The 115,343-nt window shown below is 34.8% G+C and carries 103 protein-coding genes, 4 tRNA genes and 2 riboswitches (1 of these 109 running past the window's edge); of the genes, 66 read left to right on the top strand and 41 right to left on the bottom strand.

Annotation, left to right across the window (positions count from 1 at the left end; translation table 11 throughout):
• Nucleotides 1-208: 208 nt before the first annotated feature.
• A complete protein-coding gene (locus B5X62_RS03190) occupies nucleotides 209-1,291 on the top strand; it encodes a tyrosine-type recombinase/integrase (protein WP_079666359.1) in 1,083 nt (360 codons plus the stop codon).
• Here B5X62_RS03190 and B5X62_RS03195 read toward each other — a convergent pair.
• Nucleotides 1,288-3,183, bottom strand: a complete 1,896-nt coding sequence (locus tag B5X62_RS03195; protein ID WP_079665956.1) for an ABC-F family ATP-binding cassette domain-containing protein — start codon at nucleotides 3,181-3,183, stop codon at nucleotides 1,288-1,290. The genes B5X62_RS03190 and B5X62_RS03195 overlap by 4 nt on opposite strands.
• A 193-nt stretch (nucleotides 3,184-3,376) precedes the next feature.
• Here B5X62_RS03195 and B5X62_RS03200 point away from each other — a divergent pair, with 193 nt between their 5' ends.
• Nucleotides 3,377-4,276, top strand: a complete 900-nt coding sequence (locus B5X62_RS03200) for a carbohydrate kinase family protein (RefSeq protein WP_079665957.1) — start codon at nucleotides 3,377-3,379, stop codon at nucleotides 4,274-4,276.
• On the opposite strand, the gene B5X62_RS03205 is transcribed toward B5X62_RS03200, so the two are convergent.
• A complete protein-coding gene (locus B5X62_RS03205; protein ID WP_079665958.1) occupies nucleotides 4,253-5,116 on the bottom strand; it encodes a glycoside hydrolase family 25 protein in 864 nt (287 codons plus the stop codon). The genes B5X62_RS03200 and B5X62_RS03205 overlap by 24 nt on opposite strands.
• A 41-nt stretch (nucleotides 5,117-5,157) precedes the next feature.
• Nucleotides 5,158-5,604: a hypothetical protein gene (locus B5X62_RS03210; RefSeq protein WP_079665959.1), complete on the bottom strand. Its 447-nt coding sequence runs from the start codon at nucleotides 5,602-5,604 to the stop codon at nucleotides 5,158-5,160.
• Between the two features lie 50 nt (nucleotides 5,605-5,654).
• On the opposite strand from B5X62_RS03210, the gene B5X62_RS03215 reads away from it, so the two are divergent.
• Nucleotides 5,655-6,311, top strand: a complete 657-nt coding sequence (locus B5X62_RS03215; protein ID WP_079665960.1) for a LolA-like protein — start codon at nucleotides 5,655-5,657, stop codon at nucleotides 6,309-6,311.
• A gap of 25 nt (nucleotides 6,312-6,336) precedes the next feature.
• Here B5X62_RS03215 and dinB read toward each other — a convergent pair whose 3' ends face one another.
• From dinB to lpxK, 4 genes are all read right to left on the bottom strand, one after another.
• On the bottom strand, nucleotides 6,337-7,422 hold the full coding sequence (gene dinB / locus B5X62_RS03220; protein ID WP_079665961.1) for a DNA polymerase IV: 1,086 nt from the start codon (nucleotides 7,420-7,422) through the stop codon (nucleotides 6,337-6,339).
• Nucleotides 7,423-7,455: 33 nt separating this feature from the next.
• On the bottom strand, nucleotides 7,456-7,983 hold the full coding sequence (locus B5X62_RS03225) for a TlpA family protein disulfide reductase (protein ID WP_079665962.1): 528 nt from the start codon (nucleotides 7,981-7,983) through the stop codon (nucleotides 7,456-7,458).
• A 429-nt stretch (nucleotides 7,984-8,412) separates the two neighbouring features.
• Nucleotides 8,413-9,228: a purine-nucleoside phosphorylase gene (locus tag B5X62_RS03230; protein ID WP_079665963.1), complete on the bottom strand. Its 816-nt coding sequence runs from the start codon at nucleotides 9,226-9,228 to the stop codon at nucleotides 8,413-8,415.
• The gene (gene lpxK / locus B5X62_RS03235; protein ID WP_079665964.1) at nucleotides 9,212-10,237 is read right to left on the bottom strand and encodes a tetraacyldisaccharide 4'-kinase; all 1,026 of its coding nucleotides are present in this window, start codon (nucleotides 10,235-10,237) and stop codon (nucleotides 9,212-9,214) included. The genes B5X62_RS03230 and lpxK overlap by 17 nt, the downstream gene beginning before the upstream one ends.
• A 248-nt stretch (nucleotides 10,238-10,485) precedes the next feature.
• Between lpxK and B5X62_RS03240 the strand changes: the two genes are divergently transcribed.
• From B5X62_RS03240 to B5X62_RS03260, 5 genes are all read left to right on the top strand, one after another.
• On the top strand, nucleotides 10,486-11,343 hold the full coding sequence (locus B5X62_RS03240; RefSeq protein ID WP_079665965.1) for a YicC/YloC family endoribonuclease: 858 nt from the start codon (nucleotides 10,486-10,488) through the stop codon (nucleotides 11,341-11,343).
• 73 nt (nucleotides 11,344-11,416) lie between these two features.
• The gene (gmk, locus tag B5X62_RS03245) at nucleotides 11,417-11,980 is read left to right on the top strand and encodes a guanylate kinase (RefSeq protein ID WP_079665966.1); all 564 of its coding nucleotides are present in this window, start codon (nucleotides 11,417-11,419) and stop codon (nucleotides 11,978-11,980) included.
• An 18-nt stretch (nucleotides 11,981-11,998) separates the two neighbouring features.
• The gene (gene nadA, locus B5X62_RS03250) at nucleotides 11,999-13,015 is read left to right on the top strand and encodes a quinolinate synthase NadA (protein ID WP_079665967.1); all 1,017 of its coding nucleotides are present in this window, start codon (nucleotides 11,999-12,001) and stop codon (nucleotides 13,013-13,015) included.
• A 402-nt stretch (nucleotides 13,016-13,417) separates the two neighbouring features.
• The gene (gene folB / locus B5X62_RS03255; protein WP_079665968.1) at nucleotides 13,418-13,780 is read left to right on the top strand and encodes a dihydroneopterin aldolase; all 363 of its coding nucleotides are present in this window, start codon (nucleotides 13,418-13,420) and stop codon (nucleotides 13,778-13,780) included.
• Between the two features lie 63 nt (nucleotides 13,781-13,843).
• On the top strand, nucleotides 13,844-14,578 hold the full coding sequence (locus B5X62_RS03260; protein WP_079665969.1) for an SIMPL domain-containing protein: 735 nt from the start codon (nucleotides 13,844-13,846) through the stop codon (nucleotides 14,576-14,578).
• A gap of 124 nt (nucleotides 14,579-14,702) precedes the next feature.
• Here the strand turns inward: B5X62_RS03260 and dtd are convergent, their stop codons facing one another.
• Together dtd and B5X62_RS03270 are read right to left on the bottom strand one after the other, a co-directional pair.
• Nucleotides 14,703-15,152, bottom strand: coding sequence for a D-aminoacyl-tRNA deacylase (gene dtd, locus B5X62_RS03265; protein WP_079665970.1), 450 nt, complete (start codon nucleotides 15,150-15,152; stop codon nucleotides 14,703-14,705).
• A gap of 9 nt (nucleotides 15,153-15,161) precedes the next feature.
• Nucleotides 15,162-15,620, bottom strand: a complete 459-nt coding sequence (locus B5X62_RS03270) for a hypothetical protein (RefSeq protein ID WP_079665971.1) — start codon at nucleotides 15,618-15,620, stop codon at nucleotides 15,162-15,164.
• A gap of 104 nt (nucleotides 15,621-15,724) precedes the next feature.
• Between B5X62_RS03270 and greA the strand changes: the two genes are divergently transcribed.
• The 7 genes from greA to B5X62_RS03305 all read left to right on the top strand — a co-directional run bounded on the left by greA (nucleotide 15,725) and on the right by B5X62_RS03305 (nucleotide 21,713).
• The gene (greA, locus tag B5X62_RS03275) at nucleotides 15,725-16,192 is read left to right on the top strand and encodes a transcription elongation factor GreA (protein ID WP_079665972.1); all 468 of its coding nucleotides are present in this window, start codon (nucleotides 15,725-15,727) and stop codon (nucleotides 16,190-16,192) included.
• 49 nt (nucleotides 16,193-16,241) lie between these two features.
• Nucleotides 16,242-16,631: an HIT family protein gene (locus B5X62_RS03280; RefSeq protein ID WP_079665973.1), complete on the top strand. Its 390-nt coding sequence runs from the start codon at nucleotides 16,242-16,244 to the stop codon at nucleotides 16,629-16,631.
• Nucleotides 16,632-16,702: 71 nt separating this feature from the next.
• On the top strand, nucleotides 16,703-17,881 hold the full coding sequence (gene clpX / locus B5X62_RS03285; protein WP_079665974.1) for an ATP-dependent Clp protease ATP-binding subunit ClpX: 1,179 nt from the start codon (nucleotides 16,703-16,705) through the stop codon (nucleotides 17,879-17,881).
• Nucleotides 17,882-17,988: 107 nt separating this feature from the next.
• Nucleotides 17,989-20,007 carry a T9SS type A sorting domain-containing protein gene (locus B5X62_RS03290; RefSeq protein WP_079665975.1) on the top strand — a complete coding sequence of 673 codons (2,019 nt, stop codon included), beginning with the start codon at nucleotides 17,989-17,991 and terminating at the stop codon, nucleotides 20,005-20,007.
• Between the two features lie 58 nt (nucleotides 20,008-20,065).
• Nucleotides 20,066-20,263, top strand: coding sequence for a signal peptidase (locus B5X62_RS03295; protein ID WP_245797141.1), 198 nt, complete (start codon nucleotides 20,066-20,068; stop codon nucleotides 20,261-20,263).
• 48 nt (nucleotides 20,264-20,311) lie between these two features.
• Nucleotides 20,312-21,595: a TlpA family protein disulfide reductase gene (locus B5X62_RS03300; RefSeq protein WP_079665977.1), complete on the top strand. Its 1,284-nt coding sequence runs from the start codon at nucleotides 20,312-20,314 to the stop codon at nucleotides 21,593-21,595.
• Between the two features lie 44 nt (nucleotides 21,596-21,639).
• A tRNA-Met gene (locus B5X62_RS03305) sits at nucleotides 21,640-21,713 on the top strand.
• A 124-nt stretch (nucleotides 21,714-21,837) separates the two neighbouring features.
• Here B5X62_RS03305 and B5X62_RS03310 read toward each other — a convergent pair.
• Nucleotides 21,838-22,173, bottom strand: coding sequence for a DUF3276 family protein (locus B5X62_RS03310; protein ID WP_079665978.1), 336 nt, complete (start codon nucleotides 22,171-22,173; stop codon nucleotides 21,838-21,840).
• A 138-nt stretch (nucleotides 22,174-22,311) separates the two neighbouring features.
• On the bottom strand, nucleotides 22,312-24,000 hold the full coding sequence (locus B5X62_RS03315) for an ABC transporter ATP-binding protein (RefSeq protein ID WP_079665979.1): 1,689 nt from the start codon (nucleotides 23,998-24,000) through the stop codon (nucleotides 22,312-22,314).
• 151 nt (nucleotides 24,001-24,151) lie between these two features.
• Between B5X62_RS03315 and mqo the strand changes: the two genes are divergently transcribed.
• Genes mqo through B5X62_RS03330 form a run of 3 tightly spaced genes read left to right on the top strand, consistent with a single transcriptional unit; the run spans nucleotide 24,152 to nucleotide 26,658 of the window.
• Nucleotides 24,152-25,645, top strand: a complete 1,494-nt coding sequence (mqo, locus tag B5X62_RS03320; RefSeq protein WP_079665980.1) for a malate dehydrogenase (quinone) — start codon at nucleotides 24,152-24,154, stop codon at nucleotides 25,643-25,645.
• Nucleotides 25,646-26,041 carry a hypothetical protein gene (locus tag B5X62_RS03325; protein ID WP_079665981.1) on the top strand — a complete coding sequence of 132 codons (396 nt, stop codon included), beginning with the start codon at nucleotides 25,646-25,648 and terminating at the stop codon, nucleotides 26,039-26,041.
• Complete coding sequence (locus B5X62_RS03330) at nucleotides 26,041-26,658, top strand: DUF1684 domain-containing protein (protein WP_079665982.1); 618 nt, start codon at nucleotides 26,041-26,043, stop codon at nucleotides 26,656-26,658. Before B5X62_RS03325 ends, B5X62_RS03330 begins: the two co-directional genes overlap by 1 nt.
• Here B5X62_RS03330 and recO read toward each other — a convergent pair.
• Genes recO through B5X62_RS03350 form a run of 4 tightly spaced genes read right to left on the bottom strand, consistent with a single transcriptional unit; the run spans nucleotide 26,655 to nucleotide 31,284 of the window.
• The gene (gene recO / locus B5X62_RS03335; protein ID WP_079665983.1) at nucleotides 26,655-27,344 is read right to left on the bottom strand and encodes a DNA repair protein RecO; all 690 of its coding nucleotides are present in this window, start codon (nucleotides 27,342-27,344) and stop codon (nucleotides 26,655-26,657) included. The two genes, B5X62_RS03330 and recO, sit on opposite strands and share 4 nt — an antisense overlap.
• Entirely contained in the window at nucleotides 27,344-29,578 is a 2,235-nt protein-coding gene (porZ, locus tag B5X62_RS03340; RefSeq protein ID WP_079665984.1) for a type IX secretion system anionic LPS delivery protein PorZ, read from the bottom strand. Before porZ ends, recO begins: the two co-directional genes overlap by 1 nt.
• Nucleotide 29,579: 1 nt before the next feature.
• Nucleotides 29,580-30,530, bottom strand: coding sequence for a bifunctional metallophosphatase/5'-nucleotidase (locus B5X62_RS03345; protein ID WP_079665985.1), 951 nt, complete (start codon nucleotides 30,528-30,530; stop codon nucleotides 29,580-29,582).
• 7 nt (nucleotides 30,531-30,537) lie between these two features.
• The gene (locus B5X62_RS03350) at nucleotides 30,538-31,284 is read right to left on the bottom strand and encodes a 5'-nucleotidase C-terminal domain-containing protein (protein ID WP_079665986.1); all 747 of its coding nucleotides are present in this window, start codon (nucleotides 31,282-31,284) and stop codon (nucleotides 30,538-30,540) included.
• A gap of 359 nt (nucleotides 31,285-31,643) precedes the next feature.
• On the opposite strand from B5X62_RS03350, the gene dapA reads away from it, so the two are divergent.
• Together dapA and B5X62_RS03360 are read left to right on the top strand one after the other, a co-directional pair.
• Complete coding sequence (gene dapA / locus B5X62_RS03355) at nucleotides 31,644-32,516, top strand: 4-hydroxy-tetrahydrodipicolinate synthase (protein WP_079665987.1); 873 nt, start codon at nucleotides 31,644-31,646, stop codon at nucleotides 32,514-32,516.
• Nucleotides 32,517-32,549: 33 nt separating this feature from the next.
• Nucleotides 32,550-33,044, top strand: coding sequence for a GNAT family N-acetyltransferase (locus B5X62_RS03360; protein ID WP_079665988.1), 495 nt, complete (start codon nucleotides 32,550-32,552; stop codon nucleotides 33,042-33,044).
• On the opposite strand, the gene B5X62_RS03365 is transcribed toward B5X62_RS03360, so the two are convergent.
• The 8 genes from B5X62_RS03365 to B5X62_RS03405 all read right to left on the bottom strand — a co-directional run bounded on the left by B5X62_RS03365 (nucleotide 33,020) and on the right by B5X62_RS03405 (nucleotide 45,589).
• Nucleotides 33,020-34,336: a Na+/H+ antiporter NhaC family protein gene (locus B5X62_RS03365; protein WP_079665989.1), complete on the bottom strand. Its 1,317-nt coding sequence runs from the start codon at nucleotides 34,334-34,336 to the stop codon at nucleotides 33,020-33,022. The two genes, B5X62_RS03360 and B5X62_RS03365, sit on opposite strands and share 25 nt — an antisense overlap.
• Nucleotides 34,337-34,366: 30 nt before the next feature.
• Nucleotides 34,367-34,459: riboswitch (SAM-I-IV-variant riboswitch) on the bottom strand.
• A 38-nt stretch (nucleotides 34,460-34,497) separates the two neighbouring features.
• Nucleotides 34,498-36,585 (bottom strand): ATP-dependent DNA helicase RecG, encoded by a 2,088-nt coding sequence (recG, locus tag B5X62_RS03370; protein WP_079665990.1) that lies wholly within the window; start codon nucleotides 36,583-36,585, stop codon nucleotides 34,498-34,500.
• 251 nt (nucleotides 36,586-36,836) lie between these two features.
• Nucleotides 36,837-37,355, bottom strand: a complete 519-nt coding sequence (locus B5X62_RS03380) for a thioredoxin family protein (protein WP_079665992.1) — start codon at nucleotides 37,353-37,355, stop codon at nucleotides 36,837-36,839.
• A gap of 28 nt (nucleotides 37,356-37,383) precedes the next feature.
• A complete protein-coding gene (locus B5X62_RS03385; protein ID WP_079665993.1) occupies nucleotides 37,384-38,898 on the bottom strand; it encodes a peptide MFS transporter in 1,515 nt (504 codons plus the stop codon).
• A gap of 118 nt (nucleotides 38,899-39,016) precedes the next feature.
• The gene (locus B5X62_RS03390) at nucleotides 39,017-40,729 is read right to left on the bottom strand and encodes a peptide MFS transporter (protein WP_079665994.1); all 1,713 of its coding nucleotides are present in this window, start codon (nucleotides 40,727-40,729) and stop codon (nucleotides 39,017-39,019) included.
• 184 nt (nucleotides 40,730-40,913) lie between these two features.
• The gene (locus tag B5X62_RS03395; RefSeq protein ID WP_079665995.1) at nucleotides 40,914-42,584 is read right to left on the bottom strand and encodes a peptide MFS transporter; all 1,671 of its coding nucleotides are present in this window, start codon (nucleotides 42,582-42,584) and stop codon (nucleotides 40,914-40,916) included.
• A gap of 159 nt (nucleotides 42,585-42,743) precedes the next feature.
• Complete coding sequence (locus tag B5X62_RS03400; protein ID WP_079665996.1) at nucleotides 42,744-43,391, bottom strand: hypothetical protein; 648 nt, start codon at nucleotides 43,389-43,391, stop codon at nucleotides 42,744-42,746.
• A gap of 68 nt (nucleotides 43,392-43,459) precedes the next feature.
• Nucleotides 43,460-45,589, bottom strand: a complete 2,130-nt coding sequence (locus B5X62_RS03405) for a S9 family peptidase (protein ID WP_079665997.1) — start codon at nucleotides 45,587-45,589, stop codon at nucleotides 43,460-43,462.
• Nucleotides 45,590-45,717: 128 nt separating this feature from the next.
• Here B5X62_RS03405 and B5X62_RS03410 point away from each other — a divergent pair, with 128 nt between their 5' ends.
• The 3 genes from B5X62_RS03410 to mtaB all read left to right on the top strand — a co-directional run bounded on the left by B5X62_RS03410 (nucleotide 45,718) and on the right by mtaB (nucleotide 47,832).
• Nucleotides 45,718-46,194, top strand: coding sequence for a hypothetical protein (locus B5X62_RS03410; protein WP_079665998.1), 477 nt, complete (start codon nucleotides 45,718-45,720; stop codon nucleotides 46,192-46,194).
• A gap of 4 nt (nucleotides 46,195-46,198) precedes the next feature.
• A complete protein-coding gene (locus B5X62_RS03415) occupies nucleotides 46,199-46,393 on the top strand; it encodes a DUF6496 domain-containing protein (RefSeq protein WP_079665999.1) in 195 nt (64 codons plus the stop codon).
• Between the two features lie 83 nt (nucleotides 46,394-46,476).
• Nucleotides 46,477-47,832 (top strand): tRNA (N(6)-L-threonylcarbamoyladenosine(37)-C(2))-methylthiotransferase MtaB, encoded by a 1,356-nt coding sequence (gene mtaB, locus B5X62_RS03420; RefSeq protein WP_079666000.1) that lies wholly within the window; start codon nucleotides 46,477-46,479, stop codon nucleotides 47,830-47,832.
• Between the two features lie 71 nt (nucleotides 47,833-47,903).
• Here mtaB and B5X62_RS03425 read toward each other — a convergent pair whose 3' ends face one another.
• Nucleotides 47,904-48,533 (bottom strand): hypothetical protein, encoded by a 630-nt coding sequence (locus B5X62_RS03425; protein ID WP_245797143.1) that lies wholly within the window; start codon nucleotides 48,531-48,533, stop codon nucleotides 47,904-47,906.
• A 160-nt stretch (nucleotides 48,534-48,693) separates the two neighbouring features.
• Here B5X62_RS03425 and B5X62_RS03430 point away from each other — a divergent pair, with 160 nt between their 5' ends.
• On the top strand, nucleotides 48,694-49,137 hold the full coding sequence (locus tag B5X62_RS03430; RefSeq protein WP_079666002.1) for an RNA-binding S4 domain-containing protein: 444 nt from the start codon (nucleotides 48,694-48,696) through the stop codon (nucleotides 49,135-49,137).
• A gap of 17 nt (nucleotides 49,138-49,154) precedes the next feature.
• Here the strand turns inward: B5X62_RS03430 and B5X62_RS03435 are convergent, their stop codons facing one another.
• Entirely contained in the window at nucleotides 49,155-49,673 is a 519-nt protein-coding gene (locus B5X62_RS03435; protein WP_079666003.1) for a shikimate kinase, read from the bottom strand.
• Between the two features lie 119 nt (nucleotides 49,674-49,792).
• On the opposite strand from B5X62_RS03435, the gene B5X62_RS03440 reads away from it, so the two are divergent.
• The 3 genes from B5X62_RS03440 (at nucleotide 49,793) to B5X62_RS03450 (ending at nucleotide 50,103) form a co-directional block, all read left to right on the top strand.
• Nucleotides 49,793-49,865: transfer RNA gene (locus B5X62_RS03440), tRNA-Lys, on the top strand.
• A gap of 50 nt (nucleotides 49,866-49,915) precedes the next feature.
• Nucleotides 49,916-49,998: transfer RNA gene (locus tag B5X62_RS03445), tRNA-Leu, on the top strand.
• Nucleotides 49,999-50,030: 32 nt separating this feature from the next.
• Nucleotides 50,031-50,103 (top strand) — tRNA-Lys (locus tag B5X62_RS03450).
• Between the two features lie 118 nt (nucleotides 50,104-50,221).
• Here B5X62_RS03450 and panC read toward each other — a convergent pair.
• Complete coding sequence (gene panC / locus B5X62_RS03455; RefSeq protein WP_079666004.1) at nucleotides 50,222-51,070, bottom strand: pantoate--beta-alanine ligase; 849 nt, start codon at nucleotides 51,068-51,070, stop codon at nucleotides 50,222-50,224.
• Nucleotides 51,071-51,293: 223 nt separating this feature from the next.
• Between panC and B5X62_RS03460 the strand changes: the two genes are divergently transcribed.
• The 8 genes from B5X62_RS03460 (at nucleotide 51,294) to B5X62_RS03495 (ending at nucleotide 61,661) form a co-directional block, all read left to right on the top strand.
• Nucleotides 51,294-52,064 carry a glycogen/starch synthase gene (locus B5X62_RS03460; RefSeq protein WP_079666005.1) on the top strand — a complete coding sequence of 257 codons (771 nt, stop codon included), beginning with the start codon at nucleotides 51,294-51,296 and terminating at the stop codon, nucleotides 52,062-52,064.
• Nucleotides 52,065-52,079: 15 nt separating this feature from the next.
• Entirely contained in the window at nucleotides 52,080-53,657 is a 1,578-nt protein-coding gene (locus tag B5X62_RS03465; RefSeq protein WP_079666006.1) for a DUF4270 family protein, read from the top strand.
• A 25-nt stretch (nucleotides 53,658-53,682) separates the two neighbouring features.
• The gene (gene glmS / locus B5X62_RS03470; RefSeq protein WP_079666007.1) at nucleotides 53,683-55,536 is read left to right on the top strand and encodes a glutamine--fructose-6-phosphate transaminase (isomerizing); all 1,854 of its coding nucleotides are present in this window, start codon (nucleotides 53,683-53,685) and stop codon (nucleotides 55,534-55,536) included.
• 103 nt (nucleotides 55,537-55,639) lie between these two features.
• Nucleotides 55,640-57,067 (top strand): T9SS ring complex lipoprotein PorK/GldK, encoded by a 1,428-nt coding sequence (gene porK / locus B5X62_RS03475; RefSeq protein WP_079666008.1) that lies wholly within the window; start codon nucleotides 55,640-55,642, stop codon nucleotides 57,065-57,067.
• Nucleotides 57,068-57,112: 45 nt separating this feature from the next.
• The gene (porL, locus tag B5X62_RS03480) at nucleotides 57,113-57,793 is read left to right on the top strand and encodes a type IX secretion system motor protein PorL/GldL (RefSeq protein WP_079666009.1); all 681 of its coding nucleotides are present in this window, start codon (nucleotides 57,113-57,115) and stop codon (nucleotides 57,791-57,793) included.
• A 42-nt stretch (nucleotides 57,794-57,835) separates the two neighbouring features.
• Complete coding sequence (porM, locus tag B5X62_RS03485; RefSeq protein WP_079666010.1) at nucleotides 57,836-59,410, top strand: type IX secretion system motor protein PorM/GldM; 1,575 nt, start codon at nucleotides 57,836-57,838, stop codon at nucleotides 59,408-59,410.
• Between the two features lie 55 nt (nucleotides 59,411-59,465).
• The gene (porN, locus tag B5X62_RS03490) at nucleotides 59,466-60,575 is read left to right on the top strand and encodes a type IX secretion system ring subunit PorN/GldN (protein ID WP_079666360.1); all 1,110 of its coding nucleotides are present in this window, start codon (nucleotides 59,466-59,468) and stop codon (nucleotides 60,573-60,575) included.
• 57 nt (nucleotides 60,576-60,632) lie between these two features.
• Nucleotides 60,633-61,661, top strand: coding sequence for an NAD(P)/FAD-dependent oxidoreductase (locus B5X62_RS03495; RefSeq protein WP_245797145.1), 1,029 nt, complete (start codon nucleotides 60,633-60,635; stop codon nucleotides 61,659-61,661).
• A gap of 26 nt (nucleotides 61,662-61,687) precedes the next feature.
• Here B5X62_RS03495 and B5X62_RS03500 read toward each other — a convergent pair whose 3' ends face one another.
• A complete protein-coding gene (locus B5X62_RS03500; RefSeq protein WP_079666012.1) occupies nucleotides 61,688-62,287 on the bottom strand; it encodes an LURP-one-related/scramblase family protein in 600 nt (199 codons plus the stop codon).
• Nucleotides 62,288-62,402: 115 nt separating this feature from the next.
• Here B5X62_RS03500 and B5X62_RS03505 point away from each other — a divergent pair, with 115 nt between their 5' ends.
• On the top strand, nucleotides 62,403-62,972 hold the full coding sequence (locus tag B5X62_RS03505) for a hypothetical protein (RefSeq protein ID WP_079666013.1): 570 nt from the start codon (nucleotides 62,403-62,405) through the stop codon (nucleotides 62,970-62,972).
• 38 nt (nucleotides 62,973-63,010) lie between these two features.
• Here the strand turns inward: B5X62_RS03505 and B5X62_RS03510 are convergent, their stop codons facing one another.
• The 6 genes from B5X62_RS03510 to B5X62_RS03535 all read right to left on the bottom strand — a co-directional run bounded on the left by B5X62_RS03510 (nucleotide 63,011) and on the right by B5X62_RS03535 (nucleotide 68,982).
• Nucleotides 63,011-63,643, bottom strand: coding sequence for a trimeric intracellular cation channel family protein (locus B5X62_RS03510; RefSeq protein ID WP_079666014.1), 633 nt, complete (start codon nucleotides 63,641-63,643; stop codon nucleotides 63,011-63,013).
• A gap of 9 nt (nucleotides 63,644-63,652) precedes the next feature.
• Nucleotides 63,653-64,414 carry an exodeoxyribonuclease III gene (locus B5X62_RS03515; RefSeq protein WP_079666015.1) on the bottom strand — a complete coding sequence of 254 codons (762 nt, stop codon included), beginning with the start codon at nucleotides 64,412-64,414 and terminating at the stop codon, nucleotides 63,653-63,655.
• A gap of 126 nt (nucleotides 64,415-64,540) precedes the next feature.
• The gene (locus tag B5X62_RS03520; protein ID WP_144038285.1) at nucleotides 64,541-64,954 is read right to left on the bottom strand and encodes a hypothetical protein; all 414 of its coding nucleotides are present in this window, start codon (nucleotides 64,952-64,954) and stop codon (nucleotides 64,541-64,543) included.
• 214 nt (nucleotides 64,955-65,168) lie between these two features.
• Entirely contained in the window at nucleotides 65,169-66,713 is a 1,545-nt protein-coding gene (gene porX, locus B5X62_RS03525; RefSeq protein ID WP_079666017.1) for a T9SS response regulator signal transducer PorX, read from the bottom strand.
• Nucleotides 66,714-66,851: 138 nt separating this feature from the next.
• The gene (locus B5X62_RS03530; protein ID WP_079666018.1) at nucleotides 66,852-68,408 is read right to left on the bottom strand and encodes an Rne/Rng family ribonuclease; all 1,557 of its coding nucleotides are present in this window, start codon (nucleotides 68,406-68,408) and stop codon (nucleotides 66,852-66,854) included.
• Nucleotides 68,409-68,688: 280 nt separating this feature from the next.
• On the bottom strand, nucleotides 68,689-68,982 hold the full coding sequence (locus B5X62_RS03535; protein WP_079666019.1) for an HU family DNA-binding protein: 294 nt from the start codon (nucleotides 68,980-68,982) through the stop codon (nucleotides 68,689-68,691).
• Between the two features lie 46 nt (nucleotides 68,983-69,028).
• Here B5X62_RS03535 and mutY point away from each other — a divergent pair, with 46 nt between their 5' ends.
• The 7 genes from mutY (at nucleotide 69,029) to deoC (ending at nucleotide 76,880) form a co-directional block, all read left to right on the top strand.
• Nucleotides 69,029-70,066: an A/G-specific adenine glycosylase gene (gene mutY, locus B5X62_RS03540; protein WP_079666020.1), complete on the top strand. Its 1,038-nt coding sequence runs from the start codon at nucleotides 69,029-69,031 to the stop codon at nucleotides 70,064-70,066.
• Between the two features lie 25 nt (nucleotides 70,067-70,091).
• A riboswitch (cobalamin riboswitch) is annotated at nucleotides 70,092-70,276 on the top strand.
• A gap of 26 nt (nucleotides 70,277-70,302) precedes the next feature.
• Nucleotides 70,303-72,120, top strand: coding sequence for a TonB-dependent receptor plug domain-containing protein (locus tag B5X62_RS03545; protein WP_079666021.1), 1,818 nt, complete (start codon nucleotides 70,303-70,305; stop codon nucleotides 72,118-72,120).
• Nucleotides 72,121-72,131: 11 nt separating this feature from the next.
• A complete protein-coding gene (locus B5X62_RS03550) occupies nucleotides 72,132-73,160 on the top strand; it encodes a YncE family protein (protein WP_079666022.1) in 1,029 nt (342 codons plus the stop codon).
• 140 nt (nucleotides 73,161-73,300) lie between these two features.
• Entirely contained in the window at nucleotides 73,301-74,563 is a 1,263-nt protein-coding gene (locus tag B5X62_RS03555) for an NAD(P)/FAD-dependent oxidoreductase (protein ID WP_079666023.1), read from the top strand.
• A gap of 1 nt (nucleotide 74,564) precedes the next feature.
• Nucleotides 74,565-75,245, top strand: coding sequence for a tRNA (guanosine(37)-N1)-methyltransferase TrmD (gene trmD / locus B5X62_RS03560; RefSeq protein ID WP_079666024.1), 681 nt, complete (start codon nucleotides 74,565-74,567; stop codon nucleotides 75,243-75,245).
• 346 nt (nucleotides 75,246-75,591) lie between these two features.
• A complete protein-coding gene (locus B5X62_RS03565; RefSeq protein WP_079666025.1) occupies nucleotides 75,592-76,062 on the top strand; it encodes an Lrp/AsnC family transcriptional regulator in 471 nt (156 codons plus the stop codon).
• A 74-nt stretch (nucleotides 76,063-76,136) separates the two neighbouring features.
• Nucleotides 76,137-76,880, top strand: a complete 744-nt coding sequence (gene deoC / locus B5X62_RS03570) for a deoxyribose-phosphate aldolase (protein WP_079666026.1) — start codon at nucleotides 76,137-76,139, stop codon at nucleotides 76,878-76,880.
• A gap of 64 nt (nucleotides 76,881-76,944) precedes the next feature.
• Here the strand turns inward: deoC and B5X62_RS03575 are convergent, their stop codons facing one another.
• Complete coding sequence (locus tag B5X62_RS03575) at nucleotides 76,945-77,307, bottom strand: T9SS type A sorting domain-containing protein (protein ID WP_079666027.1); 363 nt, start codon at nucleotides 77,305-77,307, stop codon at nucleotides 76,945-76,947.
• Nucleotides 77,308-77,414: 107 nt separating this feature from the next.
• Here B5X62_RS03575 and hemB point away from each other — a divergent pair, with 107 nt between their 5' ends.
• The gene (hemB, locus tag B5X62_RS03580; protein WP_079666028.1) at nucleotides 77,415-78,401 is read left to right on the top strand and encodes a porphobilinogen synthase; all 987 of its coding nucleotides are present in this window, start codon (nucleotides 77,415-77,417) and stop codon (nucleotides 78,399-78,401) included.
• 317 nt (nucleotides 78,402-78,718) lie between these two features.
• Here the strand turns inward: hemB and rmuC are convergent, their stop codons facing one another.
• The 3 genes from rmuC to B5X62_RS03595 form a co-directional block, all read right to left on the bottom strand.
• Nucleotides 78,719-80,194, bottom strand: coding sequence for a DNA recombination protein RmuC (gene rmuC / locus B5X62_RS03585; protein WP_079666361.1), 1,476 nt, complete (start codon nucleotides 80,192-80,194; stop codon nucleotides 78,719-78,721).
• 12 nt (nucleotides 80,195-80,206) lie between these two features.
• Nucleotides 80,207-81,082: a polyphosphate kinase 2 family protein gene (locus tag B5X62_RS03590; protein ID WP_079666029.1), complete on the bottom strand. Its 876-nt coding sequence runs from the start codon at nucleotides 81,080-81,082 to the stop codon at nucleotides 80,207-80,209.
• A gap of 72 nt (nucleotides 81,083-81,154) precedes the next feature.
• A complete protein-coding gene (locus B5X62_RS03595; RefSeq protein ID WP_079666030.1) occupies nucleotides 81,155-81,670 on the bottom strand; it encodes a DUF1573 domain-containing protein in 516 nt (171 codons plus the stop codon).
• Between the two features lie 132 nt (nucleotides 81,671-81,802).
• Here B5X62_RS03595 and B5X62_RS03600 point away from each other — a divergent pair, with 132 nt between their 5' ends.
• The 7 genes from B5X62_RS03600 (at nucleotide 81,803) to B5X62_RS03630 (ending at nucleotide 89,492) form a co-directional block, all read left to right on the top strand.
• Entirely contained in the window at nucleotides 81,803-84,421 is a 2,619-nt protein-coding gene (locus B5X62_RS03600) for a valine--tRNA ligase (RefSeq protein ID WP_079666031.1), read from the top strand.
• A 31-nt stretch (nucleotides 84,422-84,452) separates the two neighbouring features.
• Nucleotides 84,453-85,088: a DUF4241 domain-containing protein gene (locus B5X62_RS03605; protein WP_079666032.1), complete on the top strand. Its 636-nt coding sequence runs from the start codon at nucleotides 84,453-84,455 to the stop codon at nucleotides 85,086-85,088.
• Between the two features lie 10 nt (nucleotides 85,089-85,098).
• A complete protein-coding gene (locus B5X62_RS03610) occupies nucleotides 85,099-85,986 on the top strand; it encodes a PfkB family carbohydrate kinase (RefSeq protein WP_317041885.1) in 888 nt (295 codons plus the stop codon).
• 9 nt (nucleotides 85,987-85,995) lie between these two features.
• Entirely contained in the window at nucleotides 85,996-86,838 is an 843-nt protein-coding gene (locus tag B5X62_RS03615) for an alpha/beta hydrolase family protein (protein ID WP_079666033.1), read from the top strand.
• Nucleotides 86,839-86,845: 7 nt separating this feature from the next.
• The gene (locus B5X62_RS03620; RefSeq protein WP_079666034.1) at nucleotides 86,846-87,490 is read left to right on the top strand and encodes an HD domain-containing protein; all 645 of its coding nucleotides are present in this window, start codon (nucleotides 86,846-86,848) and stop codon (nucleotides 87,488-87,490) included.
• A gap of 34 nt (nucleotides 87,491-87,524) precedes the next feature.
• Entirely contained in the window at nucleotides 87,525-88,118 is a 594-nt protein-coding gene (locus tag B5X62_RS03625) for a hypothetical protein (RefSeq protein WP_079666035.1), read from the top strand.
• 84 nt (nucleotides 88,119-88,202) lie between these two features.
• Complete coding sequence (locus B5X62_RS03630) at nucleotides 88,203-89,492, top strand: aldehyde dehydrogenase family protein (protein ID WP_079666036.1); 1,290 nt, start codon at nucleotides 88,203-88,205, stop codon at nucleotides 89,490-89,492.
• A 69-nt stretch (nucleotides 89,493-89,561) separates the two neighbouring features.
• On the opposite strand, the gene cysS is transcribed toward B5X62_RS03630, so the two are convergent.
• Entirely contained in the window at nucleotides 89,562-91,022 is a 1,461-nt protein-coding gene (gene cysS / locus B5X62_RS03635; protein WP_079666037.1) for a cysteine--tRNA ligase, read from the bottom strand.
• Between the two features lie 130 nt (nucleotides 91,023-91,152).
• Nucleotides 91,153-91,818, bottom strand: a complete 666-nt coding sequence (gene folE, locus B5X62_RS03640; RefSeq protein WP_079666038.1) for a GTP cyclohydrolase I FolE — start codon at nucleotides 91,816-91,818, stop codon at nucleotides 91,153-91,155.
• 234 nt (nucleotides 91,819-92,052) lie between these two features.
• Between folE and B5X62_RS03645 the strand changes: the two genes are divergently transcribed.
• The 12 genes from B5X62_RS03645 (at nucleotide 92,053) to B5X62_RS03700 (ending at nucleotide 106,053) form a co-directional block, all read left to right on the top strand.
• On the top strand, nucleotides 92,053-92,292 hold the full coding sequence (locus tag B5X62_RS03645; protein WP_002976354.1) for an acyl carrier protein: 240 nt from the start codon (nucleotides 92,053-92,055) through the stop codon (nucleotides 92,290-92,292).
• Between the two features lie 39 nt (nucleotides 92,293-92,331).
• The gene (gene fabF, locus B5X62_RS03650) at nucleotides 92,332-93,579 is read left to right on the top strand and encodes a beta-ketoacyl-ACP synthase II (RefSeq protein WP_079666039.1); all 1,248 of its coding nucleotides are present in this window, start codon (nucleotides 92,332-92,334) and stop codon (nucleotides 93,577-93,579) included.
• A 6-nt stretch (nucleotides 93,580-93,585) separates the two neighbouring features.
• A complete protein-coding gene (rnc, locus tag B5X62_RS03655) occupies nucleotides 93,586-94,353 on the top strand; it encodes a ribonuclease III (protein ID WP_079666040.1) in 768 nt (255 codons plus the stop codon).
• On the top strand, nucleotides 94,328-94,798 hold the full coding sequence (locus B5X62_RS03660; RefSeq protein ID WP_079666041.1) for an IPExxxVDY family protein: 471 nt from the start codon (nucleotides 94,328-94,330) through the stop codon (nucleotides 94,796-94,798). The genes rnc and B5X62_RS03660 overlap by 26 nt, the downstream gene beginning before the upstream one ends.
• Complete coding sequence (pyk, locus tag B5X62_RS03665) at nucleotides 94,791-96,236, top strand: pyruvate kinase (RefSeq protein WP_079666042.1); 1,446 nt, start codon at nucleotides 94,791-94,793, stop codon at nucleotides 96,234-96,236. The genes B5X62_RS03660 and pyk overlap by 8 nt, the downstream gene beginning before the upstream one ends.
• A gap of 94 nt (nucleotides 96,237-96,330) precedes the next feature.
• Complete coding sequence (locus tag B5X62_RS03670; RefSeq protein WP_079666043.1) at nucleotides 96,331-97,104, top strand: carboxypeptidase-like regulatory domain-containing protein; 774 nt, start codon at nucleotides 96,331-96,333, stop codon at nucleotides 97,102-97,104.
• Between the two features lie 92 nt (nucleotides 97,105-97,196).
• A complete protein-coding gene (locus tag B5X62_RS03675) occupies nucleotides 97,197-99,854 on the top strand; it encodes a 4-alpha-glucanotransferase (protein WP_185116710.1) in 2,658 nt (885 codons plus the stop codon).
• 125 nt (nucleotides 99,855-99,979) lie between these two features.
• Entirely contained in the window at nucleotides 99,980-100,999 is a 1,020-nt protein-coding gene (locus B5X62_RS03680; RefSeq protein ID WP_079666045.1) for a hypothetical protein, read from the top strand.
• A 184-nt stretch (nucleotides 101,000-101,183) separates the two neighbouring features.
• Nucleotides 101,184-101,558 carry a Spy/CpxP family protein refolding chaperone gene (locus B5X62_RS03685; protein ID WP_079666046.1) on the top strand — a complete coding sequence of 125 codons (375 nt, stop codon included), beginning with the start codon at nucleotides 101,184-101,186 and terminating at the stop codon, nucleotides 101,556-101,558.
• Nucleotides 101,559-101,659: 101 nt separating this feature from the next.
• Nucleotides 101,660-102,172 carry a ferritin gene (locus tag B5X62_RS03690; RefSeq protein ID WP_079666047.1) on the top strand — a complete coding sequence of 171 codons (513 nt, stop codon included), beginning with the start codon at nucleotides 101,660-101,662 and terminating at the stop codon, nucleotides 102,170-102,172.
• 27 nt (nucleotides 102,173-102,199) lie between these two features.
• Nucleotides 102,200-104,089 carry a DUF3857 domain-containing protein gene (locus B5X62_RS03695; RefSeq protein ID WP_079666048.1) on the top strand — a complete coding sequence of 630 codons (1,890 nt, stop codon included), beginning with the start codon at nucleotides 102,200-102,202 and terminating at the stop codon, nucleotides 104,087-104,089.
• An 11-nt stretch (nucleotides 104,090-104,100) separates the two neighbouring features.
• Nucleotides 104,101-106,053, top strand: coding sequence for a DUF3857 domain-containing protein (locus B5X62_RS03700; protein WP_079666049.1), 1,953 nt, complete (start codon nucleotides 104,101-104,103; stop codon nucleotides 106,051-106,053).
• Between the two features lie 47 nt (nucleotides 106,054-106,100).
• On the opposite strand, the gene B5X62_RS03705 is transcribed toward B5X62_RS03700, so the two are convergent.
• Nucleotides 106,101-109,259 (bottom strand): UvrD-helicase domain-containing protein, encoded by a 3,159-nt coding sequence (locus B5X62_RS03705; RefSeq protein ID WP_079666050.1) that lies wholly within the window; start codon nucleotides 109,257-109,259, stop codon nucleotides 106,101-106,103.
• 50 nt (nucleotides 109,260-109,309) lie between these two features.
• Nucleotides 109,310-109,915, bottom strand: a complete 606-nt coding sequence (locus tag B5X62_RS03710) for a ribonuclease HII (protein ID WP_079666051.1) — start codon at nucleotides 109,913-109,915, stop codon at nucleotides 109,310-109,312.
• Between the two features lie 120 nt (nucleotides 109,916-110,035).
• Here B5X62_RS03710 and B5X62_RS03715 point away from each other — a divergent pair, with 120 nt between their 5' ends.
• From B5X62_RS03715 to argS, 3 genes are all read left to right on the top strand, one after another.
• Nucleotides 110,036-113,029, top strand: coding sequence for a SusC/RagA family TonB-linked outer membrane protein (locus B5X62_RS03715; RefSeq protein WP_079666052.1), 2,994 nt, complete (start codon nucleotides 110,036-110,038; stop codon nucleotides 113,027-113,029).
• Between the two features lie 40 nt (nucleotides 113,030-113,069).
• Nucleotides 113,070-114,647 (top strand): SusD/RagB family nutrient-binding outer membrane lipoprotein, encoded by a 1,578-nt coding sequence (locus B5X62_RS03720; protein WP_159447622.1) that lies wholly within the window; start codon nucleotides 113,070-113,072, stop codon nucleotides 114,645-114,647.
• A gap of 82 nt (nucleotides 114,648-114,729) precedes the next feature.
• A protein-coding gene (gene argS, locus B5X62_RS03725) for an arginine--tRNA ligase (RefSeq protein WP_079666054.1) crosses the window boundary here: on the top strand, nucleotides 114,730-115,343 show its start. The gene runs 1,150 nt beyond the window's last position; 614 of the gene's 1,764 nt are visible here — the first part of the coding sequence; its start codon is at nucleotides 114,730-114,732; its stop codon lies beyond the right edge, outside the window.

Below are 115,343 nucleotides of genomic sequence, written 5' to 3' on the forward strand. Positions count from 1 at the left end.
TAACTAAAAGAGCCTAGCCCCGATTGAACGGCATGTTTGACTTCGTCGAACCACTTCGTTAGGTTTGAAGCTCTTTTTGTAAGTAATGGCCAAAAGCCAGCACAAAAAAGCGAGTAGTGAAAGCGGGAAGATGCTCCTAAAAATAATCAAGAAGTCATTTGTTAATTGTTTGGTTTTCATTAACTTTAATCATAATCTTTTGTTTAAAATGAAATCTCGCAATTTTAATGAATTTCCTCGTTATGGTAGCCTTAACAATACTAAAGTTATTTGGTTAGGGAATTATGTTACCGATGTTGTGAGTGACGCTCTGAAAGATAGGATTGAATATAGCATTGACCTTGAGTCTAATATGTTCTATGTTGATGATTGTAGTTATTCGCGTTTTTTACTAGGTTTTAAGTCGAATTATAATGGCAGAAAGCTGGTAGATTCTTTAAGTTTTAATAATAGAGTTGAGTTGTGTCGTTTACAAGATCAGCTTGCTTTAAAGGCTTTTTCTGAAAGTACTATTCGTACGTATACAGGAGAGTTTTCTCAACTTTTGAAGGTTATTGGTGATTACCAAGTGCAAGATCTTAGTGAGGAAAAGTTACGTAGCTATTTTCTATATTGTCATAAAGTTTTGGGACTATCCGAAAACCAGATACATAGTCGGATGAATGCAATCAAATTTTATTTTGAGAAGGTGCTAGGCCGAACTAAATTTTTCGTTGACATACCGAGACCGAAGAAAGCATCTATTTTGCCTAAAGCTTTGAATGAGAAAGATATTAACAAACTATTCCAAGTTACGACAAATATTAAACATCTTTTAATTTTAAAACTATGTTACGGAATGGGACTTCGGGTTAGTGAAATCATTAATCTAAAAGTTCAAGATGTTGATGGTGTCAAGCTTAAAGTCTTTATCGAACGAAGCAAAGGTAAGAAAGATCGTTATGTTAATTTGCCCGAATCTATTCTTAATGAGCTACGTCAATATTACAAGGAGTTTCGTCCTAAATACTACCTTTTTGAAGGTGAGAATGGCGGACAATATTCGAAGCGTAGTGCACAATCTGTTTTCAAACAAGCAATGACAAAAGCAAAAATTAATAAGCAAGTTGGCATACACAGTTTGAGACATAGCTACGCCACGCATTTGTTAGAGTACGGAACGGATATTTCTTTAATCCAAAAATTACTTGGACATAACAGTATTAAAACAACTTTAATCTACACCGAAGTTACGGATAAGAATATTTCTAATGTTGTTTCGCCTTTGGATCGGATGAATAAAAAGCTTTAAGACTCTAACATCTCTTGTAGCTCTAACCATCGCATTTCCGAAGTTTCTAGGTTTTCCGAAACTGTTTCTAAATCTTTAGAAAGTCCTGCGATTTTGTCATAATCGGTTTCGTTGTTTAGAGCTTCTAAAATGAGGTCACGTTTCTTTTCTAATTCTGGCATTTCTTTTTCCAGAAGTTCTAGCTCTCGTTGCTCTTTGAAGGATAATTTCTTTTTAGAAACTTTTGGTTGCGATGGCGTGGAAATAGCTTCTACACTGACTTTAGATTTAGCTTCATCTAGTTTTTTAGTTTCAGAATCTTGCGTTTTTTTCCATTCACGATATTCTGTGAAGTTGCCAACAAAGTTCTTTATTTTACCTTTTCCTTCAAATGCCAAAACATGATCAACGATTCTGTCCATGAAGTAACGATCATGGGAAACAATAATTAAACAACCTTGGAATTGCAACAAGAAGTTTTCTAAAACCGTTAATGTAGGTAAATCCAAATCGTTGGTAGGCTCATCAAAAATCAAGAAGTTTGGATTTTGATAAAGAACATACATAAGATGTAGACGACGTTTTTCGCCACCAGATAATTTTGAAATTGGCGAATATTGCGTTTGATCATCAAATAAAAACAGTCTTAAAAATTGCGAAGCAGAAAGACTTCTACCATTTGCTAAAGGATAATATTCTGCTTTTTCTTTAATAAAATCAATAACACGTTCATCTTCTTTAAAGGCTAAACCTTTTTGTGAAAAGTAACCGAAACTTATCGTTTCACCAGTCTCTATTGTCCCGCTATCAGCCTTTTCTAGGTTTTGAATAATATTTAATAATGTCGATTTTCCGGCGCCGTTTTTACCAACAATTCCAACTTTTTCACTTCTTTGAAATTGATAATTAAAATCTTTTAAAAGCACATTATCGCCATAAGCCTTGTCAATATGTTTTAGTTCAAGAATTTTTTTTCCGAGACGTTGCATTTCAAAATCCAATTCTAGGCTTTGTTTTCTAGTGTCGGTTTTAGCAACTTTTTCGGTGTCGTAGAAAGCATCGATTCTACTTTTAGATTTTGTAGTTCTCGCTTTTGGTTGACGACGCATCCATTCTAGCTCCTTTCTGTAAAGGTTGTTGGCTTTGTCGATGGTCGCGTCCAAGTTTTCTTCACGAATCATTTTGTTCTCCAAGTAAGTCGCGTAACCACCTTTATGAATATACAATTGCGCATCTTCCATTTCCCAAATTGTATCACAAACCGAATCCAAAAAGTAGCGGTCATGCGTTACAAGCAGCAAAGTGATTTTTTGTTTAGACAGATAATTCTCCAGCCATTCGACCATTTCGACATCGAGGTGGTTGGTTGGCTCATCCATAATCAAAAGAACGTGACGATGCTCGGCTCTCGTTTCGGTCAGCAATTTTGCAAGCGCAACACGTTTCACCTGTCCACCAGATAGTTTTCCCATTTGGACAGAAAGATCCGTAATCTGAAGCTGAGACAAGATTTGTTTCATCTCATTTTCTAGATCCCAAGCTTTGTGGGCTTCCATTTCGAGAAGTGCTTTTTCAATGAAATCGTGGTCGGTAGATGTTAGAGACAAATGATAATTTTTAAGCGCAACAATCGGTGCCGAATCCAACGTCATCATAAATTCTTCAACCGTAAGATTTGGATCAAAACTAATCTCTTGGTCAAAAAGCACAACTTGGATGTCTTTATTGATAAGGACAGAACCTTGGTCAGCGATTTCTTTTCCCATTAATATTTTGAGAAGTGTCGATTTTCCACTGCCATTTTTAGCAACAATCGCAATTTTTTCGCCTTCGTTGATGTTAAAACTGATGTCTTCAAATAAAACTTTCAAACCATAAGATTTCGAAAGATGTTCTGCCGTCACGTAATTCATAGCCCAAAAATACGAATAAGAATTGTTTTAATTCGGCTTTATAAAGTCTTTAGTCTTAATAAAAATGATACTTGTTTATTATTTCTGTTATTAAATGTTTAATTATCTTTAAAATTGTTAAAAAATGTTAGAATTGAAAGATTAATTGCTAGTCATATTTTAAAAATGCTATCTTAGGAATAAAATTAAACCTATGAGAAAAGCCATCTGTTTCGGAGAAGTATTGTGGGATATTTTCCCGAGTGGGAAAGTAATTGGTGGGGCTCCTTTGCAAGTTGCTGCTAGATTATCTAGCCTTGGTGTACCGTCGCGTATCGTTTCTAAAATCGGAAATGACGCCGAAGGTCGTACACTTTTACAAAATATTCAAAATCTAAATCTTACTGGTGTCTACGTCAAGATTGATCAAAACTTCCCAACTGGTGAAGCAATTGTCCATTTTGATGATAATGGCGAAGCTGTGTACGATGTTAAATCGCCAGCTGCTTGGGACAATATTGATCTTAGTACGGAAATTGAAGATGCAGTTGGGGCTGCGGATATTTTTGTATATGGTAGTTTGGCTGCGAGAAGTGATGTCTCGCGAAAAACTTTGTATAACTTATTAGAAATTGCAAAATATAAAGTTTTTGATGTTAATGTTCGGAAGCCGTTTTGCGATATGGACGAGATTATAAAATTGATGCGTAAAGCTGATCTTATTAAATTAAATGAAGCTGAGTTGCGCTATCTCGCTAAACATCTTGGCGCAGATAATGAGTCTTTGGAACTTAATATTTTATTTTTGTCGGAGTATACTGAGACGGCACAAATTTGCGTGACTCGTGGGACAAATGGCGCGGTTCTATTGACAGGCGAACAACTTTATTCTCATCCTGGTTTTGAGGTTGACATCGTTGATACGATAAGTTCTGGTGATAATTTTTTAGCAGCACTTCTTTCAAAAATTATGGATTGTGAAACCGAAGAAGATTACAATGAGGCGCTAACTTTTGCGAATGCTCTTGGTGCCGTTGCAGCCACTAAAAAAGGACCAACTTCCAAAATAAGTAAGGACGAAGTTTTACAATTAATCCAAGGTCAGTTGTCGTAGCGACCAGTAACTGCCGTTGTAGACATTTAGGTCAACTTTTACATTGATGCCATAGGCAATTCCGTTTTCTGTGAATTGCCAAAATTTCCAGTTGTCTTCGGGAGAAGGCGCTGGGACGTCGTTGTAGTTGGCTAACCAAAGTGTGTAATCGTCAAATTCGTGTGCGAGAACATCTTTTTTGTAATGATAATAGGTGTAAATAATCGGCTTGGTACCATAAGCATCTTCCAAGATTTTCACAAAAAGTTTTAAATCTTTAATAAGTTGTTCTTTCGATTTGTGACGAGGCATTTTTTCGATGTCCAAAACTGGAGGTAAATCTCCCGATTCTAATTTAGCAACGGAAACAAAAGAATTGGCTTGCAAAATAGGATCTTCATCTGGTCGATAAAAATGGTAAGCACCACGAAGAAGCTCATGTTTTTTGGCTTGTTCCCAAAAATGTTCAAAATTTTTATCGGATTTTTTATTGCCCATCGTTGCGCGAAGAAGCACAAATTTTAATGGAATTGTCTTATTACCAATGCTCAAACTATCCCATTTGATATCTTCTTTATTTTGATAATGCGAAATGTCAAACCCAAAAGTTTGTGTAGCATAATCACCAATAATTCGGTTGATGCGCGCTTCTTCCTCTTTCGAGTTTTTTAATTTTTTGTGATGAAACTTGTTAAAATAAGTAGAATAGTAAAAGTGAATTTTCTCCTTTAAATAAAAACCTGTTCCTAAAAGTCCAAGTATCGCAAAAGTCAACGTCCACCACATGATTTTCTTTTTCAATTGGCGGCGTTCTAGTTGTTTTTTTCGTGATTTTCGTTGGTTAGGAATCGCTTTTTTCATCGGCGCAAAACTACGAAAGAATTCTTGATTGACATTTTGAATTAAGAAATTTCGGTGATAGAAATTTTTTGTCCATTAAATGAAATCACATCGCCTTCTTTATGATTATGAAGCGCCAACGCAATCGGACTTTTATCAGAAATGACATAAAGTTTTTCATTCGCAAATTTTATTTCTCCCAAAGAAACGGCGATGAAAAATTTTGATAAAGAAGTCTCAACATAACTCCCAAGACTGACAACTTTTTTATCAGTAATGTTTAAATTTTTCACTAAATTATGTTGACTTTTAAGCTCGTTCAATTGAAGTTGAAGATTGTTAATCTGTTGTTGCAACATCTCTCGGCTAGTCTCATATTTGTCGCCCATACTGCTTTTGGTATCGTTGTTAGATGCTCGAGTATCCTCGATAAGTTGTTCTAGTTTTGAGATTTTTTGAATTAAAATTTCCAATAAATGTTGACGAAGTTCGGGCTTATTAATGGACATTTTTTATAAATTTGAAAGATTATTGACCGACAAAACTACTTAATGATTCTATGAATTCCTATTTTTCTAAACTTAAAATTGTTCTTTTCTTGCTAATTGGTTGCAGTTTTTTTAGTCAAAAACTTCCAACTTCTAACGAAATAATTTCTGAATATTATAAAGCCTTGGGTGGACTTGCAAAGTTAGAACAAGTTAAATATCTGAAAATGCAAACCACTTTAACGGTTGATTCTAAAAGTTATGCTGGAACAGAAGCTTGGATTGCTCCTAATATTTTTAAGAAGACACAAAAATTGGGACACGAGGAAGTGATCCAGTTATTTGATGGGAAATTCGGGTATGTAAGTCAAGGCGATCATCGTGAAGCCATGTCGGAGCCGATTGTTCAAAAATTACAAAAGAGAAAATTGATAGCAGCGCTAGAGTTTGATGCTGATGATTTTAATAAAGTTGAAGAGGCAAGAAATGGACAACAGCAATTTTATGTTCTTATAAAATCGGATTCTAAAATTTATTTTGATAAACAAACCAAACTTCTCTCAAAAATTGAAACCTCGCAAGGCAATCAAAATTTCTCAGACTATAAAAGCTTTGATGGGATTTTGTTTCCGACGAAAATCATTACTACTGGACAAAATAAAACCTCAGAATTGACTTATCAGAATATTCTTGTGAATCGAGAAGTAACTTACGATGATTTGCAATAATATTAAAAACTCTCAATCTAGATCCTCAATCTAAATCCTCAAACGGAATTTTCAACTGAATAGAAACTTGCTTTTTTTCTTCGGTATTAAGATTTGACAATGATAATCCCAAAAGTCGTACAGCGCGGTCAAAAGGTCGTTGCTTCCACAAATTTTTTGCGGTTCGATAATATTCTTCTTTGGATTGGTAATATTCGGTTTTAGTAAAGCTTCGTGTATAAAGTGAAAAGTCTTTGTATTTTATTTTTAAAGTTAAAGACTTACCAAGAATTTGATGTTTGGAAAGTCGGTTTTGTAATTCTTCACTCAGACTTTTTAGTTTGTCGTCAATCTGTTGCTCGTCGGATAAATCATCAAAAAATGTTCGTTCTACGGCAACGCTTTTTTGGATTCGGTTGGGTTTGACTTCGCTTCGGTGGATGCCTCGCACAAGATTGTAATAATATTGTCCCGACTTTCCAAAAAGTTTGGTTAGTTCTTCTAATGTTTTTTTCTTGATGTCTGCACCTTTATAAATTGACAAACTAAACATTTTGTTAGCGGTAACTTTTCCAACACCATGAAATTTTTCTACGGGTAGTTCCTCCAAAAATTTTTCGATATGTTGTGGATGTATGGTTTTTTGACCGTTCGGTTTGTTAATGTCCGAAGCAACTTTAGCTAAAAATTTATTCACCGAAATCCCAGCGGAAGCCGTTAATCCGGTTTCTTCAAAAATGCGTTGTCTGATTTCTTTAGCGATTTGATTGGCAGATTCGATATCTTTTTTGTTTTCGGTGACGTCAAGATAAGCTTCGTCCAAAGATAAAGGTTCGACAAGGTCGGTGTATTCGTAAAAAATGCTTCTAATTTTTTTGGAAACCTCTTTGTATCGTGGAAATCTCGGCGGTACAAAAATAAGATGTGGACATTTTTCTTTGGCTGTTTTACTTGGCATCGCCGATCGAACGCCAAATTTTCGAGCTTCGTAACTTGCTGCAGCGACAACGCCTCGATGTCCACCACCAACGGCAATAGGTTTGCCCTTCAAATCAGGATTATCGAGTTGCTCCACAGACGCATAAAAAGCGTCCATGTCAACATGGATAATTTTTCGTTGGCTTGAAGTCATGTCGCAAATTTAGAAAATAAAAAAACTCAAATGTTAATTTGAGTTTGGTTTTATAAGTTTGTCAATTGTAGTCTGAATGTCTGGATCTTCAGGTGAAATCGCATAGTATTTTGCAATGTTGGAAGTTTGGTCAACTACCATAAATCTCGGAATCCAATTAAGCTCGATATAATCATTAAATGAGTTCTTCCAGCCAGAAGCGAACCAAAAATTTTCTTTGTCGTTCATATTAAACCGGTCAATGCTGTGGTCAAAAGCATCTTTGTTGCGTTCTAATGAAAAATATAAAAACTGAATATTTGGATTTTTCTCTGCCAATTCATTTGATTTTGGAATGGCTAAGAGACAGTCTTTGCACCAACTTGCCCAAAAATCAATGACGATAACTTTTCCTTTGTATTGATCTAGAATGTCTTTAACAGAAATTGAATTTCCGTTTTCGTCTTGCATCTTTTCTGCTAAAGCTTCTTTGCTAAATGTCGTTTTGTTAACTGCTGGTATCTTTTGTGAGTAGCCCAAAACGAGAATAAATATACTTAAGATGCTAAAAATCTTCTTCATTGTTCTAATTGTTGTGCTGCAAAAGTAAAGAATTATTGGATTGCTATTTCTTATTAAATGATAATTAAATTCTATTGTGTATTAGTAGTAAGTCTTTACAAGTTCTAGTTATTATCGAAAAAACTGATAGATTTTGTATTGAAACGATTTAATGAGAAGAAAATAAACTTGTTTTCGATACAATTTTCTTCGAAAATCACTCAAACTGACGTTTATTTTTTGTTTCAAATTCTGAAACTGTATCATCCAAATTGGGTAAGAACGTAGGATCTGCGCCCCGACGTAGGTGGAGCTCTTTGTAGTCTTGAGGCGCGGCGACGAAGTCGCCGCGCCTCAAGACTACAAAAGCGGGAACCGTAGGCGGAAATGGCGCCCAAATAAAAATGCACCCAAAAATTTGAGTGCATCTATATTATGTTTTAAAAACTTTTAGTTGTAGTTTTTTACCAAACCTTTTACGATTTTGATAACATCTGGCATTGCTTTGTTAGCAGCATTTAGCACTTCTTCGTGTGACACAGCGAACGCGATTTCGGGACCGCCCAAATCGGTAATAATCGAAATACAGAAAACGTCCATCCCCATATGTTTTGCAACAATGACTTCTGGAACCGTGCTCATACCAACAGCGTCGCCACCAATGAATCGAACCAATCCGTATTCAGATGGCGTTTCGAAAGTTGGACCTTGCAATCCTACATAGACACCTTCGTGAACTTTGATGTTATTTTCTTTAGCAACATCGTGCGCCGTTTGTAACATTTTTTTGTTGTAAGCTTCGCTCATATCCACAAATCGTGGACCTAGCTCGTCGATGTTTTTACCACGTAATGGGTGTTCTGGCATCATATTGATATGATCTTTAACCAACATAATATCGCCAACTTGGAAGTTAGGATTAACGCCACCTGAAGCGTTTGACAACAATAGATTTTGGATGCCCAATAAATGAAAAACTTTGAAAGGGAAAGTCACAGTCTCCATTGGATAACCTTCGTAATAATGGAAACGACCGCTCATCATCAAGACTTTTTTGCCTTCAAGAATGCCGTAGATTAACTTGCCACCGTGACCAACAACTGTTACTTGCGGGAAGTTAGGAATGTCGGAATACTCGATGGTGCGGATCGGTTGTACCTCGTCTTGAAGTTTTCCAAGTCCAGAACCTAGCACGATTGCAAAGTCTGGTGTGTCTTGGATAATATTTTTGATGAACGCTGCGGTTTCTTTAATTTTTTCTAACATAATCGTTGATTATTTGATTAAACGCTTCTTGATTGTCTATTTCTACATTAATTGGCCAATAAAAGATTTTGTCACGCAAGTAGTCAAAAGTTTTGAGTCTTACATAATCTTTTTCTGTGGTTAAAATCATCTTGTATTCGCCAAGTTTTTTATATTCTGCCACAATTTTTTTGATGTCATCATCGGAGAAATTGTGGTGGTCTTTATATTTAAGATGTTTTACTTTTTTAGAGTATTTGCCGACTTCTTTTACAATTTGTGTTGGGTTGGCAATACCAGTTATCAAAAGTACATCGTAATAATCCAGATTTTTGACTGGCATATATTTGTCGATGCTCATGACATTTTCGTCATATTCTATAGAGGAGAAAAATACCTTCTGATAATGTTGTGGTTTTATTCTTGAGATGTAATATTGTTTTTTTTCTTCCGTTAAATCATCTGGACATTTAGTAACCATAATAATATCGGCACGTTTTGCACCACGACGACTTTCTCGTAAATCGCCAGCAGGTAAAATGAAATCCTTGAAATACGGATCGTTGTATACCGTCAGCAAGATATTAAGTCCTGGCTTTATGGCACGATGCTGAAAGCTATCATCCAAAACCAAAACATTAAGATCCATATCTTCAATCAATTTTTTTGCACCGAAAACTCGGTCTTCGCAAACGCCAATGACAAAACGATTTTTGAATCTTTCAAACAATTGCATTGGCTCGTCACCAACAGTTTTGTAGTTGCTTTCGTAGTTAACAACATTGTAACCTTTGGTCATTCTGCCGTAGCCGCGAGAAAGGACGCCCGTGCGATAATATTTGGACAGATAAGCCGCCAAATACATCACCATTGGCGATTTTCCACTTCCGCCCACAGAAAGATTACCAACACCAATTATTGGTGTTTTAAATCGTTTCGAAGAAAATAATCCCCAATCAAACATTCGGTTCCTAATCGAGGTTCCGAGATGATAACCAAGGGAAAAAGGGTAGAGATACCATCTTTTCATAGCCGACAAAAATACAATAATCGATTGGCTTTATCAATAGGAAAATGATGTTTAGAAGTTAATATTTGTCATTTTAATAAAAAATTAAATTAAACGATACTAATTTAATTGTCGGTTAAAATTGTTGTTAAATATTTAATTATCAATTCATTCGATATAAGCGTTTATTAAGTTTAATAATTAAAAAAATCTTTAGAAGCCTTTTCGACTAACATCATTATATTTGCATTATAATAAGAAAATCAGATATGGTCTTATCAATGACGGGATTTGGTCGTGCGGAAGGTGTTTTCGAAGGAAAAAAACTGACCATCGACATCAAGTCACTCAACAGCAAGACATTCGACCTTAATATTAAAGTGCCGATTCGTTATAAAGAAAAGGAATTTGATATTAGAAAATTGCTGAATGATAAATTACTTCGCGGAAAAGTTGATTGCTACATCAATTGCGAAAATCTCGAAGACAGCAACGATGTTAACATTAATAAAGAGATTGTAAAATCTTATATGACGCAGCTTGGCGAGATTTCGCCTGGCGCAAATGCTATTGATTATTTGCAAATGGCGGTGCGTATGCCAGAAGCTATTAGCAACAAAACTGCTGATCTTAGCGATGAGGAATGGAATTTTCTTTTAAAAATCGTTAATGAAGCGATTGCTAAGTTTTTGGAATTCCGCACTACAGAAGGTTCAATTCTTCAAGATGAATTAGGTAAAAATGTGAAAAACATTGAAGCTAAATTATCGCAAGTTCCGCAATATGAAGAAGAACGAATCTCTGTAGTTAGAGAACGTTATCAAAATACTTTAAAGGAATTTGAAAATGTTGACGAAACACGTTTTTACCAAGAAATGGCTTATTACACAGAGAAGTTAGACATTTCTGAAGAAAAAGTAAGATTGGCGCAACATCTTAAATATTATTTGGATGTGATGGAGAATGAAGATTTTAATGGTAAAAAACTAGGATTTATTTCTCAAGAAATGGGACGCGAAATCAATACTTTAGGATCGAAAGCCAATCACGCAGCCATCCAAAAATTGGTTGTCGAAATGAAAGACGACCTCGAAAAAATTAAAGAACAAACCCTTAATGTTTTGTAAATTATAAGTTATAAATTATGAGTGATTTTTAAGTTAACTCCTAATTTATAATTGATAATTCATAATTTTAAAAATGAATAAAGTAGTTATATTTTCGGCACCATCAGGAAGTGGAAAAACCACTTTGGTAAAGCATTGTTTAGCACATTTTCCAGATTTGCAATTCTCGATTTCGTGCACAACAAGAGCGCCTCGTGGTGAAGAAAAACATGGTGTAGATTATCACTTTTTAAGCCCAGATGAGTTTCGTCAAAAGATTTCCGAAAATGCTTTTGTAGAATTTGAGGAAGTCTACACTGACAAGTTTTATGGGACTTTACAAGAAGAAGTAGAACGCATTTGGAAGAACGGAAAAGTTGTTATTTTTGATGTCGATGTTAAAGGCGGCGTTAACTTAAAAAAGATTTTTGGAGACCAAGCTTTATCAATTTTCATTGCACCACCAAGTATCGAAGAGCTAGAACGTCGATTAACAACACGCGGAACCGATGCGCTAGACGTTATCAAAACTCGTGTTGCAAAGGCTGAAGAAGAATTGACTTATCAAAATCAGTTTGATAAAGTTGTTGTCAATGATAATCTAGAGGTAGCAACGCAAGAAATGGAAAGCATTTTGCAGGACTTTATTAATTCTTAATTAATCACACAAAAAGATATGGAAAACACGTTAGAAAAAGCAAAATCCAGCATGCCGATTAAAGGTTTTTTGGATATTAAAGATATTGCGATTCCACAAGGTCAAGATTTGGTGGACGCTATTTTAAAACTAAAAGAAGAAAAAAACGCTGTCATTTTAGCGCATTATTATCAGCCAGGAGAGATTCAGGATATCGCAGATTTTTTGGGTGATTCGCTTCAATTGGCGCGTCAAGCAAAAGATACGGATGCCGATATGATTGTTTTCTGCGGTGTACATTTTATGGCGGAAGCTGCAAAAATTCTTAATCCAACCAAAAAAGTTGTTTTGCCAGATACTTTGGCGGGATGCTCCCTAGCAGACGGTTGTAGCGGCGAAGGTCTTCGTGCAATGCGCGAGCAACATCCTGGGGCTTTGGTGGCGACTTACATCAATTGTAATGCAGAAACCAAGGCAGAAAGTGACATCATCGTGACAAGTTCTAATGCCGAAACCATTATCAACGCGTTGCCAAAAGACCAACCGATTATTTTCGCACCAGACAAAAATCTAGGTCGTTATCTTGCGCAGAAGACAGGTCGCGATATGATTTTGTGGGACGGAAGTTGTATCGTTCACGAAGCATTTTCGATGGAGCGAATTGCAAAACAGTTGGCAGACAATCCAGATGCAAAATTAATTGCGCATCCAGAAAGTGAAGAAGCTGTGTTAAAGTTGGCACATTTTATTGGTTCGACCTCGGCTTTGCTTAATTATGTTGAAAAAGACGATTGTCAAAAATTCATCATCGCGACGGAAGAAGGCATTCTTCACGAGATGAAAAAACGTGCGCCGCATAAAGAATTAATTCCAGCTTTGGTGTTTGACGAATCTTGTAATTGCAGCGAGTGTTTTTACATGAAACGTAACACTATGGAAAAACTTTATCTATGCATGAAGTACGAACTTCCAGAGATTTTAATTGAAGAAGAATTACGTCTGAAAGCGCTAAAGCCAATCGAGGCGATGCTAGAACTTTCAAAAACGATAAAATAAATTTGGGCAATCCCGCGCCAAGACTTTGTCCAAGCTAGCGGTCGGGCTGTTCGCTGTATCTTGGAGCGCTTCGCTCGGTCGTCTCCGCTACGCTCCGACGCCTCGCTTCGCTCCCAAGGATGCCGCTGCCATCCCTATTGCGTCCCAAAGTAGGAAAATTCACAAGTTTTGTTGAGAAATCGACAAAACTTGTTTAGTTTTACGATGATTAAGATTTATGAATTATGAATTATGAATTATGAATTATGAATTATGAATTATGAATTATGAATTATGAATTATTTTAATCTTAGCCCAAGAACCAAGAACCAAGAACCAAGAACCAAGAACCAAGAACCGAGAACCAAGAACCAAGAACCAAGAACCAATAACCAATAACCGACAACCAAACCCTAAAAAACTATGCATTCAAAAATTATTCTTGAGAACATAAAAATTTACGCGTTCCATGGCGTGTTACCAGAAGAAACAATTTTGGGAACCAACTATATTATCAATGCCGAACTTCATGCTGATTTAGAGAAAGCGTCACAATCCGATGATTTGTCAGACACGATCAACTATGCTGAAATCAACGATATTATTCATCAAGAGATGAGTATTCCTTCAAGATTATTAGAACATGTTATTGGTAGAATTATTTCAAAGTTGGAGATTGCTTTTCCTCAACTCAGTTTTATCAAAATAAAATTAACCAAAACCCGTCCACCAATGCGTGGCGAAATGCAAGGTGTCAGCATCGAAATGGAAAAACAGATTTCTTAACATTCTATTTTTTTAGATGGAACAAACTTTGTTGCAAATATGTTGCACTAAAAATATTGAGTTATGAAATCACAATACATTACGGTAGGTATCGCCGCTTTAGGCTTAATTATCGCAACGATTTTCTTCGGCAACGCCATCAAAAATAGGAACAAAGCTGATAATACGATTTCGGTTACTGGTTTGGGTTCTAAGAAATTCACATCAGATTTAATTACATGGTCCGGAAGTTTTTCAAAAAATAATTTTGACCTAAAATCTGCTTATGACGAGCTAGCGGTTGACAAAAATGTGATTGCTCAATATCTAAAATCAAAAGGCGTTAAAGACAACGAAATGGTTTTTTCGGCAGTTGATATTCAAAAGAATTTTAGAAGTTACAACGACTCCAATGGTAATTATGTTCAAGGAGAATTTTCTGGATATAACCTTACGCAAAGTGTTAGCATTGAATCCAAAGAAGTTGGAAAAATTGAAAATATCTCGAGAAACATCACCGAAATTATCAACCGCGGCATCGAATTCACTTCTTCGACACCTCAATATTTTTATACGAAATTAGCCGAAGTTAAGCAACAGATGATTGCAGACGCAACCAAAGATGCTAAAGAACGCGCCGAAAAAATTGCCGACAACGCAGGAAGTTCACTCGGAAGTTTGAAAAAAGCAACAATGGGTGTTATCCAAATTACGGCTCCCAATTCTAACGAAGATTATTCTTATGGCGGTACATTTAACACTTCTTCCAAAGAAAAAGAAGCAACAATTACCATTAAGCTGGAATATCAAGTTAATTAGGAATTGGGAGTTCGTCATTTCGAGTAGCGCAGCGTATCGAGAAGTTTTTAGATTTACGAATTACGAATTACGATTTATGAATTACAAATTAATTTGCTGAAAACTAAAAACTAAAAACCAGCAACTAAATTTTCGTCTTACTGTCCATAACAATCGTAACTGGTCCGTCGTTGATGAGAGAAACTTTCATGTCGGCGCCGAAAATACCACTTTCGATTTTTAAGCCAGATTTTTTTAATTCAGTTTTAAAATACTCGAATAACGGAATGGCTTTGTCTGGTTTTGCAGCTTTTATGAAAGAAGGACGATTTCCCTTTTTATAATCAGCAATTAAGGTGAATTGGCTGATGCAAAGGATTTCACCTTGGATATCTTTTATAGAAAGATTCAGTTTGCCTTCCTCGTCGCCAAAAATTCTTAAATCCAAAATCTTTTTAACAAGCCAATCTGCGTCTTCGTTTTCGTCACTTTCATCAATCCCACAAAGAAGCATAAATCCAGTTCCGATTTCGCCAACAATTTTTCCGTCAACTTTTACAGAAGACTCAGACACACGCTGAATAACAATTTTCATAGTTTAATTTTAATAATAGATAGAAATAACACCCGTTGATGGCTCGTAATGGAAAGGATAAGTTTTTGGAGGAAGACCTTTGGACTTGTCGTTAATAGGTGTTCCGTTTAGCATCCATTCAGCGCCATCTTTGTCGCAAACAATAGTCGTATTGTCTTTAACTCGTAACACCGTCGAGTCGCCATCTGGACAAATATGAGGTGCGTTCCTGTCATAGACTTTATAGCCATTAGCGGTGTTTGCAATGATAAGACCTCGCGTCCCAGCGCCCACTTCGTTAACATAAACCCATCCACCTTGTATCGTAACTGGGTAGTACAAAGGTAGGTTAGTGTTGATGCTTACATTAATCTGAGATTGCGGAAAACAAGAAACCGTTTCGGCTCTGTCGCTACAAGAATTGATAATGAATAAATTACTGAAAACCAGAAAAATAATTAGCCCAAAATATCTCAAATTCACTTTCATATCAAAATTAATTTATATATTTGTCAAAACGAATCAACACAACAAAAATTATATCCGGCAAAGGTCGGATAATTTTTTTATATCAACGTTAAAAAATTATTGACATGAGTTACGTTACGAAAGAAGGTTTAGATAAAATGAAAGCAGAGCTTGAGCAATTGGAAACTATCGAAAGACCAAAAGTTACTCAACAAATTGCAGAAGCAAGAGATAAAGGTGACCTTTCTGAAAATGCAGAATATGACGCAGCTAAAGAGGCGCAAGGACTGTTAGAAATGCGTATTTCTAAACTTAAAGATATTATTTCGGTTTCAAAGATTATCGATGAAAGCCAGCTAGATACGTCAAAAGTTTCTATTTTGACAACAGTTAGACTTAAAAATCACGCCACTAAAGCGGAGCAAAAATTTACTTTAGTACCTGATAATGAAAGCGACCTGAAAACAGGGAAGATTTCTGTTAATACACCAATCGCAAAAGGTCTTTTAGGGAAAGCTGTTGGCGATGTTGCTGAGATTACACTTCCTAACGGGAATAAGTTGACTTTTGATATTTTAGAAATTAGCTTGTAATTTTTATTAAACGGTTTGATATTTGTAGAACGAAAATACTTTTAAAATTATGAGTTCAATTTTCACAAAAATCATTAACGGAGAAATCCCAAGTTACAAAGTAGCGGAGGATGAAAATTTTATCGCTTTTTTGGATGCAATGCCTTTGGTAAAAGGACATACATTGGTGATTCCTAAAAAAGAAGTGGATTTAATTTTTGATTTAGATTCAGAAGAATTCAAAAATCTTTGGGGTTTTGCGCAACAAGTTGCTAAAAAAATTGAAAAAGCAATCCCGTGCAAAAGAGTAGGTGTTGCTGTTATTGGACTGGAAGTTCCACATGCGCACATTCATCTTGTGCCACTCAATGCCATGCAAGATCTTAACTTCGGAAATGAGCGACTTAAGCTTTCTACCGAAGAATATCAAACTATACAAGACGCGATTAAAAACGCATAAATCAATTTTAAAAGAAGCGCAAATGCTTCTTTTTTTTCATTAATTATTAAAAGAAAAGTACACAATTTTATATGAATCCTAATCAATGTTCTTTCTGCGGAAGAAAACGAAATGAAGTACAAACACTGATTTCTGGACAAAATGGTTTTATCTGCGAAAACTGTATCGAACAAGCGCATAACATTATTAAAGATAGTGTAAAGCAAATGGGCGATACTGGTTTTACAATGGAAGAACTTGCAAAACCAAAACAAATAAAAGAATTCTTAGACGAATATATTATTGGACAAGATCAGGCTAAAAAGCAATTGTCGATTGCAGTTTACAACCATTATAAAAGACTTCTTCATAAGCAAGACGAAAATCGCGAAGTAGAGATCGAAAAGTCGAACATCCTAATGGTTGGTGAGACTGGAACTGGGAAAACGCTTTTGGCTAAAACGATTGCAAAACAACTTAATGTGCCGTTTTGTATTGTTGATGCAACGATTTTGACAGAAGCTGGTTATGTTGGGGAAGATGTGGAAAGTATCTTGTCTAGACTTCTTATGGTTGCTGAATACGATGTTGAAAAGGCAGAGCGTGGTATCGTCTTTATCGATGAAATTGATAAGATTGCGCGTAAATCTGATAATCCTAGTATTACAAGAGATGTTTCTGGTGAAGGTGTGCAGCAAGGTTTATTAAAACTATTAGAAGGTAGCATTGTTAATGTTCCGCCACAAGGAGGAAGAAAGCATCCTGACCAAAAATACATTCAAGTTAATACGCAAAATATCCTTTTCATTGCGGGAGGCGCTTTTGACGGTATTAAAGAAATTATTGAAAGACGACTTAACAAACAAGCTATTGGTTTTAGTTCAGAAAAACTAAATAAAGTTGAGGAAGACGATTATATTTTAAGTCAAATTAATGCAATCGATCTAAAGTCATTTGGTCTTATCCCAGAATTGTTGGGACGTTTTCCGATTATTACTTATTTGGATAGCTTGACTAAGGAGACTTTGGTTAGAATTATGAAAGAACCAAAAAATTCGATTGTAAATCAATTTGTAGAATTATTTAAAATGGATAATGTGAAGTTGTCATTTACCGATTCTGCGATAGAAAAAATAGTAGAAGCGACGGTCGAGAAGGGATTGGGCGCTAGAGGTCTTAGAGGGACTACAGAGAAGGTTTTGGAAAATTATATGTACGATATTGATGCTCAAAATGAGATTGTAGTCGAGGAAGATGATATAAACTTATAATCTATTAAATTTATTTAACGATTGATTTTTAGGTAGATAATTTTAAGAAGTGAAAAAAAAAGTATAATTTTGCAATTGGTAAAAACACAAAACACAATTTGTATATTATGAAAAAAACTTTATTAACTTTAGGCGTTCTTGTGTCTGTAGGGCAGATGCAAGCACAACAGGCACTCAATGATATAACAGTAATTGGAGATGGGGCTTATGTTAAAGTTGGCGAAGGAGCCCTCATGTACAGTAAAGATTTAAGTTTAAGAACTGTTGATTCTGGTGTGTTGGATATTTATGGAAACGTCATGCTTGTTGGCGATTTTAGCAATTACTTTCAAACTTCTTTAGGCGATGGTACAGATAGTACAAGCAAAAGATCTGGTGGTAATGTGATATTGCGGATGAATGCAGAAGATAATTCGAGATATGGACAAATTTATATAGAAGGTCTTAATCAGGGGAATATTACTGGTATGATTGATAAAGAATATCGTGATCGTATGCATGGTACATATCAGCAGATTGCTATGCCATTTTTCTTCAAATATACTGGAGATTTGTATACGGAGCTTTCCCCAACTCATCCATTCAATAATGTCAGATGGTCTAAGTCTGAAATTTTAACCTGGAATAATGAAAAGGCTCGTTCTGATGATTTCTTTAATGAATATTCAGATCAATTTGGTAAACAATATTTGATGTTGGGTACAGGACCTACGCCAGGTGCATATTTTAATGCTTCTAAGAATCCAATTTTAAACATTTCTAATCCTAATACGGCTAATACAACAGTGCCTTCTTACACTGAGGGTGTATATGTTTTAAGAGGTACTCCAATTGGTGGAGATGTTTATGAAACAAATACGGCCAACTTATACGGTGCTGGTTTAGGGATAAACTATGGTACTTCTGGACAAGTTAGAAATATTTATGGCGAAACATATAACTCTTATTTGCAAGATTATTTTGTTTCTGGAAATACTAATGATTGGACAGCTGCTAATTTTGGTAAAAATCTATATCAATTTGGTAATCCATATTTTACCAATTTGGATTTAGGAAATATTGGTGTCAAAGAGGCCGCGGCAATTGGGGATGAGATGAATATACCTAATGTACAAGGTATACGCTTTGATCCTGGTAATGTTGTGTCTGACTCCGATGGCGCTACGTATTCTACAACTGCCAAAACAACAACATATGCCTCTGGCGTTCCTACAGGCGATGTTAATGTTATGATTAAGCCAATGGGGACTTTTGTTGTCAAACTAGGTAATAGTGTGGCAAATAATCCAGCCTATACGCTAGATTTTAAAAATCTAAGAAGATTTGCTTATACACCAAGAGCGGCTACAACTAACTATGACGTTAGTGCTGCAAAAGGGGCTTCTGCTTCTACAGTTAAGCAATTAGGGGTGATTGCCCTCGATGCCAATGGTAACGAGATGGGAAGAACATATTACGTAGTATATCCAAATGCAATAACTGGTAGACCTAGTAACCAAGTTAGTACACAAGTTAAAGCTGGTGGCCTAGATATTATTGGTACATATGAAGAAGATCCAGTCTATGGCGGAGCAGATTCTACAGTGTCTGATAAGTACTGGCTATACATTAATGAAGCTGGAGAAGATAAATATGCTGGTAAACCAATTCCTATGGAATTATATAGCAGTGATATTAAATCATTAAAATTTGAGATTCGTGAGAATGTAAAAACTTTGGATGAAAACCAAAGTACTTTATCAACAGGTAAAGAATTTTATATTCAAAAGAAAGGCTCATCAGATTATGTTACTATTTCACAAGGTGCAATTTTACCAGTGAGTGGAGATCAATACAACTTGTTTTATGACAAAGCAGGTTCGACATTAGATACTGATAATGCTAAATTATCGCGTACAAGAATAGCTTTTGATCCTAGTATTAATAATTATATCCTTCTTTTTGATCCAAAATGGAATCAAGCGGATGTTAAGGTGTATGATATAAGTGGAAAATTAATTATTTCTAAATCTAAAGTGTCTACTAAAGAAAATTTAGCATTAGGAATTACAAATCTTAATGGTACTTATGTAGTGACTGCGACTTCAGAAAAAGGAGAGGTATTTAATGGTAAAGTAGTAAGATAAAAACACAAAAAACATGAAAAATTTATTATTAAAAGTATTAGCCATATTCATCTTCGGAGTGAATCAGCTATTATTAGCACAAATGCCACCAAGTCCAGATGGCAGACCAGGAAATGGCAGTTCTGGTGCAGGGGGAGTTGGTCCTGGAGGCAAACCCAAAAACCCAATCGATATGTACGAATACATTTTAGTTATCGCAGCAGTTTTATTAGTAATTTACTTTTATAAACGTAGCAAAAAATTAAAATTGTCTTAATATTATAAAAACTCACTTTATCTAAAGTGAGTTTTTTATATTTGTAATATGAGAAACACCGTATTGGCTCTTTGTTTATTAGGAGCATCTAGCATTTCGGCACAATTCAAAGTTAATGCGAATTTGCCTTCTGATTTTCAAGTCGATGATGCATATCTTTTTGCGTATGACGGATCCAAAGATATTTTATTAGGAAAAGGCGCTAAAAAAGGCAATAGCCTTAGTATTTCGGTTCCCAAAAGTTATAAAGGCATGTTGCGTTTGGTACTTTTTCCTTCTAATAATAGTATCCAAATGGCATCGGAAAATCAAGATATTAATTTGACAGTCGATAAAGTCGAAAATAAAGCCATAAAGCAAGTGACATTTTTAGATACTGCTAACAAGTATTTTGAAACGTCGCAAAATGGTCAAAAGAAAAAAGAGTTAATCTATCCAGCGCTTTTACAGATTAAAGACTATTATAAGCCGACAGATGCATTTTATTCGGCATTAGAAAAAGAGATAGCAACTTTGTCATCTTCACCTGAAACTGGGGGTAATTTTCCATTTATTAACTATTATAACGAGACAGCGTCCAAATATGTTAATAATCCAGACTATAAGAACATACCATTACAAGAATATAGCGACTTTATTGTAAAATCGGGTAGCTTTTTAGAAACTTCTTCTTTATTAAAACCTATTTTGATTTCGTATCTTAACACTGCGGGTAAAGACAATATTAATGCGGACATCGATAAGCTATTAAAAAACGTTGATATTGAAACACCAAGAGGACAAACTGTTTTGTCGGAGTTAATTGATATTTTTGATACTTATGGCATGGCGGACATGAAGGATAAATACCTTAAAGAAGCTAAAGAATTAAAATGTACTATTAATGATCGTTTAGCGAGTACGATCAGAGGTCAAGAAGAATTGCAAATTGGTGCTAAGCTTCCAGATTCGAAACTTTATAATACCTATAATACCAAAGCTAAATCTATTTCTGACGTTAAAGCTGATCATAAAGTAATCATTGTTTGGTCATCAACTTGTTCGCATTGTACAGCTGAGCTTCCCAAGATTATTGAAAAATATCAAGCTTTAAAATCTAAAAAAATTGAAGTTATTGGTTTGTCAATTGATGCAGATCTTAAGTCGTATTCGGATTTAGCATCGAAATTCCCTTGGGTAAGTGCTGCAGACGGTAAAGGTTGGTACAGCGAGTATGCAAAAAATTACAATGTGCATGCAACGCCAACTTACTTTATATTAGACAGTTCTAATAAAATTGTGGCTAAGCCAGATCAATTGTCTCAAGTTTTTGAATATTTTAATCTAAAATAATTTTGTGTGAGTGCAAATTTTTTCTATATTTGCACCACAAAATCGGCGAGGTAGCTCAGATGGTTAGAGCGCAGGATTCATAACCCTGAGGTCACGGGTTCAATTCCCGTCCTCGCTACAAAGACACTCTTTTTAGAGTGTCTTTTTTTATTTCAAAATAATGGATGATTTGTTTCAGAAAAAGCATAAAAAAACATCCTAAAATTTAATTTTGGATGCCTTTAACTCTTTTCTTGTAATTCTTATACCTCTTCGTCTGACTCCAAAGTGTAAGATTTGGATTTGTAATCCTTGTCATGTTTTTCAGAAATAACGTCTTCACCTTTTTGCTCGATGATAAAATCGGTTGATTCATTAAACATGTCTTGGAAATTCTTGAAATCTTCTTTGTAAAGGTAGATTTTGTGCTTTTCAAAAGTTGCCTCTCCGTTTTCCCCGAAATTCTTTTTACTTTCAGTAATCGTAAGATAATAATCTCCAGCTTTTGTCTCGCGCACATCAAAGAAATAGGTTCTTCTACCTGCCTTCAATACCTTTGTGAAAATTTCATTTTCGTGGCGTTCCTTGTATTCACTCATTTGTACGATATTTTTGAAATCTGTGTAAACAAATATAATAGAATTCTGCTTAATTCAAAATGTTTTTTGAATTATTTATAAATAAAAATGAAATTTCATAAAAAAAAACTCTTTTTTTTTGATAAATTAAGAGTATTTCTATGGTAAATAAAGAATTTTGTCTGCACGTTTTGCACTTGATTCTCTGTGCGTTATAATGATAGAAGTTGCAGATTGTAGGTCGTTTTCAATGTTTTGTAGAATATTTTCCTCCGTCTCTGTGTCTAGAGCGGATAGGCTATCGTCAAATACTAAAATTTGCGGTTCTTTTATTAAGGCTCTAGCAATACAAATTCTCTGTTTTTGCCCACCAGAAAGCATCACACCGCGTTCTCCAACTATTGTTTCGTATTGATCTTTGAACTCAACAATATTCTTATGAACATCTGCTTTTTTCGCATATTTAATAATCAAATCTTCTCCCGGATTATCGATCGCGAAGCCAATATTGTATGCAATGGTGTCAGAAAATAAATAACTCTCTTGCGGAATGTAACCGATTTTTTGTCTGTAAAGTTCAAGATTATGGTCCTTAAGATTTTTGCCATCAATTAAAATTTCCCCTTCATCAGGATCAATTAATCGGCCAAGAAGAAGTGCGATGGTAGATTTTCCACTTCCTGTTTTTCCCATTATCGCCAAAGTTTCGCCAGCATTAACTTTAAAACTTAAATTGTCCAAAGCTTTGATGCCAGTATTCGGGTAAGTATAACTAACGTTTCTGAATTCGATATCGCCATTTATAGAATAATTCTCATGGTTTGTATTGACGATGTCAGATTTCATGTCTAAAAACTCATTAACACGTTGCATGGACGCTTCTGCACGTTGATTGACTGACGTTACCCAACCAACCATCGAAAAAGGCCAAATAAGGATATTAATGTATAAAAAGAAATCCGCAATCGTGCCAACGCTCATTTCGCCAGCGATGTATTTTTGACCACCAATAAAGATAATAGCGACATTAAGAAGTCCAATAACAAAAAGAATAATAGTGAAAAAGTAGGCTTCTGTCTTTGCTAAATCTAAGGCTTTGTCTTGATAGTCTTTAACTTTAATACCGTAATTTTTTTCAATATATTTTTCTTTGCTAAAATATTTAACAACGCGAATTCCCGAAAAGCTGTCTTGGACAAAAGTCGAAATTGCAGATTGACTCTTCTGCATGGTTTTCGATTTTTGATTGATAATGTTGCTGACTTTGTAGATCACAAATGACAAAATCGGTAACGGAATTAAAGTCCAAAATGTCATTTCGACATCCGTCATTAACATATAACTACTTGTAATAATAAGTAGAATCGCAAGGTTAACAACATACATAACGCCAGGACCAAGATACATTCTTATGGCCACGACATCTTCGCTCAGGCGGTTCATAAGATCGCCGATGGTAGTTTTTTTGTAATCTGTCAATGATAAATCCTCGTAATGGCGGAAGATTTTATTTTTTAATTCGTATTCGATTCGACGAGACGCAACGATAATCGTTTGACGCATCATAAAAGTGAAAAAACCAGATAACAAGGAGCAAACCAACAATATCCCAGAATTTATAAAAATAATGCGGAAATAACTCCAATTGGCTTTTACATTGTCGATAAGACTTGCTTCTTTAGAAAGTTTTAGGTTGTCGTAATTACCTTCGATAATGTTAATCGTTTGACCAACAAATTGTACTTTATAGATCGTAAAAAAGTTACTAAGTATGATAAATAAAAATCCCCAAAAAAGAAGGACTCTGTGCTTCCAGAAATAAGGATTTAGGGTTTTTAATGCTTTCATTATTTAAAATTGTTTAGGCATTAAAACTGACTAAACTTGGTCGTAAATTTACGAAAATATTTTTCAAGATTTTGAGCAAATTCGTTACCGAAAATGCCCTTGTTGGTATGATATTTTCTGCAAATTTTTGCAATAAACAATATACTATATAATGGATACTCCGAAACCAAAATACGACCTTGTACTAATAGGCGGTGGTATTATGAGTGCAACATTGGGGACAATTGTTCACCAATTAGAACCCAATCTTAAAGTAGCAATTTTTGAACGACTAGATGACGTCGCTAAAGAAAGTTCTGACGCTTGGAATAACGCTGGTACAGGACATTCTGCCTTTTGTGAGCTTAACTATACGCCAGAGAAAAAAGATGGTAGTATCGATATCAAAAAAGCAGAAAAAATTGCTGAACAGTTTGAAATTTCAAAACAATTTTGGTCTTATCTTATCGATAAAGGTCTCATTTCTAATCCTAAAGATTTTATCAATTCTTGTCCACACATGAGTTTCGTTTTCGGCGAGCATGATGTGGATTATCTTCGTCGTCGACATGAGGCGATGACACAATCTCATCTTTTTGAAGGGATGAAATTTTCTGATAATCACAGCCAACTCCAAGAATGGGTGCCTTTGATTATGAGAAAAAGAAGTGCACAAGACAAACTGGCCGCAACCAAAATGGATTTGGGAACGGATGTTAATTTTGGCGCTTTAACAAAAAAATTATTTAATCATCTTCAAGAAGATAGTAGCGTTGAGGTTTTTACGTATCATGAAGTAAAAGATATTGATCTTCAAGATGACGGTGAATGGCGTATAAAAGTAAAAGATAGAAAAAATCTTCACACGCAGGAAGTTGATGCAAGATTTGTTTTTATCGGGGCTGGAGGTTATGCTTTACCGCTTTTGGATAGTTCTGATATTGAAGAAAGTCAAGGTTATGGAGGCTTCCCAGTTAGTGGGCAATGGTTGGTGACCAAAAACCCAGAATTGATTGCACAGCACAAAGTTAAAGCTTATACACAAGCAACAGTTGACGCGCCGCCAATGTCGGTTCCGCATTTGGATTTAAGAATTATTGATGGTCAAGAAGCGCTTTTGTTTGGGCCTTTCGCAGGTTTTTCAACTAAATTTTTAAAGGAAGGAAGTTATCTTGATTTACCAGAAAGTGTCAATTTCAAAAACATACGTTCGTTGTTTGGCGCTTGGTGGCATAATTTGCCGTTGACAAGATATCTTATTCAGCAAGTTGCAATGACTAAGTCTCAACGTTTGGCGCATTTAAGAGATTTTATCAAAGATGCAAAAGAAGAAGATTGGGAATTAAAAGTTGCAGGACAACGTGTTCAGGTTATTAAAAAAGATAAGAAAGATGGTGGTAAATTAGAGTTCGGGACCGAAGTTGTGGTTAACAAAAACGGAACAATCGCCTCATTACTTGGTGCCTCGCCAGGTGCAAGTACATCTGTCTATGCAATGTTGGATGTATTGGAACGTTGTTTCCCTGACAGAATGACAGACGGTGGAAAATGGATTGCTAAGATTAAAGAAATGATCCCAAGTTATGGCGTTTCTTTGGCGACAGATAAAAATTTGACAGAAAAAGTTCGTAATTTTAGCAAAGCTAAGCTAGAACTTAATTATTAAATGAATACCACTAAAACCAAACCTTTTATCGATGCATCGCTAAAAGAAGCGAACAAAGAATTGCACATGATGGACAAGATTGTGATTGTGCATTGTCGTTTTCAATCGGTTGGTTTTTTTGAAGAAAAAATAAGAATTTGGCAGTCTACTTTTTTGTATGACGATGCAAATTCTAATCTTTTAAGTGAATTAATTCATTGTGAAAATATAAGTTATTACCCGGAATGGACAGATGTGCCGCCGGGTAAAACTTTTTTGTTTACCTTGTATTTTTCGGGTTTGCCATCGGATTGTAAAAGTTTTACACTTGCCGAAATTATTCCGGAAGCTAATGGATTTTTTGTTCCAAATATCAAGCGGAACAAAAGCGATGTCTACAACATAATTATTGATTGATGAAATATTTTTTACTGCTTTTAACGCTTTTTGGATTTTTAAATATTAATGGACAGTCTGCAAAAGATTGGAAACAAGACGTTTTAGACTTTCAAAAAGAATTAAATAGAGAATATAAAACCGAGGGCGAATCGCCTTTGAGAGGTGATAATTTCACAAAATTTACTGAGCATCCTTTTTTCCCAATTAGTAAAAAATACAAAGTTATTGCTAGGCTCGAGAAATCAACATCTGACCAAAAATTAATAATGCCAACATCTTCTGGGAAATCAAAATCTTTTACAGAGTATGGTAAAGCTTATTTTAAACTTAATGGAAAAGATTTGGTTGTGACTTTATATACGAATGATGCTTTGCAAACTAATCCCGAATATATTAATCATGTATTTTTACCTTTTGGAGATTTAACAAATAGTAATCAAACTTATGGTGGCGGACGTTATATAGATTTAGAAAAAACGGATAAGAATACGATTGTTATTGACTTTAATAAAGCTTATCAACCTTATTGTGCGTATAATGCGTTCGATTATAGTTGTCCTTTAATTCCGACCGAAAATATTTTGGATGTTGCCATTAAAGCTGGTGTAAAGTATAATGATGTGTACCATCACTAGAAAATATCTTGAATAATTTCTAAGGATTTTGGTGTTTTAAAATCGACAAAATGGAAGTGATAGTACACCAAAAGGCTATCTAAAAACTTTTGCCTTTGTTCTCGAGTTAGGATTAAATCATAAGGATTTTCTTTATTTAGATAGGCTTTCCAAATCATAGAATTCTCCTTGTCAAAAAGATAATGAACTTCCGAATTTCCAAAATTTCCTGTCTCGGGATTAAGATATGTAGCTTCTGACTCTAAAGGCGCCCAACCTTGGATTTTAATTATTTTAAGCATCAAAACCAAATGCGCTTGCATGTTAGATAATTCGACTTCTTGTAGAAATTCAGCAATGACAGCATAAAGCTTTGGATGCGCTTCGTTTTCGTGTCTAAGAATTTGATTTAGTAAATCTGCAACAAAAAAGATAACGGCGTTGGCTTTTATGTCTTGGTATAAATCCTTTTTCGAAACCGATTCGATGTTGGATGCCATTAATAATTCGGTGTTGAATTTTCCTTTATTTGTAGAGAGTTGCAACTCATTTAACGGGAAAAGATAGGCTTTTTTCTTATTTTTAACAGAGTATATTCCTCTGATATAAAAGCTGAGATAAGCACTTTCTTCCGTGTAACAATGGAGAATAGCATCGTTGTCGCCATATCTGATGTACGACAGAAGAAAGCCCTTATAAGAATTCATTAATTAACGACCGCGATTTTTGCAGTTTTGGTATCGGTACCATCAGCATTTGTCATCAAAACAAAGTAAATACCAGAAGCAACGCGAGAGCCTCTTTGGTTGTTAAGATTCCATTCGTAATAACCACCTCTTGCCACAGCGCTATGTACGACATTACCTGCAGCATCAGTAATTCTGATATTTGTTTTTTCAGCTAAACCTTTTAAATACACATTTCCTTTGTATTGTGCATAAATAATTGGATTCGGATAAACTAAGACATCACCAAAATTTTCGTTAACATCAGCAACATCTCCTTGGTAGGCCATTACACCATCAGAAGTTGCGAAGTATACTTTACCAGTTTTATTGTCAATTTGGATGTCAGTAACAGTGTCATTGGGCAAAGGCGAGTTGGCTTTCGTAAAGTGTTGATAAGTTTGCTCCCCATTTGGACTGATGAAGAATACACCTCCGCCAGCGACGGAAACCCATTTTTGATTTCCAGAATCGACAGTTATCTGTAATATTTCAGCATCTCTAAATAATTCTTCACCCAGACCATTTTGTTCAATAATAATTGGCTCTGTGCGAGGTTTATCTTCATTAAAAGCAGCTTTTGGGTTTGAAAGAATTCTTAAACCAGACTGCCCACCAATCCACACATTATCGCTTTTATCCACGGCAACACTTATTGCATCGCTAGAAGGAAGGTTATTATCTTTTGTTATATACTTTAAAGGATTAGATGCCGATGCTGGGTTGTTTCCATAATCGTACATAATTAACCCACTTGTTGTTGCTCTTGGTCCTGGTATATAGAGTATTTTATCTTTTATAAGAGGTTTTTGTGCTCGATTTGCATTAATAAGAGGTACTGTAATAAAGTCGTCCGAAGATCTGTTGTATAAATAATATCCTACAGAAGCGGTTGGATTGTCTATAATACTTACACTAACAAAAATGTTATTATTTTCGTCCGTTGCGAATCCAGTTGGACGATTATAATAATTAGCGCCTTCATTTGTTTTATAGATTTTTACAAATTGATCATTTTTCATTTTGTAAATTCCCTTTTGCCCATTAAATGCTGAATAATTTGTAAAAAAAACGACTGCAGGATCACTAGGGTCAGGGATCACATCAAATACATTGAATAGTATCGGGTTATTTTTAAAATAGTCTGGATAAATCCACTTTTGACCATCAAAATAATAGTAACCTAACATATTATAAGTAGGCACATCATACTCAATTCGATTTCCCGTTGACACCCACATTTTATTGTCTAAAAGACTTATCTTATAGGAGAAATTATTGTAAGGTCCATCAGGTTTAAAGCTTGATTTGCTTTCATTTAGTAAACCATTTAGTTTTGTTCCTGAAAATATTTGATTATTAAATACATAACCTGAATTAACTTCTTCTGTGAAATCAATTGTTTTTTGTAAAGCACCAGTTTTAGTAAAGCTGTATAGTTTTGTATTATCAGCTACAATAATGTTCTGATCTGTTATTACAACATCTTTTACATTACTAAAACTTTGTGGTAATGCCGTAGTTGATGTGATGTTATTACCAAATCTTACTTGATTTGCAGTGGAATACGCAATAAGATCTTTTGATGCTATGTTTGTAAAACTACCTATAGATTGAGTTGTCCATGTATTATAAACAGGGAATGTTGTGTCTATCGCATGTGTTAGAAGTCCATTTTGAGTTGCAACAACGACTTTATCGTTAAAAATCCCTGCCTCTAAAGCCGCATTATATGCGCCTCCAGTATTAAAAAAGGCACTATCTCCAAATTCTCTTTTATCCAAGTTAAAAATTGAAACTCCATAACCTACAGAAATAACAGCTTTATTACCAGAAATCGAAATGTGATTAATCTTTTTATCACCTAAATAGCCATTAGCAATAGGAATATCCATAATCAGAAAAACGCCTTCAGGTGTAATAACATCCATTGCCCCAGATTTGTAACCAACAAGTCCGATTTTGGTCTCGGGGTTGTAATCAAAAGCTGTAATTTTTACTTCGTGAAGTCCATTGGCTTTCGATAATTTACTAACCTCCCCAGACGTTGGGTTGTAGTAGAAAATTCCGTTTTCTGTCGCCGCTATTAGCTTTTGACCGTCATCTCTAATGGCTAATACATTATTATATGAAAACAAATCACTCCATCTAGAAGTGTTTTGAGCATTAAATGCTGCAATAGACAGCATGGATGTTAATAATAAAGCTTTTCTCATATTACGCAATTATGCTTTCATCTATAACTTGATTTATCCAAGAAATATTTTTCACGCTTTTATCTTTATTAAAATAAAAATCTATTCGACCTAACAAAAGTCCCGCCCAACCTACTTGGTTAACCAACACTTTTTTTCCTTCACTATTATTCAAAACCTGTGGCTCAGGAAGGAAAGTATGTGTGTGACCTCCCAAAATGAGATCAATACCAGACGTCTTTTTTGCTAAGATCAAATCGGACATTTTTTCGGGTTCTTTTTCGTAATCGTAGCCAAGATGTGATAGGCAAATCACCAAGTCACATTTTTTTTCATTTCTTAAAAACTGGCTGTATTGCTGAGCAATTTCAATTGGATTAATATATTCCGTTTCTTGATAATTGGCTTTTCCAACCAAACCTTTTAGCTCAACACCGACACCGAAAATTCCGACTTTTATGCCGTTTTTATCAAATATTTTATAGGATTCTGTTTTGCCGTCTAAAATAGTATTTTTAAAGTTATAATTTGAGCAAATAAATGGAAATTTTGCATTTGGTAAAACTTTAAGAAAACCTTCTAGTCCATTGTCAAAATCGTGGTTCCCCATTGTCGACGCATCGTACTTCATCATACTCATTAGTTTAAACTCTAATTCGCCACCAAAAAAATTAAAATACGGTGTCCCTTGGAAGATGTCGCCAGAGTCTAAAAGTAAAACGTTATTTTCTTGATTTCTAATTTGTTGTACCAAACTCGCTCGTCTAGCAAAACCACCTTGATTCGGGTTTTTTGAATAGGAAGCATCAAAAGGCTCAATACGACTATGTTGGTCGTTGGTATGTAAGATGGTAAGTTTGATATCTTGCGATAGAGTAGGTTTCGTAAACGTATTTGCTAAAACTAAATTAGGCGTTAAACTAAGTCCTAAACTACCTGCACCAATATATTTTAAAAATTCTTTTCTTTTCATAACATCATTATTTTAGGTCAAGACGTAGATCTGTAGGGACTTTAACTTCTTTATTTTCTTTAAACTTTTCTATGAAAAGTTCACGCAATTTGATGCCTGTACCGATCATTTCTCCTTTCCCGAAAAAATACATTCTGTCGCCGCCCATTGCAAGATAATCGGAAGTTGCGATGTAATAAGTTTTGTCTTTCTCAATTTTTTTCCCAGAAATAAGTCCAGTTTTTATGTTATTTCCTTCTGTAATAATCGTGATATGAGAAACTGGATTATTCGTTTTTTCCTTAAGATAATAGTCAAACAGTCCTTGGAGATCGCTTCCTTTTAATTTAACAATAACAACTTCATTTTCAAAAGGCATTACTTCAAAAATTTGTTTTATCGTAATATCACCTGCAGGAATTATCGTTCGGATGCCACCAATATTGATAACAGCGCCATCGATGTTTGGGATGTTGTTAGCTTTTGCCCAAGCCAGTGCGCCTTCGTATGTATAATCTGTAAGAAGATTTCCCAAATTGCTGTTGTCACCAGTTTTATTAAGTTCCACAGAAGTGTGAGAAATTTTGATGTTCATCTGCTTCTCAAGTTCATTTTTGTAGGGCGCAATAACTTTCTTGAAAGTTGCATCATCATTAATATTACTATCAATAACAATGTTTTGATGTGTTTGGATATTACTAATGTTTTGGCGCGATGTACAAGCAGTTAGCAAAGCTAAAGCCGCTCCTAAAACATATATCTGAAACCTCTTCATATATCTTTTAACTTTAAAAAAGCAAAGCTAAGAATTTTTTGCGAGGCGCATTGTTTCGAAAATGTTAGAGCCTTTTTAAATTTTATTGCTAAAATTTTTATAGCTGTTTTGAGATTAATTTTATTGCTTCACATTTGAAGATTTAGCGGGCTAAATCAAAAATGAAAAGTGAAAAATTGGCTTAAAAGGGAATCAAAATTTAGCAAAGAATGTTTTGAAGTGCGACTACATATAACTTCGTTAAAATTTTTAAATAGACTCTTAGGTTATAACTAGCAAATTTTGAATTTTTTGATATTAAATTTAATTAAAGAATCAAACAAAAACTTTAACTTTACAAGTAAATTCTAATTTAAGATATGAGCAATTTAAAAGGTGTAGGTGTTGCTTTGGTAACGCCCTTTAATGAAGATTTATCGGTAGATTTCGATTCTCTAACAAAGTTAGTGGATTACAATATCGATAACGGAACTAACTATCTTGTGGTTCTTGGTACAACGGCTGAGGCTGCAACACTTTCTAATGACGAGAAGAAACAGGTTATTGAGCATATCATAAAGGTGAATAATAAACGTGTGCCGCTAGTTCTTGGGATTGGTGGTAACAACACGATGGAAGTTGTTAAACAAATCGAGGAGACAGATTTATCAGATTTTGAGGCGGTTCTTTCGGTTTCTCCATATTATAACAAACCAAATCAGGAAGGACTTTATCAACATTATAAAGCAATTGCTGCGACTGGTAAAAATATTATCATCTACAATGTTCCGTCAAGAACTGGGCAAAATATCGAAGCGGATACAACTTTGAGATTAGCTAAAGAATTCCCAAACTTGATTATGATTAAAGAAGCGGCGCCAAATATTCTTCAGTATTTTGATATTGTTAGAAAGAAGCCTGCTAATTTTAATTTGGTTTCGGGTGACGACGAATATACGCTTCCGGTAACATTGGCTGGTGGTAATGGCGTGATCTCGGTAATTGGTCAAGCTTATCCAAAAGAGTTTTCGACGATGGTACAATTGGCTTTTGATGGTAAGGTTAAAGAAGCTTACGACATCCATAACAAGTTGGTAGACATCACAAGATTAATTTTTGCAGAAGGAAATCCTTGCGGTGTTAAAACTATTCTTGCAGAAATGGGAATTATTAGAAATACTTTGAGATTGCCTTTGACTAAAGCTTCGGAAGGCTTACAAGACAAGATCAAAGCTGAAATGAAAAATATATAATTAAGTGGGCTTCGGCCCATTTTTATTTTAAATATGATACAGACAAAACCTGCCACACAGTTTGATATTTGCCTTATTCAAGATTTGGCGAGACGTTCTTGGGAAGATGCTTATGCCGATATTCTTTCTAAAGAACAGCTAGAATATATGTTGGAAAAAATGTATTCGGAACACGAAATTATCTTTCATCTTCAAAATCCCAATTACCATTATTTTTTAATTTTTGATGATGAAACGCCTTTGGGTTTTGTTGGTTTCGAACATCATATCGAATTTAATACAACCAAACTTCATCGCATTTATCTTGTACCAGAAGCTAAAGGAAAAGGTGCTGGCAAATTTGGTCTTAATCTCGTTAAAAAACATACCCAATCTGTGGGAGATAATCGTATTATTTTAACAGTGAACAAAAATAATGTTGCTCGTCAGTTTTACGAATCTCAAAACTACAAAGTCTACGGCGAAGCAGTTTTCGATATTGGAAGTGGTTATGTAATGGACGATTATTTAATGGAATTTAATTTATGAGTTTGATTTTTGTTCAAGAAAATAAATACTAAAACGCAAACCAAAAGCAACCACGTATAATATGAATGACTGATGAGTTGGAGATAATCGATTTTGTTTTTTCCAAAACTCATCAAGATTAATACTTGCGCCCCGTACGGAATAATACCTTGGATAATACATGAGAAAATATCCAATACCGAAGCCATTTTTCGAGGTTCAAACTCATAATGTTCGGAAATTGGTTTTGCAACTTTTCCCGTTATCAAAATCGCAATCGTATTATTTGCAATACAAGCATCAACAAGGCTTACCAAAACGCCCATTCCCAACATTGCAGAAAATCTCGATTTTATCGTTTTTAAAATTTTATTTAAAAGAAATCGTATACCGCCCGCATATTCGATAATTCCAGCTAAACCGCCTGTTAATAAGGATAAAAGGAATATCTCAGTCATCGAAGTAAAACCATTGTAACTTTCCTTTGCAAAACCTAACAAGTCCATACTGTTATTTGATAGACCAATAATTCCTGACACGACAACGCCAATTAATAAAACAAAAAAAACATCAACGCCTGCGAATGCCAATCCTATAACCAAAATATAAGGGATTAAAAGATAAAAACTGCTGCCATGTGTGGCTAAATTTGGTACAATAGTCGCTTCCGAATTGTTAAAAAGTAGAATAAAAATCGTTATTAAAAATGCTGGCGCTGCAATCCAAAGATTAGTTCGGAATTTATCAGACATTTTACTTCCCAAAGATTGTGAAGCTGCAATGGTCGTGTCAGAAATCACAGAAAGATTATCGCCGAACATTGCACCTGTCAATAACGACGCTGCGATGAGGTTAACATCGGCACCACTTTTTGTCGCCAATTCTATCGCGATGGGGCCAAGTGCCACAATGCTACCAACCGAAGTACCGGACGCCAAAGATAAAAACGAAGCCAGAATAAAAATACCAAATGCAATATAATTAACAGGAATATATTCTAATCCTAAATTTACGATGGCATCAACACTTCCCGACGCTTTAGAAACGGTTGAAAATGCACCTGCCAACAGATAAATAACGCACATCGTTAGCACATTTTTATCACCCAAACCTTTCAGGAATTCGTCCATTTTTGTTTTAAATGGAAGTTTGATGATTAGAAAAGCAGTGATAATTCCTAGTGCCATGGCAATAGGAGAGGGCAACGCATAAAAGTCGTTAAGATAAATTCCTGCTCCTAAAAAACTTAGGACAAATACTAAAAAAGGAATTAAGCTGATAAAGCTTTCACGAGGTTTATGTTCTGTTGTCATACGTCGTTATTTGGCGAAGTCAGCAGAAGATAGTTCAACATTTTTTCCAAAAATTGGCTTATCGTTTTAGCACCTTGCTTGTTTTGCAGGTTGCTACCTCTGCTGAGGTTCGGGATAAAAGTGCGACAAAAATAGGTGTAAAAACTTAAAGTACCAAATCGTTACGAAATCTTAGACCACTTGTTTTTGCTTTTATATTGTCTAATGTAGAAGGTTTTCATGCTTTGATGATTGGGATGGACAAGAAGCGCATCTTTTTCTAAAAGTTGTTCTACAGCGAGTTTTGCCAATTTTATAATTTGCGAATCCGTCATTAGATTTAACTTTTTAAAATCAACGACGCCACTTTGTTGTGTTCCTAAAATGTCGCCTGGACCTCGAAGTTCCATATCAACTTCGGAGATTTTGAAACCGTCATTGGTCTCGCACATGGTTTTGATACGTTTGCGACTTTCCGCAGAAAGTTTGTCAGACGTCATTAAGATACAATAACTCTGTTCAGCGCCACGACCAACGCGTCCGCGAAGCTGATGAAGTTGAGAAAGTCCAAATCTTTCAGCGCTTTCAATCACCATAACTGAGGCATTCGGGACATTAACGCCAACTTCGATAACGGTTGTTGCAACCATAATTTGTGCGTTTCCCGAAGCAAAATATTGCATCGCTTGGTCTTTTTCATCGGGCTTCATTCGGCCGTGAAGCATAGCAATATTATAACTTTTGAAATGGTTGAGAATGTGGTCAAAACCATCTTGCAAGTTTTTGTAGTCCAAAGTTTCGGATTCTTCGATTAATGGATAAACGAAATAAACTTGACGCCCTTTCTTTAATTCTTCGTGGCAAAAGTTGTAAACATAAGCGCGATCTTTTTCACGACGATGTGCTGTGACAATAGGTTTACGCCCTACTGGCATTTCGTCAATCACGGAAACATCGAGGTCAGAATAAAAACTCATCGCCAAAGTTCTCGGGATTGGCGTTGCGGTCATCACCAAAATATGTGGCGGAATTTTGTTCTTTGCCCAAAGTTTGGCGCGTTGTGCTACACCAAAGCGATGCTGCTCATCAATAATCACCAATCCCAAATTTTTGAATTGTACGATGTCTTCCAAAACGGCGTGCGTCCCAATCAAAATGGAAAGCTCACCAGATAATAATTCTTCGTGGATGATTTTTCGTTCGGAAGTTTTGGTAGAACCTGTCAGTAATTTGACTTTAACATTAGAATTTTTTAATAAATCCTGAATGGAATTAAAATGTTGTTGCGCCAAAATCTCAGTCGGTGCCATCATACAACTTTGGAAATTATTATCCATCGCAATTAACATCGTCAAAAGTGCAACCATCGTTTTACCCGATCCAACATCGCCTTGTAACAAGCGATTCATTTGGGTGGAGCGCTTCATATCGGTTCGGATTTCTTTGAGAACACGTTTTTGAGCGCCCGTTAAATCAAAAGGTAAATTGTTGTTGTAGAAATTATTAAAATAATCGCCAACAATCGGAAATGGATTTCCGATGGATTTGCTGTGTTGATGTAGTTTTTTCAAACCAAAACCCAACTGAAAAAAGAAAGCTTCCTCGAATTTTATTCGGCGGTCGGCTTCTTGTGCCAACTGTGGATTTTGTGGAAAATGTATGTTATAAAAGGCATCCAATCTTCCTAAAAGTTTTAAAGCTTTTATTAAATTTTCGGGGAGATTTTCGTCGATAAGTTGTGGCAGGATTTTTAGAATTTCATAGATAACATTCTGAAACAATTTATTATTAATGCCTCTTTTGGTAAGTTTTTCGCTGCTGGAATAGACAGGAAGCAAAGTTCCGGAAATGGCTTTTGCTTCGTCGGTTTCTATTTCGGGATGTGGCATCGAAAAGCTGTTATTGAAAGCTTGTATTTTTCCAAAGATGAATAAGTCTTTGTTCATTGGGATGCTTTCTTTCATCCATTTGCTGTAACGGAACCACACTAAATCGATTGTTCCTGTTTGGTCACGGAATTTTGCGCTTAGTCGTTTTCCTTTTGGGGAAACGACTTCTTGGATGTCTGTAATTTTTCCTTTTAATTGAATGTCTACATCCAAACTCGGACTAAGTTCTGAAACCGTATAGATTTTTGATTTGTCGATATAACGAATCGGGTAGAAGTTGATAAAGTCTTCCAAATTGTGAATGCCCAACACATTTTTGATGAGTTTGGCGCGTTCGGTTCCGATACCTTTTATAAATTCTATGGGTGTGTCTAGATTCAAAGTTTTAACGAAAAATCAAGTGGCAATTTAAGCTTTTTTGCAGGGATTAAAAAATGAATTGGGATGACAAATTTTCTACACTAGCCCCGATGGAAGCGGCATCCTTTGTGGGGTGGCGCGAGGCGGCGGAGCGTAGCGGAGCCGTCCGAGCGCCACATCGCAAAGATAAAGCGGACAGCGGGAGTCAATTTTCTAAGTACCATGAGTTTTTCTTGCTCCTAAAAAAAGAAAAACTTCAGGAATGCTGAAGTTTAATCTTTTATTTTTGATTTGAATTTTCGTTGATAATCGTCCCACTGTTGACGACTTGTTATGTTTTTGTAATCCTGCGTACTAATCATCGAAAAGTAAGGTTCAACATCTTTTGCGGAAAGTGCACCCATAAGACTCGTAATTGGGGCGGCATGTTCATCCAAAAATACGATGGTCGGCACCGTCGAGATGTTCATATATTTCGCGAAAGAGTGCATCGTGGCGTTGTCCTTATATTCGAAATCGCGTCCTCGAAAGTTGACTTTCTCTTTGCTGTCTGCAAAAAACTTAACTGCATAAAATTTGTCCGCAATCATTTTTGCGATAACAGGATTGTCAAAAGCGAATTTTTCCATCTTTTGACAAGGATCGCAGTGGTCATCAGTAAAAGCAATGAAGATTTTTTTCGGTACTTTCTTCTGCGCTTCGAGCGCTTCATTAATCGTTATCCAATGCACTTGTGCAAAAGAAAAATAAGACGACAACGTGAAAAGTACTGAGAAAAAAATCTTCATCATAATTTTGTTTTATGAAGAAGCTCGATTTTTATCTTACTTCTTGCATTAATTTTTTAACAATAGGAGATATCAAAATTAATACCACACCGGCAATTAGTGCGTAAAGTCCTAATTGTTTGTAGCCATCGGTGTAGGTTAAAAGTGCTTCTGCTTTACCAGCGTTTTCTCTTGCTTCTGCCATGTTTGCACCAATTAATCCTGCAACATATTGTCCATAAGCTGATGCTAAAAACCACATTCCCATCATGATACCTTGTAATTTTGCAGGCGATAGTTTAGTCATAATGGATAACCCAATTGGTGATAAACAAAGCTCTCCAATGGTGATGACAAGTAATGCAGTCGTAAAGATATCTAACGACGAAACGCCGTCTGTAGCAAAGAACCTTGTAGCAAATAATACATAATATCCTAAACCTAAGAAGATAAATCCTAGTCCGAATTTAATAATGGTATTTGGTTCGAGTTTTCTTTTTCCTAGCCAAATCCAAAGTAGTCCAAACAATGGCGCTAACAAAATAATGAAAAATGCACCGCCAGAGTTATTAACGCCGTTAGGGTCAACGGTTAATCCAACTAAAGAGTCATTTAGGTTTTTAGCTGCGAAAATACTTAGTGAACCTCCACTTTGCTCATAAATTCCCCAAAAGATAATTGAGAAAATAATGAATACTAACGCCGCAACTAATTTTTTACGCTCAGCTGCAGATACTTTCGACATTTCAAAAAATAAATAAACCAAAGTTGCTGGTCCAATGATATACATGAAATAATCTGTATACTCGGTTTTTGAAACCATTACTTGGATCAACGGAATCAATAATAAAGTCCCAACATAGACTGCATATTCTGCCCATTTTGGAAGTGGTTTTGTTTTTACGATGGCGTCAGGATGTCCTGGTTGTAACCCGATTGGGCCAAGTTTCTTTTTAGTGAAATGGAAATTAATCAAACTCACTAACATCCCAACAGCTGCCAGTCCGAAAGCGACATTCCAACGATGCGCTTCGTCAATAACTGATGACAACATATAACCTTTACCAATTGCAACACAAACGTATCCTCCTAAAAATGCACCAAGATTAATCCCAGCGTAGAATAATGAAAAGCCTGCATCGGTTCTGTTATCGCCTTCTTTGTAAAGTTCGCCAACCATTGTTGAGATATTTGGTTTGAAGAAACCTGTACCAATAATGATGAAAGCTAGTCCGAAGTAGAAATAAACGTGTGGATCAACTGCCAAAAGTATACTCCCGACAATCATTAATAATCCTCCCCAGAATAATGATTTTCTGAAACCTAAAATCTTATCTGCGAAAAGTCCACCAATAAAAGTGAAAGCGTAGACGAAGGCTTGTGTTGCGCCATATTGTAAGTTGGCTTCTTTTTCGTGGAAGTTAAGTTGGTGGATCATAAAGAACACCAACATCCCACGCATACCGTAGAAGCAGAAACGCTCCCACATTTCAGAGAAGAAAAGACTCCAAATTTGTTTTGGATATTTGCCTTTAAAATCCTGAATTTCTTGTAATGTTAAACTCATTTAAAATTGAATTGAATAAACTTCAGTGACATGTTTCATAAAAAACATCATACGAAAGTACAAAAAAACCTCCGATTGCTCAGAGGTTTTTAAGATTTATTGTTGAATTAGATTTGGTCTAGTTAACACCATGCATCATTTTCTTCAATTTTGGAGAAATTAATGCTAATAAAACACCTGCAATACCACAAAGGATAACGAATACCATGAAGAATTCGTACAAGTTGTGGATTGTAAAGCCCGCAAATGTTGTATATTCTGTTGGTAAATGCATTTCACTAAACTTAGCCGTTTGCTCTGGCGTTAAAGTCACTTTTTTATCAAGGACATCTTGCAAGTTGACACCTACTTTTTCTTGAGCCATTTTAAATTTGTCACCTGTTGCAGGAAGTATAGATCCTAATGTACCAGCAAGGGCGTAACCTGCAGCATTCGAAATAAAGAACACTCCGTAAAGTAATGATGCGAATCTTTTTGGAGATAGTTTTCCTACCAAAGATAAACCAATTGGAGAAAGACAAAGCTCACCACAAGTTTGGATGAAATATAGTAATACTAACCATTTGATAGCAAGTAATCCATCGTTACCTAAGTCTTTTACATTATGCGCAATGATGAAATAACTTACTGCGATTAAGATAAGTCCCATCGCTTGTTTCAGTGGAGATACAGGTTCTTTGCCTTTAGCTCTCAATTTGTCCCAAAGAATACTGAATGGTACCGCAAGCATTACAACGAAAATCCCGTTAAAGATTTGTACCATCGAAGCAGGCATTTGCCATCCGAATAAGAATGTTCTGTCCGTTTGGTTATCAGCGATAAAGGTTAATGAAGATCCAGCTTGTTCGAAGGCTGCCCAGAAGAAAATAATAAAGAACGAAACAATATAGATTACTAAAATCCTTTGCGTTTCTACCTTCGTAAGGGCTTTGTCTAATAGAATTAATATCGCTAATGATATACCAGAAGAGTAGATAATTGGATAAATAATTCCTTTAACTAAGGTTCCTATTTCGAATTTTGAAAACCAAATTTCGTCAACCGATAGATATCTGAATGTGAAGAATAACACGATGAATAGTACTAAAGAACCTAATAAAGCGCTAGATGCAAATTTAGCAGATTCGTTTTCAGCATCTTTTACATCAGACTTTTTAGGAATGTCTCCAATTGGTTTTCCTTCTGGATCAACAACATATTTGTTTTTAAGAATGATAAAAGTAACTGTTCCTAAAACCATTGCGATACCAGCAGCTAGATAACCCCATTTGAAAGCGTGTACATCTCTTTGCCCATCAACCACAACGTCTGCAATAAGTGGTACAAAATATTGGCTTAATAATGCACCAATGTTGATACCCATGTAGAAAATCGTGAAAGCAGAGTCTAGTTTGCTTTTTTCTTGTGCAGGATAAAGACTACCAACCATTGATGAGATATTTGGTTTGAAAAATCCATTACCAAAAACAATCACCAATAGACCTAGCCAAAATACAGTTTTCGAAGTGTCTAGCGAGCTTTCGAAAGTTACAGCACTATAAAACAATAAGAATTGTCCAATCGCCATTAAGCTTCCTCCAAGGATGATACAATATCTGTTTCCTAAATATTTGTCAGCGATAAAACCGCCTAATAGTGGTGTTAAATAACATAATGCTAAAAATCCACCATAGATAATAGAAGCATTCGATTCTCCTAACATTAAGGAGTTAACCATAAACAAGGTTAAAATTGCACGCATTCCGTAGAAGTTAAAACGCTCCCACATTTCTGTGCTAAATAAAACCCACAGCCCCTTAGGATGCCTTTCTTTGGCCTGTACTGTATCCATATTTTTTATTGTTAAATTTTTGTTAAGACTGACAAATATAGCTTTTTTTTGAAAATGGCATGACGATAATCATAAAAAGATGCTGTTTTTTGATGCTTTTCTAAACTTTGTTCCGTTTTTGAATTTTATTAAACAAAAAAATCTCCACATTGCTGCAGAGATTTTTATATTGATTGTCAAAGGATTAGTGTCCTTTTTCTTTCATGATTTTGTTAAGACGTTTTAACATCGAGAGTCCTAATAAAGTTGCAAAAATTAACAATGCAAAGTTGACTAAAAAGTAGTTGGCTTTATTCTCATAGTTGTACCAAGTACTTGCCAAGATTCCCGAAAGCTTGTTCCCGACAGAGTTTGCAAGGAAAAAACCTCCCATCATTAAAGCTGTTAATCTTGCAGGCGATAATTTAGAAACAAAAGATAATCCCATCGGAGAAAGACATAATTCGCCGACAGTAATAACGCCATAAGATGCGAATAGCCAAAGTGCGGATACTTTTACAAGGCCATTTTGTCCAGCATAGACGGCGCCTACCATAACCAAACATGATAACGCAGAAATGAAAAGTCCTAAAACGATTTTAGATGGTGTCAGCGGTTCTTTTCCTTTTCTTCTCAAAAGTGCCCAGAAACCTACAACGACAGGTGTTAATACAATTACCCAAAATGGATTTATAGATTGGAAGAGCTCTGTGTTGTAAAGAAACACATTGTTGTCATTTTTTGATTCAAGTTTGGTTTTTTCTTCATTGGAAATATTACGGAAATAAATGTCTTTTCCTTGTTCTTTTAATGCTGAACCATCTTCGGCTTTTTGAGAACGGAATTGATCATCGTAAACGTTAACATCTTTAGTTTCGTAACTTTTTTCTTCAACTAAAAATAAAGCTGCCAGAGGTTTTTCTACAGATTCTGATACCGAGCGATCTGTATAATAATTTGCCCATCTTGTTAAAGCGGTTCCGTTTTGTTTGAAAACTGCCCAAAAGAACATACTTACCAAAAATATTGATAGCAATGCTCCGATTGATGGTTTCTCAAGTGGATTGGCTTTAAGATAAAGTGAAACATAAAAGTAAATAACTGGTATACATGCGAAAATAAATGCATCAGTATTGGTGCTACCAAAAATGTTGCTTCCGAAGATCATTGTCGGTACAAACCAACCAACAACACCCGCGATAATCGCAGGACCAAAAACTTTTAAAAGAATTTCTGAAAGTTTGGTATCGCCTTCTTGTACGGGCTTCATCTGTGCTGCATGGATGTAATGTTTTCTACCAATGGTGAAAATAACAAGACCTAGCAACATCCCAACACCTGCGGTGATAAAGGCTTCGCCCCAACCGAATTTGTTTCGCATAAAAGCGGCGATAATGTTACAGATAAAAGCCCCAATATTAATTCCCATATAGAAAATATTGTAACCAGAATCCTTGTTTGCTTTGTAAGGTTCTTCCGAATAAAGATTTCCTAAAAGTGTAGAAATAGTCGGTTTGAAGAAACCATTTCCAATAACAATTAAGGCTAAAGAAGTGTAGAAAAAAGGTTTATCTGTAAAAACGCCTAAGCCAATATATCCAGCAGCCATTAAGATTCCGCCGAGATAGATGGATTTAATATAACCTAAAACTCTGTCAGCCAAAAAGCCTCCAATAAAAGGTGTTAAGTAAGTTAATGCGATAAAAGTTCCAAAAATATCATCTGCATCTTTATCAGGAAAGCCAAGTCCGCCACCAATACCTTGCGGCTCGATGAGGTACAAAACAAAAATTCCTAATATCAAATAGTAGCCAAATCGCTCCCACATTTCGGTAAAGAAAAGATAGGGAAGCCCTTTAGGATGCTTGCTCTTCATAATTTTATTTTTTCAAATTTTTCAAAAATAAGATTTTTATTCGATAGATAATGTAAATATTAACTTCAAATTTAATTTTGTTTAACAATTAATTTTAAATAAAAACAGCTTCCAAGTCGTAGAAAGCTGTCTGTTTTGTAAATTATGAATGCTAAGTTGTTATTTTTCAAACGCCGATTTTGAAGCTTCGTAATACTCATTAATTCGTTTAATCATTTCTTGTCGACCATCTTGTATTTCTGCGATCACTTTGGGATCTTTTGTTTCTAATAATTCTAGCAATTCGCAATATCGCTCTACCACAGGTTGTTTTTTATAGGTCTTGTCGTATTTAACCAAATAGGTGTAAGGTTCTTTTTCGTAGTAATCAATTGCCATTTTTAAAACTCGATGGTAGTTTGCTACATCAGCTGATAAGAATAAATACGAACTTTCTTCAAGCATATTTGCAGTTTCATCGTTGTTGAAATGTCCTAAAGTCGAAGCGTTAAAATCTGCCGCGCGCAATTGTGTTAAATAATACAAAAATCCGCTTTCGTTATATTTTCCTTTCTTATAATAGTCGTTTGCTTTTGCGATGTAAGCGCCAGGGTAATTTTCCTTATCCAGTTTTTTGGTTTCTTCAAATAGTTTTTTACTGTCAAACTCAACAGTTTTTTTATGCGTTTTGATGGAATCTGCTGCATCAACGAGCCTTTTGTAATAAAGAATATAATCTAACTCATCATTGCCTGTTGGTTTTGTCTGGGCAAAATAAGAGTGTCCAAAAATTATAAGGCTAAGTATTAGCAATGTTTTTTTTATCATTTTTTGAGGTTTAAAACAAATCTAAATAAAAAAAATCCGACTTCAAAAGTTGAAATCGGATTTTTGTTTTATAAATTTTCCAAAATATAATTGGTCATTTTTTCGTAAAGTTGAGGTCTTGTTTGTCCACCGTAGATGCCATGGTTTTTGTCAGGATAAGCCATAAAATCAAATTGTTTTTTATTCTGAATTAAAGCTTCTGAAAATTCCATCGCGTTTTGAAAGTGTACATTGTCATCGGCTGTACCATGGATCATCAAGAATTTTCCTTTCAACAATTTAGCATAAGTTGTTGGCGAGTTAAGATCATAACCATCTTTGTTTTCTTGCGGTGTTTGCAAAAATCTTTCGGTGTAGATCGAGTCGTAATATCTCCAGTTGGTAACTGGCGCAACAGCAATTCCCATTTTGAAGACGTCAGCACCTTTTGTCATCGCTAAACTTGCCATATATCCACCGAAACTCCATCCGAAAATTCCTATTCTAGATTTGTCAACATAAGATTGATTGCCAAGCCATTTTGCTGCGGTAATTTGATCTTCGATTTCGTATTTACCAAGTTGCTTGTAAGTTGACTTTTTATAAGCAGTTCCTTTGTAACCTGTACCACGACCGTCAACACAAACGATTAAATAACCTTTTTGCGCTAACATTTCGAACCAAATTCCATTTCCGCCGTCCCACGAGTTAGATACTTGTTGAGAACCTGGACCAGAATATTGGAACATGAAAACCGGATATTTTTTGTTAGGATTAAAATCTTTCGGTTTGATCATCCAAGCATTCATTTGGTCGCCAACAGCATTTGGGATGGTTAAGAATTCTTTAGCTAAGAAGTTGTCTTTCTTTAATTTATCAAGTTGCTCGTCATTGTTTTGTAGTTCTTTAACCGTCTTTCCATTACCATCTTTTAAAACATATTTAAATGGCATTTTAGCAGTAGAAGTCGTGTTGATAAAATAATTGAAATTCTTACTGAAATCCGCTTTGTTACTACCTTCTTTCTCTGAAATAATCTCAGTTTTTCCAGAGTTGATATTTAATTTAGAAACAACTTTATTGATGCTTCCGTTTTGTGTAGTTTGTAGAAAAACTTCTTTAGATTTTGGATTGTAACCATAGTAATCTGTGATTTCCCAATCGCCTTTAGAAACTTGTTTTTTAAGTTTTCCGTTGGTGTCATACCAATATAAATGGCGATGTCCGTCGCGCTCAGATGCCCAAAGGAAAGAATTGTCATCCAAAAATTCCATGGTTAGATTGTCGGTTTCTATCCAAGCTTTATCGGTTTCCGAAAATAATTTTTGAACCGATGCATTTTGCGTGTTAATCTTTAATAAATCAACTTTATTTTGATGTCTGTTAGACGTTGCTACGATAATTTCGTTGTTGGCGTTGGTTTGGAAAATCTGAGGAATATAGTAGTTTTCAAAACTTCCTAAATTAAGTGTAGACAATTTTGAAGCTGCTAATTGATACAAATGTGCCGTAACGCTAGAGTTTTCTTCACCAGCTTTTGGATATTTGTAAGTCATCAATTTCGGATACAAATTGTTGTTGTATAACGGAATATTAATTTCTGGGACTTTAGTTTCATCAAATCTTACAAAAACAATCGCGTCGCCAGCTTTGTTCCATTGATAATAATCTGGATGTCCAAATTCTTCCTCATAAACCCAGTCGCCAGGACCGTTGATGATTTCGTTTTTCTTACCATCAGTCGTTATTTGCGTGATTTTTTGAGTGTTTAAATCTTGATAAAATAAATTATTATCAGCGATAAAAGCGACTTTGGATCCGTCAGGAGAAAATTTTGGTTCTTGTACCCATTTGCCATTGTTTAAGCTAACAACTTTTCCGTCTTTTAGATTTTTAACATCGAATTTTCCTAAAAATGAATGTCTGTAGATCGGTTCGCTTTCTTTTAGAAGTAAAATTTGAGATTCGTCATCAGAAAAAGTGTAAGATTCAAAATTACCATCAACGATATTTCCTGATTTTGTCGATGTTTTATAAGAATATTTTGCGATTCCACCTTTTTCAATCGTTGCATAATTTTCGCCATCTTTCAGCGAAGCAATTCCAGCAATGCCTTTTCCTCTGTAGTAACCAGAATATATTTTGTCTAATGTAATTTCTTGTGCTTTAACATTATAGAATGCTGCAATCACCAAACTGGATAGTATTATCTTTTTCATTATAAATAATTGGAATTAACTTTCGTAAAGATACAGATTTTGGCAATATATTAAGGATTTGTAAATGCTTTTCCGCAAGTCTTGGCAACATTCTTGTATGTTTTTAAAAACACCAAAAATAATTTACTATGGAAAATACTGATATTAGAAGTCGCCTTACAAAGTTTGAATTTGACAATGAAGTACTTTATACCAAATTTAATTCTTATGCTGAGGCAGAACAATTTGCAAACGAAAACAACGGAAAATTAACGGAAGTTGGTTTTTTGGACGGTAATGATAATCCTGTATTTGACGATTCTGCTGGTTTAATTGCTAAAAAAGATTATTTCGCAGCAGAACCTAACCCGAATTATGAGATTATCCACTCGGGAAATCCTTTATTCAAAGAGCTTGTTGCAAAATATGTTAAAAGAGATTCCGAAATTAGAGATAAAAGTGTTGAAGAAGAATTATTGTCAGATTCTGATTCTTTAATCTCTGAAGATGGTGTTTTTGTGATTGATAAAAAAGGTGAAATCCAGAAGGTAACTTCAAGAGAACGTGTACGTTATTTGATGCACACCAAAGTTTACGAACTTGGCGTTTTAATTCCTAAATCTTAAAAAAATGACAACTCGAAAATATTCCAAAAAAGCGCAAGAGAAAATCGGCGAAGTGATGCACGAGTTTAAAGAAGGGAAATTGAAATCTAGCTCCGGCAAAAAAGTAACTGATAGAAAACAAGCGATTGCTATTGGTATTTCGGAGGCTCGTGATGAAGGATTGAAGGTTCCAAAAGATTCTACAACCAAGAAAAAATAATTTAAAAGTCAACTTTAGTTGGCTTTTTTTGTGTCTAATCTCATTTTGCGACTATTATAATTTATTAGTAATTTTGCAGCCTTATGACAGAACGAAATCAACAGCCTAACACGGTGGCTTTCCATACTTTAGGTTGTAAACTTAATTTTGCAGAAACTTCTACAATCGCTCGTCAATTGACTGACGCGGGTTATGATAAAGTGGAGTTTGATCAAGCAGCAAAAGTCTATATTATTAATACATGTTCGGTTACCGAAAATGCAGATAGAGAATGTAAGCTTCACGTAAAGCGCGCTATGAAAGCTAATCCAGAAGGTTTAGTAGCCATTATTGGATGTTATGCACAGTTGAAGCCCGAAGAAATTTCAAATATCGAAGGTGTCGATTTGGTACTTGGTGCCAAAGAAAAATTTAATATTTTAAGTTATCTCAACGATTTAGAGAAGTCTGAAAGCTCGGCTGAGGTTCATTCTTGTGAGATTGATGAAGCAGATTTCTTCATTGGATCATATTCGATTGGAGACAGAACGCGTGCTTTTCTAAAAGTGCAAGATGGTTGCGATTATAAGTGTACTTATTGTACAATTCCGTTAGCTAGAGGGATTTCTAGAAGTGATACCATCGAAAACGTTGTTAATAATGCCAAAGAAATTGCTGCTAAAGATATTAAAGAAATAGTTTTGACGGGGGTTAATATTGGCGATTACGGAAAAGGTGAATTCGGCAACAAAAAGCACGAGCATACTTTTTTGGATTTAATTTCAGAATTGGACAAAGTTGAAGGCATCGAAAGAATTAGAATTTCTTCTATTGAACCGAATTTGTTAAAAGACGAAAGCATTGATTTGGTGTCAAAAAGTAGAAGTTTTGTGCCGCATTTCCATATTCCGTTGCAATCAGGAAGCGATGAGGTTTTAAAGAAAATGAAACGTCGTTATTTGACGAATCTTTATCAAAATAGAGTTTCGAAAATTCGTGAAGTGATGCCTGATGCTTGTATTGGTGTTGATGTTATCGTTGGTTTTCCAGGTGAGACCGAAGAAAAGTTTATGGAAACTTATAATTTCTTGAACGATTTGCCAATAAGTTATCTTCATGTTTTTACTTATTCTGAAAGAGAAAATACAGAAGCAAGTGATATGGATGGTGTCGTGCCAATCCCAGAACGTAAAAAGCGTAACAAAATGCTTCGTATTTTATCAGAGAAAAAGAAAATGGCTTTTTATCAAACGCAATTAGGTAAGACTTTGCCGGTTCTTTGGGAGCATGAAAACAAAAATGGCTTTATGTATGGTTTTACAGAGAATTATGTTCGTGTTAAAAAAGCATTTGATATCAACTCTGTTAATCAAATAGAAATGTTAAAACTAACGAAGATCGATGACGAAGGTGTTGTAGCAGTAGAGGCTGCTTTCGAAGATTTCTTAGCAAAGATTTAAAGTTAAACTTTAGATAAATAAAAAAGAGAGTCAAATATTTGACTCTCTTTTTTATGTTTTAAAACCAAAAATTAAGGTTTTGGTCTTGTAATACTTTTATAAACTTGGAAGTTGAAAACCATTGTTCTATTTCTAAGTGACGCGGAAGGATAAGATGGAGCTTGGAAGTAGCTGTTTCTAGCAAACGCAGCTCTAGAAGGTACAATTATCACTCCTTGTAAATTGGGTGTAACTGAGTCATCTATTTCGCATGAATTAAAATGCTGTAAAGCTTCGTGAAAACCAGCCATCTGATATACATTGCGGTCGGTGTTATTATGGTCAGCCATAAATTTTTCGGTTACATAATAATAAAGTGGATCTACTTGAGGATTGCCACTTCCATAGATATCATTAGAGAATAGAAAACCATATCTGAATTTAACTTCATTATCTTCATTAGTCGCCCAATATGCTGTGGTAGTGCTCATTATCCTGATGCTATCAGTCGCTGCAATTGGTTTGCCTTGTAAGGGTTGTGCATCAGGTCTTTTAATAATGATAGTACCGTTAGATAGAGTTTCTTTAGGGTAAGTTGAAAGTTTAGTTTCATTATCATCATCAGTACTTGTTGTACTAAATGTCTTAATATTACCTTGTGCATCGAAATAGCTGTTATCTAGAAACTTGGTAATCGCTTGGTCATCGTATTGATTTTGCACATCAATTGTTGGCTCCGTATAGACTGGAGCGTCATCTGCATTGTCTTTCTTACAGCTCTGTAGTGCAAGCGCACATACTGCAAAACCGAATAATATTTTTTTCATTTTTGAATTTAATCTTAAATTGCCGATTATTTAACGGAGCAAAAGTATAAAAAATATGCGAATTGATAAATTTTTGTGGAGTGTTCGATTTTATAAGACAAGAAGTATTGCTGCTGACGAGATCAAAAAGAATCGTGTAAGCATTGGTGCATCGCCTGTAAAGTCTTCTAAAGAGGTGAAAGTTGGCGATATTATAAAAATTAGAAAAAATCAAATCGATTATAAAATTGAAGTTTTACAAATCCCCAAAAGTAGAATTGGTGCTAAGTTGGTGACTTTGCATGTTATCGATAGAACGGATAAAGAACAATACGAAATTTTGAAAATGCGTCAAAGCTCTCAAAACTATTACAGAAATAGAGGAGAAGGGCGACCAACTAAAAAAGATCGACGAGAGATTGAAGGCTTCTTAGATGTGGAAGGAGACGAAGAAGAATTGATGGATGAAGAATCTTGGGATCAGTTTTTCACAGAAATAAAAGAAGACGAGGATAATTAATTCTCGTCTTCTTGTTTTTATCTTATATCTAAAGTCGCAATAATCTCATCAACTATTTCTTCTGGTGACTTATTATTTGTGTTTATTGTGAAATTTGCTTGTGAGTAAAAAGTATTTCTTTCAAAAAGATGTTTTGCAATAAACTCTGGAAGTTCTTCATCGGATAATCTTGCAATGAGTGGGCGTTTTGCCTTTTGTCTTAACAATCTTTCCGCTAATGTGCCAACAGAAGCTTGTAGAAAGACACTTTTCGACTTTTGGTTGATGAGTTCCATATTGTTGTAATAGACAGGAGTGCCGCCACCAAGACTCAAAACAATATTATCATCAAGTTTTAATATCTCTTCAAGAATTGATTTTTCTTCCTTCCTAAAGAAGATTTCGCCACGCTCAGCGAAGATTTCGGAGATTTTTTTCTGATGTTTCAAAATTATTTGCTGATCAAGGTCAATTAATTTGAAATTTATTTTCTGGCTTAAGAGTTTGGAAATGTGTGATTTTCCGCTTCCCATGTAGCCGATAAGGGAAATTATCATGTTTTTATTTTCAACAAATTTCGAAAAAAATTTTGAGAATCAAAAAAAAGCTATATCTTTGCACCACTAAAAACAAGGGATGTTACTCGAATATGATAACGCAACTTGTTGAAGTGGCCGACTCGGTAGCTCAGCTGGTAGAGCAATACACTTTTAATGTATGGGTCCTGGGTTCGAATCCCAGCCGGGTCACTAGCTTAAAAAATTTGAAATAAAGATTTAGTCTTTAGCAAAGATTTTAAGCCTGCGTGGTGAAATTGGTAGACACGCCATCTTGAGGGGGTGGTTTCCTAAGGATGTGCTGGTTCGAGTCCAGTCGCAGGCACAAGCAAAAAATTAGAATAAGCATTTATTCAAGACTCGGTAGCTCAGCTGGTAGAGCAATACACTTTTAATGTATGGGTCCTGGGTTCGAATCCCAGCCGGGTCACAAATTTACCTCATAGTAAATTTTTTTCATATTAATATTTTGTGATTTGGTGTTTAGAAGCCTCCTGAATAAGGAGGCTTCTATGTTTTTATACCTATTGCAAAAAAAACATCTGGACTTAATCCAGATGCATATTATCAATTAATCTTACCTTGCCAACATTAACAACGATAAAGGCGCGATAATTTTTGTCTTTATAAAAGAAGTCTGTTTCTTTCAAGGTTTCTTCGTCTGCAATTAAAAAATATTCGAGTTCCATACCTTTTTGGTTTTCGAAAATTTCTTCGACGCGATTTTTAATTTCAGGAATTGTAATAACTCGGAACCAATCATTCACTTTTTTTAAAGTTTGATAAATAATGGTCGACGCATTTCTTTCTTCTTCGCTAAGGCGCATATTTCTCGAGCTCATCGCGAGACCGTCATCTTGTCTGTGGATTTTAACACCATGTATTTTTACAGGAAGTTTAAGATTGTCCACCAAAGCTTCGATAATTCTTAGTTGTTGAAAATCTTTTTCTCCAAAATAAGCATTGTCAGGCTGCACTTGTTCAAATAATCTTTCGATAACTGTTCCTACACCATCGAAGTGTCCTGGCCTTGCCGCACCTTCCATTTCGTTTTCCAAACCATTGAAGTTGTAATGTTTGCTTTCAAGGTTGTCAGGATAAATGTCTTCTACAGAAGGAACGTATACTGCATCTACTAATCCAGAATCATCCAGTTTTTCGATGTCTTTTTCTACGGTTCTTGGATATTTTTCGAGATCTTCAGGATTGTTAAACTGTGTCGGGTTTACAAAAATTGAAGAAATAACTAAGTCATTTTCTTTTCTAGCTTCTTTATAAAGCGAAATGTGTCCATCGTGTAAAGCGCCCATCGTTGGTGCAAATCCGATGCTTTTGTTTTGTTTTTTAGCTTCAGATACAAATTGTTCTAATTCGGCTCTGTTATTTAGGATTTTCATAATCTTGTTAAAATTGAATGTAAAATTATAAAATGTATCTGTACGAAAGTTTTTTATTTGTTAAAAATTTATAAAATTAAATGTTAAATGCTTGATTTTGTGCGCATATAAGTGAGTTGGTTGACCAAATCGTGCTAAAATTTATTAAAATAAAACAATTGCAATAAATTTTTGTAATTTTGCAAAATAAAGTGTTTATACTTTTTAGACAATAAAATATATTATGCCGAATCAAAAGATTTTGTACGTTACAACAGAGATGTATCCTTACCATGAAGATTCTAACATGGGTAACATGGTCCACCAGATGGCTCTGAAAATGCATCAAGAAGGTAACGATGTGAGGGTTTTCATGCCAAGGTTTGGACAAATTAGTGAAAGAAAATTCCAACTACATGAGGTTATTAGGCTTTCAGGGATGAATATTATCATCAATGACCTAGATCAACCTTTGATTATTAAAGTAGCGTCGTTACCGGGAGAAAGACTTCAGGTTTACTTTATCGACAACGAAGAGTATTTCAAAAGAAAGCAATTGTATTTTGATGACGAAGGAAAAGCTTTCGAAGATAACAACGAAAGAGCAGTTTTCTTTGCTCGTGGTGTTATCGAAACAATCAAAAAACTTAACTGGGTGCCAGATGTAATCCATATCAATGGATGGATGGCTTCTCTTATTCCTATTTACTTAAAAACATTTTATAAAGACGATACATATTTTAACGAGACTAAGTTAGTTTTGTCTCTTTATAACGAAGAAAATTCTGAACTAGGAAGCAATAGTAAAGAAATTCTAACTTTTGATAATATTACAGAACTTACATCGTTAGATAATCCAAGTTTCTTAGGCTTTGTTAATGATAGTATGAACTATGTTGATGCTATTGTAAAAGGAGACGAATTTTTAGTAGAATCTTTAGAAGAGGCTTATGGACAAGCGTCGGCTGAGAAATCTGATTATCTAAGTGTAGATGCAATCGCGCAACTATATTAAATCGAAAAAACAAGAATGATAAATAAATTAAAAAGCCTAATTACATTAGGAAGTGCTTTAGTATTGACTTTGGCTGTTGTTAGTTGCGAATCGGATTTGGATAATCTTGGGGAGCAATTGTTTGATGGGAATAGTGCAGAAGGTGTTGAAACGGCTTATAGTATCGTTGGATTTAATCATACTTATGGAGATGTTATAAGAACTGATGCTGGTAAATTAGGTTATGGAACTTTAGGAGCTTTCACAGAGCCAGTTTTCGGGATGCAAAAATCGTCTTATGTCAGTCAAGTACGTATGTCTACAGATAACGCTGATTTTGGTAGTAATGCTGTTTTGGATTCTGCAGTGTTAGTTATTAATCCGTTATACGAGAAAGATTCTGTTACAACAACAACCAAAGATGATTACATTTATCCGATCGGAAATGTAGACGCAAAAAAAGTTGTTAATACTTATCCTGTTTCTAAATATGGGAAATATTATATAGGAGCCAGTAGAGCGGGCTTTAAAATTAATGTTAGGGAGGTTAACGATTTCTTAGGTGCTTATGCTGATGAAAAATTATCAAACAAAGCCGTGAATGTTTCTTCTACTGTAATTGGCTCAAAAGATTTTGATGGTAATGTCAATTCTGTTGTAATTACTAAGAAATCCGATAATTCTGAGTTGTTGAATACAGAGGTTGGTTTAAGGATTCCTTTGGATAAAGACTTTTTCCAAACTAAAATCATCGCTAAAAATAAGCAGCCAGAATTAACGAGTGCCGCTAACTTTATTAGATATTTTAAAGGAATTCAAATTTCCGTCGAAGAGAATGATGGTTATATTTTTAAATTTGATCCTTCTTTAGTTGCTATTAAATTATATTACAAAAATGACGTAACAGCGACAGATGGCACAGTAACCCGAAGTGAGTTGATGGAGTATGATTTGAGTTTAGGTGGCGTTAACGCGAAGTTTAACCAAATTGAATACAACAGAACAGGGACGCCTTATGCTGATGCAATTGCTGGTATCACCGAAGCTGGACAATCACAATTATTTGCTCAAGGTATGGGAGGAAGCGGCCTTACGGTTAGAATTCCTGCTCAGACTGTTGCTACTTTAAGAGATTTATATAAAAATCAAAAAACGGGTATTGTAACAGCTAAAATTAGATTATATACAGATGAATCTATTTGGAAAAATACGTTTGCAAAACCTTCTTATTTTACAGTTAAGGAAAAAGATGCTACAGATTTCTTAAGTGACATGTCTGCTTTAGCTAATACAACTTATACACTAATAAGACCCTATAATTTAGATAAAGATGATGCATATTACGATATTGGTATTACAAAAACCTTAAAAGATATTATAGAACAAGCTAAAGAACCAAAAGATTTAATTGTTGATTTAGGAGGTTATTTATCAAGCTCATCAACAGGATTGATGTTGGGGGTAGATAACACGGATCGTGCCTATACACCTAATAGAATTGTATTAAAAGGTACAGATGCAAATAATGTTGGGAAAGAAATTCCAGCTAATCTTCTTAAGGACTACAAAAATATTCAGTTAAGAGTAGCTTATTCAAAAAAAATAATAAAATAAATTAATAACACAAAAAACATAAATTATGTGCGGAATTGTTGGATATACAGGTTTTAGAGATGCTTACGATATCGTAATAAGTGGCTTAAGACGTCTAGAATATAGAGGTTATGATAGCGCAGGTATTGTAATTGATAATAAAAATAACAAACTAGAAGTTAAAAAAACGAAGGGTAAAGTTGATGACTTAGCAGAGATTTCTGAAGGACTTCAAGGTGTTGCACATGTGGGGATGGGACATACTCGTTGGGCAACTCACGGTGTTCCAAGTGATAGAAACTCACATCCGCATTTATCAAATAATGGTAAAATTGCATTAATTCATAACGGTATTATTGAAAATTATGATACTATTAAAACAATGCTTATTGAAAATGGTTTCGAATTTCATTCAGAAACTGATACAGAAGTTTTAGTAAACTTAATTCAATATTTTACAGATAAAAGCCCAGAGTTAGGATTTGCAGGTGCTGTTAGAGCTTCTCTTAATGAGGTTTATGGAGCTTATGCAATTACTGTAATGCACGAAGATTTCCCTGGAGAACTTATTGTAGCACGTTTAGGGTCTCCTTTAGCTATTGGTCTTGGGGATAAAGAATTCTTTATTGCTTCTGATGCTTCTCCTTTTGTTGAATTTACAAAAGAGGCTGTTTATTTAGAAGAAGGTCACATGGCTACTATTTCGTTAGAAAATGGAGTTAATATTTTCACGATTAAAGACAACGAAAAAGTTGAGCCGGCTATACAAGAACTAAGATTGAATCTTGAGCAAATCGAAAAAGGAGGTTACGAGCATTTCATGCTAAAAGAAATTTTTGAGCAGCCTAAATCTATCCTTGATACCATGAGAGGACGCCTTCTTGTAAATGAAGGAATCATCAAAATGGCAGGTATTTGGGATCATCTTGAGCGTATCAACAAAGCTGAAAGAATTGTAATTATTGCTTGTGGTACTTCTTGGCATGCTGGTCTTATTGGAGAATATCTGATTGAAGAATTTGCAAGAATCCCTGTTGAAGTAGAATATGCTTCAGAATTTAGATATAGAAATCCGATTATTGGACCTAAAGATGTTGTTATTGCTATTTCTCAATCTGGAGAAACAGCTGATACAATGGCTGCTATCAAACTTGCTAAAGAGAAAGGTGCTTTCGTATATGGTATTTGTAACGTTGTTGACTCATCAATAGCGAGAGTTACAGACGCGGGATCTTATACCCACGCAGGACCAGAAATTGGTGTTGCTTCCACAAAAGCATTTACTGCACAATTAACAATTTTATCATTAATAGCTCTTAAATTAGGAAAACATAATGGTAATCTTGGTAATGCAGAATTTATGAGTTTAATTGCAGAATTAGACGCAATTCCAACTAAAGTAGAAGAGGTTTTACAATCTTCACATGAAGTTGCTAAAAACATTGCTAAACAATATGTTGATGCAACTAACTTCCTATATTTAGGTAGAGGATATAACTTCCCTTCAGCATTAGAAGGCGCTCTTAAGCTAAAAGAAATTTCATACATCCATGCAGAAGGTTATCCAGCTGCGGAAATGAAACACGGACCAATCGCGCTTATTGATGAGAATATGCCAATCGTTATTATTGCTCCTAAACAAGGACATTATGACAAAATTGTAAGTAACGTCCAAGAGATTAAAGCTAGAAAAGGACAAGTTATTGCAGTGGTTAATAAAGGTGATGTACAGGTGGCGTCGATGGCTGATCATGTGATAGAAATGCCAGAAACTTCTGAATGTTTTTCTCCGATTGTAGCTGCGATTCCATTACAATTATTGTCTTACTACATCGCAGTTTATAGAGGCGCAAATGTCGATCAACCTAGAAATCTTGCAAAATCTGTAACAGTTGAATAAAAAATTGTTATTAAAACAATATTACTAATAAAAATACGTTAAGGAAAAGTAATAGTAGTTTTAAAAAAAATTATATATTTACCGCTTAATTTCTGAATAGAGAATGAAAAGGATATTTCTTATATTATTATCTTCTGCAGCTGTTGTTTCTTGTTCTAAAGGAGGGGGCAAGTCTGCAGGAAGACCAGGTGCTAAAACAAAAGGGGAGTTAATCCCTGCAAAGTCGGCAAAAACATTTACAGCTGAAAGACCATTCGGGATGGTTCCTGTACCAGGAGGCTCCTATGTGATGGGTATGACAGATGTAGATTTTACAAACATGCCTGAGAAAGCCAATCCTAAAACAGTGACTGTATCTTCATTCTTTATGGACGAAACAGAAGTTACTAATGGCGAGTATAGAGAATTTATTAACTATGTTAGAGATTCAATCGCAAGAACTCTTTTAGCTGAGGCTGCTGGTACTGGTGGTTCCGAGAGTTCTACAGGAGCGAGTATTTCCGACTATGCATATGCATCTCAAAAAGGTGGCGATAATGTTACACCTTATCAATCTTATCTTGAATCTCAAGGTGGAAGAGATGGTTATAGCGAGGCTAAAAAGTTGGACTGGAGAGTTCCGTTACATTGGAATACTTCAGCTTATCCAGATGAGCAATACGCAGAAGTTCTAGAGTCAATGTATATTGCTCCAGATAAGCGTATCAATAACGAGAGATTATTAGATGCTAACAAGTTGCAATATGCTTATCAATGGGAAGATGTTGCTTCGGCTGTTAGAGATAAAAACAGAGATGCGTCTTATCTTAAGAAAGAAAGCATCAAAGTATATCCAGACACAACAGTTTGGGTGAGAGATTTCAACTATGCTTATAATGAGCCTCTATTTGATCAATATTTTTGGCATCAAGCTTACAAAAATTATCCTGTAGTTGGGGTAACTTGGGATCAAGCGCGTGCTTTTTGTAATTATAAAACTAAAAGAAAGTCTGACTTTAATAATAGTTTAAAAAAGAAAAAGCAAAAACCTATGAACTTCCGTCTACCAACAGAAGCTGAATGGGAATTCGCTGCTAGAGGTGGCGTGGAGAATGCAACTTATCCTTGGGGTGGACCTAACTTACAAGATGATAGAGGATGTTATTTAGCTAACTTCAAACCGAAGAGAGGTAACTATATTGAGGATGAGAAAAAAGGAGACTACGTATATACAGCTCCTGTTAAAAAATTCCCAAGAAATGGTTACGGTCTTTACGATATGGCTGGTAACGTATCGGAGTGGACGGAGTCTCCATTCAGCAACTCAACTTATCAATTCTCTTCAACGCTTAACCCTAATATGTCAAATCAAGCATACAGAGAGATTAAGAAAACTGTACGCGGTGGATCTTGGAAAGATGCAGGTTATCTATTGATGACGGGTTATAGAGACTGGGAAAGAAAAGATTCTGCTAGAAGCTACATTGGATTTAGAACTGTGCAAGATATTGCGGCAGGATCTGCTAAATTCAAAAAGAAGTCTACAAAATAAAATATCATAAACTAACTATTACTAACTAAAATTTTTAAAAAACACATGTTTAAAACTAAAGATGCCAGAATGAATTTCTTCTATTCAATTGGCGCAGCAATCGTAATCTTAGGGGCATTATTCAAAATGACACACTGGAGCTTAGGCCCAATTTCTGGTAATGTTGCCTTAGCGGCAGGTCTTATTATGGAAGCGATTGTATTTATCGTGTTCGCATTTGATCCACCAAAATCAGAAGAGTCTTACCATTGGGAAAATGTGTACCCTGAGCTTTTAGACGAATCTGCTGAAAGAAAACCAAGAAAAGTAGTTAATCAAATTGCTGAGAACAAAGAATTAGAACTTTCTTTATCTAGTAAATTAGACAAAATGCTTGCTGATGCTAAATTAGATGTAAGCATGTTCGAAAGATTGAGAGGTGGAATCGAAAAGTTCGGTGCTTCTGTAGATCAAATCAACCAAACTGTTGATGTTGGTGCTTCTACACATAAGTATAATGAGCAAATGAATCTTGCTGCTAGTCACCTAGAAAGTATGAATGCGCTTTACGCACTACAATTAGAGCACGGTAAAAAGCAGTCAGAATTCAGCAAAAAATATGTTGAAGATATTCAAAAATCTGCTGAGCAATCTGAAAAATTCAACGAAGAATTACAAGGTTTAACATCTAATTTATCTAGTCTTAATAGAGTATACGGCGGAATGCTATCTGCTATGAAGTCTTAATTTCCAGTTCATTTATTTATTAATTATTAAAATTTTTTAAAAATGGCACAAGGAAAACAGACGCCTCGTCAGAAGATGATTAACCTGATGTACTTGGTTTTCATCGCGATGCTTGCGATGCAAATTGACCAAGAAATCATCAGATCATATAAAGACACCAACCAGTCTCTTACTGATACAAGAAATATGGTTGAAGAAAAGAATGATAAAATCTTCGAAAAAACTTTACAAGCGAAAGCTGCTGCTTCACCAGAAGTATATGGTCCTTTACAGGAGCAATATAAAGGTCTAGAAGCTAAAACTGATGATCTTGTTAGTTTTATCGATGGATTAAAAGGTAAAATGAGCACTGCTGCTGAGTATGATCCAAATTTACCATCAGAAGAAAGTTTCACTGCATTAAATAATACCGAGCCTGCTACAAAATTATTCTTTAATGATGGAGATGAAAAGAATCCATCAAAAACAGCTGCTGAGCTAAAGACAAAAATGGATGATTTAAGAAATTATATCACCACAACTTTTGCTTCTAATCAACAATTTGCAGATATTGCAAAGAGAGCTCAGAAGACTTTAGTTCCGGATTTCGTTAAAGGAGATAAGAGAGCTGCTGGAGGAAAAAGTTGGGTACAATATAAGTTTTATAACCAGCCACTTATCGCTGCTTTATCTAACTTAGAAGTTATCCAATCAGAAGCTAGAAATCTACAGTCAGATGCTATCTCTTCAATGTTACAAGAGAAAGTTGATGCAGATATTAAGTTTGATGCTTACGAAGCTTTAGTACAAGGTCCAAAACAAGTATTGCAAGGGTCTCCACAAGAGGTTAAAGTTGCAATTGGTACAAGAGCAAGCGCAATCCCAGGTCTACAAATTACAGGTGTTAGCCGTATAGAAAATGGTCAAGGTATTGCAACACTTAATGCTGGTGCCGTTGGTCCTCAAGCTTTAAGAGGTGAAATTAAATTTACTGATAAAAACGGAAAAGTTCATTCTTTACCATATGAGCATACTTACGATGTAATCGCAGGTGTACAAGAACTTAAAGCTCAAAAAGGTGCTTTACTTTCTGCTGATAAGATGAATGTATTATATAGAGGTCTTCCTAACCCAGTTTCTGGATCAATCTTAGGAGCTTCTGGTAATATTTCACTTTCTGCATCTGGAGCATCAGTTGGTGGAGGTAACGGTAAGTGGACTGTTACACCTTCTGCAGGTAACGAAGTTACTTTGACAATTTCTGGTAAAGATCCAAAAGGCGCTACAATTTCTCAACCTTTCAAATTTAGAGTTAAGAATGTACCACCACCAGTTGGACAGATTAGAGGTAGAAATGTTGTGGCTATGCCAGCAAGTTCTATTGCTAACCAATCAGTAACGGTTGCTATGCCAGACTTTGACTTCCCAGTAAGTTTCTCTGTTAATAGCTTCATGTTCAAAGTTCCTGGTAAAGCTGCAATGAGAGTTAACGGAAGTTCTCTTAACGCTGTTGAAGGTTTAACAAAAGGTTTAAGATCAGGTGATATCGCAATTGTTTTCGATATCCAAGCTACTGCAACTGGATTAGGAGGACAGGTTCTTCAAAACATTCCAGGTATTGCAATAAATGTTCAATAATAACGTTATTTTTAAATAGTATTTGATTGGTTTTTAATCAATATTAATGATTTATATGAAAAAGATAGTTTTAAATTTTCTACTATTATCCTCAGGATTTGCATTTGCGCAAACCAGTGTACTTAATGCAACTTCTCCAGAAACGTTTCGCGAAGAGCGCGAAGCAAGAAAAGATAGTGTAGCTGCACCTATTAAGTATGGTTTTGTTGAGGATAAAGATGTGCTTAAAGGTATGGTTGTATGGGAAATCATTGATATGAATGATAAAATCAACCAACCATTCTATCATAACAACGATGGTCTTGTTTCTCAGAATTTGTCTTTGTACCAAATTCTTATTGATGCCGTTAACAGTGGTAAAATTTCACAAGTCTATACAGATGAGAACTTTACAACTAAATTAACACCAGAAGGTATCGCAGCATCGACTTCAGCTATTAATGTTGATAACTATTTTGTTCAGTTGATGAACGAAGGTAAGATTGATGATAAAGCTGTTACTAAATCGTTGAAAGGTTACAAGTCTGTCATGAATGAAGACGACAAAGGAATCAACGCACTAAAAGGTTATTATGGTGCTAGATTGCAAGACGTTTACAAAGATGACAAAGACAATGTAATTGTTAAATTGGACGGAAGTCACTTTAAAGTTACAAATAACGATATCATTGCTAACGTTGACCAGATTAAAACAAGTACAGAAAATGTAAAATTGTTAAAGATTATGGGACAATGGTATATTGATAAGCGTGATACACAACTTAAATACAGATTGTTAGGTATTTGTGCTATGGGTCCAGATCCAAATGGCGCAAAAGCACAAGCATCAATCGCAAGTTCTCAGATCGAAAACGGTGTTACGCCAGAAGCAGCAGCACCAGATTCGATTGATCTTTTTTGGATTTTCTACCCAGATGCTAGAAAAGTATTGACAAGCAATTATATCTTTAATGCTAAAAATACTAGCTCTGACATTACGTTTGATGATGTATTAAATGCGAGAAGATTTTCTTCAATCATTTATAAGTCAGATAATGGACAAGGTAGAGGTGGTAGCGGTATTATCGATGATTATGTGCCAGAAGATGCTGACGGACAATTGGATGAGAGTGACAGAATCAAAGCTCAAATTCTTCAAATGGAGAACGACCTTTGGAATTATTAAGAATATTATTTCTAATTATACAAAACCTGAGTATCTTTATACTCAGGTTTTTTTATTATGAAGTTAGACTATATTATCGTTGGAGGAGGCTATGCGGGCGTAATGTTTGCGCACCAACTTATTAAAAATAATAAATCTTTTATTTTAATTTCTGATGGCGTTAGGTCAGCATCGGAGATTTCTGCAGGTGTTTGCAATCCAGTTGTTTTAAAACGTTTTACGGGCGTTTGGAACGCTAAGAATGAAATAGAAACTGTCCGAAATAACTTTTCTGAGATGGGACCTTATCTTGGTCAAAATTTTATTAATTCTGAAAATCTTGTACGTATTTTCCATGATGATATAGAACGTGACCTTTGGCTTAAAAAATCAGAAAATGAAGACCTAAAGGATTTTTTGGACACAGATTTTATTAAGCTCAAATCTGTTAAAAATGATTATCTATCTGGTAGAGTTCATTATTCTTTAAGAGTTGACGTTAAAGCTTTTTTTCGTAGTTTTTATTCCTATTTAGAAGAACATAAATTATGGTTAAAAGAAGCTTTTGATTTTTCTGAATTAAATTTAGGAACCAATACCTATAAAGATTTTAGTTTTGATAAAATTGTTTTTTGCGAAGGTGTTAATGTTAACAACAATCCTTATTTTTCTAATCTTCCTGTTAAAGGCAATCGTGGACATTCGATTTTAATTTCTTCTGATGCAGAAGTCGATCCTTATATTATTAAAAAGAAATTTTTTTTGTTTAAAACAAGTCAGAAGCAGTTTTTTGTTGGTGGAACTTATGAATGGGATCAAACAGTTCTCGAGATTATTCCAGAATCTGTTAATAAGTTAACTTCTGGACTAGAAGAGATTTTCGATAAAGAATATAAAATCGATGAAGTCAATGTCGCTTTTCGAGCTGTTGTCCATGATAGAAGACCGATTCTTGGTTGTCATGAAGAGCATGAGAATATGTATGTCCTAAACGGAATGGGTGCTCGAGGTGTTATGAATTCTTGTTTCTTTTCAAAACAATTATTTGAACATATTGAATATAAGAAGGAGATTTTTCCTGAAGTTGATATTAAACGATTTCAATAAAAAAAGCGACTTAAGTCGCTTTTGTGTTATCCTCTTGCTCTTTCTAGCAAGACCATCATCATCAAACTAAGTGCACAAAGCGATTCTTGATCGTCTGGTATATCAACCAATCTATCGAGTACAAATCGACGTCCTAACAAAGAAGGGGTTTTCTTTAGTCTAAAAATAATTTGACCATTTTGATCTTTAACGATATAAGCTGGGTTAAGGAAATAGCCTGTAAACATCCCAATTAAAGGCAACTCTCCAACAAAAGAATCCCACATTTTAACCCAAGGATTTTCTTCTGTTATAGTGAAAAGATTTTCGCCACGATTATCCAAAATATTATATGTTGCACGCCAAAAAGAACGCAATCCTTTTCTTGCAACTTTTCCAATTTCAGTGTTGGTAGTAGGGTCAGTTATTGCGTAAGAAGCATTAAAATCTATCCATTTATTAGCTTTAATGGTGTACAAAACTTGATTTTTTGCATCGCTATCAAAAACTTGTACGTCGTCTTTTAGTTTAAAAATTTTTGAACGAACATAAGCCTGCATTTGCCCATTTTTGTCAGTAATCGTGAAATCGCTCGCAAGTGTTGTTACTTTGAACTTAAACTCAAGAGGATACTGTAAATTTTTCATTTGTTTTATTTTTGCGGATTAAATATAGATTATTTTTTGGGAATTTATTTTTATTCAACGTTACAATTCTGTAATTTCTTTTACATTGTTTATCTTTGCATCGTAAAAATTTAGAATGAATAAGTATATTAAATTTGTAATTGCAGCCATATTTATTGGCTTTGGTATATTTTTAATGTTTAACAGAAATATCGGATGGGGAATTGTAATGGTGATTTTAGCAGCTATTCCGATTCTTTTGTTTTATAAAAACGAATATATCTTGCTGGCATTTTGGCAACTTAGAAAGCAAAATTTTGAAAAAGCGAATCAGTTTTTATCAAATATTAAAAATTTTGAAAGTCAACTTCACAAGAGTCAATATGGTTATTACCATTATTTAATTGGGCTTACAACAGCGCAAGAAAATAACCCAGCAAAGACAGAAGGGCTTATGAAGAAAGCTTTGGATTATGGACTAAATATGAAGCACGATCGTGCAATGGCGACGCTTAATCTTGCTGCTGGTGCCATGGCGAAAGGTAGAAGACAAGAAGCGACAAAACTTTTGGAAGAAGCGAAAAATCTTGATTCGGCTGGGATGATGACAGACCAAATCAAAATGTTAAAAGAACAACTGAAGATGCCATCGATGCAAAAACATATGCACAATCCACATATGAGACAAAGAGGTAAATTTCATTAAAAATATAAGCTCCGAGATTTTTCGGAGCTTTTTTTATTTTACATTTCAGAATTGTTGGGCGTGTCGTAGAATTTTGGCATTTGCCAATGATATTTGACCGCGAGAGATCGAATAGCAACAATTAATAAAATTGTGAAAACTTGTACAAAAGTGTAGGTGAATGTTGCATATTTTACTAATAATAAAAATACGGCACTACCAATGATACAAGCGGTTGCGTAGATTTCTTTTCTAAAAATTAATGGAATTCTGTTTAATAAAATATCTCTTATAATTCCACCAAAACAACCTGTTATCGTCCCAAGAATTATACAAATAAGTGGATGAAGTTCGGCTGTTAAACCTTTTTGTACACCGATTATAGTGAAAAGTCCTAGTCCAAAACTATCAAAAATAAACAATGTGACTTGGAAGTTTTTTTCTAAAGATTTAAAAATCATTGAGACGACGCTGGTAATCAAAATAATGCTACACATACGTAGATCGTGCATCCAAAAAACAGGAACATCCAAAAGCAAATCTCTAACCGTACCACCACCTACAGAAGTGATGAATGCGATAATGATAACGCCAAATGGATCTAAACGTTTCTGCATTGCTGCGAAACTTCCCGACATAGCGAAGGCAATTGTCCCAAGGACTTCTATCATGAAATTAAACTGTTCGTGCATAAAAAACGCTTATTTCAATTCAACAACAACGGGACAATGATCAGAATGCTTTACTTCTGGTAAAATTAAAGCGCGCGAAAGTCGATCTTCCAAAGTTTTTGAAACCATATTATAATCGATTCTCCAGCCTTTGTTACGCTCGCGCGACGCCGCACGATAACTCCACCAAGAATATTGATCTGGTTGATCATTAAAGTGTCTGAAACTGTCAATTAATCCACATTCGTCCATGAATTTAGTCATCCACTCGCGTTCCATTGGTAAGAAACCGGAAACATTTGCAAGTCGCACAGGATCGTGAATATCGATAGCTTCGTGACAAATATTATAATCTCCCGAAATAATAAGATTTGGGATTGTCTTTTTTAATTCTTTAATATAATTTAAAAAATCATAACAAAACTGCATTTTAAACTCTAATCGATCGATATTAGAAGCCGATGGTACATAGACTGAAATCACCGAAAAATCGTCAAAATCAGCTCGGATAATACGTCCCTCGTTGTCAAAACTTTCGATGCCACAACCATACACAACATGGTTTGGTTTTATTTTGGAAGCGATACCAACACCGCTGTAACCTTTTCTAATTGCCGAATGCCAATAACTGTGATAACCGGCTTTTTCAAAACTTTCGATGTCAATTTGGTCGTTACCCGCTTTGCTTTCTTGAATACAGATGATATCGGGATTAGCCAAAGTCAACCATCCGAGAAAGTCTTTTGTAAAAGCAGCACGAATGCCGTTAACATTATAAGAAATAATTTTCATTCTTGTTTTTCTAATGGGCAAAGGTCGGAAATATGTTTGGCTTTTGAAGAATGCCTTTAAAATTTAAATCTATTTTAAAACTAATTCCCAGTAATTCTCACAATTTTAATTAACTACCAAATGTATTTACTGCTTTTTGAAGGTCCAAGTTCCAGTTTTATCACCTTTTTTCCAAGTACCAGAATTTTGATTAAGATTTCCATAAAGATGAAATCCTGAGTTAACCGAAAGAACACTTAACAAGCCACCATCATCCAACACCGAACCTACAATTATTTCGTCTGCAGTACCATAATTTCCGTAAATGGTGCCATCTTTACTAACTTTAAAAGTCACGTTCCCACTTTCTGCACCTGTGTATGTGCCAACCCAATTACCCATGTATCTTGAGGTGTAATTATTTTGCTGATGATTATTTCCTATGTTATCTATTAAATTATCAACAACGGTTTCGCAGGACATCAGACTGAAAAGTATTGATAGAGAAGCAACCATTAAGATGCTATTTTTACTTCCTATTTTTAGTAATTGTTTTGTCATAATTTATTTTCTATTTGTATTTTTTTAAACTAAATCCTAAATGTTTTTAACTGACTTTTTGATTTTTCAAAAATAAATTAAATATCAATCTGTTTGTAATATATTTTTAGAAGCTAGAATTTGTTTCCTTTTAAATGAATTAAAAATAAAAAGGCGGAAAAAATCTTTGATTTTTTCCGCCAGTAACCCAAATTTAAATAAACTATGAAAAAAACTATTTGGGTTCCAAAATACTAAATGGGATAATCATTTCTTCTAACGAGATCCCGCCATGTTGGTAAGTCTCCTTGTAATAATTAACGAAATGATTGTAATTTTTAGGATAAGCCAAGAAAATATTGTTCTTAGCAAAAATATATTTCGAACTCAGATTTCCTTTTGGTAGAAATATTTTTTCTGGATTGTTAATTGCCCAAACATCGCTGTCATCGTAGGTTAAGCTACGCCCAGTTTTGTAACGGATGTTAGTCGAGGTTTCTCTATCGCCAACAACTTTGCTCGGTTTTTTAACATAGACAGTTCCGTGGTCAGTTGTAATAACCAACTTAAATCCATTTTCTGCCGCAGTTTTAATAATTTTTAAAAGCGATGAATTTTCAAACCAATTGTAAGTCAACGATCTGAAAGTTTTGTCATCTCTAATTAATTGATCAACAATATTGTTGTCTGTTTTCGCGTGAGAAAGGATGTCAATAAAGTTGTAGACAATCACCAAAAGATCATTATTTTTATGTTGGTTAAAATCGTCTAGAATTTTTCTTTCAAAATCGGCGTTAAGGATTTTAAGATACTTCATCGATTTTCCTGACAAGCCAAGACGCTTCATTTGATCTTCCAAAAACTCTCTTTCGTGTTCGTTTTTGTTACCTTCTTCGTTGTCATTAAACCATTTGTCTGGGAAGCGTTTTTCGATCTCAGATGGCATTAATCCAGCAAAAAACGAATTTCTCGCATATTGCGTTGCCGTCGGAAGAATACTGAAATAATAATCTTCGGAAGTCTTGTTGTAGAACCTTGCGAAAAGAGGCTCAATAACTTTCCATTGGTCGTAACGAAGGTTGTCAACCATTAATAATAGAACTTTATCATCAGCCAATTCTGGTTTCACTTTTTCTTTGAAAAGCGTGTGGCTCATGCTTGGCTTATCTTGGTCATGTAACCAATCTTCGTAATTTTTTTCAATGAATTTTGAAAACTGAATATTTGCTTCTTCTTTCTGAGATTGTAAAAGATCCGCAAACTCGCTGTCGAATACTTTATCGAACTTAATTTCCCAATTAAGGATTTTCTTATAGTATTCTGCCCAATCTTGGAAGGTTCTTAGGTAAGACAATTCCATACTCAAGTTACGGAACTCTTGCTGATACTCTGTAATTGTTCTTTGTTCTACAAGATTCTCACTTTGTAGATTCTTTTTTAATGATAATAAAATTTGGTTCGGATTAACTGGTTTCAAGATATAATCGGCGATTTGCGAACCAATAGCTTGTTCCATAATATGCTCCTCCTCACTCTTGGTCACCATCACGATTTTAAGGCTTGTATCCTTTTCTTTAATCATTGGGATAGCCTCAAGTCCAGAAATACCTGGCATGTTTTCGTCTAATAATGTCAGCTGAAATTTTTCTTTTTCAATAAGTTCTAGCGCTTCATTAACATTGTTAACTGGTGTGACTTTGTAGCCTTTGTTTTCCAAAAACACGATATGTGGTTTTAGTAAATCAACTTCATCATCTATCCATAAAATTTTTTCTGACATATTTTTAGTGTATAATTTGTATTCGAACTGTATCAAAAGTACGACCAAATTATCTTAAGTTTAAATTAAAAAGCCTCTGCTTATCGTTAAAATAAGTTAATGTTGTAAAAAAGAAAACTCAGACCGAAGTCTGAGTTGTTAGTTGGAATAAGACATCAATTCTTCTTTTTTGGAATTGACGAGCTTGAATTCTAAGTACTTGAATGAATCTCGTGGGATAATGGTTACCCATTTTTTGTATCTAAGGAACCATCTGTTCTGGATGCTCATAAGTCCTTTGGTAAGGTAAGCCTCTACAAATGGATGGACGTGAAGATACAATTTGCCCTTTTCCTTTTGGATAATGTTTCTGATAGATTCTTCCATGCGCTCTACAATAACGATTGGCGCAGCGATTTCTCCGTCTTTGTTCGGATTTTCTTCCTTGGTTTCAATATATTTTTCTGGACGTACCCTTTGTCTTGTCATTTGGATAAGTCCGAATTTGCTAGGTGGTAAAACTTTATGCTTAGCTTTATCACGTTTGAGCTCATCTCGGAAATGCTCATATAATTCTTTTCGATGTTCGGGATCTGTCATGTCGATAAAGTCAATGACGATGATACCTCCCATGTCTCGCAATCTTAATTGTCGGGCAATTTCTGTCGCTGCCATTTTGTTGACATTAAGCGCGTGTGCTTTGTTTGTAGTAGCTGACGAAATATTGTTACCAGAGTTAACGTCAACAACGTGGAGGGCTTCTGTATGTTCTATTACAAGATATGCACCTTTGGAGCTTGGGATATTAACATTTTTCCCAAAGCTTTGTTTTAGTTGTTTTTCGACGTTGTAATACTCCAAAAGTGGAGTAGGCGAGTCGTAAAACTGAACAATATTTTTACTTTCTGGTGCGATAACTTCTAGATAATTTCTCATATCGCGAACCATACTTTCGTCATCACAAATAATGTTGACAAAGTCTTGATTGAAGTTATCTCTCAAGATAGATGAGGCTTTGTCTTCCTCACTTAACATTTTGCTTGGTACTTTATTTTTTTGAATATTTTTGAAACAATCGTCCCATTTTTCGATAAGCTGATTCATATCGTTATGAAGTTCAGCAACCTTTTTACCTTCGGCAACGGTTCTTATAATAACACCGAAACCTTCTGGGCGAATACTTTCTATTAAAGTCCTAAGTCTTTCTTTTTCTCCTGGATCTTTTACTTTTTTTGAAATCGAAATTTTATTATCAAATGGTATCAAAACCAAAAAACGACCAGTCAACGATATTTGTGTAGAAATACGTGGTCCTTTTGTTGAGATTGGTTCTTTTGTTATTTGGATAAGAACAAGATCTCCAGCAGTGGCAACTTTGTCAATAGTGCCATTTTTGTCAATAACTTTTTGTACTGCAAAGTCTTTAAGTTTTGACGTGTTTTGTCTTTTTGCAATCGTGTCTTTCAAGAATTTTTGATAAGACAAAAATTGTGGTCCCAGGTCCTGATAATGCAAAAATGCGTCTTTGCCGTATCCGATGTTGACAAAAGCTGCATTAAGGTTGGGCGCCAATTTTTTTATTTTTCCAAGGAATAAATCTCCAACGACAAAGTCAGACTCTGACTCGATCTCGTGGAGCTCGAACAATCTACCGTCTTCTAACAGGGCAATCTGTGAAGAATCATTCTCATGCGAAATGATTAATTCTTTCTTCATAAATTTTGTTTTAATAATTGCCTTTTACGAAAGACATCAATAGTCAATTTTTTGCCAATATGGCGTTGTACTTGTGGTATGTAGAAAACAAAATATAGTCGGCGAAAAACACCAACTATATTTATATTTATATGACTGAGAGTCAGAATGTTATTTCTTCTTCTTGTGTCTGTTTTGTCTTCTTCTTTTCTTTCTTTTGTGGGTCGCAACCTTGTGTCTTTTTCTTTTCTTTCCGCTTGGCATAATTTAGAAATTTTATTATAAGTTAATATTAAATTAATTAGTTCTTTACTGCAACTTTCGTTTTTACTTTCTCAACAAAAGTTTTTGATGGTTTGAAAGCCGGAATATTGTGTGCCGGAATTTCAATTGCAACATTTTTAGAAATGTTTCTTCCCGTTTTAGCCGCTCTAGTTTTAATAACGAATGATCCAAAACCTCTTAGATAAACATTGTCTCCATTATACATCGATGTTCTTATCTCTTGCATGAATGCCTCGATAACCTTCTGAGTATCATTTTTTTCTACGCCTAATTTATTTGAGATGATGTTTACCAATTCTGCCTTTGTCATTTCCTTTTTTGTTTATAATTTTGGTGTGCAAATATAAAACATATTTTTGAAAACTTACAAACAAAAGACTGATTTTCTTTATATTGGCGTTAAGCTACTTAAATGGTATCAAACCCATAAACGTGACCTTCCTTGGCGCAAAAGTATAAATCCTTATAATATTTGGATTAGCGAAGTCGTGTTACAACAGACGCAAGTCAAACAAGGTATGCAACATTATCTCAATTTTGTAGAGCGTTTTCCTGATGTTGATACGCTTGCAAATGCTGATGAAGAGGAGGTTTTATTGTACTGGAAAGGGCTTGGTTATTATTCTCGAGCGCTCAATCTTCATAAAGCTGCAAAGCAATTGGTTACAGATTACAATTCAGAATTCCCTGAAACATACGCCGAATTATTAAAACTAAAAGGTGTTGGCAAATATACTGCTGCGGCAATTGCAAGTATTTCGTTTCATGAGAAGGTTGCGGCGGTTGATGGTAATTTTTATCGTGTCTTGTCGAGGTTGTTTGCAGATGATTTTGATATTTCTAACTCTCGAGCTTTTCAATATTTCTCAGAGTTGACAGAATTAATTATGCCCGAAACAGATGCAGGTTGTTTTAACCAAGCGATGATGGATCTGGGTTCGGAAGTTTGCAAACCTAAAAATCCACTTTGCTCGGATTGTCCTTTGCAAGATGATTGTCGAGCTTTTGCTATCGGAAAAATCAATCAATTCCCTGTTAAACTTAAAAAAACTAAAGTTGAAAATTTAGCTTTAAGTTATCAATTCATTTATCATGATGACCAGTTTTTAGTTAAACAACGTGACACGTCAGATATTTGGAAAAAGTTATTCGAGTATCCAAAGAATTTAGATTTTAATGATATTGATTTTATTGAAGAACATGAGAAAGTTATTCAACATAAGTTGACCCATCGCAATTTGGAAATTTCGATTTCAAAAATTTTAATACCAAATAAATGCGATTTTGATAAAATAAAAACTGAAAATGATTTTTTAAGCTTTAGCTTTACTGAAGCCGAACAAAAGTCTTTTCCAAAACCTCTGCACGATTATTATATTAAATATTTTTCATAACAAATTGAATTAAAAGAAAAACTTTACATATTTTTGCAAAATTGGTTTTCGGGCTTAATAACCCGAAATTAAAAGGGAATCGAAGTGTAAGTCTTCAACTGTCCCCGCAACTGTAGATCGTATAAAGAGATTGCATCAAGACCATTGTCGCCGACGAGAAGGGGTGTAATCAACGAAAGTCAGGAGACCTGCCAAATTTAACTTAACAAAAGGCTTTCGGGAGAAAAGTGATCAGTATGAAGCGATTATTTTTTTATTTTAGTTTTATCTTTCCAATTTTTGGTTTTGCGCAAGAAGCTGTCATAGACACGGTTTATGTTGATCCGCAATTTCAAACTTCTCGAGTTTTTTCAAAAATTAAAGTCATAAAATCTGACGAAGTTCTCAGAAATGCCACTTCACTTTCAGATTTATTAAGTTTCCAAACGCCTATTTATATTAAAGAAAATGGTCGCGGAATGGTGTCTTCGCCTTCTTTTCGTGGGACAACAGCTCAGCAAACCGCTTTTGTCTGGAACGGAATTAACATTAATTCTCAGTTTTTAGGACAAGGCGATATCAATAATATTTCACTTTTGGGTTATGATAATATTTCTGTCAAATATGGTGGTGGAAGTGTTTTGTATGGCAGTGGCGCTATTGGTGGCTCTATTCACCTAAATAATTCGTTTGGATACAACAAGGGTTTCCAAGGACAATTGTTTTCGGAATATGCATCCTACGAAACGCTTAATTCTTTGTTAAAATCTTCTTTTAGTAACGATAAATTCAGTTTTCAGTTTTCGCTTAGTCATAACCAAAGCAAAAACGATTATGAAGTTGAAAAGTATTACGTCAACCGAAATGGCGCATATGACAATACTGGCGTTAATTTAGGTTTTGCGTACAAAGCTGATGACAAAAACGAAATCTACTCGCAAAGTCAGATTTTTGATGCTACACAAAATTACCCATTGTTGTCAGAATTTTCGACGCCAAGTAAGTATTTAAGTCGAACCTTTAGAAGTCTTGCAGGTTGGAATTTTAAAAATGAAAAGATTAAAAATGATTTTAAAATCGCTTATTTAACCGACGATTATCAATATTATTTAGATTCTAATATTCCGAATGCAAAAACTGGTGGAAGCATCAAACAGTACTTGACGAAAAATGATTTTAAATATCAACTTAACGCATCATCTGAAATTAACTTTTTAGGTGAAATTGGGCAAGTTGAAGCCAAAGGTTTTAATACTGGAATTAGCTCAATAAAGCGTGCGCAGGGTTCTGCTGGATTGTTATACCGGAATTTTTATTCTAAAAATTTTAGTTGGGAACTTGGTGCTAAAAAGGAATATATCGAAAATGTAAAAAGCCCATTTTTGTTTTCTGCGGCAGGTAATTTCACGATTAATAATTTTTATAGTTTAAAATTGAGTGCCTCAAAGAATTTTCGCGCACCAACTTTTAACGATTTGTATTGGGAACCTGGCGGAAATAAAGATTTGAAACCAGAAAAATCTTATCAATTTGAGATTAGTCAAACTGTAAAATGGAAATTCTTGCAAGCAAGTCTATCACCTTATTATATGGATATCAAAGACATGATACGTTGGGTTCCTGGTGCGGGCGGGATATATCATGCGACTAATACCGCACATGTAAAATCTTATGGTGTGGAAGCGCAACTTGGCGCAGAGCAGAAGTTTGGAGATTTTGGCTATCGTGCGATGTTAGGATACGCTTACACCAATTCTGAAGACCAAGCATTGAAAAAACAGTTGGCTTTTGTTCCTTTTCATAAAGTGAATTTTGGCGCTGATTTTAGTTATAAAATTGTGACTTTACATCTGCAAACAATTTGGAATTCGAAGATATTTTCTGATACGCAATCAACTGATAAATTGGCGCTTGATCCTTTTTATGTCATTAATGTTGGTGCTGATGTCGATGTAATAAAATCTTTAAAACTCGGTTTTAAAGTTAATAATCTGACATCGGAAGTCTATCGTACGGTTGTTGGTTATTATATGCCAAAACGCAATTATGCAATTAACATGAATTTTAATTTCTAAAAAAATATATTATGAAAATCAAAAATTTAATTACTGGTCTTTTTGCTGTCAGTTTATTATTTGTGACAGCTTGTAAAGATGATAATGACATTATCGTAGAGCATGGCGCTTATGAAAATGGTGTTTTAATCTCTGCTGAAGGTGCATTGAATAGCAATCAAGGTGAAGTGTCATTCATGACATCGGATCTGTCAAAGTTTTCCGAGAATATTTATTCAGCCGTTAATGGACAAAAACTTGGAGATGTTTTACAAACAGTTGGCACCAAAGATGATAAAGCTTACTTGGTTGTTAATAATTCTAACAAAATTGAAGTTGTTAATCGTTATTCGTTTAAAAAATTAGCAACGATTTCTACTGAAGTTAATCAACCAAGAGATATCGCGTTTTCGGATAACTATATTTATGTTACCAACGATAAATATTTAGGAGATAAATATGTTGCTGTATACAACGCTTCGGATTTTAGCTTTATTAAAAAAATAAGCTTTAGCGATGCTGCACAAGATATAGCGGTAATTGGAGGAAAAGCATTTGTACAGAATGCGTCTTATGGATTCGGAAAAAATCTAAGTGTTATTAATACAATGACTAATAATCTTGATACAACTGTGTCTGTGCCAAAAGGTGATATCCAAAAAACAATTGCTTATAACAATCGTGTGTATACAGTTACTTCGGACGGTGTCGATTCTTATATTTATACAATTGATGCAACGGCAGCAATCGCAAATACGCTTACTCTTACGGGCATTCCGTATGCAACTAATTTGGTAATCGATAATGATAACTATTATTTTTCGTCAAACAACAAAGTTTACACAATGCCTTTGTCGAGCAATTCGCCTAAGTTGTTATTTGCTGCGTCAGAATCTCCGTACGGAACTTTGTACGGTTTTAATGTAATTGATGGTAAGATATTTACTTCTAATGCTGGTGATTTTGCATCACCAAGTGAAATTACTGTCTATTCTATTACTGGAAGTAAATTGAAAACTTTCAACGGAGGAATTGGTGTTAGCGGTTTCTACAAGAACTAAAATTTAGTTTTAAAAAAAAATATTTAATAACGGCAACTTTTCGGAGTTGTCGTTTTTTTTTGGATTAAATTTTAGAAGCATAGATTTTGCTATTCTTTAAAGCGAGAAATTTGGAGTATTTTTGTATAAATTTTTAAACGATGATTAGGGAGAAAATTGTAATAATAGGAGGTGGATTTGCTGGTTTGCAATTGGCAAAACAACTGAATGCAGATAGTAACAAAAAAGTAATTTTGATAGATAAGGTTAACCATCACATGTTTCAACCACTGTTTTATCAAGTTGCTAGTGGTCGTATCGAACCTTCTAATATTTCGTTTCCTTTCAGAAAAATCTTTCAACGTTCTCGGAATATTCAGTTTAGGATGACCGAAGTGCAGCAAATTGACACTGCCGAAAATCGTGTAATTTGTGAAGAAGGCACTTTTTCCTATGATAAATTAATAATCGCAACAGGTTGCAAAACCAACTTTTTCGGAAATTCCAAAATGGAAAATTTAACATTTGGAATGAAAAATACGCAGGAAGCCATCAGTATCAGAAATCATATTTTGATGACTTTCGAAAAATTAATTATCGAAAAATCTAGAAGTGATGACGGTAACTGGAATATCGTTATCGTCGGAAGTGGTGCAACTGGCGTAGAGTTGGCAGGTGCATTTGCAGAGATGAAAAACGAAATTCTTCCTCGCGATTATCCGCACATGAGTTTTGATCATCTCAAAATCATTTTGATTAGCTCTGGCGAAAAGCCTTTGGAAGCGATGAGTGTTGAATCTCAGAATAAAGCTGAAGAATATCTTGTCAAACTTGGCGTTACGTTTATGAAAAACGAACGTGTAACTGACTACGATGGCGAAACGGTTTTCATGCAAAGTGGAAAAACGATTCCTTGTAATAATGTGATTTGGGCGGCTGGTGTAACGGGTAATGTTATTGGAGATTTTGATAAAGAAAATTTAGTCAGAAATCGATATAAAGTTGATCGATACAATCGTGTTATTGGTTTTGATAATATTTTTGCGATTGGTGACATCGCTTATATGGAAACACCAAAATATCCACAAGGTCATCCGCAAGTTGCTAATGTTGCAATTAATCAAGGGAAAAATCTAGGAAAAAATCTTCGTCGATCGTCGTCTAGTCAATGGACGGAGTTTGAATATGTGGATCGCGGATCGATGGCAACAATTGGTAAACACCGTGCAGTTGTTGATCTTCCTGATCTTAAATTTCAAGGTTTTCTTGCTTGGTATTTCTGGATGTTTCTACATTTGATGCTTATTTTGAGCGTGAGAAACAAAATAGCGATTTTCTTTAATTGGATGTGGAGTTACTTTAATAAAGATTCTTCGCTTCGTTTGATCATCGTTTCTACCAAGAAAAATAATACAGAACAATAATATGAGAATTGATATAATAAGTGTGTTGCCAGATTTGATGCGTAGTCCTTTCGAAACTTCAATTTTGAAACGCGCTATGGAAAAAGGTTTGGCTGAGGTTCACTTTCATAATGTTAGAGATTTTGCAACCAACAAACATCGTCAGATCGATGATGCACCTTATGGCGGTGGAGCTGGTATGGTGATGATGGTTGAACCTTTGGATTTATGTATTTCTAAATTAAAATCTGAACGTCACTATGACGAAATTATCTATATGACGCCTGATGGCGAAACGCTAAATCAAAGAATTGCGAATAAACTTTCTACGGTTGAGAATTTAATTTTCTTGTGTGGTCATTACAAAGGCATCGATCAACGCGTTCGAGATTTACATATTACTAAAGAAATTTCTATCGGTGATTATGTTTTGACAGGCGGTGAATTGGCGGCTTGTGTCTTGGCGGATTCTATCATTAGATTGTTGCCTGGTGTTCTTAATGACGAACAAAGTGCGTTGACAGACAGTTTTCAGGATGACTTGTTATCTTATCCAATCTACACGCGTCCAGATGTGTACAAAGGTCTAGAAGTGCCAAAAGTTCTGTTAAGCGGAAACTTCCAAGCGATTGAAGATTGGCAACATGATGAGGCTATTAGGATTACAACAGAACGTCGTCCCGATTTATTCGAAAAAAAGTAAAATTTTTATTTTTCAACGATACTGTGTTTTATTTGTATATATTATATGTGAAATAAATATTTATTTTGTGTTAATTGATAAATTATTAATAGTATATTTTTAATTATTTGTATATTTACACGGAAGTTAATTAATAATATTTAATTATTGTGATTTTATTCGCAAAGTTAGTTGAGTTGTTTTTTTAAGATAACTCACTTTTTTTTGTGAAAAATTTGAAGAATATTCGATGCTTAAGTTTAATTTTAATATTCTTTAAACATGATTTTTATTATAAAAGTATAGATAATTGATTAATATAGATTAATTTCGTAAAGTTTCAACCGTTTTGTAAAAATTAATAATAATGAAAAGTGCTACACACTATGGTTATCAACTCGACAGCGTTGATAAGGAGATCATCTACATGCTTATGGATAATGCAAAAACATCCTTAGCGCAGATCTCAAAAAATGTTGGTATTTCTACCACTGCGGTACATCAGCGTATCAAAAAACTAGAGCAAGCTGGTGTTATCGAAAATTCAATTTCATTCCTTAATCCTCGTAAAGTCGGCTACAAAGTCGTATCGTACATTGGTGTTTATTTAGAAAAGCCAAGTCATTACAAGGATGCTGTGGATGCCTTCAAACAGATTAACGAAATCATCGAAGCGCATTACACAACAGGTAATTACACAGTTTTCTTAAAAGTGCTTTGTAGAGATAATGATCATTTGATGGACATTATCAACCAAATCCAAAGTTTGAAAGGGGTTACAAGAACCGAAACTTTCATCTCTCTGGAGCAAAGTATTAATCGTCAACTTAAAGTTTGATCGATACTTAATAAGATTTTAAGAGCGCACAAGTGGCGCTCTTTTTTTATCTTTGTACTATTAAATTTTCAACTATGGATATTAAAAAATATTTAGATTCAACATATCTTAAAACGCCTGCTCAGTCAGGATTAACAGAAGAAGAAACGATTAAAATCGTTAAAGAATTAACCGACGAGGCAATCGATAATCAACTTTTCGCTGTGATGATTCGTCCTGATTATGTTTCGGAAATCCGAAATTATATTGACGCTAAAAAAGCAAATGTAGTTTTAGGAACTGTCATTGGTTTCCATGAAGGCTCGGCTTCTATTGATGAAAAGTTGGCAGAAGCTGAGAAAGCGATTAAGGATGGCGCTAACGAGTTAGATTTCGTGATTAATTATGAAGCTTTCAAAAGGGGAGAAACAGATTTAGTAAAAAGTGAATTTATTAAATGTACAAAACTTGCTTTAGATAACGAAAAAGTTGCAAAATGGATTATCGAAATCGCTGCTTTAACCGATGAACAAATTGCTGATATTACTGCTAAAATTTGGACTTGGTCACAAGAGAATTTTTCGGAGAAGGATTTCAAGAATATCTTTGTTAAATCATCAACTGGATTTTATCAAACTGAAGGAGGTAAGCCAAATGGAGCAACTTTTGAAGGAATCAAAATTATGTTAGATAATGCTGGTGAACTTCCTGTAAAAGCTGCAGGCGGCGTTAGATCGCACGATGACGCTGTTAAGATGATTGATCTTGGCGTTAAAAGAATCGGGACTTCTTCAGCTTTAGCGTTAACAAAAGACGAAAATACTTCAGGTTCTTATTAGTAGATATAAAAGCATAAAAAAGCCTCAACGATTGTTGAGGCTTTTGTTTTATCTAGAGTTTTAATTATTGTTTAATAATTTGTGTAACTCTTTGTGTATTGTCGTCTAATAAATAACGCATTAGATATTTACCAGGACGAAGTTTGTCTAGTCTTATTTCGGCAGCGTTCATGTTAACGCTATATTCCAAAACTTGTACACCAAGAATAGAATAGAAAGTCACAGATTTTATTTTAGCTTCATTGTCTTTTGCTTTTACAATGATAAAATCCTTCGCAGGGTTAGGGTATGCCACCAAAACACCGTCATCACTCTTGCTAATTCCGGAGTTGATGCTATAATTAGCTTTACTAACTTGTGCATTAATCTTAGTAGAAAATGCAAAGGAAAAGCCGATAAACAATATAAATAGTAAAAATTTCTTCATTTAAATAAACTTTTTTGAAAGTCTAAACACAAATGTATTTAATTCATTTCAATTATACAATAATTATTCCACAATTGTGATGTAAATTTGCAGTAAAATTTTTACTGATGTTTACAAGAAATAGAAGACTTAGATCTAATGCGTCTATTAGAAGTCTAATTCAAGAAACGCAACTTACAACTAACGATTTTGTGTTACCAATGTTCGTCATGGAAGGTGATAACAAAAAGGAAGCCATTTCTTCAATGCCAGGTGTTTTTCGTCAATCTTTGGACTTAACAGTTCAGCAGGTTAAAGAAAATTATGCGCTAGGCATCAAGGCTATCAACATTTATATGAAGGTTTCGGACAACCTAAAAGATAACACAGGAAAAGAAGCTTGGAATCCGAACGGGCTTATGCAAACTACCATCAAAGCGATAAAAGATGCAGTTCCAGAAGTTATCATTATGCCAGACGTAGCCTTGGATCCGTACTCAATTTATGGTCACGATGGTATCATCAAAAACGGAAAAGTGGACAACGATTCTACTTTGGAAGCGCTTGCCAATATGTCAGTGTCATTGGCAGAAGCGGGTGCAGACATTGTGGCACCGAGTGACATGATGGATGGCCGTGTGTTGGCAATTCGCGAAGCTTTGGATGAAGCCAATTATACAGATTGTGGAATTTTATCTTACGCCGCCAAATATGCAAGTGCGTTTTACGGACCGTTCCGAAGTGCTTTGGACAGTGCGCCAGTAGATTCGCAGGATATTCCAGAAGATAAAAAAACCTATCAAATGGATTTTCATAATTCTCGTGAAGCGATTACTGAGGTTTTGGATGATGTTGCCGAAGGCGCTGATATTATCATGATAAAACCAGGAATGCCATATTTAGACATCGTTTCTAAAGTTCGCGAAATTATCACGCAACCAATCGCTGTTTACCAAGTAAGTGGCGAATATGCGATGATAAAAGCCGCTGCGCAGAATGGTTGGTTGGACAATGACAAGGTTCTTATCGAAAGTTTGACAAGCATCAAACGAGCTGGTGCGGATATGATTTTCACATATGCAGCGCCAGAAGTAGCAAAATTGCTTAATAAATAATTTTTTTAGGAGCTTAATCCCGCTGTCCGCTATATCTTTTGTTGACTCGGGTTGCTGAGCGGAGCCGAAGTACCCTCATCAACAAAAGGATGCCGCTTCCATCGGGGCTAGGGATTGCACATAAAAAAGCCATTCAGGGTTTCAAACCCTGAATGGCTTTTTTTGTTTACCCGAAATTTACTAGATTTTTGGATCATTAAGTAGAACCTCCAAAAATAGGAAACAAAACCTACTAAGCTTAGAGATTATTGACGAGCTTAAGCCTTTCAGGGTTCTAAACCCTGAAAGGCTTTCATAATTTATATGACCTCTATTCCTTACTCACTTTCCGAAGAATCTGTAAGATTGTTAGAAAGTTGCTTTTTGTTTTTTAATCCAAGTTTTCGCAGTTTCTCAGTTTGAGCGACAAGATTATCATTTCCTGTGGAAAGTTGCTTGTAGGCTTCATTATAAGAAGATTGCGCTTGTTCGATGTTCTTGCCAATTTTTTCAAGATTCTCCACAAAACCAACAAACTTATCATAAAGTTTTGCGCCGCGATCCGCGATTTCCAAAGCGTTTTTATTTTGGGCATCGCGTTTCCAAAGATCAGCGATTAATTTGAGAGAGGTGATGAGGTTGGTTGGACTTAATAATAAAATTCGTTTATCATAAGCATAATTCCAAAGTTGCGAATCCGCTTGTAAAGCTGCATTGTAAGCTGCTTCATTCGGAATAAACATCATCACAAAATCCAAACTTTTGTCGTAATCATCATAAGCTTTTAGACTTAACTCGTTGATGTGTTGTTTTACCGAACGAAGATGTTGCTCTTGTTTGATTTTAAAAATATCTTTGTCCTCTTCGTTTGCCATTTCGATAAAAGCATTTAAAGATACTTTGCTGTCGATAATCACATTGCGTTCATCAGGATATTTAATCAAAGCATCGGGACGCATTTTTTTTCCAGAAAACTCCGAATAGATTGGGTTTTTGGCGTCGTCACGCAATTCGTGTTCGAGGAAGTATTCTCGATTTTTTGCAAGTCCAGATTTTTCCAAAATGCTTTCCAAAATCATTTCGCCCCAGTTGCCTTGGGTTTTGTTATTTCCTTTTAAAGCTTGCGTCAGTTTTTGCGCTTCCTCAGAAATTTGCTGATTCAGAAGTTTTAATTCCGTTACTTTTTGACCAAGCGAAAAACGTTCTTTAGCTTCTTTATCATAAGTTTCAAAAACAGTTTTCTTTAGCTCGTCAATGTTTTTCCCGAAAGGTTCAAGAATAGATTTTAGATGTAGTTGATTAAGATTCGTGAATTTTTCTGTTTTTTCTTCGAGAATCTGGTTCGCCATTTTCTCAAAATGCAATTTGCTTTGTTCTTGCAATTTTTCGATTTCCTCTTTTTGATTGTTAAGAAGAAGTTCTAGGTTTTTGTTTTGTGCAGACAATTCAGCATTTTGGGCAATTAGATTTTGCTTTTCTTGTTGGGAAATTTCTTGCTTGTCCTGAAGTTGTTTTAATTCAAATTTAAAATCATCAAGCTGCTGGACTAGATTAGTGTTTTCTGCATTTAGTTCAGCAACTTTTTGAAGCTGCGAAAATGTTTTAGATTCTTGCTCGTCAATTTTAAATTGTAAATCTGCTTTTTGCTTTTCCGATGTTTCTAGATTAGATTTAATAAAAGAATTTTCAGATTTTAAGCTTGCAAGATTTTGCTCCATCAAAACAGAATTTTTCGCAGTCTTTGACAAATAATAAAAATGCAAAATCACCGCACCAATTACAAAACCAACAACAACGCCCAAAAGCAGCGACATTACATCCATATTTTATTTTTCGTTTTCTAATTCAATTTTTGATTTTTGTAAAGCTTCTTTTTCTTCTTTGCTAACCTCAGGGAATTTAAGATTCATATCTTCCAAAGTGTCGATAATAATCTGTAAAGCTGCGAGTCTTGTAAACCATTTTTTGTCCGCTGGGATAACATACCAAGGTGCAAAATCGGTATTGGTCTCTTGGATGGCTTCTTCGTATGCTTTCATATAATCTTTCCAGTAACTGCGCTCTACAACATCACCACTAGAAAATTTCCAGTTTTTATCTTCTTCGTTGATTCGGTCCAAGAATCTTTGCTTTTGTTCATCTTTAGAAACATTAAGGAAGAATTTAATAATTCTCGTTCCGTTATTAGCAAGATGTTTTTCAAAATTTCTGATGCTTTCGTAACGATTATCCCAGAATTTTTTGTCAAAATCTTTAACATCGTCCCAAACACGTTCCTTAAGATTATATTCTGGGTGAACTTTACACACCAAAACACTTTCGTATTGAGAGCGATTGAAAATTCCTATTTTTCCTTTCGCCGGAACCGCCAGATAATGTCTCCACAAGAAGTCGTGATCATATTCTTTAGAACTTGGTGTTTTAAAACTTGTGACTTCGCAACCTTGCGGATTAACCCCTCCGAAAACATGTTCTATCAAGCTGTCTTTACCTGCTGCATCCATAGCTTGGATTACGATGAGTAGAGATTGGCTGCTGTCGGCATATAGTTTTTCTTGTAAATCGTAAAGTTTTTCTTTTTCAGAATTAAGAAGTTTTTCACCTTCTTCTTTTGGAATATCTGCTTTATAATCGGTCTTGTGATCAGCGATTTTAAAATCTTTTTTACTAGCTAAAAAGTCTTTTGTTGATATAGATTTCATATTCGTTTTTATGTAAATGTAACAAAAAAAACCGCTTGTATAAGCGGTTTGAAAGTCTTTAGTTGAAAAATATTATTTCTTAACTTCTTCCATTTTAACTGGTGCAGCAAGTTGTACTTGTTGCGCTTTTACTGCTTTTTTAGATTGTGCAGGAGAAGCTTCTTTTACTATTTCAGCCTTCATTGTAGCTGGAGTTGCTTGTAAAGTTTGTACTTGTTGTGTAGCAGCACCAACTTCACCTTTAATAGTTAATACAGATCTAGGATTTTTTGGGTCATTCGAAAATACTTCGATTGGCTTACTAAAAGTACCTGTTAAATTTGTATTATATCCTACTTTAATTTGAGCAGATTTTCCTGGTAAAATTGGATCTTTGCTCCACTCGGGAGTTGTACATCCACAAGCTGGTTTTACTTCTGTTAGGATAAGAGGCTTGTCTCCAGTGTTTTTTACAGTGAAGTATCTGTGACCATCACTACCTGCAGTTACTTTTCCGTAATCAAAAACTGTTTTGTCAAAAGAAATTGATTGTGCAGAAGCAAGTCCGAAACCTAAAACAGCAACCATTCCTAAAAGTGTCTTTTTCATATTGTTTTTCTATTTTGTTAGTTAAAATTCTTGAAAATACTAAGAATCAAAGTTATAAATAAATTTAAATATATCTATAAATAATTTTGTTTATCTTATTTTTGCAAATAATAAGCCAAAAAATTATTAATAATGCAGATTGCAGACAAATATAATCCTCAAGAGACAGAACAAAAATGGTATAACTACTGGTTAGATAACAAATATTTTCATTCGACACCAGATGATAGACCACCTTACACCATTGTAATTCCGCCACCTAATGTAACGGGAATTCTTCACATGGGACACATGTTGAACAATACAATTCAGGATGTGTTGGTGAGACGTGCAAGAATGCAAGGTTTCAATGCGTGTTGGGTGCCAGGTACTGACCATGCTTCTATCGCAACTGAGGCTAAAGTTGTTGCTAAACTAAAAGAGCAAGGAATTTCTAAAACAGATATCGGAAGAGAAGAATTCTTAAAACATGCTTGGGATTGGACACACCAATATGGTGGGACAATTTTGGAGCAGTTGAAAAAGTTAGGATGTTCTTGTGACTGGGATCGTACGAGATTCACGATGGAGGATAATTTGTCAAAATCGGTTATTAAAGTTTTTGTAGATCTTTATAATAAAGGATTAATCTACAGAGGTTACAAAATGATCAACTGGGATCCCGAGGCGAAAACAAACATCTCGGATGAAGAAGTAATCTTTAAAGAACAACAAGGTAAATTATTTTATCTAAAATATAAAATTCAAGGATCGGAAGATTTCGTGACAGTTGCAACGACGCGTCCAGAAACTATTTTTGGAGATGTTGCAGTTTGTGTTAATCCTAATGATGAGCGTTACCAAGCTTTAAAAGGAAAAAAATTGATTGTGCCAATCGTTAATCGCGAAATTCCTGTTATTGAAGATGAGTATGTTGACATCGAATTCGGGACTGGCGCTTTAAAAATTACTCCAGCTCACGATCTTAACGACTACGAAATTGGAAAAAAACACGACTTGCCAATCATCGATTCTATGGATAATGATGCTAATCTTAACGAAAATGGATTGCATTATGCAGGCAAAAATAGATTTGTTGTTAGAAAAGAAATCGTAAAAGAACTTGATGAAAAAGATCTTTTGTTAAAGGCAGAAGATTATACTAATAAAGTTGGGACTTCAGAAAGAACAGGCGCAGTTATCGAGCCTAAAATTTCTGTACAGTGGTTCCTAAAAATGGCAACATTAGCAAAACCTGCTTTGGATGTTGTCATGGATGATGAGGTTAAATTTTATCCTGAAAAGTTTAAAAACACTTATCGTCACTGGATGGAGAATGTTCATGATTGGAATATTTCTCGTCAACTTTGGTGGGGACAACAGATTCCGGCTTTCTATTATGGAACTGCAGAAAATGACTTTGTCGTTGCAGAAAATATTGACGAAGCTTTAATCTTAGCAAAACAAAAAACTAACAACCAACAACTGACAACTGAAGATTTACGACAAGATGAAGATGCGTTGGATACTTGGTTCTCGTCTTGGTTATGGCCGATTTCTGTTTTCGAAGGCATTTTAGAACCAAATAATAAAGACATCAATTACTATTATCCGACTTCGGATTTGGTGACGGGTCCAGATATTATTTTCTTCTGGGTTGCGAGAATGGTGATGGCTGGTCTAGAATACAGAAAAGAAATTCCGTTTAAGAATGTTTATTTCACAGGAATTGTGCGTGATAAGCAACGTCGTAAGATGTCAAAATCTTTAGGGAATTCTCCTGATCCAATCGAATTAATCGATAAATATGGTGCAGATGGTGTTCGTGTTGGGATTTTGTTAAGTTCTGCGGCGGGTAACGATTTGTTGTTTGATGAAGATTTGATGTTGCAAGGACGTAATTTCGCGACTAAAATTTGGAACGCATTTAAGCTTACACAAACTTGGACGAAAGATGCTAATGTAAAAGCAAATGATGCCGATACGCAAGCAATCAATTGGTTTGAGCAACAACTAGCGAAAAGCATTTTAGAAATGGAAGATCATTTTTCAAAATTCCGTATTTCGGATGCGCTTCATGTGTTGTATAAGTTGATTTGGGATGATTTCTGCTCTTGGTATTTGGAAGCTGTGAAGCCAAACTATGGTGAAGCGATTAGCCAAGAAGTTTATGACAAAACAATTTATTATTTTGAAGAATTAATGAAGTTGTTGCATCCATTTATGCCATTCTTGTCAGAAGAAATTTGGCATATTATCAGCGACAGAAGTATAGAAGAAGCTTTGATTATTACACAACAGAAAAAAGTTGATGGTTTTGATGAAGCTTTAATTTCTAATTTTGATTTTGCTAAAGAAGTAATTTCGGGTGTTAGAAATTATAGACAATCAAAGGGAATTTCACCAAGAGAAGAAGTTGAAGTTTTCACAAATGCGTCTGAATTTGCTAATCAAGCTGTAGTTTTAAAATTGGCTAATTTGCAAGACATTCATTTTGGTCAAAAAACGGATAAACCGAGTTTTAGCTTCTTAGTTGGCGCGACAGAATGTGCGATTCCGTTAAGTGAAAACTTAGACTTAGGCGAAGAAAAAGAAAAAACAGAGGAAGAAATTAAATATTTAAAAGGTTTCTTAATCTCTGTTGAGAAGAAATTGTCAAACGAAAAATTCATGGCTGGTGCGCCACAACAAGTTGTTGATAACGAGCTTAAAAAACAACGCGACGCGATGGATAAGATTGCAATTTTAGAAGAAAAATTAAAAACATTATAATACTTAAGAATTATTCTTTACTTTCACAAGAATGAATCATATAGAAAATATCACGAAATTATTTTCAAAATCACATGTAGAAAATCCGCTTCTAGAAAGCTTTGAGGCGGGTTATTTACATATTTCGTCAGGAAGATTGGTGGCTTGCGATCCGGTGGTTACGCCAGATAAGACTGCTTTTAACCAATTGTTTCCGAAAGGCGATTTTCCAGTGACGATACATAAAGAAGCGAGTAGTAATTGCATTGCATATTCGGAGATCGTCTTTGCAGATGACAAAGTTGACACTTGGGTGATGGCTTTGTGCGATGATCAAAAACTAGAAGATTTGGAAGATGGCGAAATTTTTGGTTTTCCAGTAGAATCAGGAATGGCAGGATTGATGGATTTTGACACGCAAAAAAAAGTTAATGATTACGAGCAAGAGCTTTTCAAAAAGAAAGGTGCCGATTTTATGGGGCTTTACGAAGAGTTTTTCCATAGTTATTTTTATGATAGCAATGGGGCAATCGATCAATTTGCAATGATGAAGCCTTATCCAGAAGAGGCTAATAATCTTTTAGCTTTCGAAGCTGGTTATGGCGAAGGTTTTTACGCGTCGTACATTGGATATAATAAAGATAAGCAACCTGTTAAATTTATTACCGAATTTATAGAAATTCAATAAACGTTAAAGCATGATAAAAGTAACACAAAAACATCCTTTGATAGTTGTTGTTGGAAGTTCTTCAATAGATTTTGTTTTAGAAACTTCCAAAATTCCACAAGCTAATGATACTATTTTGGCATCCGAATCCAAGAGTTTTCTAGGAGGGAAAGGCGCAAACCAAGCGATAGCTACGGCAAGACTTGGTGCCAATGTCTATTTGGTGAGTTGTGTCGGGATGGATCCTTATGGACAACAAGTTATTCGAAACCTCGATGACGAGGGCGTTAATGTTGCATTTATCAATGAGACTGACGAGCCGACGGGTACGGCTTATGTAACGACTTCGGCGGAAGGTAATGCCATTGTTGTTATTCCTGGCGCTAATTACAAATTAGGAAAACGTTATATCGACGAAGCGGATCGCTTTATTCAAAGTGCAGATTTGGTTTTAATGCAAATGGAAATTCCAGCAGAAACCATCAATTACGTTGCACAAAAGTGTAAGAAATATTCTAAAAAATTGGGTGTTTATGCGGCACCAGCGGCGCAACTTTCTCAAGAAGTTGTAGATGCAGCGACTTTTATCGTTGCTAAAAATCATGATGTTAAAAACGTCTTTGGCGATGTGCCTGTAGAAAGCATTATGAAGAGTCTTCCTAATAAATTGTTTTTGCGTGATGATGCCAACTCTACAAGTTATTATGATGGTGCAGAAATGAAATATTTCCGCGAAAATCCTAGTGAAATGGTCAACAAAATGGGAATGGGCGACGCCTTTACTTCTGGTTTTGCAATTGCGCTTTTACATCAAAATAATATCGAAGATTGCGTGAAGTTTGGTAACAAAATTGCCCTTCGTGCTGCTAGTCAACTAGATTCTCAAAAAGGTCTTCCTTATCTTAAGGAGATCAAATAGCCCAGTCCGATGCAGGAATTATCAATAAAAGCTGAGGATGGATATCTGTTAGCCGCAACCTTGTTTGTGCCCGAAATTGATATGAAAAAAGTTTTGATTATTAATTCGGCGACAGGTGTTAAGCAACAAATGTATTTTGGATTCGCTCAGTTTTTAGCGCAGAACGGAATAACGGTTATCACTTATGATTACCGCGGAATAGGTTTGTCCAAGCCTAAAAAGATGAAAGGTTTTTCTGCAACAATGCGAGATTGGGGCAACCTCGATTACAAAGCAGTGACAGAATATGTTATTAAACATTATTCTGATTCTTCTAAATTTATCCTTGGTCACAGTGTCGGTGCGCTAATTCTTGGGATGAATCAAAATTCTGATGTTTTCGAAAAATTGTTTTTTGTAGCAACGCAAAATGCCTATGTTGGTCATCTCAATTTTAAAACCAAAGTTTCGGCTTATTTGGGTTTTGGGATTATGCAACCTTTGTCAACTAAATTGTTCGGTTATTTCCCTGCACATCGCTTTGGATTGGGCGAAAGTCTTCCTGCTGGCGTTGGTTATGATTGGCGAAATTTAATTTTAAAACAAAAGTCAACCGATTATTTATTAGAGAATTCTAAAGTTGATATTTCTAAAAATATTTCTAAAAAAGTTTTTGTTCTTTATGCCGAAGATGATGCTTGGTTAACCAAAAATGGTGTCGAATCGCTATTAAAAAGTACCTATCCAAAACTAGAGCCCGAATATCATTTAATAAAAGTTAAAGATTCGGAAGTAGGTAATATTGGACATGTCAACTTTTTTAGAAGTTATAATCAAAAGCTGTGGAATATTATTTTAAACCAAATTAATTAAAGAGAAAATGAGTCAAATTATTGATGAAACCATAGATTTTGTAAAAGAAAAACTACAAGGCGCGGAAGCTGGACACGATTGGTACCACATTGAACGCGTTTGGAAATTGTCAAAAAAAATCGCAGCTAAAGAATCTTGTGATATTGAGATCGTCGAGTTAGGTGCTTTACTACACGATATTGCTGATCCCAAATTCCATAACGGAGACGAAACTGTAGCGCCAAAAGTAGCAACCGAATTTTTACAATCTTTGAATTTCCCTAGCGACCGCATCGAAAAAGTTGTTTTTATCATCAATAATATTTCATTTAAAAATAGAAATGAAGCGCCAGAAGATCTTCCAATCGAGCTAAAAATTGTACAAGATGCTGATCGTATCGATGCAATTGGAGCGATTGGTATTGCGAGAACTTTCAATTTTGGAGGTTTTAAAAACAATTTAATGTACGATGCTAATATTCCGCCACAAGTTGGAATGTCAAAAGAAGAATACAAAAAATCGAATGGGACGACCATTAATCATTTTTATGAAAAATTGTTGTTGCTAAAAGATTTGTTGAATACCGATTCTGCAAAGGAAATTGCTGAGGAGCGTCACCAGTTTATGTTAAGCTTTTTGGATCAATTTTATAAAGAATGGAATGTCGACTAAGCTCTAGTTTCAAAAGCTTTCTTATCTTTGCAACATGTATTTAATAATATTTCTGATTTTCTTGTTGTTATGCGCTGCCTTAGTTTTGTCTTTGTACAAAAAAGGTCGATTTGCGGTTGTAGCAAAGATTTTTAGATTTGTTATTGTTGTTGGGAGTATCGCTTATTTTGCATATTGGTTTGTCGAAAAAAGTCTAAGCCAATTTCTAGAAAATTCGATGGCGGTACAAGTTATCAACCATCTTCCGCAGCCGTTGGATTTTTATGTTATTCGTGTTTCGGATAAAGATGGAAGCGACGAAAAGTATCTTTCTAAACATATTGGGAGAATTCGACCAGATTTTTATCGCATAGAATATCTTAATATGCAAAAGTCAAATGAGTTTTGGATCGTAGGTTATCTTAACAAATCTAGACTAGCTTATTTTTCGCAACATGCTGTTACAGAAGGCAATCGCGACCAGATTGTAGAAGTACGCAACTATATTAATCAAAGTCAGAAATTGTCAAGTATTGCTTCGGATCAAGTTGGTATTTTGAAGTATGACAATATGAAAATCAGTATTTGGGTAACCCTAGATTTATTGCTGATTTTTCTTAATTCAGTTTTGCTTTTTAGGCGAAAATAAAACTGATTCTGTCTATTACAAACAAATTTAAATTTTATTAAAATCAAACTTTCTAGCACAGATTTTGTGCGGAAATTTTATACTATGAATATACAAGCAAAATTAGAATTAGGTAACAAAGCCTTTCTCAATTGGAGAAAAATAAGTTTTGAAGAACGTCAAAAATTGTTTTCAAAAATGGCTGAATTGATGAGGTCGGATGTTGACAAGTATGCGGTTACCATTACTAAAGAAATGCACAAGCCGATTACCCAATCGATTGCCGAAATCAATAAAACTGCGGGTATGCTCGACTATTACGCAAATTGCGAGAATGTTTTGGCACCTGAAAATATCGAAACCGAATTTAATGTTTCTGAAGTTCATCATGCGCCGCTTGGGATTATTTTGGGCGTAATGCCTTGGAATTTTCCTTTCTGGCAAGTATTGAGATTTGCGGTTCCAGCAATTTTGGCAGGAAATGTTGTTGTGTTAAAACATGCTTCAATCTGTTTCGGAACGGGGCGACTTATCGAGGAATTGTTTGTACAAGCTGGTTTTCCAGAAGCGGTATTTCAAAATTTTGAAGTTGGACATAAAGAGATTCAAGAGATTTTAGAAAGTCCTTATGTACAAGGTGTAAGCTTGACAGGCAGCGGAAAAGCGGGTGGCGAAGTGGCGTCGATTGCCGGTAAAAATATTAAAAGATCGGTTTTAGAATTGGGTGGTAGCGATGCTTATATTGTTTTAGACGATGCCGAAATTCTAAAAGCAGCCAAAGAAGCACCTCGTGGAAAACTCCAAAATACAGGTCAAGTTTGTAATGCTGCAAAACGTTTCTTAGTTCAAAAATCTGTGGAAAATGAGTTTATTCCTGCTTTCGTGGAGGAGTATAAAACTTATGTTCCTGGCGATCCAATGGATAAAAATACGCGTATTTCCAAAATGGCTAGAAAAGATTTAGCGGACGAATTGTTGGCGCAATATGATAAAGCTATTGCAAATGGAGCCGAAATTGTCTTGCCTTTAGAAAGACTTTCTGACCAAGAATTAAAACCTGGAATCATCAAAGTAAAAGCTGGGAATCCAATTCTTCAAGAGGAATTATTTGGTCCTTTAGCAATGTTGATGGTTGGTGAAACGGATGAAGAATTATTGGCATTGGCAAATGATATTCCGTTCGGTTTAGGAAATGCAATTTGGACGAAAGATAAAAAACGTGCGCAATTCTTTATTGATAATTTAGATTCTGGTACAGTTTCTATAAATAAATCAACAAGTTCTGATGCTAGATTGCCGTTTGGAGGCGCAAAACAATCTGGTTATGGTGTAGAGCTTTCGACAGTTGCGCTTAGAGAATTTACTATTACAAAAACCATTGTCGGGAATATTTAATTTTTTCTGAATTAAATATTCTTAAATAATATTAAAATAAATTCGGCGCCCTTTGGGCGCCGAATTTATTTATAAAAGTTGGTAACTTGTACCGTCTCTGCTATCTTTTAGCTCAATACCTTGCTCCAAAAGTTGATCTCGAATTTGATCTGACAAATCAAAATTCTTTGCTTTTCTCGCTTGATTTCTTAGATCAATAAGAACTTTTAAAGCTTGATCAAGTTTTTCACTATTGTTTTCTTCAACATTTTGTAAGCCCAAAACTTCGAAGACAATATCATGAACGAATTGCTTTAATGTATCTAAATCCGCTTGGCTAATTGTTTCTTTTTTATCTTTAATAGCGAATATCGTTTTAACAATTTCAAAAAGGTTAGCAATAACAATCGGACTGTTAAAGTCGTCTAATAAAGCATCTACAACTTTAGTTTTCAGTTCTTCAACATTAATACTCGACGTTGTTGTAGCTTCCAGATTATCCAAAGATTTTACGGCTTCCATCAATCTGTTAAAACCTTTTTCACTAGCCAACATCGCCTCGTTAGAAATGTCCAAAACGCTTCTGTAATGCGCTTGCATAAAGCAAAATCTCAACACACTTGGATGGAAAGCTTTCTCAAAGAAATTGTTATTTCCTGTAATCAATTCCATTGGAAGAATATAGTTGCCCGTGGATTTTGACATACGTTGACCATTCATCGTTAGCATATTGGCGTGCATCCAATATCTCACAGGTTCTTCGCCATTACAAGCTTTTCCTTGTGCAATTTCACATTCGTGATGCGGAAATTTAAGATCCATTCCGCCGCCGTGGATGTCAAATTGATTACCAAGGTATTTTGTGCTCATTGCTGTACATTCGAGATGCCAACCTGGGAAACCTTCTCCCCAAGGCGAAATCCACTTCATAATATGTTGTGGCGATGCGTTTTTCCAAAGTGCAAAATCTTGCGGATTTTTCTTTTCGTGTTGTCCGTCTAGATCACGCGTATTGGCGAAAAGCTCTTCGATATTACGACGAGACAATTCGCCGTAGTTAAGACCACGTTTGTTATATTCCAAAACATCAAAATAAACTGAACCATTGCTTTCGTAAGCAAAACCTTTATCGATAAGGGTTTTGGTTAATTCAATTTGTTCAACAATATGTCCAGTTGCTGTCGGCTCAATCGTTGGAGGCAAAAGATTGAATTTTTTAAGAACATCATGAAAATCAACAGTATATTTTTGTACGATTTCCATTGGTTCTAATTTTTCCAAACGCGATTGTTTGATGAATCGGTCGTTGTTAATGTCGCCATCGTCCGTCAAATGTCCAGCATCTGTAATGTTGCGAACATAACGAACTTTGTAACCCAAAAACATCAAGCTTCGGTAGATGAAATCAAAGGACAAAAATGTTCGGACATTACCCAAGTGTACATTGCTGTAGACGGTTGGTCCGCAGACATACATCCCAACATTTCCAGGTAAAATCGGTTCGAAAATTTCCTTTTCTCCAGTTAAGGAGTTATATATTTTAAGTTGCATTGTTTAGTTTTAAAAGATTTTAAATTCAAAAATTAGTAGTTGTTTTTACATGAAATTTCATCAACAACATATAATTGTCGTGATAAAAATTTTATTTAATACTTTTTTGAATTTTATCATTTTTTTATTTTTAATCTAGTTTTGCATGACTTCCTACATAATGTAAGAACTCTTGACGTGTGATTGGATTAGTACGGAATATTCCACTTAATTCTGCTGTAATTGTTGAACTCGCTGTGTCTTTAATGCCTCGACAATTAACGCAAAGATGTTTGGCATCGATGATACAAGCGACATCTTTAGTACCTAAAGCGACCTTCAAAGCCTCAACGATTTGCATGGTTAGTCGTTCTTGGACTTGTGGTCTTTTGGCGTAATAATCTACAATTCTATTAATTTTAGAAAGACCAATCACTTCACCATTGGAGATGTATGCGACGTGCGCGCGACCAATAATCGGTAAGAAATGATGTTCGCAAAAAGAATAAACTGTAATGTCTTTTTCAACAAGCATTTGACGATACTTGTACTTATTAGAAAAAGTCGAAATACCAGGTTTGTTCTCCGGAAGAAGGCCTCCGAAAATTTCGTTAACATACATTTTGGCAACGCGCTTTGGAGAATCTTTAAGAGAATCGTCCGTCATATCAAGTCCCAAAGTCTGCATTATTTCACCAAAAAGTCCTTGGATTTTTTCAATTTTTTCGTCTGGACTTAATGCAAAAGCATCTTCTCGAAGTGGTGTATGTTCTTTACCTGTGAAAAGGTCATCGTCATTGTCAAAATGTTCCGTCATTTCTAAAAACTAATTATAATAAGCAAAATTAGGAAAAATTATACTTTTTGTGACTAAAAGCATCGGCTTATTAAAATTTTATTGTAGCTTTAATATTATAAAAGACTTCAAATATTAAACTAACTGATAATCTTTCCGTTGTGTTTTTATGGAAAGGGAATCATAAAATTTAATTATTTTGAATTGAAATTTTATATATTTGCACCAAATTAACATTAATTAAAATTAAATACTATGTCAGACATTGCATCAAGAGTAAAAGCTATCATCGCTGATAAGCTTGACGTTGAAGAAACAGAAGTGACTCCAGAGGCTAGCTTCACTAACGATTTAGGAGCAGATTCTTTGGATACTGTAGAATTGATTATGGAATTCGAAAAAGAATTTAACATTCAGATTCCAGACGATCAAGCAGAAAAAATTACTACTGTAGGTCACGCTATCGCTTACATCGAGGAAGTAGTTAACAAATAATATTTTCTAACGAATTAATTAGAAATTATAAAAAATTATATGGAATTAAAAAGAGTAGTTGTTACAGGTTTTGGTGCCATTACACCGATAGGAAATAATGCGAAAGAATATTGGGACAGTCTTGTAAAAGGTGAGAGCGGAGCCGCTCCCATTACTCTTTTTGATTCCACTAATTTTAAAACGAAGTTCGCTTGCGAAGTCAAAAACTTCAATCCTTTGGATCATTTTGACAAAAAAGAAGCGAAAAAAATGGACAGAAATTCACAATTCGGTCAAGTTGCAGCGCGCGAAGCGATTGCACATAGCCGTATAATTGAAGATTCTGTTGATAAAAATAGAGTAGGTGTTATCTGGGGTTCGGGTATTGGCGGACTAGAAACTTTTGAAACAGAAGTTGTTGGTTGGGCTAATTCTCAAAACATTCCTAGATTCAACCCTTTCTTTATCCCTAAAATGATTGCTGATATTACACCTGGTAATATTTCTATCGAATTTGGATTCCATGGTCCTAATTATACAACTGTTTCGGCTTGTGCTTCGTCTGCTAATGCACTTATCGATGCAAGAATGCTTATCCAATTGGGTAAAGCTGATGTTATCGTTTGTGGTGGATCAGAAGCTGCAGTTACAGCAAGTGGTATGGGAGGATTTAACGCTTTGATGGCGCTTTCTACAAGAAATGATGATCCTAAAACAGCTTCTAGACCTTTTGACAAAGACAGAGATGGTTTTGTATTAGGTGAAGGTGCAGGTTGTATCATTCTTGAAGAATATGAACACGCTGTTAAAAGAGGTGCAACGATTTATGCAGAGTTAGCTGGAGGTGGACTTAGTGCAGATGCACACCACATGACAGCTCCACATCCTGAAGGATTGGGCGCTTATCTTGTAATGAAAAATTGTTTGGAAGATGCAGGGCTTACTGCTGACGATGTAGACCATATCAACATGCATGGTACATCTACGCCGTTAGGAGATATTGCAGAATCTAGTGCGATTGCAAAATTACTAGGCGAGCATGCTTATGATATTAATCTTAACTCTACTAAGTCGATGACAGGTCACCTTTTAGGTGCAGCTGGTGTTATCGAAGCTATTGCGGCTATTGGTACTATTATCCATGGGGTTATACCTCCGACGATTAATCACTTTACAGATGATGAAAAGATCGATGCGAGATTAGATTTTACTTTTAACGAAGCAGTTCATAAAGAAGTGAATGTTGCTATGAGCAATACATTCGGATTCGGTGGACATAACGCTTGTGTACTTTTCAAAAAAATCTAAATTATTATGGAGTTGAAGAATTTACTTTCTAAATTCCTAATAAAAAGAAAAACCAACGGACTTTCTCAAAGAGATTCTAAATTTCAAAAAGAGATATCTGACCTTGTCGGCTATCAGGTTAACAATCTTGAAGTCTTTCGAGAGGCTTTTTCATTAAAAGTTTCTGGAAAAAATTCTGAGAAAAAAAACTACGAAAGATTAGAGTTTTTGGGCGATTCTGTATTGGGTTCGATTATTTCTTGTTACTTATTTCAAAGGTATCCAGAGGCTAATGAAGGTTTTCTAACACAAATGAAATCCAAAATCGTTAACCGCAAAAACCTTAATAAACTCGGTGACGAACTTGGTCTACCAAAACTAATTTTTGCTGATAATAGTGTCACACTGAGTGAGAATATTGCAGGAAATCTTTTAGAAGCTTTTGTTGGCGCATTATTTTTGGATGTCGACTACGAAGCTTGTAAAAAAATTGTTCTTGAAAAACTACTTCCACCAGAAGAAATCAATAAGCTCGAAAACAAAATTATCAGTTACAAAGGTCTTCTGCTAGAGTGGAGCCAAAAGAAAAAACTTTCTATTAAGTACGAAACTTGTGAAGAACATCTAGTTGGCAAGCAGATTGCATTCCGTTGTAATGTTTGGCTAGAGGACGAAAAAATTGCTAATGCTTCGGAGACTTCAAAGAAGAAGGCCGAAGAAAAAGCAGCGCAACGTGCGTTCTACATGTTAAATAAAAAAGAACAAATTATTGAAAAGCAAAAAACTATTTCTTGATTTTGAAGAAGAAGAATGCATCGATGTTGGATTGGTGCGTATTGCTAGTAATTTGCCTCATTTCGAAGTTTTTTTTCACTTAAATAATTCTAATACTTTTAACCTAAAGAGAAGTGAAGATATCGTTTTCGAGGGTGTGTATAACGATTATTTTTTTGAGTGTTATGAAGCTTATGACAAGTCAAACAAAAACTGTTGGAAGTTAATCTCTAACAAGTCTATCTCAACAATATTTAAAAAAGAACAAAGTCAGCTTTTTCAAGATGAAGAAGATGTAAAATTTTTATTAAATGATCATCATGACGTTGATTATATTGTCAAATCGTCGGATTCATTTGCGGATTTTTCAGTAATTTTGCTGCCGGAAAAGTTGTTCTTTCCAATACAAGAGTTCGAGTTGTCTGCAGATACAGAGCTCTATCAAATAATTCAATATTATGAATAAAAATTTAAAAAAGACAAAAATCATCGCAACCCTTGGCCCAGCGTCTTCTGACAAAGAAACGATGATCCAAATGGTAAAAGCGGGTGTTGATGTTTTCAGAATAAATTTCTCACATGCCGATTACGATCTTGTAAAACGTAATGTCGACATTATCCGCGAAATCAATCAAGAATATGGTTACTCGGTAGCTATTCTTGGAGATTTGCAAGGTCCAAAACTTCGTGTTGGTGTTGTTAAAGAAGGGGCGTTCCTTAATCCTGGAGATGTTTTAACTTTTACTAATGAAAAAGTTGAAGGCGATTCTACAAAAGTCTACATGACTTACGAGAAATTTCCACAGGATGTAAAAGTTGGAGAAAGAATCCTTATTGACGATGGTAAGTTGGTTTTAGAAGTTATCGAAACTAACGAAAAAGATACTGTTAAAGCAAAAACTATCCAAGGTGGACCTCTGAGTTCTAAAAAAGGAGTAAATCTTCCAAACACAAATGTTTCGCTTCCTGCTTTAACAGAGAAAGATATTCAGGATGCTAACTTTATGTTGGATTTAGAATTTGACTGGATTGCATTGTCTTTCGTTCGTCATGCTCAAGATATTAAAGATTTAAAAATTTTAATAGAAAATCATCCAACCAACAATATTAAGACACCAATTATTGCCAAGATTGAAAAGCCAGAAGGTGTTAAAAATATTGAAGAAATCCTTGTTGAGTGTGATGGATTGATGGTTGCTCGTGGAGATCTAGGTGTAGAAGTTCCGATGGAGCAAGTGCCAGTTATTCAGAAAAACTTAGTGCATAAAGCAAGATTGTATTCGAAACCTGTTATCATTGCGACGCAAATGATGGAGACGATGATTACAAGCCTTACACCTACAAGAGCAGAAGTTAACGACGTTGCTAACTCTGTTATGGATGGCGCGGATGCTGTGATGTTATCAGGAGAAACTTCTGTTGGTAAATATCCAGTGGATGTTATCAAAAACATGACTAAAATTGTTAAAACAACCGAAACAACACATCTTTACGCAAAACAAAATGTTCCTTTGGAGGAAAAAATCAATTGTGTTGATGATCGTTTCGTAACAGATATGGTTTGTCGTTCGGCGGTTGATATCGTTAGAAATGCTGGCGCAGAAGCGATTATTACGTTGACATCTTCAGGTTATACGGCGTTCCAAATTTCAGCACATAGACCAGATGCTCATATCATCGTTTTTAGCTCAAATAGACGCGTTATCACGATGCTGAATTTGCTTTGGGGCGTTCGTGCTTTCTATTATGATATGCAAAAATCTACGGATGAGACGGTAATTCAGGTTAATATGCTGGCGCATAATTATGGTTTTGTAGAGCAAGGTGATTTTGTCATCAATCTCAATGCGATGCCGGTGCATTATGGTGGAAAAACCAATACGTTAAGACTAACAACAATATAATGAAAGCCCCAATTTTGGGGCTTTTTTCTTAAAATATCCTAAAGCACGTTAATCCGCGTTAAAGTTATTTTTGGTAACGCTCAAAGCTTTACTTTTGAAAAAAAACTATTTGAGACTACTTTTATTTTTTCTAGTCATTTTTTCGAATTTAATATTTGGACAAAATCAAATTTCTGGTATTGTTCAGACCGAAAATGGACTTCGGATTCCTAATGCGATGCTCGTGAATGTCGCAACTGGTGCTAAGTCTTATTCCAACAACATTGGAGAATTCTACATTGGTGCGAAGGTCGGTGAGACGATTCGTGTTCTAAAAGACAATTACGATCGTCAAACTATAACAGCTAGTCTTAATGGTAATTTCGTTGTAACCTTGGTGAAATCTGCTGAAGAAATTGAGGAAGTGACAGTGTCAAACATCAAAGTGACTGGCAATATTGATGATGCTTCTAGGTTAAAAACAGATGACAGCGCCGAGCGATTGCGTAGAGAAGTTGGCACACCAAAAGCACCGGAAAAACCTCGAGAAAAAGCGCCAGAAATGACTAAAAATGTATTGTTGCCAATGCTTTTCGGGACATTAAATGTTGATGGTTTGTATAAAATTGTATCTGGAAAGTCACGTCAAATGAAAAGCCTTTATCGTTATGAAGATTCTCAAGATGACCTTAAATGGATTCGTACGAGAATCGACGATTCTTATTTTAAAAGTGCTGAAATTCCTGATGATCAGATTAATTCTTTTTTAAATTTTATCATGGTGGATCCAGATGTTCGACGCTATGTAAAAGCTCGAAATGAAGGCGGTCTTATTGTTACAATGGAAAAACATATCCCTGAATTTCTTAAACGTATTAAAAAAGATTAATCTCAGCATTTTCATCTTTTATAAAATGCTTAATTTCATTAAATTGCAATCGATAAAAGTCTTCAATTTACTTTAATCAAATAACATTTTTGATGAAACTTTATTTTAAAATTAATTACGTAACCAAACTTGGTGAGCGTCTCGTTTTACAAGTTTTAATGGATAACCAAACTTGGAAATCCTACGATTTATATTGCGAAAATACTTTTATTTGGCAAGGAGAAGTCGATTACTTTTCGAAAGAGATTTGCTACAAATATCAAGTGTTAGATAAGGATAATCAGCTTTTACAAGAAGAGATTATTCCGCATCGTTTGTTTCTTGGACATAGTTTTAAAGAATATCAAATTATTGATACTTGGAATAGTAAAAACTTCCCCGAGAACTATCTTAACAACAAGATTTTTAGAAATACAAAACACAATTTCGTTCCAGAAAAGCTTAATGTTCGTAAAAAACATACGCATCTTTTCCGTATCGAAGCGCCGCTTTACAAACCAAATTGGAAGATTTTAATTTTTGGAGAAATTCCAGAACTTGGCGCTTGGCAGTATGATAAAGCGGTTGCTTTAAATGAAGTCGATTTTGGAATTTGGGAAGTTGCAGTAGAATTAAATGTAAATCATGATTTTGCTTACAAATACGGTATTTACGATGATGAAACTAAGAAAGTAATCTTCATAGAATCTGGCGATAATAGAATAACTTCTGCCAATAACAATGACGAAATTTTGCAAGTTAATTCGGACCATTATTTTGTGTTTGATGATGCTAGACTTTGGCATGCGGCGGGCGTTGCTGTTCCTGTCTTTTCTTTGAGATCGGATGATGCTTTTGGCGTTGGTGAGTTTTTGGATTTAAAACTTTTGGCAGATTGGTCAAAAGATACAGATTTGTCAATTATCCAGATTTTGCCAATTAACGATACAACTGCAAATTACACTTGGACGGACAGTTATCCGTATGCTGCAATTTCGGTGTATGCTTTACATTCGCAGTATTTGCGCGTTGATGCTTTGGATTTTCCGATTGCAAAAGCAGATTTGGAAGCGTTTAATAATTTAAAATCAAAACTTAACCAAGAAAAATTTGTTGACTACGAAGTGATGATGTCCGAAAAATGGAATGTCATCAAGAAAGTTTTCAATGAGAATGCGTCAATTATATTTAAGGATAAATCTTTTAAATCATTTTTAAAAGAGAATAAAGATTGGTTGTTGCCATACGCTGCCTTTTGTGTTTTGAGAGATAAATACAAAACGCCTAATTTCAACAATTGGAAAACGCACAAACGTTATGTTGCTGGTAAGATTGCAACGATGTTTGATGCAAAACATAAAGATTATTCGGCAGTGATGATGCATGCTTGGGTGCAATATCAATTGCATTTGCAGTTAACGGAAGCGATAGATTATGCTCATAGTTTGGGGATTTCTCTTAAAGGAGATTTGCCGATTGGTATTTATCGATATAGCGTTGAAGCTTGGGCGGAACCAGAATTATTCGGGATGGATTTCCAAGCGGGCGCACCGCCAGATCAGTTTTCTGATTTGGGACAAAACTGGGAATTCCCGACCTATAATTGGGAGGTGATGAAAGCCGACGGTTACAACTGGTGGAAGAAGCGTTTTGCGGTTTTAGAACGTTATTTTGATGCAATGCGAATTGATCATATTCTTGGATTTTTCAGAATTTGGAGAATGCCGATTGATGCGACGCAAGGTGTTTTGGGTTATTTTTATCCTGCAATTCCGGTTACTAAAGAAGAGTTACATGCTAATCATATCGATTTTAATGAAGATCGTTTTTGCAAGCCATTTATTAACGATTCTATTATTCATCATACTTTTGGAGAAGAAGCAGACGTTGTTAAATCTCATTTTTTTGAATTAAATTCTAACGGACTTTACAAATTTAAACCAGAATTTGATACGCAACGAAAACTTAGTGACAGTTTCAAAAAACAATCTTGGGATTGGAAGGAAGAAAAATTGTTGGCTTTAGCTGCTAATGTTTTGTTTATAATTGAAACTACTGAAGATGGCGAGAACGTTTATCATCCAAGATTTAACATGGAAAAAACCTTGTCTTTTGCTAACCTTCCAGAATGGGAACGCGTAAAATTAGCAGAGATTTATAACGATTATTTCTTTGTTCGACAAGACGATTTGTGGTACGAAAAAGCCATGGAAAAACTTCCCGCTTTATTGACTTCTACCAAGATGTTGATTTGTGGTGAAGATCTTGGTTTGGTGCCAGATTCTGTGCCAGTAGTTATGGATCAATTGGCGATAACGGCGCTTAAAGTCCAGAGGATGCCTTCGGAAAATATTCCTTTTTATGATCCGAAAAATGCAAGTTATATGAATGTGGTTACGGCTTCGTCGCACGATAGTTCGACTTTGCGACAATGGTGGCACGAAGATCGAGAAATGACGCAACAATATTTTAATCAACAATTGAAGCAATACGGCACGGCGCCTTGGGATTTGTTACCAGATTTTTCGGAGATGATTATGAAACAACATTTGTACACAGATGCGATGTTGGCGATTTTCCCGATTCAAGAATTTTTGGCGACAGATCAACGATTAATGAACGAAAATATGGACGACGAACGAATCAACGTTCCTGCTATTTTTCCACATTATTGGCGTTACAGAATGCATCTGAAGTTAGAAGATTTAAAAACCGAAACAGCATTTAATCAAAAAATATCTGATTGGGTTAAAGATTCGGGTAGAAAATAAGTCTTTGATTTTCAATGCTAAAAATTATAAAAAAAGTTAAAAGTGCGAAATGCTTTTAACTTTTTTTGTTATTAAGTATCATAGAATTAAACAAGAGTATTTGTTTTGCTAAAAACCAATTCGTTATGAAAAAAATGATTCTTGCAATGTCACTTGTTATAAGTAGCTTTGCGTTTTCACAATATTATCAAGATACGTATCCTGACTATTATGGGTACGAATATTATGATAACCAATATAATTATCCAGACGATTATTATTACAATTATCCTACGGATTATTATCCTGAAGATTATTATCAAAATTATTACAACGACTACAGAAATAGTATTGTAAATATTAACTGGAATAGATTCTTTAGAACTTATAGATTGTCGCCAATGCAAGTGCAAGCGATTATCAATCTTAATAACAGATTCCCGTCATTTATGGCTTGGAACTCTTATTACGGAATGAATCCTGATCGTTGGTATTATGATAGATTCTACGAGTTAGAAAGAATTTTGGGACCACAAGTTTTTGTTGTTTATCAGCAAAATTATTATCGTGGTGTAAGTCCAATCGTGTACTTCCAAAACTATAGAACGTCTTATTATGTAGTTAATTATCATATTCGACCTAAATACAGAAATGTAGATGTAATAAGATATCGAGTAGATCGTTCTAACCTTAATGATAGTTGGAAGTCAACACGTAATGTTGCGATGATTGATACTAATGCTAACAGTATTAGATCAAATTCTGGTACTAGAAATCAAAATATGTTGGCAGATAATGCTAACAATAACGGAATTAGAAATTCATCAAGTATTAGAAACCAAGCTGCGGTATCTGACAACAATGGTGGAACCAGAACTTCATCAGGAACTAGAAATCAGTCGATGATCGAAACTAATAATTCTGGTGTTAGAAATAATGTAAGAAATCAAACTTCATCTTCTGACAATTATCAAACAGGAGGTGTTAGAAATAATCCAGTTAGAAGTTCGGAGCCGGTTCGTTCTTCTAGTATGGAAGTAAGAAGTAATAATATGAGAAGTTCATCATCCAGTGGAGCGACAAGAAGCTCGGGGACGAGAGAATCTCAAAGAGATAATGCGGGTGGAATGAGAAGTTCTAATAACGGAGCTTCTAGAGGAAGGTAAGTTTTTTTAGTGTTTGTGTTATTTTGGAAATGGAGGAGGTTTTTTAAGCTTTCTCCATTTTATTTTAATTATGAATGTTTAAAATTTAACAAAATTTAATATTTTTTGATTTAACTTTAAATAATTTGCTGCATCCAATAGATGTAATTAAACAAAATAGTAATTAACGTAAAATTTTAATAAAATGAAAAAATTGATTTTAAGTGCAGCATTCGTAGTAGTAGGTTCTTTTGCTTTTGCACAACAAACAACACCAACTGCAAAAAAAGAAAACTTTGAAGCAAAACAACAAGAACGTCTTGCTAAAATGAAAACGGATCTTAATTTGACAGATGCTCAAGTTGTAAAAATTAAGGAACTGCACGAGAAAAAAAGAGCAGCGAAAATGGACCAAATGAAAGAGCAACGTCAAGAGATGAAATTGAAAATGGAAAAGAATAACGAAGACATGAAGCAGATTCTTACACCAGACCAATATACTAAATGGCAAGAAATGAAAAAGCAAAAGATGGCCGAGCATAAAGGGATGAGAAAAGAAAAAATGGAGATGAAGAAATAATTGTAATGCAAATTTAGAAGTAGGAGTAAGGGAAACTTTACTCCTATTTTTTTGTTAAATAATGTTAAGAATTTAGTATATTTGACTTTAAAGAAAAAAATATGGTTACGGAAAAAATTATTAATCTAATCAACGAGCAAATCACGAAAGAGCAATATGCTGCACAACTTTATTTGTCGATGTCGGCATGGTGTTATGCACAAGATTTGGAAGGTATCGGTAATTACTTTAGAGTACAATCGAAGGAAGAGTTGATGCACTCTGACAAGATGTTTGATTATATCAACAATATCGGTGGAAAAGTTGTTTTGGGAGCTGTTGATGCACCTCCACATGATTTTAATAGTGCGGAAGAAATCTTTGAAAAAGCGCTAGAGCACGAAAAATTAGTTACAAAAAGTATTTTCAATATTGTAAAAGCGGCTACGGAAGAAAGCGATTTTGCAACGACAACATTTTTGCAATGGTTCGTTAATGAGCAAGTTGAAGAAGAAGCTAGCGCATCGCTTTTAGTAACGAAAATAAAACGTGTTAAAGACAATCCGTCAGCAATGTATCTTTTTGATCAAGAGTTGGCGCAACGCGTTTTCACTCCAGATAACGGAGCGGCTTAGTTTTTACATTACACACCACATCACAAAATGTTAAAAAAAATTATTATAACAACAGCTACAATTAGCTGTTGTTACTTTTTTGGCCAACAATATGAAGCGGCTAGTATTCCTCAAGAACTTAAGAAAAACGCAAATACAGTTGTCCGAAAAGATAGTAAGTTATATACCATTTCTTCTTTTGATAATCTAAATATCAAATTCAATAAGGCTAGTACAATACTTAATAAATCTGGTGAAAAAAACTCTTATGTTGTTATTCACTATGATAAGTTTGATAAGGTCGGTAGTGTCAAAGTAAAGGTTTTTGACGAATTTGGTAAGCAAATTCAATCTTTTTCTAAAAGTGATTTTCAGGATGTTAATACGACTGGATCGTCAGGCTTGTATACGGACAATCGTATGCTTTATTTGGAAATTTCCACTCCCAATTATCCTTATACGATAGAAGAAACTTACGAAGTTAATACATCTAACACAGCTTTTATACCTGAATTTGTTCCTTTTCGATCAAGCAATATTGCACTAGAAAAAGCAGAATTAAAATTATTGAATAAATCTGGTGTTAAACTTAGAAAAAAGTTAAAAGAAACTGCTTTTGCAAGGCTTAGTCAACAAGGTTCTGATGATGATTTTACGTTAAGTTTTGAAAATGTTCCTGCTTTAAAGGACGAAAAATATTCTCCAAATATTAATACGCTTTTGCCTCGTGTTGAGTTTTCTCTTGAAAAATTTAGTCTTGCTGGCAAAAAAGGAGATTTAACAACTTGGAAAGATTTCGGAATTTGGTATAATACTTTGTTAGAGCCAGTTTCAGTAATAACACCTGAAATCCAAAAAGAGGTTAATGATCTTAATTTGCAAGGTACGGTTTCGGAGAAGGTGAAGACGCTTTATCAATATATGCAAAATAAAACGCGATATGTAAATGTTGCGATTGGGATTGGTGGGTGGCAACCTATGCCAGCAGACGAGGTTCGTAGGAAAGGTTATGGCGACTGCAAAGGACTCACTAACTATATGAGAGTGTTGTTAAAAGCTGCTGGGGTACCTGCATATTATGCTATTATTTACTCTGATTTTACACCGAAAAAATTCGATCAAGACTTTCCTAAAATGGCTGGTAATCACATTGTGTTGATGGTGCCTACAGAAAAAGGAAATGTTTGGTTAGAGAATACTTCGCAAAAAATAGCATTTAATCATATCGGAATTAATAATACCAACCGAAATGTATTGTTAGTGAAAGAAGATGGTATTGAGTTGATGGACACGCCGATTTATAAAACTGAAGATTCCAACGAAAAATTGAAATTGTCTGCTAAAATTTTAGAAGATAATTCAATAACAGGTGATGCGGATTTTAATTACAGCGGAGGTTTGTACGATTATATGTTTTCGCTTTCAAACTCGTCAACGGATGATCAAAAAGATGCTTTGAAGTCGATTTTTTCTAATCTTAAGTTTCAGGACTTAGCTATTCAGAAAATTGATAACAATAGAGATGATGCAAAACTTCAACTTAATTTTGATTTTAAAGCTAACAATTATTCAAAAAAAATGGGTGATGATATTTTCTTTGGAATTGTTCCTTTTGGTCAAAATAGCTTTTATTTAGAAAGTTCGGAGGACAGAATTAGCCCTGTTGAAATCCCGTTCGCTTACCATGATCAATACGAAATAGAATATACTTTGCCCCAAAATTATAAAATTGGCGATCTACCAACTCCTGTTAAGTTAACATCGGAGTTTGGAGAATATCAACTTTCAGTTTCTCAAAAAGAAGGTAAAATAGTTGTAGAGCGACAAATGAAACTCAACAAAATGTTACTACAACCAACACAAATCAAAAGTTATCAGGATTTTAGAAGAAAAATAAGCTCCAACGATAACACGAAAATATTACTTACTAAAATTTAAAAACATATCACATGAAGAAAACTATACTAATTGCTGGTATTTTCTTAAATACTTTGGTTTTCGCACAACATAAATTTCTTAATATTCCTAAGCTTGATCAGACTGATGTATCTTCAACCATTAGTGCAACCAATGCTAAAGATCCCGCAGAGATTTTGTTCAGCTCACATCATTTTTTAATTGAAGGGAATGGATTTATGACCATTGAGGTTATCAAAAGAGTCAAAATTTATGATAAATCTAATGCTGAAGAATTTTTAAATGTTGAAATTCCTTTGAAGATAAAGGGTGGCGATCGAGAATCGGTTAGCGGTCTCAAGGCGACAACTTATAATTTTGAGAATGGGAAAATTGCAACCACAGTGGTTGATAAAGAATCACGAATTAGATCTAATGATTCTAAAAATGTTGATATCCTGAAATTCGCTTTTGCAAACGTGAAAAACGGTTCGGTTCTCGAGTATAAATATAAGCTGAGTACACCATTTTATTATTCGATTCCACGTGTTATGGTTGAGTCATCGGCCCCTGTTAGATATTTTGAATATGTGTTCGATATGCCAATTTATTTAGGTTATAATATCAATTATCAAGGTTCTTTAGCCCCGACACATAGAGAAGTTGGCGAAAAAAGTTTGTATGGTGGCGATTACAAGACGGTTAGGTTTGCTTATGAAAATCTAAAGGCGTATAAAGATGAAAAATATGTTTATAATATAGATAATTATCGTACGTCTATTCGTGCAGAATTGGCGAGCACTAATTTTCCAATTACGGGTAATATGGGTAGTGTTTCTGGCGGTTTTAAATCTTATGCTGTAACGTGGGACGATCTTCGAAAAACAATCTTGAACGAAGATGATTTCGGAATTGAGTATGCTAAAATGGGAGCTGTAAAAGATCTTTTGCCAGCTACCATAACATCTATCACCAATGAAAATGAACGTGCAGATGCGATTTTAAAATTTGTTCAAAAAAATTATACTTGGAATAAAAAAACAACGGGTTGGGCAGAAGATGGTATCAGGACTTTAATTTCAAAGAAAATCGGAAATTCTGCTGAAATTAACTTGTTGCTTACAATGTTGATGAAATCAGCTGGACTAAAAGCAAATCCTGCGATCATGTCCACAAAAGAGCGTGGTATTCTCAACTTCTCGTCACCATCATTATCGCAAGTTAACTACGTGCTGGCGACTGTTGATATTGCTGGCCAACTTAAATTTTACGATGCGACCAGTAAGTATTCCGAAGCTAATGTATTGCCGCCTCGCGCTTATAATTATTTCGCGTATTTAATTAGAGAAAAAGAAGGCGTGCAGGTTAATGTGCTCCCTGATGGGAAAAGCTCAACTACGCAAATTATTAAAGCTAAGCTAAATCCTGATGGAAGTTTTGGTGGTGATTTTTCAGACACTGATGCTAAATTGTATTCTTTAGTATCGACAGAGTCTTATGAGAAAGATGCTGATCAATATTTTAAAGATTACAAAGAAAATTTTAAGTTTCCGATCGAAAATATGAAAGGTGAACATCAGGAAAACGGAAGTTTTATAACTAAGTTCAACTTTACGGCGGATAACTTTGTTGATGGTATTGGAGGAAAATACGTCTTTAATCCACTTCTATTTTTGTATCGTAAAAATCACGATTTTGATCAAGAAGAAAATAGAAAATCACCAATCGAAATGTTGTCTGGATATGATCGTATCAAAAAAGTTACAATTGAACTGCCAGAAGGTTATGCGTTCGAAAATTTACCAAAATCCAAAAAATTTAGAACCGAAGATAGCTCAATTGTGTACAATTATATAGTGACGCAATCTGGAAATTCTTTGACGGTTGAGTCGACAACCTCGGTGGAAGATCCAATATATCCTGCAGAATATTATCCTGCTTTTAAGCAAGTATTTGACCACATTGCAAATATGGAATCGCAAGTGGTAAGTGTCGTTAAAAAGTAGATTATTAATACAGAAAAAGCTTAGAATTTCTAAGCTTTTTTTTATTTTTAAATGTAAATAAGATGTGTTTCCGAAACCTTTTTTCCGAGTTTTTCTAGAGCATTTTTGTAGACTTCAATTTGTTGCTCGTGCTTGTCTTTTTTATCACCAGTTTTAAAATCGATAATGATAAAACCCTGTTCTGTTTCGATAAGTCGGTCAGGACGGAGAACCTTTGTTTCGCCATTTTCAGAAATCATAATGTCGCGTTCGCTAATGATTTTTAAATCTGGAACAAAGAAGTGACGATAAGCTTCCGAGTTAATAATTTCAAAAATACGTTGCTCGATATTAATGCGCTCTTCTGACGTAAAAACGCCTTCTAGCTCATACTTTTCTAAAACCTTTTCTAAATCAAGATTTGATTTTATTTTGGAGAGAATTTCATGGACAAAAATTCCGATTCTTACTTTTGCAACGCGTTCTTGATAGTTTTTACTAGGTGTTGCAATTTGGATATTGTTATTTTCTGAATTTTCTCCTTTTAATGCGGTTATAGATAGTTTTTCAACGATATTTTTCGTTTTGTTTTTTTGCTTTTTTAAATCTGATTCTTCGATGTTATACAAGTCGAAAGAATCGCTTTCTTCGTTGTCAGTTGAAGGTCTTTTTGCATTAATATAATCGATGATCTCTAAATGATTTGCAGACTTATTTGGTTTTTCAAGATAAAGATATAATTGCTCAACAGCGCGCGTTGTCGCAACATATTGAAGACAAAATCTGTCGATTTTATTTTTGTATTCGTTGTCAATATTAAAGTTTGACATCTCTTGATCATATTCCAAAAGTTTTTTATTAAAACCTGTAATATTCACTTTTTTGAGTTCGTCATTATTGTTTAAATCAAACCAACTTGAAAATTTGGAATCTTTATTTTCGTTACGCATTGGCAAAAACACAATCGGAAATTCTAAACCTTTTGATTTGTGAATCGTCATCATTTTGATAGCGTCGATGTTTTCGCTTGCTTGGATGCTTTGGTTGATGCCTTCTTCATTCCAATATTTAAGGAAATCTTTGATGGTTGCGCCTGCATTTTGCGTATAATTAAACAACATTTCTAAAAAGTTCAATAAGAAATCGACTTCTTTATTTTCCACTGAAAAATTTTGTAGAAAGTATTCGATATAGTTGTAAAGGTTTAGATTTAAAATATGTTCTGAACTTAAATCCAGATTATAATTTGATTTTAGTTTAGTATTTATTTCAACGAAATTTTTAGTTTCGAGTATGTTTAATACTTCTGTGGTAAAGTCTTTTATTTCAATTCTTCCTAAATGATTAAGGTGATAAAGCATCTTAATGAAAAATTGATAGTTGTCAGGATTTACTTTCCAATTTAAAAATTCGATAAGCGCTTTGATGGTGTAAGATAAACCAATGGTTAAGCCACTTTCAGAGATGCTTTTAATGTATTGCTCTTGTCCTTTATAGTTGATAAGTTGTTGACCAAGAAGATTCGAAAAATTGAAAATATCTGTGTTTCCACGACAAAGTATACAAATGTCTGAAAGTTCAAACCCATTATCCAAGCATTGTTGGATGTCATTACGCATTTTAAGAACTGCTTCTTCATAAAAGATTTCCTTAACATCATTTTCAAGCAAATTGACACGAACTCGTCCATTGATATTTGATTTTGCAGTTTGTGTTGCTGCTTCACCAAAAATGTATTCGTGTATCGGTTCTAAACCTCTCGAAATGCTGTAATACAACTGATTATTGAAGTCAACGATGTTTTTTGCACTTCGCCAATTATGTTCTAGATTTATGATTTCCGCTTCTTTTGCAACCTCTTCTTTATGACTAATAATATCAAGCATTAATTGACTTTCGCCACCTCGAAAACGGTAAATACTTTGTTTGGGATCGCCAACCAAACTAAAACTCGTGTTGTCGCTCGCAATGGCATTGTCGCGAAGCGGTTTGAAGTTTTCCCATTGCATTTTCGAAGTGTCTTGGAATTCATCAAAAAAGAAATACTGGAATTGCGTGCCGACTTTTTCGTAAATAAAAGACGAAGGTTCCGATTTTAGATTTTCCCCAATAATCACATTGAATTTCGAAAGAAGAACCAAATCATTTTCTATTTCAATATCCTTTAGTTTTTTTTGAATGTCAGAATTTACTTTTAAAGGTAAAAGCGAATCGAGGATTTTAGTATTTCTTTCAATATTGACGTACTTCGCAATGAGGTCAATACGAAGGTCGGTCAGTTTTGGTAAAATAGATTGTATGTCGGCTTCCTTCTTTTTTCCTTTCGCTGAACTTCCACTTGCAAATTTTTGTAAAGCGCCGCTCTCACTTGCGGGAATTGGAAATTCAGAACGTTCATCTTTGTAAAACTTAATAGCTTCATGGAAAAATTTTGCGATACCATTTACGTTTCCTCCTGCAAAATCTTCGATATTTAGATCTTGTTCTGTAAGTGTCTGTATAATTTCTTTTGCTAAAGAAATGGATTGGTTTTTGTCGGCTTTTATCTCGTTTCTAAGATTTTCTTTTTTACGTTCATAAGCCTCCCATTCGAAGTTTTTGTTTTCCGAAAGCGCTTCGTAATGAGTGTCGCTAATAAATTTTTTAGCAGAATCGTATAGGTTTTTATTAATGTTAATGCGAGTTTCGTTATCTAGACCATAATTAACAAAATCCATGAAAGCCTCAGAAATGTGATTGTTGTCACCAATTTCGTCTAAAAGTTGATCAACCGCTTCGATAAGAAATGGCTCTGCATTTATTTCTAAATTGAAATTTTGCGCAAGCCCCAACTCGTACGTAAAACTTCTTACCAACCTTGCATTAAATTTGTCAATGGTCCCAATATTCAGCGTAGAATAATGGTGTAGTACATAATCTAGGATTTGCTTTGCACGATGATGCAGGTCTTCTATAGTAATATGAATGCCCTCGTCATCGAACTCCGATTTTATATTTTGTAATTCAAGATTCTCCTTATAATTCTCTTTTGTAAATGAAAAAAGCCAATTGATAATTCGCTCTTTCATTTCGTTAGCTGCTTTGTTGGTAAAGGTTAGCGCTAAAATATGACGAATGCTTTCTGCCTGATTAGGATATCGAAGACAGATTTTCAAAAGGTTTTTTACAAGGCTGTAGGTTTTCCCCGAACCAGCCGACGCATTGATGACAAGGTAAGAATTTTGCATTCAAAGGAAATTTAGGCACAATTTAATTTAAACTTCCACATCATCAAAATTTAGTCTTCTATATTATATATAAGTTTAAAAGATTTTCTGTGGTGCATGGTTGGTCCATGTTCCATAAGAGCTCTTTGATGAACTTTAGTACAGTATCCAAAATTTTTGTCCCATCCATATTCCGGAAAATCTTTTGCAAGTTCGATCATGAGATTATCACGATAATTTTTTGCAATAATAGAGGCTGCCGCAATGGATAGAAATTTGGAATCTCCTTTAACAATACAATGATGCGGAATGTAGTTGTAAGGATGAAATTTGTTGCCGTCAACTAAGATCAATTCTGGTCTTATTTTTAATTGATCTAAAGCAAGGTGCATAGCATGTATACTTGCTTGTAAAATGTTGTGTTTATCTATGAATTCTGGAGAAAGTTCGGCGATTGCGTAGTCTAACGCGTTATTTTTGATATATAAATCTAGCTCATTTCGCTGTTTAAACGTTAATTTTTTGGAGTCATTAATAAAATTTTGGTTAAAATTTTGGTCAATTATGACAGCGGCAGCAACCACAGGACCAGAAAGACATCCTCTTCCAACTTCATCACAACCGACTTCTATTAGGCTGTTTGAGAAACTTTTAGAAAGCTTTACTTCAGTAATCATTTAACAAAGTTATCAATAAAAGAATGAAACGTTAAAGAAAAATTAAGAAATATTTAACTTTTTTATTGTTTATGTTGAGAAAGTTTTGCACATTTGTTTTATTGAAAAATTTAATTTGATATGAAAAAATTAACAGCTAGTGTTTTAGCAGTAGTGTTGAGTTCTTCGGTTGCAATGGTTTCGGCGCAAACCAAGCCAAGAGACACCGCAAAAACTACGGAAATTGGCGAGGTTATTATAACTGGTGCTATGGGTATTACCAAAAAAGTTGATGCGGTTACTTCTGCTCAACAAGTGGTTAGCTCTGAATTATTAACGCAAGCAGCGAATCCAAACGCAGTTCAAGCTTTGGCAGGTAAGGTTGCGGGATTAACAATTAATGTTAATAGTAGTGGGGTAAATGGCTCTACTTCTATTCAACTTAGAGGTTCAAGATCACTTACAGGAAATAACGATGCTTTAGTAGTTATTGATAATGTGATTTCTACATCTACAATTTTGCAAGGTTTACCTCCTGATATCATTGAGTCGGTTAACGTTATTAAAGGTGCTCAAGGAGCAGCATTGTACGGTTCTGATGGAGTAAATGGTGTTATTATAGTAACTACAAAACGTGGTGCAAAAAATAACAGACTTTCAGTAGTGTATGATGGTTCAATTGATTTTGAAAGTGTTGCGTTTTTGCCGAAAAGACAAACAAAGTACGGTCAAGGTTGGGATAAAGCGAGAGATCAATATGAGAATGGTGCTTGGGGACCTATTTTTGATGGTAGTATGACGGCTTATGGTATGCCCTTGTATGATTATACGGGAGATGGTTATATTACATTAGATGGTATTGGTTGGGGAGATGATTCTACAATTTCAACTGGTGATAACGGCGCAGCTATTATTAGACCTTACGTTTCTAGACCAAATGAATTGAAGAATTTCTTTAAGACAGGTACAACATTTAGTAATGGTGTTACAATTAATGCGGGTGGAGAAGGTAAATATGCTCTACTAACTTTGAATAATACTCAAAGAGGATTTGTTGTTGATGGAGATTCGTCGAACAGGACTTCTGTTCTTTTTAAAGGAGGTGCTAAATTAGGTAAGTTTTCAGTTGATGGTTCTGCTCAATATACAAGAACTAACTTCACACAAACAACAGTAATGTTTGACGAAACGACAAATGATTCATTATACTGGACGTTATTACAGTCAGGATCTGATACACCAATTACTGCTTACAAAGATTATCCAGAAAGTGCTTACGCTTGGAATATCTACTATCAGAACCCTTACTGGAGAATGAAGCATGTTAGACAAGATTATAAGAGAGATGCTTATAACTTAACAGGAGCAATCGGTTATGAACTTAATAAAAATATTAATTTCAAATATACAGCCAATTTACAACAGACTTCATCTTCTTCAACAAGTCATAGAGATGCATTTTCAAAAGCAAACTATAACGGACCAGCTGCAACATATGTTAAAGCTATCACCTCTGCATTGTTTTTAGATAAGAGAGAAAATACGGACTACTATGGCGATTTGATGGCTAATTTTAACTATGATCTTACTGATGATTTAAATTTGAAGTTAAATTTAGGTTATAATTATCAAGAACATAGATACGAAATTATGCAAAATGGAGGTTCAGCATTAGCAGTTCCTGGCGTTTATAACATGACAAATGTTACTCTACCTTTATCAATGGGAAGTGCTTCATTGACAAATGGTTATTATAGAAGAAATTCTCATGCTGTGTTTGCAAACTTAGATTTAGCATACCGTGATTTTTTATTTTTGAATGCTACAGGACGTAACGAGTGGAGCTCAGTATTACCAAAGCATAATAATAGTTATTTCTATCCATCAGTTGGTTTATCTTTTGTTCCAACAAAAGCATTTGATTTTGGAGGGGATGTACTTAATTATATGAAGGTTTCTGGTAACTGGACAAGAGTTGGTAACTCTAGTTCTGTAAGTTGGTATGGCATTAATAGAACAGCAGAATTAGTTGCAGGATTCCCTATGAATAGTGTTAATAGTTACAGAAATGGAATGGTTCAGGTTGATCCAAATATTCGTCCAGAATTTGTTACTACGACGGAAGTTAACTTAGATTTAGGTTTCTTTAAAGATAGAATTAGATTGAATGGATCAATCTATAAACAAGACACTAAAGATTTGATTACAAATCAATCAACATCGTCAGCGTCTGGGATTAACATTAAGACAATTAATATTGCAAAAGCTCGTTCTAAAGGAGCAGAGATTAATTTGGGCTTAACACCATTCAAATCTGCAGATTTCAAATGGGATATCAACGCAGGCTATTCATATAATGAGTCAATTGTATTGGATATTATGGATGGCGTTGATGAAATTGCTTTACAGACAGGGACTACTTGGGGTATTTACGCACAAAAAGGATCAGCTTTCCCAATGTTGAAAGTTTCTAAAATGAAAAGAGACGATCAAGGGAGAATTATTATTAATCCATTGAATGGTAATCCAGTATTAACGTCTTCTATGGAAAATGTAGGAAGTACGGTGCCGAAAAGTATTTATACTTTTAGCACAACTATTTCATATAAAGGATTCAAGTTAGGTGCTGTTGCAGATTACAGATATGGCGCTAAATTTATAGCTGATGTTAAAAGTGGTTTAGCATTTAATGGGTCTTTATGGGATTCAGGAGAAGTAGATAGAGAGAAAGGTGGCTTTGTTATGCCAAACTCAGTAATACCTGATGGAAATGGAGGATATACACCTAATACTACTATTAAGACAGGTGGTAATAACTATTCCGATGTAATTACATGGTTTAGTAGTAACTACGCAACTTACGGAGAAAACCTAGTTGCTGATGGACAAGTTTTCAAATTAAGAGAAGTTTCATTGTCATATACGCTATCAAAAGATATTGTTAAATCTTATGGTATAGATGAAATTACATTTGGAGTTTATGCTAGAAATCCATTTATGAAATTTGCTAAAAATAATTTGAATTATGCAGACCCTGAAACAAGTTATTATGGTGGAAATGCAAGAGGAGTAGCATCACGTACTCAATATCCAAGTACGAAAGTCTACGGGTTTGCTTTAAACGTTAAATTTTAAATTTTAATCTAACATTATGAAAAAATACATATTATTAAGCTTGGTTGGTGCCGCATTGGTATCATGTCGTTTGGACGATAACCTAGATCCGAATAAAGTTTTAACAGACCAAGTTAAACCAAATCTTCGTTTATCAGGTGCATCTACTACAGCCTATGCAGTCCAAGCAGGCAATATGAATGCATTAGGAAATGCGTGGACTAATACCTGGTCAGGTAATTTTGCCCAATTTGGTAACCCTTTTACAACTGAATCAAATCTTGAAATTACTACGACTTATCGTCAAGCGATTTTTATGGATATGTACAGAGCTGTAACAAGATTTCAAAGAATTATTGACTTTGGTAATGATTATGCTAATTATGTAGCAATATCAAAGATACAGAAGGCATACTACATGCAGTATATCGTTGATTTGTATGGAAGTGTTCCATATACAGAAGCATTTCAAGAACTGGAGGTTCCAACTCCGAAATATGATTCTGATGTAAATGTTTATAAAGGTTTAGTATCCGAATTGCTTGATGCAAGAAAGTTAATCGATCAATATGGAACTAATCCTACTCAAACTGTTGAAAGTGCAGCTGATCCTATTTTTAAGGGTAATATGGCTAAATGGAAATCTTTTGCGAATACAGTTTTGTTAAAATTTGCAGTTCGTCTAGCGAATACTAGTAATGCTGATGGTATTGCTTTGAGAAATCAAATTATCAGTGAACTAGCAGGAGCTACTTATATTACCGCTGATGTTGCAATTAACCCAGGTTATAGTAATGCTTCTCCAGATTCGCAGAATCCACTTTACTTTAATTTCGGAAAATACACTAATACAGGAGCTACAAATACAAATGGTTATTACCTAATGACTGCATCAGATCATGCTGTGAAAGTATTGACTGGTGATGCATCTAAAATTACAAGTGGTATTTCTGATGCGAGAGTATCTTTCTTATTTACTAGTGGTAAAATGTATAATAATACTTCTGCTGGTGGTGCTGCTGGTTATTACGGATACCCTCAAGGGATGTCTAATGATGATTATAAAGTACACATGGGGTATACTGTTAATGCATTGAAACCTTCGTTAGCTAATTTTTCATTTTTAGCTGGTCCTTCTTTTTATTCTGCAAATGCTGCAACGGCAACTGGACAGTCGAAAGATGGTTATCTAATGATGCTTTCTGAAAGTGAGTTTTTACAATCAGAAGCAGCGCTTAGAGGTTATAATGGATTCTCAGCAGCTCAAGCTCATTTTGAGGCTGGTGTAAATGCATCATATACATTCGATGGTAAAGCTAGTGACGGTGCTGCTTATATTACTAGTATTGCTGCAAAATCAAAAGTTGGTTGGGCTGGTAGTAATGATGATAAAATTGCTGCAATTCAGTATCAGAGATGGGTTGCTCTAATTAATTATAATGGTGCAGAGTCATACATTAATTATTTAAGAACTGGATATCCAGAAACTCCTTTGGCGACAACAACTGTTAGAACTAATAAACCATGGAGACTTTTATATCCAGCATCTGAGTATTCTAATAACAGTGCAAATGTTCCTGTTGTTAGTCAAGCTGATATTTTTGTGAAGAATAATTTCACGCCGTTTATTTACAAATAATCTGATTATTACATAATAATTATCAAAACCGCCTTCGGGCGGTTTTTTTATTTTCGTAACTTTGCCATTATTTTTTAACATAATGAATATTAAAGATAGCATTCAGCAGAAGGTTTCAGATATTATTAATAACCTTTACCAGATTCAGGATTTGAAGTTGGAAGTTCAACAGAACAAAACAGATTTCGATGGTGATTTTACCGTTGTTGTTTTCCCATTGGTTAAACTTCTTAAGAAAAGTCCGGATGTCATTGGTATGGAATTGGGTAGCGAGCTTACCAACGAAGTTGAATATATAGAAAGCTTTATCACGGTTAAAGGTTTTCTTAATTTAAAAATTAACAATTCGCTGTTTCTTGATAATTTCGAAAGTACTTACCAAGATTTTGGGAAGGTAGATTCTAAAAATCAAACTGTAATGGTGGAATATTCTTCTCCAAATACCAACAAACCTTTGCATCTTGGACATATCAGAAATAATCTTTTAGGTTTTTCTGTGGCGCAGATTCTAGAAGCTGATGGCTATGATGTAATCAAAACTCAAATTATTAACGACAGAGGAGTACATATTTGTAAATCTATGTGGGCTTGGGAGCAATTCGGAAATGGTGTGACACCAGAATCAGAAAATCTGAAAGGTGACAAGTTAGTAGGTAATTTCTATGTAGAATTTGATAAAAATTATAAGTCAGAAAT

It is taken from the genome of Soonwooa buanensis, assembly GCF_900167905.1.
Taxonomy (GTDB): Bacteria; Bacteroidota; Bacteroidia; order Flavobacteriales; family Weeksellaceae; genus Soonwooa; species Soonwooa buanensis.

What these genes read in the sequence shown, in the direction of transcription:
- B5X62_RS03550 (WP_079666022.1), top strand. Translation starts at nt 72,132, where the DNA reads ATGAAAATCAAAAATTTAATTACTGGTCTTTTTGCTGTCAGTTTATTA.
- B5X62_RS03595 (WP_079666030.1), bottom strand. Translation starts at nt 81,670, where the DNA reads ATGAAAAAGACACTTTTAGGAATGGTTGCTGTTTTAGGTTTCGGACTT.
- B5X62_RS03690 (WP_079666047.1), top strand. Translation starts at nt 101,660, where the DNA reads ATGGTTACGGAAAAAATTATTAATCTAATCAACGAGCAAATCACGAAA.
- deoC (WP_079666026.1), top strand. Translation starts at nt 76,137, where the DNA reads ATGGATATTAAAAAATATTTAGATTCAACATATCTTAAAACGCCTGCT.
- B5X62_RS03615 (WP_079666033.1), top strand. Translation starts at nt 85,996, where the DNA reads ATGCAGGAATTATCAATAAAAGCTGAGGATGGATATCTGTTAGCCGCA.
- porK (WP_079666008.1), top strand. Translation starts at nt 55,640, where the DNA reads ATGAAAAGGATATTTCTTATATTATTATCTTCTGCAGCTGTTGTTTCT.
- B5X62_RS03505 (WP_079666013.1), top strand. Translation starts at nt 62,403, where the DNA reads ATGAATAAGTATATTAAATTTGTAATTGCAGCCATATTTATTGGCTTT.
- B5X62_RS03605 (WP_079666032.1), top strand. Translation starts at nt 84,453, where the DNA reads ATGAATCATATAGAAAATATCACGAAATTATTTTCAAAATCACATGTA.
- recO (WP_079665983.1), bottom strand. Translation starts at nt 27,344, where the DNA reads ATGAATTCTTATAAGGGCTTTCTTCTGTCGTACATCAGATATGGCGAC.
- B5X62_RS03190 (WP_079666359.1), top strand. Translation starts at nt 209, where the DNA reads ATGAAATCTCGCAATTTTAATGAATTTCCTCGTTATGGTAGCCTTAAC.
- B5X62_RS03360 (WP_079665988.1), top strand. Translation starts at nt 32,550, where the DNA reads ATGATACAGACAAAACCTGCCACACAGTTTGATATTTGCCTTATTCAA.
- greA (WP_079665972.1), top strand. Translation starts at nt 15,725, where the DNA reads ATGAGTTACGTTACGAAAGAAGGTTTAGATAAAATGAAAGCAGAGCTT.
- B5X62_RS03545 (WP_079666021.1), top strand. Translation starts at nt 70,303, where the DNA reads ATGAAGCGATTATTTTTTTATTTTAGTTTTATCTTTCCAATTTTTGGT.
- B5X62_RS03435 (WP_079666003.1), bottom strand. Translation starts at nt 49,673, where the DNA reads ATGATAATTTCCCTTATCGGCTACATGGGAAGCGGAAAATCACACATT.
- mqo (WP_079665980.1), top strand. Translation starts at nt 24,152, where the DNA reads ATGGATACTCCGAAACCAAAATACGACCTTGTACTAATAGGCGGTGGT.
- clpX (WP_079665974.1), top strand. Translation starts at nt 16,703, where the DNA reads ATGAATCCTAATCAATGTTCTTTCTGCGGAAGAAAACGAAATGAAGTA.
- B5X62_RS03205 (WP_079665958.1), bottom strand. Translation starts at nt 5,116, where the DNA reads ATGAAAAAAGCGATTCCTAACCAACGAAAATCACGAAAAAAACAACTA.
- dapA (WP_079665987.1), top strand. Translation starts at nt 31,644, where the DNA reads ATGAGCAATTTAAAAGGTGTAGGTGTTGCTTTGGTAACGCCCTTTAAT.
- panC (WP_079666004.1), bottom strand. Translation starts at nt 51,070, where the DNA reads ATGAAAATCCTAAATAACAGAGCCGAATTAGAACAATTTGTATCTGAA.
- glmS (WP_079666007.1), top strand. Translation starts at nt 53,683, where the DNA reads ATGTGCGGAATTGTTGGATATACAGGTTTTAGAGATGCTTACGATATC.
- B5X62_RS03715 (WP_079666052.1), top strand. Translation starts at nt 110,036, where the DNA reads ATGAAAAAATTAACAGCTAGTGTTTTAGCAGTAGTGTTGAGTTCTTCG.
- B5X62_RS03590 (WP_079666029.1), bottom strand. Translation starts at nt 81,082, where the DNA reads ATGAAATCTATATCAACAAAAGACTTTTTAGCTAGTAAAAAAGATTTT.
- B5X62_RS03710 (WP_079666051.1), bottom strand. Translation starts at nt 109,915, where the DNA reads ATGATTACTGAAGTAAAGCTTTCTAAAAGTTTCTCAAACAGCCTAATA.
- B5X62_RS03315 (WP_079665979.1), bottom strand. Translation starts at nt 24,000, where the DNA reads ATGAAAGCATTAAAAACCCTAAATCCTTATTTCTGGAAGCACAGAGTC.
- B5X62_RS03240 (WP_079665965.1), top strand. Translation starts at nt 10,486, where the DNA reads ATGGTCTTATCAATGACGGGATTTGGTCGTGCGGAAGGTGTTTTCGAA.
- B5X62_RS03500 (WP_079666012.1), bottom strand. Translation starts at nt 62,287, where the DNA reads ATGAAAAATTTACAGTATCCTCTTGAGTTTAAGTTCAAAGTAACAACA.
- B5X62_RS03680 (WP_079666045.1), top strand. Translation starts at nt 99,980, where the DNA reads ATGAAAAAAATGATTCTTGCAATGTCACTTGTTATAAGTAGCTTTGCG.
- B5X62_RS03210 (WP_079665959.1), bottom strand. Translation starts at nt 5,604, where the DNA reads ATGTCCATTAATAAGCCCGAACTTCGTCAACATTTATTGGAAATTTTA.
- B5X62_RS03600 (WP_079666031.1), top strand. Translation starts at nt 81,803, where the DNA reads ATGCAGATTGCAGACAAATATAATCCTCAAGAGACAGAACAAAAATGG.
- B5X62_RS03625 (WP_079666035.1), top strand. Translation starts at nt 87,525, where the DNA reads ATGTATTTAATAATATTTCTGATTTTCTTGTTGTTATGCGCTGCCTTA.
- B5X62_RS03325 (WP_079665981.1), top strand. Translation starts at nt 25,646, where the DNA reads ATGAATACCACTAAAACCAAACCTTTTATCGATGCATCGCTAAAAGAA.
- porX (WP_079666017.1), bottom strand. Translation starts at nt 66,713, where the DNA reads ATGTCAGAAAAAATTTTATGGATAGATGATGAAGTTGATTTACTAAAA.
- B5X62_RS03645 (WP_002976354.1), top strand. Translation starts at nt 92,053, where the DNA reads ATGTCAGACATTGCATCAAGAGTAAAAGCTATCATCGCTGATAAGCTT.
- folE (WP_079666038.1), bottom strand. Translation starts at nt 91,818, where the DNA reads ATGACGGAACATTTTGACAATGACGATGACCTTTTCACAGGTAAAGAA.
- B5X62_RS03415 (WP_079665999.1), top strand. Translation starts at nt 46,199, where the DNA reads ATGACAACTCGAAAATATTCCAAAAAAGCGCAAGAGAAAATCGGCGAA.
- B5X62_RS03555 (WP_079666023.1), top strand. Translation starts at nt 73,301, where the DNA reads ATGATTAGGGAGAAAATTGTAATAATAGGAGGTGGATTTGCTGGTTTG.
- B5X62_RS03225 (WP_079665962.1), bottom strand. Translation starts at nt 7,983, where the DNA reads ATGAAGAAGATTTTTAGCATCTTAAGTATATTTATTCTCGTTTTGGGC.
- B5X62_RS03630 (WP_079666036.1), top strand. Translation starts at nt 88,203, where the DNA reads ATGAATATACAAGCAAAATTAGAATTAGGTAACAAAGCCTTTCTCAAT.
- B5X62_RS03280 (WP_079665973.1), top strand. Translation starts at nt 16,242, where the DNA reads ATGAGTTCAATTTTCACAAAAATCATTAACGGAGAAATCCCAAGTTAC.
- nadA (WP_079665967.1), top strand. Translation starts at nt 11,999, where the DNA reads ATGGAAAACACGTTAGAAAAAGCAAAATCCAGCATGCCGATTAAAGGT.
- porN (WP_079666360.1), top strand. Translation starts at nt 59,466, where the DNA reads ATGAAAAAGATAGTTTTAAATTTTCTACTATTATCCTCAGGATTTGCA.
- hemB (WP_079666028.1), top strand. Translation starts at nt 77,415, where the DNA reads ATGTTTACAAGAAATAGAAGACTTAGATCTAATGCGTCTATTAGAAGT.
- rmuC (WP_079666361.1), bottom strand. Translation starts at nt 80,194, where the DNA reads ATGTCGCTGCTTTTGGGCGTTGTTGTTGGTTTTGTAATTGGTGCGGTG.
- B5X62_RS03290 (WP_079665975.1), top strand. Translation starts at nt 17,989, where the DNA reads ATGAAAAAAACTTTATTAACTTTAGGCGTTCTTGTGTCTGTAGGGCAG.
- B5X62_RS03515 (WP_079666015.1), bottom strand. Translation starts at nt 64,414, where the DNA reads ATGAAAATTATTTCTTATAATGTTAACGGCATTCGTGCTGCTTTTACA.
- fabF (WP_079666039.1), top strand. Translation starts at nt 92,332, where the DNA reads ATGGAATTAAAAAGAGTAGTTGTTACAGGTTTTGGTGCCATTACACCG.
- gmk (WP_079665966.1), top strand. Translation starts at nt 11,417, where the DNA reads ATGAATAAAGTAGTTATATTTTCGGCACCATCAGGAAGTGGAAAAACC.
- cysS (WP_079666037.1), bottom strand. Translation starts at nt 91,022, where the DNA reads ATGCAACTTAAAATATATAACTCCTTAACTGGAGAAAAGGAAATTTTC.
- B5X62_RS03310 (WP_079665978.1), bottom strand. Translation starts at nt 22,173, where the DNA reads ATGAGTGAATACAAGGAACGCCACGAAAATGAAATTTTCACAAAGGTA.
- B5X62_RS03350 (WP_079665986.1), bottom strand. Translation starts at nt 31,284, where the DNA reads ATGAAGAGGTTTCAGATATATGTTTTAGGAGCGGCTTTAGCTTTGCTA.
- porZ (WP_079665984.1), bottom strand. Translation starts at nt 29,578, where the DNA reads ATGAGAAAAGCTTTATTATTAACATCCATGCTGTCTATTGCAGCATTT.
- B5X62_RS03535 (WP_079666019.1), bottom strand. Translation starts at nt 68,982, where the DNA reads ATGACAAAGGCAGAATTGGTAAACATCATCTCAAATAAATTAGGCGTA.
- B5X62_RS03260 (WP_079665969.1), top strand. Translation starts at nt 13,844, where the DNA reads ATGAAATCACAATACATTACGGTAGGTATCGCCGCTTTAGGCTTAATT.
- B5X62_RS03215 (WP_079665960.1), top strand. Translation starts at nt 5,655, where the DNA reads ATGAATTCCTATTTTTCTAAACTTAAAATTGTTCTTTTCTTGCTAATT.
- B5X62_RS03195 (WP_079665956.1), bottom strand. Translation starts at nt 3,183, where the DNA reads ATGAATTACGTGACGGCAGAACATCTTTCGAAATCTTATGGTTTGAAA.
- rnc (WP_079666040.1), top strand. Translation starts at nt 93,586, where the DNA reads ATGGAGTTGAAGAATTTACTTTCTAAATTCCTAATAAAAAGAAAAACC.
- B5X62_RS03460 (WP_079666005.1), top strand. Translation starts at nt 51,294, where the DNA reads ATGCCGAATCAAAAGATTTTGTACGTTACAACAGAGATGTATCCTTAC.
- B5X62_RS03330 (WP_079665982.1), top strand. Translation starts at nt 26,041, where the DNA reads ATGAAATATTTTTTACTGCTTTTAACGCTTTTTGGATTTTTAAATATT.
- mtaB (WP_079666000.1), top strand. Translation starts at nt 46,477, where the DNA reads ATGACAGAACGAAATCAACAGCCTAACACGGTGGCTTTCCATACTTTA.
- lpxK (WP_079665964.1), bottom strand. Translation starts at nt 10,237, where the DNA reads ATGAAAAGATGGTATCTCTACCCTTTTTCCCTTGGTTATCATCTCGGA.
- B5X62_RS03270 (WP_079665971.1), bottom strand. Translation starts at nt 15,620, where the DNA reads ATGAAAGTGAATTTGAGATATTTTGGGCTAATTATTTTTCTGGTTTTC.
- B5X62_RS03230 (WP_079665963.1), bottom strand. Translation starts at nt 9,228, where the DNA reads ATGTTAGAAAAAATTAAAGAAACCGCAGCGTTCATCAAAAATATTATC.
- B5X62_RS03575 (WP_079666027.1), bottom strand. Translation starts at nt 77,307, where the DNA reads ATGAAGAAATTTTTACTATTTATATTGTTTATCGGCTTTTCCTTTGCA.
- B5X62_RS03510 (WP_079666014.1), bottom strand. Translation starts at nt 63,643, where the DNA reads ATGCACGAACAGTTTAATTTCATGATAGAAGTCCTTGGGACAATTGCC.
- B5X62_RS03620 (WP_079666034.1), top strand. Translation starts at nt 86,846, where the DNA reads ATGAGTCAAATTATTGATGAAACCATAGATTTTGTAAAAGAAAAACTA.
- folB (WP_079665968.1), top strand. Translation starts at nt 13,418, where the DNA reads ATGCATTCAAAAATTATTCTTGAGAACATAAAAATTTACGCGTTCCAT.
- B5X62_RS03700 (WP_079666049.1), top strand. Translation starts at nt 104,101, where the DNA reads ATGAAGAAAACTATACTAATTGCTGGTATTTTCTTAAATACTTTGGTT.
- B5X62_RS03430 (WP_079666002.1), top strand. Translation starts at nt 48,694, where the DNA reads ATGCGAATTGATAAATTTTTGTGGAGTGTTCGATTTTATAAGACAAGA.
- B5X62_RS03300 (WP_079665977.1), top strand. Translation starts at nt 20,312, where the DNA reads ATGAGAAACACCGTATTGGCTCTTTGTTTATTAGGAGCATCTAGCATT.
- porM (WP_079666010.1), top strand. Translation starts at nt 57,836, where the DNA reads ATGGCACAAGGAAAACAGACGCCTCGTCAGAAGATGATTAACCTGATG.
- B5X62_RS03465 (WP_079666006.1), top strand. Translation starts at nt 52,080, where the DNA reads ATGATAAATAAATTAAAAAGCCTAATTACATTAGGAAGTGCTTTAGTA.
- B5X62_RS03610 (WP_317041885.1), top strand. Translation starts at nt 85,099, where the DNA reads ATGATAAAAGTAACACAAAAACATCCTTTGATAGTTGTTGTTGGAAGT.
- B5X62_RS03395 (WP_079665995.1), bottom strand. Translation starts at nt 42,584, where the DNA reads ATGAAGAGCAAGCATCCTAAAGGGCTTCCCTATCTTTTCTTTACCGAA.
- B5X62_RS03685 (WP_079666046.1), top strand. Translation starts at nt 101,184, where the DNA reads ATGAAAAAATTGATTTTAAGTGCAGCATTCGTAGTAGTAGGTTCTTTT.
- B5X62_RS03390 (WP_079665994.1), bottom strand. Translation starts at nt 40,729, where the DNA reads ATGGATACAGTACAGGCCAAAGAAAGGCATCCTAAGGGGCTGTGGGTT.
- B5X62_RS03405 (WP_079665997.1), bottom strand. Translation starts at nt 45,589, where the DNA reads ATGAAAAAGATAATACTATCCAGTTTGGTGATTGCAGCATTCTATAAT.
- B5X62_RS03695 (WP_079666048.1), top strand. Translation starts at nt 102,200, where the DNA reads ATGTTAAAAAAAATTATTATAACAACAGCTACAATTAGCTGTTGTTAC.
- B5X62_RS03385 (WP_079665993.1), bottom strand. Translation starts at nt 38,898, where the DNA reads ATGAGTTTAACATTACAAGAAATTCAGGATTTTAAAGGCAAATATCCA.
- porL (WP_079666009.1), top strand. Translation starts at nt 57,113, where the DNA reads ATGTTTAAAACTAAAGATGCCAGAATGAATTTCTTCTATTCAATTGGC.
- trmD (WP_079666024.1), top strand. Translation starts at nt 74,565, where the DNA reads ATGAGAATTGATATAATAAGTGTGTTGCCAGATTTGATGCGTAGTCCT.
- dinB (WP_079665961.1), bottom strand. Translation starts at nt 7,422, where the DNA reads ATGACTTCAAGCCAACGAAAAATTATCCATGTTGACATGGACGCTTTT.
- B5X62_RS03530 (WP_079666018.1), bottom strand. Translation starts at nt 68,408, where the DNA reads ATGAAGAAAGAATTAATCATTTCGCATGAGAATGATTCTTCACAGATT.
- B5X62_RS03675 (WP_185116710.1), top strand. Translation starts at nt 97,197, where the DNA reads ATGAAACTTTATTTTAAAATTAATTACGTAACCAAACTTGGTGAGCGT.
- dtd (WP_079665970.1), bottom strand. Translation starts at nt 15,152, where the DNA reads ATGAAAATTGTTATTCAGCGTGTGTCTGAGTCTTCTGTAAAAGTTGAC.
- B5X62_RS03400 (WP_079665996.1), bottom strand. Translation starts at nt 43,391, where the DNA reads ATGATAAAAAAAACATTGCTAATACTTAGCCTTATAATTTTTGGACAC.
- B5X62_RS03365 (WP_079665989.1), bottom strand. Translation starts at nt 34,336, where the DNA reads ATGACAACAGAACATAAACCTCGTGAAAGCTTTATCAGCTTAATTCCT.
- B5X62_RS03410 (WP_079665998.1), top strand. Translation starts at nt 45,718, where the DNA reads ATGGAAAATACTGATATTAGAAGTCGCCTTACAAAGTTTGAATTTGAC.
- pyk (WP_079666042.1), top strand. Translation starts at nt 94,791, where the DNA reads ATGAATAAAAATTTAAAAAAGACAAAAATCATCGCAACCCTTGGCCCA.
- B5X62_RS03520 (WP_144038285.1), bottom strand. Translation starts at nt 64,954, where the DNA reads ATGACAAAACAATTACTAAAAATAGGAAGTAAAAATAGCATCTTAATG.
- B5X62_RS03565 (WP_079666025.1), top strand. Translation starts at nt 75,592, where the DNA reads ATGAAAAGTGCTACACACTATGGTTATCAACTCGACAGCGTTGATAAG.
- B5X62_RS03200 (WP_079665957.1), top strand. Translation starts at nt 3,377, where the DNA reads ATGAGAAAAGCCATCTGTTTCGGAGAAGTATTGTGGGATATTTTCCCG.
- B5X62_RS03380 (WP_079665992.1), bottom strand. Translation starts at nt 37,355, where the DNA reads ATGATGAAGATTTTTTTCTCAGTACTTTTCACGTTGTCGTCTTATTTT.
- B5X62_RS03345 (WP_079665985.1), bottom strand. Translation starts at nt 30,530, where the DNA reads ATGAAAAGAAAAGAATTTTTAAAATATATTGGTGCAGGTAGTTTAGGA.
- B5X62_RS03705 (WP_079666050.1), bottom strand. Translation starts at nt 109,259, where the DNA reads ATGCAAAATTCTTACCTTGTCATCAATGCGTCGGCTGGTTCGGGGAAA.
- B5X62_RS03495 (WP_245797145.1), top strand. Translation starts at nt 60,633, where the DNA reads ATGAAGTTAGACTATATTATCGTTGGAGGAGGCTATGCGGGCGTAATG.